Genomic DNA, 115,343 nt, shown 5'->3' with positions numbered 1-115,343 from the left:
CCTGAAAGCGCTTGTTGATCTGGTCGGCGTTGTCGGCCCAGAAGTTCGCGTTGATCTGCACGGCGCGCTTGAAGTTGTTGGGCGCGGTCGGAAGATCGGCGAGGCGCTGCTTGTCGACGAGCGCAATCGCGTCCTTGCGCGGCGGCGCGTAGGCGATGTACTTCGACAGGTCCGCGTACGCCTTCGGCTGCGAAGCGGAGACGATGAATTTCGCGGCCGTGTCGGCGTGCTTCGCACCAGCCGGAATGCCCCACCATTCGAAGTCGTACACCTGTGCGTCCCAGACCGCCTTGAAGGGCTTGTTCTCCTTCTTCGCTGCATCGTCGATGCGGCCGTTGTAGACCTGTGTCATCACGACTGCGCCATCCGCGAGCAGCTGCGGCGCCTGCGCGCCCGACTCCCACCACACGATGTTCTTCTTGATGGAGTCGAGCTTCTTGAACGCGCGATCGACACCGGCCGGCGTGCCGAGCACCTTGTAGACATCCTTCGGATCGACGCCGTCCGCGATCAGCGCCCACTCCATCGATACCTTCGGCGACTTGCGAAGGCCGCGCTTGCCGGGGAATTTGTCCAGATCGAAGAAGTCGTTAACCGTTGTGGGCGGCGTCTTCATCTTGCTTGCGTCGTAGGCATAGACCGTGGACCAGACCATGCTCGCCACCGCACAATCGCTGATCGAACCGGGGATGAAGTCGCTCGTCTTGCCGAGCGACTTCTTGTCGAACTTCTTCAGCAAGCCCTCGTCGCAGGCGGTGATCGCGTCGTTCGTTTCGAGGTCGATCAGATCCCACGTGGTGTTCTTTGCCTGCTCCATCGCGGAGAGCTTGGCGAGGCCGCCGTCATACGATTCGGTCGAGAAGTTCACACCGGTGGCTTGCGTGAACGGCTCGAAGTAGGCTTTCTTTGCCGCTGCTTCATATGCGCCGCCGAAGGTCACGACGGAAAGCGTCTCGGCTGCCTGAACGTGGACGTTGGCGAACGCGAGGACGGCGAGTGCGGCGCATTGAGCTTTGATGATTGTGCGCATGTCAGTTGGCTCCTGCTGTAGCGGGCGTGGTGATGGAAGTTGACGACGGTGTGGCGGAATGCAGCGCTGACGCGCTCATTGCGAGAATCTTGCAGTCGTCGTGGCGCCATGCAACATCGATCGCGCTGCCGGGCGAGGGCAACGCGTGGCGCTGCGTATTGGGCAGCTTGACGACGATGTCGTCGCGCGAGCCGAGCTTCAGATGCACGCGATGATGATCGCCGCAATACACCAGTTCCTCGACCCGGGCGTGGACCACGTTGCTGTGCTCGTCGACGTGCGAGCCCTCCGCGCTCGGGATGTGCGCGCGCTCGGGGCGCAGCGCGAGCATCGCTTCGTCACCTGCCGAGAGGCCGCGTTCGCAACGCCCGCGAATGACGCTGCCGTCGGAGAGCGCAAGCGTCGCCCAGTCCTCGCTCGCATTGACGACCCGCCCGGTCAGCCCGTTGTTTTCCCCGACGAAGTTCGCGACGAACGCGTTCTGCGCGTTTTCATAGAGTTCGCTCGGCGTGGCGGCCTGCTGGATGCGGCCGTCGGAGAAGACGGCGACGCGGTCCGACATCGTCAGCGCTTCGGCCTGATCGTGCGTGACATAGACGATCGTGAGCGACAGTTCGCGATGCAGGCGCATGATCTCGTACTGCATCGTTTCGCGCAGGCGCTTGTCGAGTGCGCCGAGCGGTTCGTCCATCAGCACGACGCTCGGTTCGAACACGAGCGCGCGCGCGAGTGCGACGCGCTGCTGTTGCCCACCGGACAGTTGCGAGGGACGCCGGTTGGCAAGATGCGGAAGCTCGATCATCTCGAGCGCGCGCTTCACGCGCGTCTTCTGTTCGGCGCGGCTCATGTGCCGGACAGAAAGCGGGAACGCAACATTCTCGGCAATCGTCAGATGCGGAAACAGCGCGTAGTTCTGAAACACCATGCCGATATCGCGCTGATGCGGCGGCTTGTCGTCGAGACGCCGGCCGTCGAGGCGAATCTCGCCTTGTGTCGGCGATTCGAATCCGGCGAGCATCATGAGGGTGGTTGTCTTGCCCGAACCCGACGGCCCGAGCAGCGACAGGAACTCTCCCTTGCGCACGTCGAGGTTCAGATCCTCCACGACGTAATGCACGCCGTCATACGATTTGCTCACGCCCGAGAACGATATGAAGGAAAGGTTTGACATCGTGATCGCGTCCTGTCGGTGTGCCGCCGTATTCATTGCTTGCTGAGTTGCTTCGCGAGATAGCGCGCGAAGTCATAGTTGGGGCGTTCGAGATGGCTGAGATGGCCGGGCTTCGCGAGCGGCGCATGCACGCCGCGAAAGACGGACTCCACACCGCGCTTGTCTTCCGCGTTGACTTCGTCGAGCAGCGTCTTCAACGTCGCCATGTGCGCGTTGGCCTCGGGATCGGCGACGAACTCGGGTGCAAGCCCGCCGCCGAATCGGATATGCACGCGCCCGACCCCTTGCGGCTGCAGCACGAGATACCAGAAGTAACCGGGCGTGAGCGTGACGAGATGCGTCGGATAGATTGCGAGCAGCGCCGTGGTCTTGCGCCAGTGTCCCGTGAGACGCGTGTTGTCCGGATGCGCGTTGCCGATGGGCAAGGACGCTTCCTTCGTGATCCAGTGATAGTTGAACGCAGGAAGGCCCGGCGGGCATTCCATTTCCTCCAGCCGCGAGTGCGGTCCTACCGTCGCGCGATGCAGCATCGGCAAGTGGTAGCTTTCCATGAAGTTCTCAGCCAGGATCTTCCAGTTGGTATCCCACACGTGCTCTTCATAGAAGGTCTCGACGTAATCGGACATGCCATACGCGCCGATCAGCTCATTCAGTTCCGCAAGCTGCGCTTGAACGGGCGGAGCGTTCTCGTCGAGCGTCACGTAAATCCATCCTTGCCATTCTTCGCAGCGCACCGCAGGCAATTGATAGCTTTCCTTGCAGAAGCCCTCCTGCCGGTCCATCATCGGCGCCCCTCGTAACGCGCCGTCGAGCGAGTAATTCCATGCGTGGTAAGGGCACACGATCCTGCGCACATTGCCGCGTCCTTCAAGCAGCACCGACATGCGATGCAGGCACACGTTCGACATCGCTTTCAACTGCATCTGCTCGTCGCACAGAACCGCGATCGGTTGCGCGCCGATGCGCGCAGTCAGATAGTCGCCGGGCGCCTTCAACGCGCTCGCTCGCCCGACGCACTGCCACTCATGTTCGAAGATACGGCGCTCTTCCAGCGCCAGGAATTCGGGCGAGGTATAGACGCCGGGTGGCATCGAATGCGCGTCGCCGAACGACCGTTCGCAGCCGGCCTGCAACGCTTCGACCAGTGTTTGCGCCGCGATTGTTCTCGCCGGATTCGCCATGATGCCCTCCTTGATCTATCCCCGTGGGAGCGCGCCAACACTTGGCTTCAAGGCGTCGCGCTCAACATGGTTTGAAATCTATCAAGCCAAATTGCCAGCCAAAATATTGTTTTCGGATACAAAGCAGAGCTTTTCCCTATGCAGCGTCTGTAGCCCGGCGCCTAGTCCGACACCGGTTCATGCGTCGAGATGCAGCCTGCGAATGTAGGTCTCGCAGAACGACGCAAAGCGCTGCACGACTTGCCGCGGCTTCATCGTGCGCGATTGCGCGATGCCAAGCGTCGTTGCGTTGACGCTGTCCTTGAAGCGCTTAATCACGAAATCTTCGCCATCCACCGTGCGGTTCGACTTGAGCGGGAAATTGAGGATGCTGTAGCCGAGACCGTTAGCCACCATGCCACGCACGACTTCCGGTTGCGAGGAGCGAAAGGCCGGCACCGGGCGGTTGCCCACCGCATCGAAGAGCGCGGCGAAATACTCGCGGCTGTGCGGCAGGTCCAGCATCACGTAAGGCTCGGGCAGCAAGTCGGAAAGCGAAACCTTGCGCGCGCGGGCAAGTCGGTGCGTCTTCGGCAGGATCGCATAAGGCGGCAGCGAAAGCAGCGGCGTGAAGGCGATGTCCTCCGTCAGATCGAGGCTATAGGTCAGGGCGATGTCGAGCGAGCCGTCGTGCAGCCCTCGCAAGAGACCGTCCTGATGCGCCTCGACCGTGCGAAACGAAATGCCCGCATGTTCGCCCGTGAACCGGCTGATGAGCCCCGGCATGAGCGGTGGCGCGAGCGAGACGAGACAGCCGAGTGCAATGGAACCTGTCATGCCGCCGTCCATCTCCTTGGCGGCCATCTGCAGTTCCTCGGCGATCTTAAGCAGGTTGCGCGCCTGCCCGAGCAAATCGCGGCCTGCCTGCGTGAGCGACAGGCCGCTCGCGTGATGTCGTATGAAGAGTTGCACGCCGAACGACACCTCGAGGTCCGCGAGCGCCGTCGAAATCGACGGCTGGGAGATGTGCAGACGCCGCGCGGCAGCGGTAAACGACAGGGTTTCCGCAGTGACGACGAAGTAACGCAATTGCCGCAACGAGTAGCGCAGGGGGTGGCTTTCCATTCGGGATGCTCCGCATCGAGACTTGATGGGCCGCATTTTGAAGCGTTCATAAAGCCTTGCATAGCCAAATCCGATGCTTAGCATTTTTTTAATATGTTTTTGGAATTCGAAGGGCGAGCGTAAATTTATTCCAGACGCAGGGCCTGCGGCAGCGCGTTGCCCGCGGGTTCTGCAGAGGCTTCCGCAAACTGCTCGCTCCACCCTGAATTTAACCGCGACGGTCGAGACTTCACTGGCGGCGAAGCCAGCACCGACGCGAATCGAACCGCCTTTCAGAAGGACACAGCCATGACAATGGAAACAACGTCGATCGACACGCTCATCGTCGGCGCCGGCCAGGCCGGCGTCGCCATGAGCGAGCACCTGAGCAAACTCGGTGTGCCGCATCTCGTCCTGGAGCGCCATCGTATCGCCGAGGCCTGGCGCACTGCGCGTTGGGATTCGCTGGTTGCCAATGGCCCTGCATGGCACGATCGTTTCCCCAACCTCGAGTTCGACGACGTCGATCCCGACGGCTTCGCCTCGAAGGAGCAAGTCGCGGACTATTTCGTCGCCTATGCGACAAAGTTCGACGCTCCCATCCGCACCGGCGTGGAAGTGAAGAAGGTCGTGCGCAATGCCGGGCGACAGGGTTTCACCATCGAAACATCCGATGGCGCGATCGAGGCCAACCGCGTGGTGGTCGCAACCGGTCCATTTCAGCGTCCCGTCATTCCGCCGATCGCTCCAGCAGCAGGGAAGCTCACGCAGATTCATTCCGCTGACTATCGCAACCCCGAGCAATTGCCCGCAGGAGCGGTTCTCGTGGTGGGCGCGGGTTCGTCGGGCGTGCAGATCGCGGATGAGCTGCAGCGGGCGGGCAAGCAGGTCTATCTGTCAGTTGGGCCGCATGATCGTCCTCCGCGGGCCTATCGCGGCCGCGACTTCTGCTGGTGGCTCGGCGTTCTCGGCGAATGGGATGCGGAGGTCATGCGGCCCGGCAAGGAACACGTCACCATTGCAGTGAGCGGTGCGCGCGGCGGCCATACCGTCGACTTCCGGCGTCTTGCGCATCAGGGGATATCCCTCGTTGGCCTGACGAAGTCCTTCGACGACGGCGTGGTGACGTTCGAGCAGGACCTCGCGGAAAACATTGCTCGCGGCGACGAGAACTATCTGTCGCTGCTGAACGCAGCCGACGCATACGTCGCCCGCAACGGCCTCGACCTTCCGGAAGAACCGGGGGCCCGCGATATTCCGCCGGACCCGGCTTGCCTGATCGATCCGGTTCTCGACCTCGATCTGGCGAAGGCCGGCGTGACCTCGATCATCTGGGCAACCGGCTACGCGGTCGATTTCAGTTGGCTCGATGTCGACGCCTTCGACGAAAAGGGCAAGCCGAAGCATCAGCGAGGCGTGTCGAAGGAACCCGGCATCTATTTTCTCGGTTTGCCGTGGCTCTCGCGTCGTGGCTCCGCTTTCATCTGGGGCGTCTGGCACGATGCCAGGCATATAGCCGACCATATCGTCACGCAACGCAAATATCTCGCCTACCGAGATCCTTCGCAACGTCATGCAGACGGCCATCGTGAAGAAGTTCCAGGCAGCGCATTCCCCGATTCGCGCGTGCATAAGGTGAGCGAGATGGGCGTGAGCTAACGCCTGCTCTTGTTCAAGCCGCAATCCATTTCTTTCAAGTATCAAGGTGCATTGATGAGCCAACCTACGCATACCCGCATCCGCATGTTCAACACGAAGGATACGTACCCGAACCAGACGCTCGACAACGATCTTTGTCAGGCCGTGCGCGCCGGCAATACCGTCTATGTGCGCGGCCAGGTGGGCACCGACTTCGACGGCAACCTGATCGGACTCGGCGATCCGCGCGCCCAGGCCGAGCAGGCGATGAAGAACATCAAGCAATTGCTCGAAGAGGCCGGCAGCGACATGACTCACATCGTCAAGACCACGACGTATCTGACCGACCCGCGCTATCGCGAGCCGGTTTATCAGGAAGTCGGCAAGTGGCTGAAGGGCGTGTTCCCCATCTCGACCGGCCTGGTGGTCAGCGCGTTAGGGCAGCCGCAGTGGCTGATGGAGATCGATGTGATCGCGGTCATCCCGGATGGCTGGAAGCCGCAAGCGGACTAAGGAGTCGACATGACATTTTCCGTTATCGGACGTTGCCATAAGACCGGTCAGCTCGGGATCGCCATCAGTTCTTCCAGTATCGCGGTGGGCGCGCGATGCCCGTGGGTACGCGCAGGCGTCGGCGCGGTGGCGACGCAGAACGTCACGCTGCCTGCGCTCGGTCCGCAGGTTCTCGACCTCCTCGAAAGCCTGCGAGTCGATCCTCAGGCGGCGCTGGATCGAGTGCTCGGTGCGAACGACTGGAGCGAGTATCGGCAAGTCACGGTGATCGATGCTCAGGGCCGCACGGCGTTCTTCAGCGGCAAGGAAGCGCTTGGCTTGTACAACGCCGTGCCGGGAGAGCAGTGCGTCGCCGCCGGCAACATGCTGGCGGGTGTCGAAGTCATCGAAGCCATGGTGCCGGCGTTCGAGAATACGCGCGGCATGCTCGCCGACCGGCTGCTCGCGGCCATGCATGCCGCGATGGCCGCCGGCGGCGAAGCGGGGCCCGTGCACTCGGCGGCGTTGAAGATCGCGGGTGACCTAAGCTGGCCGATCGTCGATCTGCGCGTCGACTGGGCCGACGAAGACCCGATCGGCAAGCTCGACAGCCTGTGGCAAGCCTATCGGCCGCAGATGCAGGACTACATGACCCGGGCGTTGAATCCGACCGCGGCGCCGAGCTACGGAGTGCCGGGCAATGAATGAAATGACGAGCCGCGAGTTGCTCGAACGGCTGATCGGGTTCGCTACGGTCAGTCGGGATTCCAATCTGGCGCTGATCGATTTCATCCGGCAATACCTTGAGGAACTCGGCGTCCAGAGCGAGCTTTTCTACAACGCGGAGCGCACCAAGGCCAATCTGTTCGCCACCATCGGTCCGGGTGATCGAGGCGGCATCGTGCTGTCGGGCCATACCGATGTGGTTCCGGTCGACGGGCAGGCCTGGACGCTCGACCCATTTCGTCTCACGGAGAAAGAGGGACGGCTTTACGGCCGCGGCACGGCGGACATGAAGGGCTTCATTGCGTCAGTGCTGGCGGCGGTACCGCTGTTTCTCGGGCGAACGCTCAGGTTGCCGGTCCACCTTGCGTTTTCCTACGACGAGGAAGTGGGATGCCTCGGCGTGCGGCCGATGCTGGCCGAACTGGAAAAGCGTCCGCACAAACCGGCCTTGTGTCTGATCGGCGAACCGACCGAACTCAAGCCGGTCCTCGGCCACAAGGGCAAGCTCGCGATGCGTTGCCACGTGAAAGGCGCCGCCTGCCACTCGGCCTACGCGCCTTATGGCGTCAATGCCATCCAGTACGCAGCGCGGCTGATAGGCCGGCTGGACGAGATCGGCGATCAGTTGTCGAATCCCGAGCATCGCGACGAGCGCTTCGATCCGCCGTTCTCGACCGTGCAGACCGGCGTGATCGAAGGCGGACGGGCGCTCAACATCGTGCCCGCAGAATGCCAGTTCGATTTCGAAGTGCGCGCGCTTCCTGGCTTCGATGCCCATCACGTGGCCGATGAACTGCGGACCTATGCCGAGAATGAACTGCTGCCGAAGATGCGCGCTGTGAAGTCCGACACCTACATTCGCTTTCATGAACTGAGCGCATATCCAGGATTGGCCACGCCGCCCGACAGCGAAGCGGCGCGTCTGTTGGAGCTGCTCGCCGGTTCGACGGAGTTCGGTACGGTCGCCTTTGGCACCGAGGGTGGACTCTTCAATCAGGCGGGCATTCCCACGGTGGTGTGCGGACCGGGAAGCATGGATCAAGGGCACAAGCCGGACGAATTCGTCACAGTCGAGCAACTGCGCGATTGCGATGCAATGCTGGCTCGCCTTGCGGACTACCTCTCGCCCGCATCCTGATACACGCGCCAACGCGCGGAAGTACCTGGCGGAAGCCCCCGACAAGTCTGGCCGGCCTGGTCAGTTGGCCGCGTTCTAGCGTCGCCTTTTCTCGCGAAGACACGACGCTCTTTGAAGCATCTCGACCCATATCCCTTGACTGCCAAGCGCGGCGGCTGATTCGGTATTGCCGATCGCGCCGGGAGTCGAAGGATGGATTGCCACCCATATCGAGCGCGCCTGGCCGCGCAAGACAGGAGACGAACTTGAATACTTCCGAACGCAATGCCTCTCCGTTGATCGAGAAACACACTATCGGTTATGTGCCGCCCGAAGACCGTCACGGAAAAGTGCGCGATCTCTTCACGCTGTGGTTCGGCGGAAACATCGCCCCACTGCCTATCGTGACAGGCGCGCTTGGCGTCCAGATCTTCCACCTGAACCTGCTGTGGGGAATTGTCGCGATCATCGTCGGTCAGGCCGTCGGAGGTGTGCTGATGGCCCTGCATTCGGCCCAGGGGCCGCAGATGGGCATCCCGCAGATGATCCAGAGCCGCGCACAATTCGGCTCATGGGGCGCACTGCTCGTCACCGTGATCGCGGGCGTGATGTACGTGGGCTTCTTTGCGTCCAATATCGTGCTCGCCGGAAAATCGCTTCACGGCATTGAAAACTCCGTCCCGGTCCCGGTCGGCATCGTGATCGGGGCAATCGGATCCGGATTGATCGGGATCATCGGCTACCGGTTCATCCATATCCTGAACCGCATTGGAACCTGGGTGCTTGGTATCGGCATCTTTATCGGTTTTGGCTACATCCTCACGCACATTCATACAAGCGACTTCCTTACGCGCGGCGGATTCGATTTTGCTGGCTGGCTTGCGACCGTCTCGCTCTCGGCGTTATGGCAGATTGCTTTCGCCCCGTACGTCTCCGACTATTCGCGCTATCTGCCGGACAACGTGCGCGTTGCATCCACGTTCTGGGCGACCTATCTCGGTTGCACGCTCGGCTCGACGCTCGCGTTCGTCTTCGGTGCAGTCGCAGTGCTGGCGGTGCCGCCCGGCGCAGACGCGATGGACGCCGTCAAGGAGGCCACCGGACCGCTCGGGCTGCCCATGCTCGTGCTCTTCCTGCTGAGCGTGATCAGCCATAACGCATTGAATCTCTACGGTGCGGTGCTCGCGGTCATCACATCGCTGCAAACGTTCGCCTTTCGCTGGATTCCGACTGCAAGGTCGCGAGCCGTGCTTTCGGTCGTCCTGCTCGTTGCTTGCTGCTATGGCGCGATCGGCGCATCGACGAATTTCGTTGCGAATCTGGTCGACCTCGTGCTTGCGCTTCTTGTGGTTCTCGTGCCGTGGACCACGATCAATCTGATCGACTTTTATGTGATCCACAAAGGGAAATACGACATCCAGTCCATTTTCGAAGCGGACGGCGGGATCTATGGCCGCTTCAATCCGCAGGCGCTGATCGCTTACGCGATCGGCATCGTCGTGCAAATTCCGTTCATGAACACGCCCATGTATGCGGGGCCGGTGCCGAAGTATCTCGGGGGCGCGGATCTTTCCTGGGTCATCGGACTGTTGCTGACGTCACCGCTGTATTATTGGCTGGCGTCGAGGGATACCGTCTACCGACGCAGGCAAAAGCGTACCAACATCACGTCGAGTGCGGCGAGATAGACACGATGGCACGGGTGGGCCGCGAAGAGTGCTTCGCGCTCACCGTCACGCGAGCCGCCTGGGCGAATCTGCGAACGCTCCTGGCGCGCGGCTATAATCGCGCTCAAACGTGACCAGGAAAGTTCTACTCGTGAAACGGATCATCGCCTTTGCACTCGTTGCGCTCGTACTCACGGGCTGCTCGTCCCCCGAGAAGCAGGTTCAACAAGCCCAGGAATTCATCCACAGCGAATCGGGCCTTGCCGCTGCCCAGCGCAATGCGGCGGTCGACTGCAACCCGGCGAATTGCGACGCCGCCTGGGCGCTTACGAAGCGCTATATTCAGGAGCATTCCGACACGCCCGTAACACGCGCGGACGCGGTTGCAATCGACACTGAGGTGCCGTCCGGTTCGGGCAAGGCCGCTTTCTCGGCGACCCGTGTTGCAAAGGGTGCCGGCGCGACGCTGACTCTATTTGCGCAGTGTCGCGGCATGTACAAGCCGGACAACGAGAAAGGCTCGGACTATAACGAGTGCGCCGAGAAAATCCTCAAGACGCAAAATGGCTATGTGGCGTTTCTCAACGCTCACGTACCGGGTCAGTAAGCAACGAAGGCGCGATGCCAGGAAGGTGTCGCGCCGTCGAGCGGGCTCAGCGCGCGAAGTATTGCTTCACTGACGCCACGAACGTGTCGATGTCCGCGCGCGTGAGATCCAGGTGCGTGACGAAACGCGACGCGTAGAGCATTTGAGTGAGAATCCCGCGCTCCTTGAGCCACGCTTCGAGCGGTGCACAATGCTCCGCCGGAAATTCGGCGAAGACCATGTTGGTCGCCTGCGAGGTCACCTTGACCTGTTCGATCCGCGCGAGCGCTTCAGCAAGATGAGCCGCGTTCGCGTGATCTTCGGCCAGACGCTCGACATTGTTTTCGAGCGCATACAGGCACGCCGCAGCGAGCACGCCGGACTGCCGCATGCCGCCGCCCAGTACCTTGCGCCAGCGATGCGCGCTGTCAATCAGCGCCTTGCTGCCGACCAGTACCGACCCGACCGGCGCGCCCAGTCCCTTGGAAAAGCAGATCGAGATCGAATCGAACGGCGCGCACAGCGCAGCGATCGATTGCCCCGACGCGACCGCGGCGTTGAATGCGCGAGCGCCGTCGAGGTGAGTCGCAAGGCCGCGGCTTCGCGCAAGCCCGACCGCCTCCGCTACGTATCCTGCTGGAAGAACCTTGCCGCCGATGGTGTTTTCCAGCGCGAGAAGTCGCGTGCGAGCGAAATGATCGTCGATAGGCTTGATCGCCGACTCGATCCTCGCGAGCGGAAGCGAACCGTCGGGGGCATTGTCGATCGGCTGGGGCTGGATGCTGCCGAGCACCGCCGCGCCTCCGCCTTCATACTTGTAGGTGTGCGCTTGCTGGCCGACGATGTATTCATCGCCGCGCCCGCAGTGGGCCATGAGCGCGGCGAGGTTGCTCTGCGTGCCGCTCGGAAAGAAGAGGGCGGCCTCCTTGCCGGTGCGCTCGGCCATCGCGGCTTGCAGGTGTATTACGGTCGGATCGTCGCCCCAGACGTCGTCGCCCGTGGGCGCGGACGTCATCGAGGCGAGCATGGCAGGGGTCGGGCGGGTGACGGTATCGCTGCGTAGATCGATCATGTTCGGATGTTCCTGCGTGTGTTGGCCGGGTGCGAAAAGCAGCAGAGTATAGCCAGCCATATTGACTCTTGCTATTCGAGGCATCACGGCGAACACGTAGCTTGGCTCTCTGTCGGCGACGGGCGAGGCGTGATCGGCCTGCGTGCCGAGATGCGTGCGCTGAATATCGCGGAAAGCGCGCTAAGCCGTCCGCATGGGTCGCAGTTGGAATACGAGGGGAGCGCTTCGGCCGCGCCGTGGGCGCACGCACAGCGTTTATCGGCAAGCGGATACAAATCTGGCTAAACCAGAGCGCTGGGTGTGGACTACTTCCTTTTCAAGCGTACTGATGTGTATATGGTGGGCGTCTGTCAGAAGGCGAGTGGCACGGACTCGACTGGTAAAGCAGCGGTGGCCTCGATCAGTCAGATCACCCCTTCCAGCACGAATCGACAGGCAGCGTTGCGTATCGCCATTCGACACAAGTTCTGAGCGCTCTCGACGGCAGAGGTGGGGTTAGAGCAGTCACAGTCACTCTTTCCTTGTCTTCGGCTGTTCGGGTTGCGGATCGCGTCCGCGTTGTGCCGGTGCCCGCGTGCATGCATCGGGCGGCGCCACATAGTTCACGTCGTTGCAGCAGCACGCATAGACCGGAAACCCATACGCGTTCGTGCCAATGACTTTGGTTGGCCCGTGCAGCGGGCACATCGCGTTCATGTCGTCTCCTTGAGATCGTATCGGACCTCGTAGGCTCGGCTTGTCCGTTCGGAACCGCCTTCCACTCGTCGATCACGCCGGGCGACGCAGGTCTTGCCAGTGGGGCTATAGACACCCCTATTCTACGGCCATCTCAACGTCGCGATGGTCCAGTTGCCAAAGGGCGCAACCGGCATCCGCCCATGCGGACTGCAATGAATCGTGCGCCGGCTCGCTCGAAATGGTCCTCAATGTGCATGCGCTCGGGCTGCGGGCGGACCGCGTTTTCCGCCGGGTCGATTGCGATCGTCCGCGCGTCGTTTGTCTGGCGATTGCGCCATATGCGCTTTGCTAAAAGACGGCTCGCGATCGACACGAAATTGGCGGTCCCGGCCGCGGCGCCGTCTTCCTCAACTACACGAGAAACTCGCCGCCGAGTTCACATCCCCGCCCTTGAAGCGCGCAACCTGCGGATAGGGACACAGCGGCCGCGTACGTCCGGACCCCCAGTCCGCCGGCACTTCGCTGTTCGGAATCGCGTTGCCCGCATCACGCGCAGTGGCGATCACGCTGTCCGGCGCCTTTCCTTGTTCGACCCAGGCGATCATCGGCGTGAGCATGTCAAACTGGTCCGCAGTCGGTCCGCCCGAGCAGTGATTCATGCCCGCTACCGTGTAGAGACGCGCGAAGTTGCTCGCATCGCCGCCGTTCGCCGTCATGAGGCGCTGGTACCAGTCGGTCGTGTCGTTTGACGAAAACACCGGGTCGCTCGTGCCGTGATACACCATCAGCTTCGCACCGCGCGCTTTCAACGCGCTGAGACTCGTCTCGTCAGGTGGTGTCATGAACGACCACGATGCCTCGGCGTATACGCCGCTCGTCGCGAAGATTTTCGGCGCATCGCTGTCCATGCTGAAGTTGAGCGCGTATGACGACAACTGCGAGATCATCGATGCGCTTTGCGGCGGCGTCGTGAACGTGAAGGCTGCGGCTGCGGGATCGAGCGTGATCGAATTGGTCTGCTTCCACAAGGCCCAGTTCGCACCGCTGATGCCGGCGTCGTACGGAAAGCTCGCGTAGAGCGCCATACCCGCACTGTTGCGCGCACCGGAGAACACATTGCCGATCGCGTCCTTTTGCGCATTCGTGAGGCAGGAGCCGTCGCGCACATTCCCCGAGCAGGTCGGCACGTCGTTGACGAGGCTGAAGTTTGCCTGACACGCCTTGATGTCCTGCACCATGCCGTCGGTGGCGCCATCCAGTGCATCGCACTTCGCAATGATTCGCGATGCAACCATTTGCCGTTCCGCCGTGGTGAGGCCGGTCTTGATGTCGGGCAGTCCGCTCGCCGTGTTGGCGGTCGCAACTTTCGCGAACTGCTGCGCACCCCACATCTCGCCGATAGCAGCCTTCGGCAGATGAAAGCCCGGATCACCCGCGATGATGCCGTCATACTCCGCCGACGAGCGCGCCGCCGCCACCATCGCGTGCCGGCCGCCGTTCGAACAGCCGTCGAAATAGCTGCGGTCGGGCGTCTTGCCGTAAGCGGTCTTGATGACCTGCTTCGCCATCGGCGTGAGGGTGGCAACCGCGTTATAGCCGTAGTCGATCCGCGCCTGAGGATCGAGACCGAACAGCGGGTTCTGCGACGACGAATGGCCCGCGTCCGAACTGATGACGGCGAAGCCCATGTTGAGGGCATCGTTGAGTGGGCCGCCGCCGCCGATCTCGCCGGTCGCGGTCAACACGTTCCCGTCGAGTCCTCCGTTCGCCTGATAGAAGAAGCGCCCGTTCCATATGATCGGCAGACGCATCTCGAAGCCGATCGCGTAGGTCTTGCCGTCGACCGTGCTCACCCGCTGATTCATTTTCCCTTCGATCACGCAGTGTTCTGCGATCGATTTGCCCGCGACCTTGAGCGTTCCGGCGGGCACGTCCTGCACCGAGATGAACGTTGTGTTCGCGAAGGAGAGCTTCGCGGCGAGCGCGTCGCAGCTTCCCGGGAGATTCGCGGCCGTCGCCGCGCTGAGTTGCGGAAGCGACGATGAAGTGTTGTCCGAACCGCCGCATGCGGCGAGTGCCGTCGAAGCCAGTATCGCGATTGCAGTCTTGTTCATGTCATGTCTCCTAGAACATGTGCCGTACGCCAACCATCGCACCCGTCTGTCCCACGCCGGCAGCGGGGGTCGTGCCGCCTCCGCCGCCGCTCACCGAATAGCGCGCCTTCGCGCTGTTGGATAGGTAAGAGGCCTGCGCATAGACGGCCGTACGTTTGCTCAAGAGGTAGGTGGTGCGCAGCGTGCCCATCGTGGCGCGTGAGTCGTGATCGCCGTTGACGATCCGGTACACCTCGCCGTCTACGAGAAACGCAGGCGTGACGAAATACGAAGCGCCGACGAAGAACAGGTTCGAGCGCACGTTGGGCACTGCGGGAGATTCGGTGACGACTCGTCGGCCCAGCCAGCCCAGGCCGAGCATTGCGCCTGCGTACTGCGCGTAGGCGCTGACGTGCGTGCGCGCATCCTTGTCGGCTGCGTTGGTGAGCGGCGTGGGTGCGACGCCGTCGAAAAAGTTGGCGGCTGCGGTGGCGCCCCCGCGCTCTTCTTCATACGATGCAGCTAAGCCGAAGTAGGGTGCGTCGTACTTGAGCATCACCGACCAGTCCCGACATTCCGTGGCATGCCCGGGCACCGAGCCTGTACACGTTCCCTGTCCCGGCGAGTTGCCTGTGCCGCCCGCGTCACGGCCGAACGAGTAGCCCGCGCCCAGCGTCACGCCCTTGTAAGCGCCGATATAAGTCACCGAATTGTCGGCGCGTGCGTTCGGCACATATGCGTCGAGCGAGCCCAGGCCATAGATGTCCGGTCCGATGATGTCGGCGCCCATCAGCGCGAGATAGGTCATCGTGTACTGGCGGCCGAACGCGACGGTTCCATACGGGCTCTTTACGCCGACGAACGCCTGTCGCCCGAAGAGACGCCCGCCCTGGCCCAGGGTGCCGTCGCGCACGTTGAAGCCGCTTTCCAGCGTGAAGACGGCACTGTAGCCCCCGCCAAGGTCCTCGACACCGCGCAGGCCCCAGCGCGATGGCAACTCGCCGGTGACAGCCGGCATGCGGAACAGGTGGTCGCCGGCCGCATTAGCATGCGAGACGTACTCGATGCCTGTATCGACGATTCCGTACAGCGTGACGCTCGATTGCGCCGATACCGCCGCGCTCGCAAGACCGAATGCGCCTCCCAGCAGCAGGCGTGTGGATGTTTTCATTGCGGATGTCTCCAGACCGTTGTGTACGTTTATGTTTTTGAAGTGCCTCAGTCCGTTGCGCGCGGACGCCGCATCAGCAGCAAGGCGGCGAGCGCTGCGATCAGCGTGACCGGGATGCTCGCGCCGATCACGACCGACGAGCTGCGACCCATCGCGAGCAACTGGCCCGCAGCGAGCGGCCCCACGACCGACCCGACGCGTCCCACCGCCACCGCGGCGCCGACGCCCGTGCCGCGCATCGCAGTCGGATAGAACGCGGCGGACAGCGCATAGAGCACCGATTGCCCCCCGATCACGAACATGCCCGCAAAGAACGCCGATGCCGCGAGCGCGCCGAAGCCGGGTGCCATCGACAGGGCAGCGAGCGACGCGATGATCCCGATGTACATGCCCGACACCACGACGCCTCCGCGCAGACGGTCCATCAACATCCCGATGCAAAGCGCGCCGAGGCCGCCGCCGATGTTGAAGAAGATCTGCACGTAGCCGACCTCAGGGCGCGATAGTCCACGCGCGGCCATCAGCGAGGGCAGCCAGTTGAGCAGGAAATAGAGGACGATCAGCGTGCAGAAATAGCTGATCCAGATTTGCAGCGTCGACAGTCCACGGCTTGCGCCAAACAGGACCTCGCTGACCGGTGCCGGCTTGACGCTTGCGCCATGCGACGCCTTGCTGAACGCCTTCGACTCCGGCAGGTACGCGAAGAGCAGCGGCACCAGCACCAGCGGTCCGGCACCGCCGACATAGAAGATATGGCGCCAGTCCGTATCGCCCATGCTGACGATGCCGATCATCGAGGCGATCACGCCGCCGAACGGAATGCCGCAATACATCACGCTCACCGCGGTGTTGCGCGCCTTGGAAGAAACCGCTTCCGATGACAGCGCGATGAGGTTGGGCAATGCGCCCCCGAGACCGATGCCGGTCAACACGCGCACCAGCACGAGCATGTTGAAGCTGCTGACGAGCGCGGTCGCGATCGACAGCAGACCGAAGATGCATGCCGAGAGAATCAGCACGCGCTTGCGTCCGATGCGATCGGCGAGACGGCCGCCGAACATCGCGCCGGGCAGAAGTCCGAAGGTACCCGCGCTGAAAGCGAGGCCCATCTGCGCCACCGACAAGCCGAACTCGCGCGCCATGCGCGGCGCGGCGACACCGACCGACTGCAGGTCAAGCCCTTCAAGCAGGGCGATCGCAAAACAAAGACTCAAGGTCACAACGGCGCCCGATCGCGCGATGGGTTGCGTCGTCATGCCGTCTCCTGGCACTGCTGTTCTTGTGGTTTTCATATGAGTCACCTGATTGTTGTGTCGAATGCTGCGGATGCCCTTAAAGTCCAGAAAATATCAGGCAACCTGATATAAAGGTCAAACAAAAGCGCGCTCGCGAGGAACGCGCATGCTGACGGCAACGATGACAACGCCCGGAGGTCCGAACGGTAAAGGCCAAATCCGGTGTGCGCCGGTGCAGGCTATTTAATATCAGGCGACCTGACAATACAAGGCAAACTTCTTGAGTAGATACCCTAGCCGGAATCGTCTCGCGTTCGAGGGTTTTCACTGACGAGGGGCCGCTTGTTTATCAGGCAGCTTGATAATACACTTTGTCTCAGGCTACCTGATATTAACTCTGTGTCAGGTTACTCGAACTCAACGCAGTCGGACGGCATTTCAGTCTATACGAGCGCGAACGCTCAGGAGCAACCAACATGACAAGTTACGAGGGCAAGTGGAAGACGGTCGACGTCAAGGTCGAGGCAGGCATTGCGTGGGTGACGTTCAATCGTCCCGAGAAGCGCAATGCAATGAGCCCGACGCTCAACAGCGAGATGATCCAGGTGCTGGAGACGCTGGAGCTCGACGCCGACGCTCGCGTGCTGGTGCTGACCGGCGCCGGCGACGCGTGGACTGCCGGCATGGACCTGAAGGAATACTTCCGCGAAATCGATGCAGGGCCCGAGATCCTGCAGGAAAAGATTCGTCGCGACGCGTGCCAGTGGCAGTGGAAGCTGCTGCGCATGTATGCCAAGCCGACCATCGCCATGGTCAACGGCTGGTGCTTTGGCGGTGGCTTCTCGCCGCTCGTCGCATGCGACCTCGCGATCGCGGCCGACGAAGCGGTGTTCGGCCTTTCGGAGATCAACTGGGGCATCCCTCCGGGCAACCTGGTCAGCAAGGCGATGGCCGATACTGTCGGACATCGTCAGGCGCTGCACTACATCATGACGGGCGATACCTTCACCGGACCGGAAGCGGCCGCGATGGGTCTCGTGAACAAGAGCGTGCCGCGCGCGCAACTGCGCGAAGAAACCATTGCGCTGGCGGCCAAGCTGCTGGAAAAGAATCCGGTGGTGCTGCGTGCTGCGAAGCATGGCTTCAAGCGTTGCCGCGAACTCACGTGGGAACAGAACGAGGACTACCTGTACGCCAAGCTCGATCAGGCACAGTTGCGCGACCCGGAACATGGCCGCGAGCAGGGGCTCAAGCAGTTCCTCGACGAGAAATCGATCAAGCCCGGTCTGCAGGCATACAAGCGCGCGGATTGAGCTAACGGCAACACGACAATAGACAGCTTTGCATGGGGCCAGAGTACGGCGCCGACGCCACTCTGGTCGAAAAAGGAGACGGTAATCGTGAGCGAAGTAAGCATGTTGATCGGCGGCGCGGATCGTGCTGCATCGAATGGCGCGACGTTCGAGCGCATGAACCCGGTGACTGGCACGGTCGCTTCGCGCGCCCCGGCGGCCACGCTCGCCGACGCCGACGGGGCCGTCGATGCGGCCGCTGCCGCGTTTCCCGCATGGTCGGCGATGAAGCCCACCGAGCGCCGCGCGCGCTTATTGAAGGCGGCCGACATCATGGATGCGCGCACCGCCGAGTTCATCGCGACGGGCGTCCCCGAGACCGGGGCGATGGCGAACTGGTATGGCTTCAACGTGCATCTCGCTGCGAACATGCTGCGCGAGGCGGCCGCGATGACGACGCAGATCGACGGCAGCGTCATCCCCACCGATACTCCCGGCAACATGGCGCTCGCCGTGCGCCAGCCGTGCGGTGTGGTGCTCGGCATCGCGCCTTGGAACGCACCGGTGATTCTCGGCACGCGCGCACTCGCGATGCCGCTCGCGTGCGGCAACACGGTAGTGCTCAAGGCATCGGAGGCGTGTCCGGCGGTGCATCGGCTGATCGGTACCGTGCTGCAGGAAGCGGGTCTCGGCGATGGAGTCGTGAATGTCGTGACCAACGCGCCTGAAGATGCAGCCGCAATCGTCGAGCGGCTGATCGCGCATCCGGCCGTGCGTCGCGTGAACTTCACTGGCTCGACGCACGTCGGCCGGATCATCGCGATGCATGCGGCGAAGCATCTGAAGCCGGTGCTGCTCGAACTGGGCGGGAAGGCGCCGGTGCTGGTGCTCGAAGACGCCGATGTCGACGCCGCCGTCGATGCCATCGCGTTCGGCGCGTTCTTCAACCAGGGGCAGATCTGCATGTCGACGGAACGTGTGATCGCGCATCGCAGTATTGCGGGTCGACTGGTCGAGAAGCTCGCCGCGAAAGCGCGCAAACTGGTCGCGACTTCGCCGACGGACGATGGCGCCGTGCTCGGTGCACTTGTGAACGCGCAGGCGGCGCAGCGCGTCGCGGCGCTCGTCGAGGACGCGCGCCGCCAGGGCGCCACGATACTCGCGGGCGGTGCGGTGAACGGCGCGATCATGCAGCCGACCATCGTCGATGGCGTGCACTCGGGGATGAAGCTGTATGCGGAGGAATCGTTCGCGCCGGTGGTCACGGTGCAGCGCGTCGATACTGACGACGAAGCCGTGCAGGTCGCCAACGACAGCGAGTTCGGATTGTCGGCGGCGGTCTTCAGTCGCGACATCGCGCGGGCATTGAACGTAGCGAAGCGCGTGGAATCGGGCATTTGCCACATCAACGGCCCGACCGTGCACGACGAAGCGCAGATGCCATTCGGAGGCGTGAAGGGCAGCGGATACGGACGCTTCGGCAGCAAGGCGTCGATTGCCGAATTCACCGATCTGCGCTGGATCACGATCCAGACCGGCCCGCGTCACTATCCAGTTTAAGCCCGCGATCTGGAGCGCGCCTCTTGTGGGCGAAAGAAAAGTTAAAGGCATCCATCCAGCACACGGAGGGCTTGCGCTCGCCGTAGCGGCCGCGCGAGCGAGCCATACAGGAGACAAAACAGGTGAATTACGAGCCTACGCAATCCAGTGTCGCCACCTCGGCGCGCGAGACGTCTGTGCCTTACCGGCCCGTCACCATCGGGTCGGCAGAGCCGGTCGTTCGAAAAGAGGGCGATGCCTGGTACATGCGATCGATACAGTCGATCGGCGCGCATCCAAAGCGTCTGACCGACCGGCTCGTCAGCGGTGCCGAAGCGCATCCTGACCGCTGGCTTGTCGCGCGTCGCGGAGACGATGGCGAATGCGTGGGCATCAGCTATGCGCAGATGCTCGCGCGTGCCCGATCCATCGGCCAGGCCCTGCTCGATCGCGGGCTGTCGGCGGAGCGGCCCGTCGTCATCCTGTCGGGCAACGATCTCGAACACATGCAGGTCGCACTTGGCGCGATGTGGGCGGGCATTCCGTATGCGCCCATTTCGCCCGCGTACTCGCTCGTGTCGAGCGACTACGGCAAGCTGCGTCATGCGATCGAACTGCTGAAGCCAGGCCTCGTGTTCGCCACCGATGGCGCGGCATTCGGCGCTGCCATGAATGCGGTCGTGCCGAATGAAGTGGAAGTGGTGACGGCCGACGGTTGCGGCGAGCGTCGCTCCACGGCGCTTTCCGAACTCCTGAACACGATTCCGGCGACCGTAGACGCGGCCCATGCAGCGATCGAACCCGATGCGATCGCCAAGTTTCTCTTCACCTCCGGTTCGACGCGGCTCCCGAAGGCCGTGCCGACGACGCATCGCATGCTCTGCAGCAATCAGCAGATGCTGCTCGAAACGTTTCCCGAGTTTGCCGTCGAACCACCGGTGCTCGTCGACTGGCTGCCATGGAACCACACGTTCGGCGGCAGCCATAACGTGGGCATTGCGCTCTACAACGGCGGCACGCTCTATATCGACGACGGCAAGCCGGTCGGCAAGAAGTTCGACGAAACGCTGCGCAACTTACGCGAGATCGCGCCGACCATCTATTTCAACGTGCCGAAGGGCTGGGAGGAACTGGCGAGCGCGCTCGAAACCGATGCGCAGCTTCGCGAAACGTTCTTCTCGCGCGTGAAGGTCTATTTCTTCGCGGGCGCAGGGCTCTCGCAGGCGGCGTGGGACCGCCTGGAACGTGTCACCGAAAAGTATTGCGGCGAACGCATTCGCATAATGGCCGGACTGGGCATGACCGAAACCTCGCCTTCCTGTCTCTTCACGACCGGCACGATCATGCGCGCCGGTTACGTCGGACTTCCCGCGCCGGGCTGCGAGGTGAAGCTCGTGCCTGTCGCCGGGAAACTGGAGGCGCGCTTTCGCGGCCCGCACGTGATGGCCGGCTACTGGCGCATGAACGACGCTGCCGCGGCCGATTCGTTCGACGAAGAGGGCTACTACTGCAGCGGCGACGCGGTGAGGTTCGTTGACCCGCGCAAGCCCGAACTCGGATTGATGTTCGATGGACGCATCGCCGAGGACTTCAAGCTGAGTTCAGGCACGTTCGTGAGCGTCGGGCCGATGCGCGCTCGCGTGATATCCGAAGGTGCGCCGTATGTGCAGGATGTCGTCGTAACCGGCCTGAACCGGGATGACGTGGGCGCGCTCGTATTTCCGCGGCTCGACGACTGCCGCAGACTCGCGTCGTTGCCGGCCATCGCGAGCGCGCAGGAGATCGTCGAGGCGCCCGCCGTGCGTGCGTTTTTCGCCGATTTGCTGGTTCGGCTCAATCGCGAATCCACCGGCGGCGCGACGACGATCGCCCGCTTGCGCCTGCTCGATGTCGCGCCGTCGCTCGATCTGGGCGAAATCACCGACAAGGGTTCGATCAACCAGCGCGCGGTGCTGACCCATCGGGCGGAACTCGTCGAAGCGATGCACGACGCCCGGCGCAACGATCCGCTGGTGATCTACGCCACGACGCGCGGCAACTGACGTGTCGACGTGCAAGTCGCGCAGGCCGCCGACGAGCCAACCGACGCGGTAACATTGCTCCTTTCACGCGAGCGACAGACCGAGGCGATGACCAGCAAAGCCGCAAAGAAGACGACCGGCGCCACCGCAACCCGTCCCCGGGCGGCATCGACGGGGCGCAAGAGCGCAGCCCGGCCGCGCCTGACTTATCTGATCGGCAGCCTGGACAGGATCCTGCGCCGCAAGATGACCGAGGCGCTCGCGCCACTGGGGCTGACGCTTGCGCAGTTCACCGCGCTGTCCGTACTCGATGCGCGCGGGCAGGCGTCGAACGCGGAGCTTGCCGAACGGTCGTTCATCACTCCCCAGTCCGCCAACGAAGTGATGAGCGTGATGGCCTCCCGAAACTGGATCACGCGCGAGCCCGATCCGAATCACGGCCGCATCGTCGTGCTGAAATTGACAGACGACGGACGCGAAGTGCTGCGGCGATGCATGGAAACCGTACGCGTCATCGAACAGCAGATGCTCACAGGCATCGATCCGGTCAACGCAACGACAGTACAGACGCATCTCGAACTGTTCGTTCGCAACCTGCGCGGATAAACGGCCTCGTCGAAGAATCGTCGAGCAAGCAGTCTGCGTTTCCCTTCTGATATCCGATACCGTCGTCGACAACGCCGCAGAGCGTAGTCGACCACTGACGCGCATGCAACATCGACACAAGCCGGCGACGAAATCGAATTGCAGGCCATCGCGCGCGTCTTGGGCGCGCATGCGACGCAGGGACTTTTCGTTTCAAGGGCCGCAGTAATGGCGAGCGCCTGATCGATGACTCTTGCGGCGGTGCCCGCGTCGAGGGGTGCTACCCTTCGCAGCGTTCTTGCGTTCGCAATGTGGTGAGCAGGTGGTGTAAAACCCGCTCGGCCGGATACGCGTATCCAGGCCGAGCGCCAGGCAAGCGACTTCGGCATCAAACCGGATTCGCGGCGACGAAGCTTTTGAACGCGCTGTAGGCAGGGTTCTTCGTTACGCCATCCCCCTGGATCAGCCCGTAGTTCGGATCGATCAGGCAGTACATCATGATGCACTGGATGTTGTACTTGTCCTTGATGGACTTGTACTGCGTCATGGCCTTCGTCACGTAGGCGGCGGCCGAATCGGGCGTGTCCAGCGAGCCGGACCAGCCGAACTCCGTCAGCCAGATCGGCTTGCCGAACGAGTCCTTCAGCACCTGCGGGATGTCGACTGCCGCCGAGCCGCCCGCATACAGGATGTCGTACGAACTCTTGTACCAGTGATACATAGTGATGTCCCAGCGCACGAGCGCCGCACCGCCGACACCGTTCACCGTGCCGTCCGGCGAGATGCCGTTCCACAGCATCTGCAGCGCGCGATAAGCCATCGGAATGCCGACGTTGACGCCGACCTGGATCGTCGGATCGATCGCCTTTACGCCGTCGATCATGCCGCGGATCACGCCACGGAACGACGGCCAGTAGGCGGGGCTCCAGTCGGCAGTCGAGGCGCCATTGCCGCCGATCTTCAGCGCGACATCGCATTCGTTGCCGCATTCGACGTACTTCACGAGGCCCTTCAACGGCTTCGTGCAGTTGACGCCGAGGTTATAGCCGAGCGTATAGGCCGCGGCTTCGGTGCTGGTGATGTCCCAGCCAGCGGATATCGGGTTGAGGACCGGCAGGATCTGCACGCCGCTGGTCCTGAACGGACCGTTAAGCGCGTCGGCGAGCACTTGAGACATACCGGCGCCTGCGGTGTCGCATCGATAGATGCCGGCGCCGAGATCCTGCAGCAAGGCGAGTTGCGCGGCCGATGTGGTCGTCTTGTAGATGCCGCTGTTGTAGGCCATGTGGCCGTTCATGCCGTAGAAGAACGGAACCGGGTCGGCCTTCGGGCGCGGGTCGTTCGCTCCGAGCGACGTCCATGGGCTGCCGTTCTTGTACCAGGTGCCGTCGGCGTTCTGCGCATAGACGACGCCGCCGTACCAGAGGATCAGCGTCAGCGGCTTGGCCGATCCGGTCGCAACCGACGTGCCGTTTTTCGTCACGCGATTGCTGACGAGCGTCCAGGTATTGCCGGCGCTGTCGACAATGGACGTTGCCGACGGAATCATCGTGCCGTCCGGCGATGCTGTCGTGGCGGCCTTCGAAACGCCCGCGATGTCGACGGCGTCGTCTGCGATTCCACCTCCGCCGCATGCGGCCAAGGCGGATGAACCCGCGCCGGCCATCAGAAAGGAAAGAAATTTCCGACGGGTGAATTGAGCGTCGAAAGAATCGGCCGAAGCAGAAGCGGTATTTATTGCTTCTGTCTTGTTACGTTTGGTATCAGTCATGGGTAGAAAGTACTGGATTGGGATGCGACGCATTATATCCAGCGGAGATCTACCGGCTTTACGGCTTTCGAAAACCTTAAAAAATAGCAAAATTACCATTTATAGCTATTTGTCTTATGAAACTAACTGTTACATTTGTTACCTGTTGAAAGTAAATTGTCCTTCTTTAACGTGATGTCGCGTCAGAATTCGGTATTTGATGCTTGTTGATCGTTTGCTAATTTCGATGTTGCTCAAATTCCGAGGGTTTTGATCTCCGATCGGGCGGCCGGTGATTACTTCGCACCAATTGCCCCCGCTAATGCCTGAGGGTTCTTGCTATTTTTGTTGGGGTTTAGCGAAGCCATTTCGGAGAGTCTGGCGAGCCCGAGTGCGGCGAAATGCCTTCGCATGCACCGGCTGTTAATCGGGCGATTGGAAGAAATAGCCTCGTCACGCATATCGCATCGACGCTGGGCGAGTGCGGTATCCAGGGGCTGTGTTACGGGTGTAAGAGGAATTTCCTGCTTCGGCCTAAAGCGGCGAAGTTGCCAAGGAGATTTACGGCGTTGTCGACATCAAGGAACAAGCTGATGGTGCCGACGGAAGAGAATTGATGTCCGGTTCCTGTATCCGGATTTCAAGCATCCGCTAACAGGTCGGTGTTGGTCGGCCAGAGGTCACGGTCGTCGGGCAGTCCTCGACTGACCGAACCCTGCATCGATAGCGTTTCGACGGCCGCTTGAGGGCGATGACCGCCTTAAGATGCGGGCCCTGTCAACGATGGATGATGACTACGTGCGCTTGGATCTTTCCGTCGACCGGTCCAAATCGCTCTGCGATTGCAGTGGCACACGCCGACGTAGCTTCGTCCATATTTGCGCCAGAACGGGCCGCAATCTCATCCTTTAAGGGCGTTCCCTGGCAATAGGCGAAAGCAGGCACGCGAGCCGACGCCGCGCGACTGCGCGCCGCAACCGTCTCGAAGTGTGGCGCCGCGCTGAAGCCCGCATCTGCCAGGTCCCGTGAAATCAGTTTTAAGTCGAAATAGCCGTGCGGCGTGCGCGTCAGGAAGAGTGGCGGATCTGCGGGGAAGAGACCGGCAAGTGCGGCCGTGACGGTATGGGCGAACTCGTTTTCCTCGATGCGATCCCAGACATTGAACAACAGCACGCCGCCATGTCGAAGTACACGCCGGGCTTCGGAAAATGCTCGTGTCTTGTCCGGAAAGAACATCACCCCGAACTGGCAGACGACGATGTCGAAACTCGCATCGTCGAACGGTAGCCGAGTAGCGTCTGCCTGTTGCCAGTTCACCGGTCTTGGGGTGCCGACTGCCGCGGCACGATCCAACATCGGCTGGTTCAGGTCAGTGGCAATCAGGTCGACGTGTTTGGGTAGTGCATGCGCCATCGCGCGGCTCACTACGCCGGTACCGGCCGCGGTTTCCAGCACGCGCAACGGATGGCGCGCGGATACTCGCTTGGCGAGATCTGCGGCATAGGGTTCGAAGATCAGCGGAACAAGCTGACTGTCATAGACTTCCGCGATCGAGCCGGTGAAGCGAGTGTAGCTATCATTGTTGTCCATGGGCCTCCTTGCTTGTCCAACAATCTTAGGCGCAGCGGGACAGCTTGAACAGTCATGTTGCGAGGAGTTCGCGCTACAGAACGTAAAGCCAGGCGAGCAGCGTGACGACTGAAAAGAGCGTAGTCATCGAGATCACTGCGCCCACTACGGTCTTTTCGACGTCGTATTCAACCGCGAGCACGTACGCGCTCTTGGCGGTGGGCACGGCAGAGCACACGACGGCTGCGACGCTCGCAGTCCGGTCGAGGTCTGCCGCAAGGCAAAGCGCGTAGACAACGAGCGGCATGATGGCCAGCTTGAGCACGGTCAGCATCGCATAGAGACCCAGGCGTTCGCGCAGTTCGGCGATTGTCAGATCAAGTCCAATTGCGAACAGCGCACATGGCGTCAACGCTTCTCCGAGCATCGTGAGAGTCGAAGCGACTGGTCCGGGCAGCCCCGAACCGAGGATCGACCAAAGCAATCCGAAAATCGTGGCGAGGATGACGGGATTGGTGGCGATCTGCCGCATGAGCGCCGCCGTCCGTATGTTGCGCGACGCGTCGTATCGCCCGATCTCGAGCAGCAGAACCAGTATCGGAAACATGATGCCGCCGACGAATACGGTCGCAATCGCCGCCGCGAGCACCCCCGGCTTGCCGAAAAGCGTCTTCAATATGGGGAGCGCAACGAATCCGGTGTTAGTCATCGACACGGCAGCGGCCAGCATTGCGCTCTTTCCGACGCCCTCGCGGCATGCGATTCGCACAAAGATCATTACCGCCGCAAAGCAGATCATGGAACCGCCGCCGAACGCAGCAAGAAAGCGCCAGTCAAGAAGCGCGTGAAGCGACTCGTCGGCGATCGTCAGGAAGACCAGGGCGGGCATCGCCACGTAATAGGCAAAGCGCATCAGTGGCGCGGCCAGCGCGCGCGGTATATAGCCGGAGGCGCCGGCAAGCCATCCCGCTAGGATGATGACAAAGATCGGAAGTATGGTACCGGCGAGATGCATAGTGACTTCCCGTTGCGAGGGGACCCAGGCGCATCAACGCTCCTCCCTGGCTGGGCGTCATTATCGGGCAAAATCTGGCGCGAAGTCGCAGATTGATTTTCCATTGAGACCGGGCGACCAACCCTCGTATTTCTCGCGAAGGAAATGAGTCGAAGTCCGTCAAAGCAACGAACGAAGAAGCCGTCGCTGCCTTGGTCCGGTCTTGCGACTGGTGCGCTCTGCCGCGCGACGAAGACACTGGCGACGCTACTACAATAGCCACCGTGCAAAGAGCCTGACGTTCGATTTGCCTGACCAATCGGCCGGCCTTGAACAGCGTGACAACATCGGTTGCCTGTACCAGGAGAGTCCATGTTCGACAAGATCTTGCGTATCGAAGGTGGACCGGACTGGCGCCACGTCTACGTCTACACGGACAGTTGGCCCGTCGCGATCATTCTGGTGGCCTGCTTGCTGCTGGCGATCATGATGGCGAGTGCGATCTGCTACTACGTGACACGCTCGGTCATGTTGATAATCGTCGGTCGGCTCGCGCGCAAGAAAGGACGCAAGTGGCTCGTGGCCGCCGAGCGCCATCGGGTGTTTCACCGGCTCGCTCCGCTCGTGCCCGCCGGGATCGTCTATGCGTCAGCGCCGCTGCTCTCCAGTCTCACGTTCCCGCTAATCGCCGCGCTCGGACGGCCATTGGCCATCCTCGCGGCCTGTTACATGGTCTATACGCTGCTGCGCGCAGCGCTCGCGTTGCGTGACAGCATCGAGGAGCGCTACAGTCACTTTCCGTCCGCAAGCGAGAGGCCGATCAAGAGCTTCTTGCAGATCGCCACCATCGTGGCTTATCTGATCGCGCTGATCGCGGTCGTCTCGCTGCTGCTGGAGCGTTCTCCCGTCTATCTCCTCACAGGCCTTAGCGCCGTCACGGCGCTTCTCATCATCATCTTTCGTGACTCGCTGCTCGGCTTCGTGGCCAGCATCCAGCTCGCGGCCTACGATATGCTGCGCGTGGGCGACTGGATCGAGGTGCCTGGATTCGTCGCCGACGGCACCGTGATCGACATCGCGCTGAACACGATCAAGGTACGCAACTTCGACAACACAATTGTGATGTTGCCGAGCCAGCTCCTTCTGACCAACAGCGTGAAAAACTGGCGCGGCATGACCGAGTCGGGCGGCCGGCGCCTTCGGCACGCGATTCATTTCGACGCCGACACCGTCCGCTTTCCTGACGAAGCGCTGCTCGCACGACTGCACGACGTTATCCAACGCCCGCTCGCGGCGCCCGAAGGCGAACTCCGCACGAACCTTGGCCTGTATCGGCTCTACCTGAGCGCGTATTTCAGGGATCATCTGGCAGTGCGGCGTGACATGCCGCTCGTGATCCGCCAAGTGCAGTCCAGGGAGCCGGTCGTCGCACTGGAGATCTGCCTCTATGTCGACGAGATACGTTGGGAACCCTACGAGAACCTGCAGTCGGACATGCTCGACCACGCTTATGGAGTCGTACCGCTTTTCGGCCTGCGCTGCTGGCAGCGAGATCGCGCGCCGTTTCCAACGCTGTAACGACGACGCTCAGTGCGTTTGGGAATGCTGTAGCCGTGCCACGGGACGAGCGCACCCGGGAAGCTGAGGCCGACCAGCGCTTGCTGCGTCGCGGCGGGAAAGCAGCTATTGCGACGCGTTGCTCAACGCCTTCCAGACGACCTTCGTCGCCGTACGAAACGCGACAGCGTCGGGCGCGTTGCGCCCCGAACGGCGCAGGAAGACGATCAACCCTTGCCAGTGCGAATAGATGAGCGCGCCACGCAGACGGCACTCGTCGCGCGCGAGCGCCGGATTGATCTCCGCGACGAGCTTGCTGAATACCTCCTGGAAATCGCCGCTGACCTTCACCATCAGGTCCCGCACCGACTCCTGATGCTCGGCAAGGCACCAGACCTCGAGCGCGAACGGGCTGACGACGTTGTCTGGACCTGTCAGGGCGTCGAACGTTTCGTCGAGCAGCGCTTCGAGGCGAGCTTCGGGCGTCCGCTGCACGTCGTCGGCGAGCAGGCGGAACCGTCCGAGATAGCGCTTGCCCATTTCCTCGATCGTCGATTGCAGCAGCGACTCCCGGCTGCCGAAATAGTGCTGCAGCGTGCTGAGACGCACCCCCGCGTCCGCCGCGACGCGACGCTGGGTGAAACCGGCGTTGCCCTCACGCGCAAAGACGCGAATCGCGACCTCGAGAATCTCGGGGACGCGAGTCGTCCGGTTGCCGCGCTGCTTCGACACGACCTTCGCGTCCTTTCCGCTGATTTCCTCGGACGTGATGCTCATGAGTTCCATGTGGCTCTATCCCTTGCGAAAGCGAATGTGTCAGGCGAGCTGCCCGCGTAGAGGCAATTTTCGCTGACATCAAGATCCGAATGTTGGTCACATAACCTAATTATATAGGTCAATTCGGAGCGTGATGCCAGATCCAAACATAAACTGCCCGTGAAAACGCCGGTATAAGCGCGTATACCCTATCTCAGATTAACTTGATAGTTGGTCAAGTGACCACTAATATTTGGTCAACGGACCCAGAAATCAGTTTTGCCTCGAACCTGAGATCCGGCGAGTTATCAGCCGCGGCCAACGCCCGGCAGACAGGGAGTATCGAGATGAACACGCATACAAGCTCATTGCATCGCCTGGTGGATAAATGGCTCGGCCCGACGCAGGCCACACCTGCACGAGTCATCCGCGTGACGCGAAAGGGCGCGCACTCGACTCGCTGTGTCCGCGTCGAAGTGGAACGCCATTCCGGGCTGCTTGCCGTCCTGTTCTTCCGGCACGAGGACGGAACGTGGTGCGTTTTTCCGCCAACCAGTAATCGCCCGTCTATGAACGCGTTCCGCTTCGCGGCGTAAGCATTCCGGGCGGATCTTGTCAGCGCCGCGTTCTGAGGTATCGCTGGAGCACCTCCTCGTCTGCCGCGAACCCTACGCAGTTGCCCAGATGACAGGCCGAGGAAAGATAGACCAGCACGTCGAACACCGGGCGAGCCGCCGATCGGACCGGACGGTACAGCAGCCTGCGCAAGCGCGCGGCAAATGACTGTTCTCGATGGCAAGTGCTCATGTCGTCCCCCGGCTGGCTGGGTAGTAAGGAAGCGTCGTTCGATGAACTTTGCATCGCAGTCGTCGCTCACGCTGCCCCGGATTTACCCGTCCTTGACAGTCGGATTCGAACGTAGCAGTATCGTGTCAAAGGTTCATCCAATGAAATTAACGAGGATCAATTGTTGGTTCATTGGAAAGCCTGGTTCGAACTCGATCAACGGCGACAAAGCGGCACGCAAAAACAGGAGAGGCGACGATGAGCAGCGCACTTGAGGGATTGAAGGTCCTCGACTTTACCCAGATGATGAACGGCCCGTTCGGCACGATGCTGCTTGCCGATTTCGGCGCGGACGTGATCAAGGTGGAACCGCCTGCAGGCGACACAATGCGGCTCACGGGCGAGACCTTCCTCGGCGATGACGCCGTCTATTTCCTCACGCTGAACCGCAACAAACGAAGCGTCGTGCTCGACCTGACGACGCCGGAAGGCCAGCGCACGGCACAGGAAATGGCGAAGCAGGTGGATATCGTCGTGGAGAATTTCCGTCCGGGCGTTGCCGAGAAGCTGGGCATCAGCTACGAGAAGCTGTCTTCGGCAAATCCGCGCCTGATCTATTGCTCGACCTCCGCATTCGGCCGCACGGGCGCCGACAGCATCCGCCCCGGCATGGACCCGGTCGTGCAGGCGATGTCCGGCATCATGCAGCTGACAGGCGACGAGCAGACCGGCCCGCTGAAAACCGGCATGCCGTATGCGGACCTGATCACGCCGCTGCTCTCGACCATCGGCGTGCTCGCAGCCGTCCAGTCGCGCAACACGACCGGACGCGGCCAGCGCGTCGATCTCTCGATGCTCGACGCGACCATCTTCAGCATGATCCCGCGCGACGCATACTACTTTGCGACCGGCGAAACGCCGGGACGCATCGGTAATGCACACTGGCAGATCGTTCCGTACAACACCTACCGCACGTCCGACGATCGCCACGTGATGGTGATCGCGCACACGGACAAGTTCTGGCGGGTCCTTGCGGGGGCCGTGGGTGCGGAAGAGCTGCTCGCCGACGAGCGCCTGAAGTCGAAGGACGGGCGTCTCGCTCATCGCGATATCGTCGATGCGGGCCTCGCCGAAGCATTCGCGAAGCAGCCGCTCGCGCACTGGAACGAGAAGCTGCTCGAAGCGCAGGCTATGTTTTCGCCGGTGCTCAACTTCCAGGAAGTATTCGAAGATCCGCGCGTGCAGAAGGACCTGGTCGAGGAACTCGACCACCCGACGGCTGGCAAGTTCAAGGTCGTCACGAATCCGATCCGCCTGTCGGAAACGCCGACCTCGATTCGCCGTCCGCCGCCGACCATCGGCCAGCACACGGAGGAAGTCCTGCGCGAGTTCGGACTCGTGTCGCGCGACGCGGAGCAAGCCGCCGCCGCGTTCGGAACCGAGTGAGGCCGGCCATGAACCAGCGTCACGACATCGGTTTGCCAGAACTCGCGCGCGACGAGCCGCCGCTCAAGGGCGTGCGCGTCCTCGACCTGTCCCGCGTGCTCGCCGCGCCGTTCTGCGCGATGATGCTCGCCGATCTTGGCGCGGAAGTCACCAAGGTCGAGCATCCGAAGGGCGGCGATCAGACGCGCCACTGGGGCACGGCGATCCAGGGCGGCGAGCGCACTTACTATCTCGCGATCAACCGCACGAAGCAGTCGGTTGCGATCGACTTCTCGAAGCCGGAAGGCGCGGAACTCGTTAAGGCGCTGGCCCGGGAAAGCGACATCCTCGTCGAGAACTACATGCTCGGCACGCTGGAGCGCTACGGCCTCGGCTACGAGGCTTTGCGCAAAGAGAATCCGAAGCTGATTTATTGCTCGGTCAGCGGCTATGGCCGCACGGGACCGAGCGCACAACGCCCCGGTTACGACTCGGTGATCCAGGCGGAAAGCGGCCTGATGTCGATCACCGGCGAGCCGGAAGGCGAGGCGTCGAAGGCAGGTGTGCCGATTTGCGACATCACCGCCGGCATGTACGCGACGCAGGCGATCCTCGCCGCATTCGTGCGCCGGCTGCGCAATGGCCGCGGCGAAGCGATCGATATTGCGCTGTTCGACTGCACGCTCGCCAATCACGTATCCGTGGCGGCCAACGCGCTGTTGCTGAACCGCGCGCCGGGCCGCTACGGCAACAGTCACGCCGACATCATCCCGCAGGGCCTGTATCACGCAGCCGACGGTCCGATCATGTTCCATGTCGGCAGCGACGTGCAGTTCGCGCGCTTCTGCTCGGAAGTGCTCGACATGCCGGGGCTCGCCACTGATCCGCGTTTCGTCGACAACGATGCGCGCCGCGCCAATCGCGACGCGCTCGACGAATTGATGTCGGCCCGCCTCAGGACCCGCTCGCGCCACGAATGGGTGCCGCTCTTCAGGCGCGCGGGCGTGCCGGCGGGCCTGGTGCAGAACGTGCTCGAAGCCCTGAACTCCGATGAATCGAAGGCGCGCGGCATGGTCTGCGAAATCGATCATCCGACCGCCGGCCGCATCAGGCTCGTGAACTCGCCGCTGAAGATGCAGGAAAGCTCGCTGGCGCCGCCTAAAGCGCCGCCGCTCTTCGGCGAGCACACCGACCTCATTCTCGGCGAACGGCTGCATCTGGATGCCGACGCCATCGCCCGCTTGCGGGAACAGAACATCGTACGTTGATACAAGGAGACCTTTGATGGACGACTACAAAGCATCCGCGCCGGACTTCCCGATGCGCCGCTGCCCGTTCGCACCGCCGCCGGAGTACGCGGAGATCCGCAAGAACGAAGGGCTTTCGAAGGTGACCATGCCCGACGGCAGCGAAGCGTGGATCGCCACGCGCTACGACGACGTGCGCGCGATCCTCGGCGACCCGCGTTTCTCGACGGCACCGTCTACGCCGGGCTATCCGTTCATCGCACCGGCGCGCGCGGCGCTGCTGAAGAATGAATTCCCGCCGACGATCATCCGGATGGACGCGCCGCAGCACACCAAGTACCGCCGGATGCTGTCGAAGGAATTCATGGTGCATCACATCGACGCTATGCGCCCTGAATTGCAGAAGACGGTCGACACGCTGCTGGACGAATTCATTGCAAAGGGATCGCCCGCCGATCTCTTCGAGGATTTCGCGCTGACGGTGCCGACCACGGTCATCTCGCGGATGCTGGGCGTGCCCTACGAGGATCGCGATTTCTTCCAGGAGCGCAGCAAGGCGAAGCTAGACCTCACGGCCGACCCCGAGGTGCCAATTCGTGCCGGCGTCGAGATGCGCGAATATCTCGACCGCCTGATCACCGAGAAGATGGCGCATCCGGGCAATCGCAGCGACCTGATCAGCCGGCTCGTGACGAGCCAGGTCGTGCCAGGTCACATGACGCGCGAAGAAGCGCTCGCGACCATCGAGCTGCTGCTGATGGGCGGCCATGAAACGACGGCGAACATGATTGCGCTGGGCACGCTGTCGCTGCTGACGCATCCCGAGCAGAAAGACGCGCTCGTCGCCGATCCTTCGCTCGTGCGCAACACGGTCGAGGAAATGCTGCGCTTCCACACGATCGTGCATTACAACGGGCCGCGCGTTGCAATGGAAGACGTCGAGGTGGCCGGCACGCTCATTCGCAAGGGCGAAGGCGTGCTCGCGCTCATCACGGCCGCCAATCGCGATCCGAAGGCATTCGACCATCCCGACCGGTTCGACATCCATCGCCCCGCGCTGCATCACGTCGCGTTCAGCTATGGCGTGCATCAATGTCTCGGGCAGCCGCTCGCGCGCGCCGAGTTGCAGATCGTCTTCACGACGCTTTTCCAGCGCCTGCCGAAGCTGCGGCTCGCTGTGCCGGTGGAGGACATCAAGTTCCGCTACGACGCGTTCGTGTATGGCGTCGATGCATTGCCGGTCGAGTGGTAAATGAACGCGGCGCACATGCCCGCGCATCCCGCGCGGGTATGAAAAAACTCATCAGGAGACGGACATGCAAATCAAGGTTGACGCGACGAAGTGCATCGGAGCTGGCTTGTGCGTGGTGGCCGCGCCGGAAGTCTTCAGCCAGAACGAGGACGACGGTCTTGTCATCGTGCTGCAGGAAAGCCCGCCGCCGCATCTTCACGAAGCCTGTCGTGAAGCAGCGCGACTGTGTCCCGCGCTCGTGATCACGTTCGACGAATAAGCGCCGACGCGCCGTTCGCCCAGAGCCGCAACACGTTCACAAGGGTCATCACATGAAGGACGCGGGAATCTTGATCATCGGTGCAGGACAGGCCGGCTATCAACTGGCGGTGTCGCTGCGCGATGCGGGCTACGACAAACGCGTGGTGCTGATCGGCGACGAGCCGGATCTTCCGTATCAGCGCCCGCCGCTTTCGAAGGCATTCCAGAGCGGCGACTGCGAAGCGGAGCAGGTGACGTTCCAGAAAGAAGCCTTTTACGAGGGCCGCAACATCGAACTGATGCTCGGCGTGCGCGTGCTGCACATCGATCGCGAGCGCCATCACGTCACGACCGGCGACGGCCGGCGTATCGAATACGAGCACCTCGTGCTCGCGACCGGTGCGCGCAATCGGCTGCTGCCGGGCTGGGACAACGCGACGTCGGGTCTCCTGACGCTGCGCACGCTGCACGACGCGCATGCCCTGCGCGAGGCGCTCAACCGGTCGAAGCGCGCGGTGATCGTCGGCGCGGGTTTTCTGGGGCTCGAATTCGCCGCCGTGGCCGCGAAGCGCGGCGTGTCGGTGAGCGTGATCGAGGCGAGTTCGAACCTGATGAGCCGTGCCGTCAGCGCGCCCGTCGCCGACGCGTTTCGCGAGCACCACGAGTCGCTCGGCGTCCGCTTCAGCTTTGACAGCGGTGTGAAGCGCATCTGCACGGAAGCGGGCCGCGTGATCGGCGCCGAGACCACGGATGGCGTGCTGCACGAAGCTGATCTCGTCGTCGTGAGCATCGGCGTGATTCCGAACGTGGAGCTCGCAAAGGAGGCGGGGCTCGAGATCGCAAATGGCATCGTGGTCGATCTCAATCTCGCGACCAGCGATCCGTCGATCTCCGCGCTCGGCGATTGCGCAGCGTTTCCATCGCGCTTCGCGTTTGGAAACTGCCGGATCGAATCGGTGCAGAACGCGGTGGACCAGGCGCGCTATCTCGCGCAACGGCTCACCGGACACACGCACGACTTCGAAGCGGTCCCGTGGTTCTGGAGCGATCAGGGCGGCGTGAAGCTGCAGATCGCGGGCGTCGCGATGAGCCGAGCCGACGAGATCGTCCTGCGCGGTGACCGTGCGGGCCTGAAGTTCTCGGCCTATGGTTTTTCGAAGGGAAAACTCGTCGCGGTCGAATCGGTCAACCGTCCGGCGGATCATATCGCCGCGCGCCGGCTGCTTGCCGCCGATGCGCCGGTCACGCCCGCGCAGGCTGCCGATCTGCAATTCGATTTGAAGACCGTGCTCCAGCCCGTCACCTAAAACAAGGAGTGTTTGCAGATGTCGACGATTTACGAAAGCCTGGGCGCGCGAAGCGCGAGCTTCATCCGCGGCACGCACCGTCTCCTGATCGGCGGACGTTGGGTCGATGCGCAGTCGGGCAAGACCTTCGACGTCTTCGATCCGGGCACGGGCGAAGTCGTCGCTCGCGTGGCTGAAAGCGACGCCGCCGACATCGATCTCGCCGTGCGCGCCGCGCGCCGGGCGTTCGAGACCGGCGACTGGGCGAAGATGAAACCGGCGGACCGCACGCGCGTGATGTTCCGCCTCGCCGACCTGATTGAGCATCACGGGGACGAACTCGCCGAAATCGAAGCTGTCGACAACGGCAAGCCGCTCGCGGTCGCGAAGCGCGGCATCGCGGGCACGGCGGAAATGCTGCGCTACATGGCGGGCTGGGCGACGAAGCTGAACGGCGAATCGGTGAACGTATCAGTGCCGGGTGAATGGCACGCGTACACGACGCGTGAGCCGGTCGGCGTCGTCGGGCAGATCATTCCGTGGAATTTCCCCCTGTCTATGGCGATCTGGAAGATCGCGCCCGCACTCGCGACCGGGTGCACCGTCGTGCTGAAACCCGCCGAACAGACGCCGCTCAATGCGCTGCGGCTCGGCCAGATCATTCAGGAAGCGGGCATCCCGGACGGCGTGGTGAACGTCGTGACCGGGTTCGGCGCCACAGCGGGCGCCGCGCTCGCCGCGCATCCCGATGTGGACAAGATTGCGTTCACGGGGTCCACGGAAACCGGCAAGCGTATCGTTCAGGCCGCGCTGGGCAATCTGAAGAAGGTGTCCCTGGAGCTCGGCGGCAAGTCGCCTGTGTTCGTCTTTCCCGATGCGGACCTCGACCTCGCGACCACGGGCGCGGCCAATGCCATCTTCTTCAACAGCGGCCAGGTTTGCTCGGCGGGCTCGCGCCTCTTCGTGCACCGGAAAGTGTTCGACCGCGTGATCGAAGGCGTCATCGAGCATGGCGACAAGCTGAAGGTTGGTCACGGTCTCGCACCGGACAGCCAGATCGGGCCGCTGATTTCGAGCCAGCAGATGCAGCGCGTCAGCGCCTATATTCGCCAGGGCGAAGAAGAGGGCGCGCGGCGCATGAACCTCAAGAGCGCGCCGGACAACGGCGGCTATTTCGTCCGGCCGACGGTCTTCATCGATACGTCGACGAGCATGTCGATCTATCGCGAGGAGATCTTCGGGCCGGTGGTGTGCGCGATGCCGTTCGACGACGAAGATCTCGAAGCCATCGCGGCCGAGGCGAACAACAGCGAGTTCGGTCTCTTCGCCGGGATCTGGACGCAGAACCTGAGCGTCGCGCACAAGCTCGCGCGGCGCATCAAGGCGGGCTCGGTGTCGGTGAACGCGCATATGGTCAACGAGCCCGCTTTGCCGTTCGGCGGATACAAGCAATCGGGCTGGGGACGCGAGCGCGGACGCGAAGTGCTGGACCTGTACACGTCCGTGAAGAGTATCGCGATCAATCTCGATTGACGGACCCGCGAACGCGCACCCGAACACCTACAAGATCAACACGATGACATCCTTCGACTACATCATCGTCGGCGGCGGTTCGGCCGGTTCGGTGCTTGCCAACCGCCTGTCGGCGAATCCATCCACGAGCGTGCTGCTGTGCGAAGCGGGCGCGGACTTGCCGAACGACAACCTGCCCGAAGCGATTCTCGACAGCTACCCCGGCACTGCCTATCTGAACCCGAACTATCTGTGGCCCGGCCTTCAGGTGACGACCGTCGCGCCCCGGGACGGCGCGCAGCAACGCAAGCTGCGCAAGTACGAACAGGCGCGCATTCTGGGCGGCGGCTCGTCGATCAACGGGCAGTTCTTCAACCGCGGCGCGCCGAGCGATTACGATGATTGGGCCGCGCGCGGCGTCGAAGGATGGGACTGGGAAAGCGTTCTGCCGTACTTCAAGAAGATCGAACGCGACATCGATTTCGACGGTCCGCTGCACGGTCAGTCCGGCCCAATTCCGGTGCGCCGCATTTTTCCTGATGCGTGGCCGAAGCACGCCACGGCAGTGGCCGCCGCGCTCAAGCAATCGGGTTACGACTATCTGCCCGACCAGAACGGAGAGTTCCGCGATGGCTATTTCCCGATCGCCATTTCCAATCTGGACGAACGGCGCGTGTCGGCGTCGATGGGCTATCTCGACGCCGACACCCGCAAGCGGCCGAACCTCACGATCTGGACCGACACGGAAGTCGCCGGCCTGCTGTTCGAAGGGACGAAGTGTTGCGGTATCCGGCTCGAAGCACCGGGACGTCCAGCGGAAGTACGCGCAAGGGAAGTGATCCTCTCGGCGGGTGCGCTGCAGTCGCCTGCGATCCTGCTGCGCGCGGGCATCGGACCGGCTGCGCATCTGCGAGAGCATGGCATCGCGATGGTCGCGGAGTCGAACGGCGTGGGGCAGCATCTGATGGAGCATCCGTCGGTCGCGCTGGCGTCGTTCCTTCGCAAGCCCGCTCGCGTGAACGACGCCACCCGCCGGCACATCCTGCTCGGCTGGCGCTATTCGTCGGGCATCGGCGGTGCGCCGGCGGGCGACATGTTCGTATCGGTCGTCACGAAGACTTCTTGGCATGCGGTCGGAGAGCGCATCGGCACGATGCTGATGTACGTGAACAAGCCGTTCTCGAATTCCGGAGAAGTGAAGCTCGCGTCGCGAGACTGGCGCGCGCCGCCGTCGGTCGATTTCAACTTCCTCTCCGACGAGCGCGATCTCGACCGTCTCGCCGACGGCTTTCGCCGCATGGCGGCGGTGCAGGCGCTCGCCGCCGTCGAGGCCGTCACCGCCGACCCGTTTCCGGCGAGCTACAGCGAAAAGGTGCGGCAAGTCGCGCTTCTGAGCCGTCGCAACAAGGTGATCACGGACGTGCTCGCCACCTTGCTCGACGGTCCCGCGCCGCTGCGGCGCCTCTTGATGACGCGCGTGATCGCAGGCGGCGCGACCCTCGCCGATCTCCTCGCCGACGATGCCGCGTTGCGCGACTTCGTGCGCGGCGCGTGCGTGGGCGTGTGGCATCCGTCGTGCACGTGCCGCATGGGTCCCGACGGCGATCCGCTCGCGGTGACCGACCATCAGGCGCGCGTGCGCGGCGTGCAGGGATTGCGCGTGGTCGATGCATCGATCTTCCCGCACATCCCGAGCGGCAACCTCAACTTTCCGACGATGATGGCCGCCGAAAAAGTGGCCGACATGATGGTCGGCCAGGCCGTCGCCGCCGCTGTCCAGACGGCTTAGCGTGCACTCGGATTCGGGGCGTCGCCGGGGATCAGTACCGCGCGGCCGCGGATCGTGCCGGCTTCGAGGGCATCGAACGCGCGCATCGCATCGTCGAGCGGGAAGCGCGTAACGAGCGGCGCGATGTCGCCGCGCCGCGCGAGTGCGATCACCGCCGCGAGGTCGCCGTAGGTCCCGCCATACGGGCACATGACCGAGACCCCTCGCGGCAGCGGATTGCCCGCCGAGCGCGCGACGAACGGGTACGTGCCGCCCGACAGACCGACCACGCGAATCGCGCCCGAGCGTCCAATGATCGCCGCCGCGAGGCGCAGCGTCGCATCGTTGCCGACGAAATCCAGCACGACGTCAGCGCCGAATCCGTCCGTCATCGCGACGATCGTATCGGCGAGCGCCGGATCGTCGGAGCGTAATGTGACGTCCGCCCACGGGCGCGCGGCATCGATCGCTTCATCGGAGATATCGGTCGCGATGATGCGCGTGGCGGTCGTCGCGCGCAGGATCTGCGCCGCGAGATTGCCGAGTCCGCCGAGTCCGATGATCACCGCGGTCGAACCGGGATGGAGGAGTTCGCTGCAGGTGCGGATCGTGTGATAGGGCGTGAGCGCGGCGTCGGTGAGCGTAGCGGCGATGGCCGGATCGAGATCGCCGATTGCAACGAGCGCGCTCGCGGGCGCGCTCACGTATTCGGCCATGCCGCCGTTTTTCGTCACGCCCGGCGTGGGCGGCGGATTGAGCCGTCCGCCGGTGCGCCGGCATGCGTTCTGCCGCCCCGCGAGACATGCACTGCATGCGCCGCACGACCAGCACGGATGAACCACGACCCGATCGCCCGGACGCCATTGCGTCACCCCAGCACCCGTTTCCTCCACGACGCCCGCGATTTCATGGCCGAGCGTCGTGCCGTCGGGCGTGCGCGAATCCGCCGCGCTGCGGATATGCAGGTCGGTCTGACAGAGCCCCGCCGCGAGCACGCGCAGCACGACTTCGCCGGCGCCGGCGGACGGACGGGGCAGCGTCGCGAGCGCGACGTCGCCGGGTGCGCGCAACTGCACGCCATGCATGTGACCACAAATATGCGCTTGCACATTCTCTCCTTATGAACAGGCCGACTTTATCGATGAACCCGCTGCCCCGGCACCGAGGTTAAACCCCGAGCCGAGGTTTCTTGACAGCCGAATTCGCACGCCTCTATGATAAAGCCAAAGGTTCATCCAATGACAAAGCCTTTAGATCAGGCGATTGCCTGAGCCAATATCCGGAGGAGACACACATGAACACGCCACAACCCGCGAGCCGTTCGAACCCGAAGTCTGGCTGGACGAAGCTCGCGAGACTAGGGATCGCGGCCACCCTCGCCGCGGTCTTCTCCCTGACGGCGCGCGCGGCCGAACCGATCCTGATCTGCTCGATCGACGACCGCAGCGGCGCTGCCGCCGACACCGGAACGCAGGGCTATCAGGGCGTGCAGCTCGCGATAGACGAAGCGAACGCGGCGGGCGGCATTGCCGGCCACAAGCTGAAACTGATCGCCTACGACGGCAAGACCGACCCGCAGCTCACGGCGACCTTCGCATCGCGCTGCGCCGAGGACGACAAGGGGCTCGTGATCATCGGCGGCAATCCTTCGGCGCCGGCAGCGGCGATGATCCCCATCGCAACGGAAAACAAGATTCCGTACTACATGCTCTCGGCCGGCACCGACACGCTGACCGACCCGCCCGCGCCATATCACTTTCGCTTCGGTCCTGCGAATCGCCAGGACGCGGCGGCGATTGCCGATCTTCTCGCGCAGCAGGGCTTCAAGCGTCCGGCGATCATCAATAACTCGCTGCCGTTCGGGACCGATGGCGCGCGCGCGACGACTGCGGCGCTCAAGAAGAAGAACATCACCGTGGTGGCGCAGCAGACCTACGACATCAATGCGACGGACCTGTCACCGCAGCTCACGAACCTGCGCGACGCCAAGCCCGACGTGCTGCTCGTTTTCCCGTATCCCGCCGATGGCGCCCGCGTGTTGCGCACCGCGCGCCAGCTCAACGTCACGGCGCCGATCATCGTATCGCGCAGCGCGTTGCTCGATACGCTGCGCAAGCTCGCGGGCGCCGCGAGCGACGGCGTGCTGATTCCGAATACCGTCGATCCGTCGCGCGCCGATGTGCAGAAGTTCTTCACGGCCTTCAACGCACGCTTCGGCCCGCATCAGCCGACGCTCTATCCCGTGATCGGCTATGACGCGGCGAAAGCGGCGCTACAGGTGATCGCAACGCCCGCCGTGCTGAAGGCGATCGATGCGGGCAACATCGAGGAAGCGCGCAAGGCTTTCCGCGACGGCACCGACAAGCTCACGCAATTCAAGGGATTGCAGGGCGAGCAGAACGCGAGCTATCACTTCGGACCGCAGCAGCACCACGGCTCGCCTGATGCGAACTGGTACGTCTTCATTCTCGTCTCGGACAGCGGCGCACGCCTCGTCAAGCCCGACCTGAGCAAGTTCAAGCCGCTTTGAACGTCCGCGCGGCGGTGGCCCGGGCCGCCGCCGCATTCGGCCTCGTCCTCCAAACTGGCACACGCACATGGATAAAATCAGTGTCTTACTGCTCGCCGGCCTGACCAACGGCAGTGTCTACGGGCTCATCGGCCTGTCGCTGTCGCTGATCTACGGCACGAACCGGGTCATCAATTTCGCGCAAGGCGACTTTGTGATGATCGGCGCGATGTCCGCGATCCTCTTCATGGTCACTTACGCCTTGCCGGCGCCCGTCGCAATTCTCGCCGTGCTGGCCGTGGTGCTGCTCTGTTCGCTCGCGCTGGAGTTCGCCGTGTATCGGCCGCTCGTCAGGCGCGGTGCGCCGCCGCTCACGATCATGATCGGCACGCTCGCTGCGGCGATCATCGCGAGCGGCATTGCGTTGCTCATCTGGGGCGCCAACCAGCTCTACGTGCCGAACATCCTGTCGCTCGATCCGATCACCATCGGGCCGCTCACGACCAATCTCCAGCAGATCGCGATCGTGGTTGCATTCGTGGTGTTCCTGCTCGTCACCTGGTTCCTGTTGTATCGAACGAGCTTCGGGCTGTGCATCCGGGCGACGGGTGCGCAGCCGCGCGTGGCACAACTGATGGGTATCCGTTCGTCGCGCATCGTGCGCTTCGGCTTCATGTTCAGCGCGCTCGTGAGCGGTATCTCGGGCGTGCTGATCGGGCCACTGCTCGGCGGACAGGTGTCGATGGGCGTCGCGCTGACCGTCAAGGGCTTCATGGCTGCGATCCTCGGTGGCCTCGGTAGTCCGTTCGCGGCGGCGGCGGGCGGTCTCGTGATCGGCGTGCTGGAAACGTTCGTCGCGGGATATGGCAGCAGCCTCTACGCCGAGCCGATCATCTTTCTACTAATCCTTCTCGTCCTGCTGATCCGTCCGTTCGGGCTGCTGGGCGACTTCGAGGCAGTCCGGCGATGAGACAAGCATCCACTCAATCCTCTGCATGGCACGTGCGGGCGCCGTTCGTGCTGTTCCTGGCTGTCGCAGTCGCCGCGCCGCTGTTCCTCACCACCGGCTTCCAGTTGCGGCTGCTCTCGCTGATCTGCATCTACGCGATCCTCAGCATGGGCTTCAACCTGCTCTACGGCTACGCAGGGCAAATCGCGATGGGTCATCAGGGCTTCTTCGCCATTGCGGCCTACGCGTACGCGTTGCTGCAACTGAAGGCGGGCTTGTCGCCGCTCGCTGCGCTGCCGGCGAGCCTCGTGATCTGCGCGATTGTGGCGCTCGTGATCGGCGTGCCGCTGCTCAGGCTGCGCACGCATTACCTCGCGATGGCGACGCTGTGCTTCGGCCTCGTGATCTCGGGGGTGGCGAATCGCTGGATCGACGTGACGGGTGGCACCGGCGGCCTGCTGATCCCGTCGATCACGATCGGCGAGAAGACGATGGATCGCATGACCCTCTACTACGTGATCGTCGCCGCGACGGCGCTCGTGCTCGCGTTGCAGAACTTCATCGTGTCGAGCCATCTGGGACGCTCGCTGCAGGCGATCCGCGACGACGACAAGGCTGCGGCCGCGCTCGGCGTCAACGTCGCCGCGCAGAAGCTGCGCGTGTTCGTGCTGAGTGCGGTCCTTGCCGGCGTGGCGGGCGTCGGCTTCGCAGTGGTCAGCCGGCAGGTCAGCCCGAGCATGGGCGAATTCCCGATCCTCGTGTCGATGCTGACGATCGCCGTGGTCGGCGGCCTCGCCACGCGATATGGGCCGATCCTCGGTTCGATCGTGGTCGTCCTGGCGCCGCAGTTCCTCACGCGCTTCGGCGAGCTGGAAACGCTCGTCTACGGGCTGTGCCTGCTGCTCTTCCTGATTTTCATGCCGCATGGCTTGTCGGGAATGTTCAGCTCGTTGGTGTCGAAGCAGTCGGTCAGGTTTGTCCGGCGTTCGCCGCCGCGTTTGCCCCCGCGACACGCCGTCAAGAAAGGAGTCGGACGATGAGAACGCAAGCCACACCGCGTACGCCAATCGAAGCGCCGCAACTGATGTCGATTCAGGCGGGCGTGAAACGCTTCGGCGGCCTTGTCGCCGTCGACAACGTCAGCTTCGAAGTCCGGCAGGGCGAAGCGGTCGGACTGATCGGGCCGAACGGCGCGGGCAAGTCGACGACGTTCAATCTGATCACGGGCGTCGATGGACTTTCCGCCGGCGAAATTTTCTTCAGGCAGGAAAACATCACGCATGTTCCGCTGCATCGGCGCAGTGCGATGGGCATGGCGCGCACGTTTCAGATCGTGCGGCTCTTCAGCGGACTGACCGTGCTCGAAAACGTGATGCTCGGCTTTCATCCGCAACTCGTCGACGGCTTCATTCCTTCGCTGCTGCGCTTTCGCAAGGTGGCCGCAGACGAGCGCCGCTGTGCCGAGCGCGCGATGGAACTCCTGCAGTTCGTCGGCCTCGCGCAACGCGCGGACGATCTGATCTCGCATCTGCCGCACGGGCAGCAGCGCCTCGTCGAGATCGCGCGGGCACTGGCGAACGATTCCGGCATCCTGTTGCTCGATGAGCCGGCCGCGGGCCTCAATGACGAAGAGACGGCGGGACTCGGCCGGATGCTGCGCCAGCTCAACGACGACGGCCTCACGATCCTGATCGTCGAACACGATGTCGGCTTCATCATGGGCCTGTGCCATCGCATCGTCGTCCTCGATCACGGCGCGAAGATCGCCGAAGGGGACGCGGCCTCTGTACAGAGCAATCAGAAGGTCATCGAAGCCTATTTGGGGACGGGAGGCGCACATGCTCAAAATTGAGGGGTTGCGAGCCGGGTACAAAGGCACCGAAGCGTTGCACGGCATTTCGCTGGAGATACGCGAAGGCACGATCGTCTCGGCGGTCGGCGCGAACGGCGCGGGCAAGTCGACGCTCATCAACGCCATCTCCCGACTCGTGGATATCAACGCGGGTTCGATCACGTTCAACGGGCGGAACATCGTCAAGCTGTCGGCGCCCGAGGTGGTCGAGCTGGGCATTGTGCAGGTGCCGGAAGGGCGGCAGGTCTTTGCCGCGCTGACCGTGACAGAGAATCTGCGCCTCGGCTTTCATCGCTTGCGGCAACGCGGCGACAAGGCGCTCTTTCGCGATCGCCTCGACTACGTGTACGAACTCTTTCCGAAGTTGAAGGAACGCGCGGACCAGCGGGCCATCACGCTGAGCGGCGGCGAACAGTCGATGGTGGCGCTTGGCCGCGCGCTCATGGCGGATCCGAAACTGCTGTTGCTGGACGAACCATCCCTTGGGCTCGCACCGCTCGTGGTCGAGCGCATGTTCGAAGTGCTGCAGGTGTTGCGCCGGTCCGGGCTGACCATTCTCCTCGTCGAGCAGCATGCGGACGAAGCGCTGGCTCTTTCCGACTACGGGTACGTGCTCTCGGTGGGCAATATCGCGGCCGAGGGAACGGGAGAGTCGCTCAGGGATCACGAAGCGATCCAGCAGGCTTATCTGGGTTAGATCGACTTGGAGATTGCGTATGTCGTGTGTGGATCTGGCGATTGTGGGAGGAGGCCTTGCGGGGCTCGTCGCCGCTAACCGTGCGGCGGAACTCGGCTGTTCGGTGGTGCTGCTCGAAGCGGGCAGCGAAGAAAGATACGCCGCCAATTCGCGCTACGCAGGCGGCGTGTTTCATCTGGCGTTTCGGGCCATCGGGACGGAGCCGGAAGTCCTCGAGCAGGCGATCGTCGAAGCATGCGCGGGCCTGCGCGACCCGGCACTGGCGAGGGCGCTTGCTACCGATGGCGCGCGCGTCGTCGAATGGCTCGCGCAGCATGGGGCAGAGTTCGGCCGCGGCGGCGAGCTTCCGTTCATGGGCAACATGCTCGCGCCGTTCAGCTTGCGGGAGACGGGATTTCGCAATCACTGGCGCGGCAAGGGCGGCGATTTGCTTCTGCAACGGCTCGAAGCATCGCTCGTCGCGGCGGGCGGACGCTTCATCCGGAGCGCCCGGGCGCGAGCGCTTCGCATGATCGACGGACAATGTCAGGGCGTGATCGCATGTCTCGCAGACGGCACGGAACGCGTGTTCGAAGCGCGCACGGTGTTGCTAGCCGATGGCGGATTCCAGGGCAACGCCGGGATGGTCCGCGAGTTCATCTCGCCGCGTCCGGAGCATCTGTGCAAGCGCGGCGCGGGCACCGGCATGGGCGATGGCATCCGCATGGCACGTTCGGCCGGCGCGGCCCTTGCGGGCATGGACAAGTTCTACGGCCACGTGCAATGTGCAGGCGCACTGGACGACGAATCGCTCTGGCCGTATCCGGTGCTGGATATCGTGGCGTCGGCGGCGATCGTCGTGGATGGCACGGGGCGACGGTTCACCGACGAAGGCCTCGGCGGCGTGGCGGTCGCGAACGCGATCGCGGCGCTCGATGAACCGTTGTCGTCGTTCGTGATTCTGGATGAAGCCATCTGGGCCGGACCGGGCGGTGCATTCCTTCTGCCGCCCAATCCTGCGCTGGAGCGCCTCGGAGCGACGATCCACCGGGCTGACGAGATCGGCGCCCTTGCAGCGAAACTCGGCTTGCCGGCACGCACGCTGGAGCAAACGCTGCGGGAATACAACGACGCGTTATCGGACGGTCATCCCGAACGGCTTTCACCACCACGCACCGTCAGGCCCGCGACGCTCTCGACTGCACCATCGCCAATCCACGGTCCGGGCTTTCTCGCGATCCCGCTCTGCGCAGGTATCACCTACACGATGGGCGGGATCGTCATCGACACAGATGGACGCGCGCTCGACGAACGGCATCGCCCGATTCCCGGCCTCTATGCCGCGGGCGCGACGACGGGGGGAATCGAGGGTGGTGCTAACGCGGGGTATGTGGGCGGCCTTGCCAAGGCGGCGGTGTTCGGCTTGCGGTGCGCAGAGGCCGTGGCGCACGAGCTTCGGATAAGCGCGTAAGTCTGATGAGCGGCGGGGCCGACCCGCCGCCGACGCGTTCAGCCCGGGCGCTTCGTCTCGGCCTGCTGCACGAGATAGTGCCGCTGCAGGGCTTTCAGATGCGTCTCCATCTCCGCCGCTGCTTTCTCTTCGTCGCGCGCCGCGAGGTACTTCAATAGACGCCGGCGCGACGGCATGACAGCGCTGTCGGGCAGCGGCGAGACCACCTGCAGCAATTGCTCGTGAATCTCGACGAGCGCATCGGTCAGGATGACCAGCACCGGGTTACGCGCAGTGCGTGCGAGCAGCCGATGGAAATCGAGGTTGATCCGCACGCGTTCCTGAACATCGCCTTTTGCTACCGCCAGCTCGCTTAGCCGGAAATTCTCCCGCAGCGTTTCGAAGTCTTCCTCGGTGCCGCGCTGACAGGCGAGGCGCGTGGCCGCGACGCTCACGATCAGCCGCGCTTCTGTCAGGTCCGCCGGCCGGATCGCGCCGAGCCGGAAGAGATCCGAGAACCCGGCGATCACCGCATCGCCCTGTCCTTCGCGCACAAAAGCGCCGCCCGTCGCGCCCTTGCGGAACTCGAGCACGCCAGCCATCTCCAGCGAACGCAGCGCCTCTCGCACCGTGTTGCGGCTCAGGCTGAACTGCTCGGCAAGCTCTCGTTCAGGCGGCAGGCGGTCGCCCGGTTGCAGCGCGCCGCTCGCCAGTTGGCCGCGGATCTGGTCGGCGACGGCCTCGAACGCGCGGCGCGTCTGCACGGGGGCGTAGGCCGGTGCCGGACGCGCGCGCAAGGCCCCCGCGTCTTCGGTGGAAGCTTCAATCGGGCGCTTCGCTGCGCGACTGCTGGTATTTGCGGTTTTCAATGGCTAATCCATTCATGTTGTCCCGCTGATCCTAACCCTCGGCGCCCGATTCATCAAGTCAGCAATGGTTCAGCCCACAAACAGACTTCGATCCTAGGCGGTTTTGCTACTTGACACGCTTCACGAGTTTCGAGGAATATAACTCAAAGGTTCATCCAATGAACCTAAGGAACGGCAAGCGGAACGAACGCGAATGGAAGCACCAAGGCGCCCGCGCATCGAGACAGCGCGGGCTGAACAACCTTCAAAGGACGAGCGATGAGTGAAGATCTGAGAGACCTGGTGAAGTACGAGGCGCGGGACGGCCGGGCCTACATCACGTTTTGCCGCGACGAGAAGCGCAATGCACTGACCTACGAGATGTTCGATCGGCTGATGGAACACCTCGAATGTGCTGAACGCGATGACGACGTGCGCGTCGTCATCTTCCGCGGCGAAGGGCGCGACTTCTCGACGGGGCACGACCTCGGCCAGGTCGGCGGCGCGGAGTATGGATTCTCGAAGGAGCCGGGCGCGCGCCGGCCAAGTCAGCGTATTCGTCTGAGCTTCGATAAACACCATGTCGAGCAGTTTCGCCAGATCCTGTATTGCACCAAGCCCACGCTGTCGCTGGTGCAGGGTTATTGCGTAGGCGCGGGACTCTATATCGTCGAGGCGAGCGATCTGGCCATCGCAGCCGAGGACGCGAAGATCGGCCACCCTGAGCAGAAAATGGGACTCGCGGGCGCCTCGTACATGACGAGCATCAACATCCTCGCGATGGGCCCGAAGAAGGCGCGCGAAGTGCTGCTGCTCGGCGAAACGATGAGCGGGATCGAAGCGGCACGCATCGGGCTCGTCAACAAGGCGGTGCCCGCAAACGAGCTGGAAGCCGCCGGTGAAGACTGGGCGGAGCGCATCGTGCGGCTCCCGCGCGACGCGATCGCGATTGGTAAAGCCGCGACGCATCTCGCGCTCGATTCACTCGGCATGACGTCGCAGTTCGTCCATGGTTACGTGATGCATGCGCTCGGCACGAACATCCGCTACGAACCGGACGAAAGCAACTTCATGAAAGAGCGCCGCAGCAAGGGCGTGACTGGCGCCGCGCACTCGCGCGAGAACCGCTACGACGCCGAGGCGAAGGACATCAAGTGAGCGCGGCTCTCTCCAACGACGCCAATTCACATCACGAGAACAGGGGACAACATGCTTACTGAACTTACCGGCTCTTCGGCGGTGGTGCTCGGCGGCACGAAAGGCATCGGCCGGGCTGCCGTTAAAAAGCTCGCGCAAAGCGGCGCCAGCGTCGTCATACAGGGTCGCGACGAAGAGGCGGCTTACTCGCTGATCGACGAATGCAGCGCCTTTCCCGGCAAGCGCGTGTTCGTGAACAGCGACCTGCTGACTTATGAAGGCATCGAACGCGCGGTCGAGCAGGCGGTCGTGCAGTTCGGCAAGGTGGATATCGTGGTCGCGAGCGGCGGCCCGCGCGATCCGAAGCCAAAGCTCTTCGTCGACATGGCGCCGGATGAGGGCATCGCGTGCCTGACGAGCCGTCTGATGCCGCGTCTGAATGCCGTGCATGCAGCGACCAAGTTCATGCGCGACCAGAAGTACGGAAAGATCGTCCTCGTCACCACTGACGCCGCGCGCATTCCGACGCCGAGCGAATCGATGATCGGCGCGGCCGGCGCTTCGATCATGTTTCTCACGCGCGCGCTCGGTGCGGAACTGGCGCATCTCGGCATCCGCATTAACTCCGTGGCGACCACGCTCACCACCGGCACGCCCGCGCACGACCGCTTTCTCGCGGCGAAGGATGCGGGCTCGCAGGAAGTGATCGTCAAGGCGTTCACCAAAGCCGAGCAGCGCGTGAAGTTCAAGCTCAACACCGCCGAGGACCTCGCGGAATACATCCTCTATCTGTCGAGCAGGGAGTCGGACCAGGTGTCGGGATCGACCCTGAGCATCAACGGCGGTCTTTCCTTCCCGAGCTACTGAGCCGCGGGCACACAGCACCGAATGACGGAGTGATTATGCGACTGAATGAAGAGCTCGTTTCCATCCAGGACTCGGTTCGCCGGATGGTCCAGAAGGACGTCGTGCCACTCGTGGCTGGCATGGAAGCGAACGATCGCTTTCCGTCCGAACTGGTGCCGATCTTCGGCGACATGGGTCTGCTGCAACTGTGGCTCCCGGAAGAATACGGCGGCCCGGGCGGCAACCTTAAGACGGTGTGCATCGTGAAGGAGGAAATCGCCAAGGTCTCGCTCGCCGCAGCCACGCTGTGCGGCAACAATTCCATCTCGTTCATCCTGCCGATCCTGAACTTCGGCACCGAGGAACAAAAGCAGCGCTGGCTGCCGCTAGCGGCTGAAGGACGGCTCGTGACGGCGATCGCGGTAACCGAGCCGCAAGCTGGCTCCGATGTCTCGTCGATCCGAACGCGCGCGGTGAAGGACGGCAATTCGTATGTGATCAACGGCCAGAAGAACTGGATCACATGGGGCGGTTACGCACAGTACATTCTGCTCTTCGCGCGCACTTCGGATGCGAGCGGGTCGGATGGCATCAGCGCGTTTCTCGTCGATACGAAGACGCCTGGCTTTCGCCTGGGACGACAGGAACACAAGATGGGCCGCCACGGTGCGCCGAATCACGAACTCTTCTTTGACAACATGCGCGTCGACGCCGACTGCATGCTCGGCGAGGAAGGGCAGGGGTTCAAGGCCTGCATGAAAGTGCTCGATCTGAACCGGCCCACCATCGCGGCCACGTCGCTCGGGCTCGCGCAAGGTGCGCTCGATGTTTCCGTCGCCTATGCGAAGGAGCGCAAGCAGTTCGGCCGCGCGATCGCGGAATTCCAGGGCATGCAATTCAAGCTCGCCGACATGGCGATCAAGATCGAGGCCGCGCGTAGCCTGCTCTACAACTGCGCTGACGAAATCGATTCGGGCGATCACTCGCGCCTGAACATGCTCTCGTCGATCACCAAGTGCTTCGTCACCGATATCGCGATGGAAGTCACGACCGAAGCAGTCCAGGTGCTCGGCAGCTACGGTTACTCGAAGGAGTTTCCGGTCGAGCGGATGATGCGCGACGCGAAGCTGAACCAGATCATCGAAGGGACCAACGAGATTCATCGGCTGATCGTCGCGCGCAGGTTGCTCGCGAACTGACCAAACGAACGAACTGGAGAAGACACGATGAAGGTGATGGTCGCCGTTAAACGCGTGCTCGACTACAACGTCAAGCCGCGCGTCAAAAGCGACGGCAGCGGTCTCGATCTCGCGAACGCGAAGATGTCGATGAATCCCTTCGACGAGATAGCCATGGAAGAAGCCGTGCGGCTGAAAGAGTCGGGCGTGGCAAGCGAGGTGATCGCGGTGTCGTGCGGCACAGCGCAATCGCAGGAAACATTGCGGACCGCGCTCGCTATCGGTGCGGACCGCGCGATTCTCGTCGAGACGAACGCGGAATTGCAGCCGTTGACGGTCGCGAAGCTGCTGCGAGCCCTTGTCGAAAAGGAGTTGCCGGGCCTGATCCTGCTCGGCAAGCAAGCCATCGACGATGACGCGAACCAGACTGGCCAGATGCTCGCCGCGCTCGCTGGATTGCCGCAGGCGACGTTCGCATCGAAGCTATCCGCAGAAGGCGAACGACTGATCGTGGAGCGAGAAGTGGACGGTGGCGCGGAGACGCTTTCGTTGCCGATGCCAGCGGTCGTCACGAGCGATCTGCGCCTGAACGAGCCGCGCTATGTGACGTTGCCCAACATCATGAAGGCCAAGAAGAAGCCGCTGGAAACCGTGAGCGCCGAGACGCTCGGCGTCGATGTCACGCCGCGTTTGCAGACCGTGCGTGTCGAGGAACCAGCGGCTCGGAAGGCGGGTATCAACGTGCCGGATGTGAGAGCGCTGTTGAATGCGCTTCGCGACGAAGCAAAAGTGTTGTGAGGAGAATAGCGTGACCATTCTTGTTATCGCAGAGCACGACAATCATGGCTTGTCCGCCGTGACGCGGAACGTCGTAGCGGCGGCACGGCAGATAGGCGTGGACGGAATCGACGTGCTCGTCGCTGGCAGCGGCGCGCGTGCAGTTGCCGAAGACGCATCGAAACTTGCAGGCGTGGACCGCGTGTTGCTCGCAGACGCGCCTCACCTCGAAGCACAACTCGCTGAGGATGTCGAGGCAACAGTGCTTGGCATCGCGCGAGAGTATTCGCATGTATTGGTCGCAGCGAGCAGCCAGGGCAAGAACCTCGCGCCGCGCATCGCGGCGAGTCTCGACGTCGCACAGATCAGCGACATCATCGCCATCGTGGATGCCGATACGTTCAAGCGTCCGATCTACGCGGGCAACGCAATCGCGACGGTGAAGTCCATCGACCCCATCAAAGTTGTCACCGTGCGAACCACCGCGTTCGATGCGGTCGAGGCGCAAGGGTCGACCGCCGCGCTTGAAACAGTCTCGGCGGAAAAAGGCAGAGACAACAGCCCCAAACTGGTCGAGCGAACGCTCGTCAAGCCTGATCGTCCGGACCTCGGACAGGCCTCGACCGTGGTATCCGGCGGACGCGGACTCGGTAGCGGAGAAAACTACCACACCGTGCTCGTGCCGCTCGCGGACAAGCTGAATGCGGCGCTCGGCGCGTCGCGCGCAGCGGTCGACGCGGGCTTTGCCCCGAACGATGCGCAAGTCGGGCAGACCGGCAAGATCGTCGCGCCGCAACTCTACGTGGCTGTCGGCATCTCGGGCGCGATCCAGCACCTCGCGGGCATGAAGGATTCAAAGGTGATCGTCGCGATCAACAAGGACAGCGAGGCGCCGATATTCTCCGTCGCCGATTACGGGCTCGTCGGCGATCTGTTCCAGATCGTGCCTGACATGGTGGAGGGCCTGTAAATGCATTCGAACCTAACCAACCTCGACGGGAGCGACCATGAGTGAAGCCGTGATGTCCGACACCGTGCAACGCCAGGCGCTGGCCGAAGAACTCGACAGCTTCAACTGCCGCGTCGCACAACCGACCGACGGACCGCTCTTCACGCGCACGCCGCAATCCGCGATGAAAGCGGCGCACTGGAAAGCCAGCGATCTCGAACGGCTGCTCGAAAAGATCGGCGCGAAGCTCAAGCTGGAAGCGGGCGGCCAGCGCAGAACGCTACGTCTCGCGAATCGCGGACTGCCGTTCGGCACGACGCCGACCATCTGGGCATCGATCCAGTACATCCTTCCCGGTGAGATTGCGACTGCACACCGGCATACGGCGAGTGCGCTGCGCTTCATCATGAAGGGGCATGGGGCCGATACGATCGTCGATGGCGAGCGCTACGAGATGAACGAAGGCGATCTCGTGCTGACGCCGGCGTGGACATGGCACGACCACGAGCACAAGGGCGACGAACCGATGATCTGGCTCGATGTGCTCGACATATCGCTCGTGCGCTCGATGCACGCGACTTTTTTCGAAGGCTCGGAAAAGCCACGGCAAGCCGTATCGGAGATACCGGATCGCTCATACCGGCGCTACGGCAGCGGCCTCATGCGACCGCTTAACGACGCGAGCACGCCGGCGCTCAATCCGCTGCTCGTCTATAGCGCGGAACGGTCGCAGGAAGCGCTGCGTCTCGCCGCCGAATTGCCCCCCGATCCGTTCGACGACACCGCGCTCGAATACCTCAACCCGCTGACGGGCGACTCGGCGCTGCCCACGATCGGCACCGTGCTTCAGTCGTTGCGTCCGGGCATGCATACGAAGGCGCATCGTCATACGGGCAGTGTCGTCTACTACGTGATGCGCGGGAAGGGTGCGACGATCGTGGATGGAACGACCTTCGAGTGGGGCCCGGGCGATTTCATGGCGATTCCGCCGTGGGCTCTGCACGAGCACATCAACCGCTCGGACGACACGCCCGCGATGCTATTCCAGGTCAACGACTTTCCGGCCCTGAAGAAGCTCGGACTGTATCGCGAAGAGGCGGTGTAGCCGGAGCTTCCAGGCAACGCCGCGCAGCACGAACTCAAACTCTTGGAGACTCCAGATGCAAACACCCGTATTGATCGTAGGCGCGGGCCCGATCGGACTGGCACTCGCCGGTGACCTGGGCTTTCGCGGCGTGTCATGCATGCTCATCGAACGAAGCGATGGGCAGGTGATTCAGCCGAAGATGGACATGGTCGGCGTGCGGACCATGGAATATTGCCGCCGCTGGGGCATTGTGCCGTGGGTTCACGACGCCGGCTACAACCGCGACTATCCGCAGGATTGTGCATGGGTCACGGGCCTGAACGGCTACGAGTTCGGACGTGAAGTCTTTCCGAGCCCGAAGGACGAAAAGTGCCCGCCGCAAAGTCCGCAGAAGCGCGAGCGGTGTCCGCAGAATTTCTTCGATCCGGTGTTGCGCCGCTTTGCTCAACAGACGCCCAACGTAACGATCAGCTACAACACTGAACTCGTCGAGTTCAGTGAGACGCCGGACGGTGTCATCGCGAAAGTGCGCGACACGCTGAGCGGCGAGGAGAAGGTCATAGAGGCGGGTTATCTCGTCGGATCGGACGGCGGTGCGAGTGTCGTTCGCCAGGGGCTCGGCATCGGCATGACCGGTGAGCCGACCCTCACTTATACGACCAACGTCGTGTTCCGATGCAAGGACCTCGAAGCCCTGCACGACAAGAAACGCGCCTATCGTTACATCTTTATCGGGCCGGAAGGCACCTGGGCTACCCTCGTTGCAATCAATGGAAGCGACCAGTGGCGCTTCTCGCTCGTCGGCGACAACAGCCGCCAGACGCACAGCGAGGAAACGATGCGTGAAGCGATCGTGCGCGCGGTCGGCCGCGAGTTCGACTTCGAGATTCTTTCGATGCTGCCGTGGGTCCGGCGTCAGCTCGTCGCCGATAGCTATGGCACGAAACGCGTGTTCGTCGCGGGAGACGCCGCGCATCTCACGTCGCCGACGGGCGGTTTCGGCATGAACACGGGCATTCAGGACGCGGTGAATCTTTCGTGGAAGCTCGCGGCGAGCTTGCAAGGCTGGGGCGGCGCGCATTTGCTGGAGACGTACGAAACGGAGATGCGGCCTGTGGCGATCCGCAACGTGTCGGAGGCGACCGGCAATCTGAAGCGCATGCTGTCGCCGCGCGTGCTATCGCCGTCGAAGGAGATTTTCGAGGACGGCCCGGGCTCCGAAGCGGCGCGCATTGAATTCGGCAACCAGTACACCGAGTTGATGAAGCGCGAGTGGTTTTCGATCGGCATTCACCTCGGCTACATGTACGAAGGCTCGCCGATCATCGTGCCCGATGGCACGCCGCAACCGCCCGATGAAGTGTCGAGCTACGTGCAGACCGCGCGGCCCGGTTCGCGCGCGCCGCACGTGTGGCTGGCTGAGGGGCAGTCGACGCTCGACTTGTTCGGCAAGGAATTCGTGCTGATGTGCTTCGACAATGACGCGTCCGGCGCGAACGCGCTGGAAGAAGCAGCAGCGGCGCGCAAAGTGCCGTTCAAATCGGTGGTGATCGACAACGACGACGCTCGTCAGTTGTATGAGCGCCGTTTTGTACTCGTGCGTCCCGACGGGCAGGTGGCGTGGCGCGGCGATGCGTTGCCGGACGATCCGCTCGTGCTCATCGATACGGTTCGGGGCGCGCAATGCAGCCGCCTGGAGACGAAATCGGTGGAGCAGAGCGAGGCTTGAGTCGAAAAGTGGGGGCGCGGTGCAGATGCCGCGCCCTCTTTGTTCCGGAGGAGCCCGAGATGAACGCGATTGCGAAGGACTGTTGGGTGCACATCGTCTGCGCGATGATGCTATGCGCACTGGCTTACGCGGGTAGTGTTCCTGCGATGATCGATGATCGACGGTAAGGCTCGCGCCTGCCTCATGGGCTTATGCGCGGCAGCGGTGCATGGCGCTCGATGAACGGCATGATCGCGCCATTGAAGGCTTCATTGCGATCTCCCGCGATCATGTGGCCGGCGCCCGGCACCGTACCGACTTCGAGTTGAGGCAGACGCGCGCGCAGCTCGTCGATCCCCTTCGTTGTCACGACGTCGCTCTGAGCGCCACGCACGAGCAAAGCCGGTATCGTGATGTTGCTGCACATGTCGAGCAGACTCTGCGCGTGCTTTTCACGCCTTTCATCGCTGCGCTCACGAAAGAAGCTCGGGTCCCAGTGCCAGTGCAGCCGGCCGTCGTCACGAAGGCGGAGGTTCTTCATCAGGCCGCGCGGATCGCGCGGCCGCGGACGATGCGGGTTGTACGCGGCCACTGCATCGGCGGCTTCCTCGATGTTCGCGAAGCCGTCGCGGTAACCATTCAGGAAGTCGCTCACACGCTTGAGGCCTTCTGGATCGATGCGCGGCGCTATGTCCACGAGGACCATCGCACGCGCGAACGAGGCTTGATTGCGGCCGACCGCGTGAAACGCCGTCATGCCGCCCATCGACGCGCCGATGACAAGCGGGCTCGGCGCCATGGTAGACGCGACGGTTAGAAGGTCGTCAGCGAGGCGGTCGTACGAATAGTCGGACCTTGCTGACCAGTCGCTGTCGCCGTGGCCGCGGGCATCGAACGCGAGCGCATGATAGCCGAGAGCGCCCAGGGTGCGAACGGTGCCGCGCCACGAATGTCGCGTCTGGCCGCCACCGTGCAGCAGGATCACGGCAGGTCGCCCGTGTTCTCCGCTGACGGTGGCGGCCAGCGTCAGGCCGTCGCCGGTGGCGATGCGTTCAGTATGCAAGCCATTCGGGTGACCGGACTCAATGCGCACTTTCGACCTCCGTCAGTTGAGCGGCTTGTCCCAGACGGGATGACCGCCGCCTTCGCTTTGCACGACATCGATCGACATCGAACCGACCTTTGCGATCTCGATCACGACCTTGTCGCCGCCATTGATCGGACCGACGCCCGCAGGCGTACCCGTCGCGATGATATCGCCGGGATAGAGCGTCATGACCGCGGACGCCATCCGGATCATCTCGGGAATATCGACTATGAGATCGCGCGTGCTCGCGTGCTGACGCACTTCGCCGTTGACCGAGAGCTTCAGGTCAATGGCGTCGTAATCGGGCACTTCGTCGGCGGTGACGATGTACGGGCCTACCGGGCAGAACGTGTCGTAGGACTTGCGCATCACGCGCTCTTCCTTGCCGCGCACCACGACGTCGATCAGGCACGCGTAGCCGAACACATGCGTGAGCGCGTCGTCGCGACTGATCTCGCGGCCGCCCTTGCCGATGATGATGGCAAGCTCGCACTCGTGATGGATCTGGCGATTCGGAATCTGCGGCAACACGATCGGATCGGCCGGGCCGCTCAGGCTCGAATTCGCCTTCAGGAAGAAGCCCTGGCCGTCGGCCTTGAACGGCGAGATCAGACCTGTGCCACGCTTCATTTCCTCGACGTGTGCGTGATAGTTGGCCGGGAAGGCGATCACCTTGTTAGGCCATGCGACCGGCGTTTCCAGTCTGACGTCCGCCAGTCTGATGCGCGGCGCGGTCTGAGCGAAATCGTCGAGTTTGCCGCGCAGCGATGCGAATCGATCGATCACATGCAACATGCCGACCGGCGGCCACGTGCCGGGCGTCACGTTCACGAGTTCCGATACGTCGACGATGTCGTCCTCGATGACGACCCCGATCCGCCCTCCATTGAAGCTTGCGAGTTTCATGCTGTTTTCCTGGGTTGAGTGTCTGAATGGCCGCCGATTTCGTCGTCGTGCTCGCCTATCGCGGGCGGACCGGAACGCGCGGTGAACCTGCGGTCGTCGAAGGTCGCTGGATAGCGCGCGGTACGAATCGGCCCGACCGGGGAGTCGACGAAATCGAACACGCGGTTGTTGGCGACCTGCGCGTCATTGAGGAATTCATCGAGCGAGAAGACCGGCGCAGCGGGCACGTCGAGTTCGGCGAAGCGTGCAAGCCAGTACTCGGTTTCCTTTTCCTTGACCACGGCGCCCACGCGCCGGAAGAACTCATCGGCCATCGCGACCGGATCGCGCATCTGCTTGAACTCTTCCTTCCACTCCGGGCGATCGATCGCGTTGAGCGTCTTCGACATCTGCGCGCCGTTGGCCGGCGAGATGACAACGAAGCCGTCTGACGTCTCCAGCACTTGCGACGCGGGCGGCTTCCACGCGGACGTGTCGCCGTCGAAGGTGCGGTGCTGAAACATATCGGGGAAGTTGAAATAGCCCATGACGTCGAGCATCGGCAGCTTGATGTGGCTCGCCTTGCCGGTCTTCTCACGTTCGTAGAGAGCGGCGAGGATCGCCTGAGTACCGAATGCGCCCGTCACCTTGTCGACCATGTTGAACGGCGTCACCGCCGGCTTGCCGTTGCGCCCTTCGGACGCGACGATGCCCGTGCGGCCCTGAATCAGCGAATCGAACGCGGGTGCGTTGGCGAGCGCGCCGGTGTCGCCAAAGCCGTTGATCGACAGGCGGATCAGCCGCGGATACAGCGCCTGCAGCACGTCATGGCCGAGACCTAGCGACGCAGCTACGCGCGGCCGCCAGTTCTCGACGAGGATGTCGGCGCTCGCAAGCAGGTTCTTCAGGCGCTGCGTGCCTTCCTCCGTTTTCAGGTCAATCACGACGCTGCGTTTGCCGCGGTTCGCGTTCGTCCACGAAGCGCCGAAGCCGTCGCGGTTGTGGCCGAACTTGCGAAAGCCATCGCCGCCAGGCGGCTCGACCTTGATCACGTCGGCACCGAGATCGGCGAGCATCATCGCCGTGAATGGACCAGTGAGAAAACTCGACGTCTCCACGACGACGATGCCATCGAGCGGGCGCTTGTGCGCCGCGTCGGAAATGTGCTGCCGCTCGGGCGGCAGGCCGGTTTGAACGTCGGACATCTCAAGCGTCTCCTGAATGTGGTGCGATAAATTCAATGGATCAACCTATGAACGATAATGAGCCGGCGTTTTGCCGGTGTCAAGACGGTGCGCGGGGATTTCATGGGGTCGCGTCGTGCTGATGGTCGTGCTGCTTTCAAATGAAAACGGGCAGGAAAGCCGTAGCCTGCCTGCCCGTCAGACATCGTCGATGCCGGTCAGAACTTGTGGCGGATAGCGACGCGCGCGACAACCTGATTGGACGTGTTCGCCGGCGTCAACGTTACGATGTACGGAACGGCGGCCTGCTTGGTCGAATCGACGCCTGAGGCCTTCATATACGCGGCGGCGAGATAGACATCGGTACGTTTCGACAGGAAATAGTCGATGACGGCGTTGAACGTCTGATACGCGGCGCTGTCTTTGCCGTTGATCGCGCCGCCCCTCAGGTAGTTGTACGACCCGCCGACTTGCAGCGCCGGCGTGATGTAGTAGCCGGCGTACACGTTGTAATTGTTGAAGGCCGCATTGCCCGTGTATCCGAACGGATTGGTGAGGGCCAGCGTGCCCGAGGCGGGGTCGTTCAGCTCCTGGAAACGGATGTTGGAGTAGGCGACACCCGCCGTGAGAAAGCCGACTGTGTATTGCGCGACGCCGGAGTAGATCTGCATGCGGTGCGCCGATGCGAATCCGCCGTAGATCGGGTTCACCTGTACGCCGGTAACCGCTCCAAGGTTGTTGGCAGTGGGCGAACCGACCGCATTGTTCCCGTAGAACGACTGATTCGGGTTGTTGATGTGCATGTAGCCGCCGGCGAGCGCGAACGGTCCCGCGGCATATCGTGCCCCGACGGACCAGATGCTGTTCTTCCCGAACGAGCCGGGTACGCCGCCGAAGCCGTACAGGCCCGTGAGCGTCAACCCGGCGTATGTCGGACTCGTGTACTTGATCGAGTTGTTGATGCGCTGGGTGTCGGCGACGTTGTCGATATCGCCCGGGTGATCGGCGAAAGCGCCGCCAGCGAAACTGCCCGCCTGCATGGCGCCAATGGAATCGACGATTGAATCGTATTGCCGGCCCGCCGTGACGCTGCCCCAGGGGCTCGTCACACCTACATACGACTGGCGGCCAAAGAACGTACCGCCTTGCTGAAACCGCCCGGTGCCCACGTCGAAGCCGCTTTCGATCACGAAAATGGCCTTGTAGCCGCCACCAAGGTCTTCGGTGCCGCGCAGTCCCCAGCGTGAGGCCTGCATGACGCCGCTCGTCATCGAGATCTGGCTCGCGCCGGTCCGGCCGTTCGGTGCTCCCGCCTGCGCCGTCTGCACGTTGTTGACGTAGTTGATGCCTTCGTCGAGCAATCCGTACAGCGTCACGCTGCTCTGCGCGAAGACTGGCCCTCCTGCGGCAAGTGTCAGCGCTCCAACCAAGGTGTTCCGAAGCTTCACGGCTGTCTCCTGTTATCGCGCCCCGCAGGGAACGATGAAAGCGTTCTTATGTGTGTCGGATCCTGGCTCGTTTCATTGGATGAACCATTGAGTGAAGCATAAAGAACTGGTGCCGGGTGTCAAACAGAGCAAACCCTAATTCGCGGTCAGACGGCTACGCGACAGGCTCCTGGTTTGCTCGGACATGTGCGCGCGGCGCGGCCTTGAACGCAAATCCGGCGATGGCGCTCGATACGAGCAATGCGCCGATCATCGAGGCGGTCGGATCGCTGGAGGACAGGCCCACGGCAGCCGTGCAAAGGGCACCGTAGCCCATCTGCAGACAGCCATAAAGCCCCGCCGCCGCGCCGACAACAGACTGGTCCACATCGAGCGCGCTGCTGATCGCGAATGGGCTCGACAGTCCGGTCGCGAAGAACATCACGATCATCGGCGCCACTACCGATGTCACCGAGAGCGAATCGCACCAATACGAAACCAGCAAGCTGATCGAAGCCGCGCCCATGATCAGGCTCGCGACGATGAGGGCGCTGCGTGCGGACACCCGGCCGGCGAGTCGCTTTGCCGTCGACTGGCCGCTCGCGAGTCCGACTACCAGCGAGAAGTAGGCAAAGCCGAACGCGCGCGTGGACAAGCCGAGTCGCGATTCGAGGATGAACGGCGAGGCCGAAAGGAACGCATAGATGCCGGTGGTCGCGCTTGCTCCGCCAAGACTGTGCGTGACGAAAGCGGGCGATCGAAGCAGCGCGAGGTAGCTTTTCAGATAGCGGCTCATCCTGAAGTCGCGAGAGGCCGAGTGCGTTTCCGGAACCACGAGCCATACGGCGAAAAGCACCAGCACATTGACGACACTCAGTGCGGAGAAGATCGACCGCCACCCCAGATGCTCGACGATCTGCGCGCCGATGATCGGCGCCACGGCGGTCGCCACCGCCATCGCGATACTGAGCGTCGCGAGGCGGCGGATCAGCGTGGTCGATCCCGAACTGTCGCGGGCGATCGCGCGTCCGAGCACGAGCCCCGAGCAGCCGCCGAGCGCCTGCGCTAGCCGCGCGCATTCGAGCCCCGCAAGCGACGGCGCGAAGGCCGCCGCTACGCTCGCAACCGCAAACAGCGACAGTCCGGCCAGAAGCACCGGCCGCCGCCCGTAACGATCCGACAACGGTCCGTAGACGAGCTGTCCGACCGATAGCCCGACGACATAGAGCGTGATTGTCAGCCCGATGCCTGCGGTGGATGCATGCAGGTCGCTGGCCGCGGAGGGCAGCGCGGGCACGAATACGTGCAGCGGAAAGGTCCCTGAGAGCGTGATGCAGACGAGGATGAACAGCGATGGTGACTGGACGATGCTTCGAAATGGAGCGGCGGGTTCGCTCATGGCGGCATGGCTCGCATGGAGAGGAAACGCAGTCGTTTTACTGACCGTGATCCAATGGATGAACCAATAATTTAGACAGGACGACGGCTGCTGTCAATGCCAAACGGCCGCGTCCCGGGCGCCAAGGTATACGCTAATTGCGTGCTACATCCAATGGATGAACCATTATTGGATGTGTGCAACAACAATGGGAGACGCGGTCGAATGAAATCCAACGATCAACTCGCAGCGACCGGGCACCTGCTGTCGGCAACGACTCCGGATGCAGCGAACAGCGGCTTTCGCTGGGTCATTCTGCTGGTGGTCTGGGCGGCGTTCACGGTGAGCTGCGTCGATCGCTTCGCGTGGGCGAGTATTGCGGCGCCGGCCGGACGCGCGCTGGGCTTCGATCTGGCATTGCTCGGCGCGCTGACCACCGCCTTCTATGTCGGCTATACGGTGTCGTGCCCGATCGGCGGGATCCTGGCGGACAAGCTGGGCAGCCGCGCGACGCTGGCGATTTCGATGTTCCCGCTCGCGGCGCTCACGTTCTGCTTCAGCTTCGTCCACACCTTCTGGGCAGGCATCGCGCTGCACTTGCTGATGGGCTTCGCGGCCGGCGCGGAATATGGGGCGACCATCAAGATACTGACGGTCTGGTTTGGCAAGGACAAGGGCAGGGCCTTCGGAATCTGGGCGACCGGGACATCGGTATCGGTCGTATTGGCGAACGCCATCGTGCCGCGGTTCGCTCTCGCGTACGGATGGCAGTCCGCGTATCAGATCCTTGGCATCGCAACGCTCGTCTTCACGACAATCTGTGTGCTCGTCGTGCGGGATGCGCCGGCGGGACTCTCCGTGCCGCGTATCAGCGGCGCGCGGGTTGCCGCGCTGCTGAGAAACCGCAACATTGTCTTCGTCGCGCTCGGCGGTGCGGGGGCGCTTTATGGCACGCTCGGTTTCGTCGCGTGGGCGAGCGCGCTGCTGACGGTTGCGCACGGCCTGTCGCCGGTGGTCGCGGGTTCGGTGCTGATGTGGTTCGGCGTCGGCGCGTTCCTGTCGAAGCCGCTCTTCGGCTGGCTCTACGACGTCCTGCATCGCTATGCGAGGCTCGTAGCGGTCGTGGACCTCGCGCTATTCATCGTGCTGCTCGTGGCGTTCGGCAAGTGCTCGTCGACGTCCGGATATTTTTTCATCGCGCCGTTCCTCGGCGCTGCTGCATACGGGTACACGCCGCTGCTGATCGGACTCTACACGCAGGCTTCGGGACCGCGGCTGGCCGGTGCCGCCGCGGGCTTCGTCAACACGATATGGTCGGTGGGAAGCTTCATTTCGCCGATCCTCGCCGGCTATGTGTTCGCGCATGGACGATCGCTCGATATGACGCTCGGCGTGATTGCCGCCGGCCCGCTTGCGGGCGCCATATTCCTGTGTTGCGTCCGGTCGTCGCCGGACGTGCGGGTGTCCTAGCGCGCCGCTTCGCCCATCGATCGGGCAAGCGCCGCAAGGCTACCGGCGAGGTGCTCGACCGGACTGGCATCGAGCGTCATGACGGCGTCGATCACTTGCGTCGCAGCGCGCTGCAACGCCACGCTGCCCAGGCCGTTCGCATCGAGCCCGACCATCACGTTGAACTTGGCGATTAGCTGCGCATCGGAGAAGTGCGTTGATGGGGTCCACGGATCGCCAAGGGAATGATCGGCAGTCGCGCTGAAAACCTGTCCGCGCGCATGAACGTCGACGCCGCCCGGCACGCCGCGCCATTGCCCGCCCGTCATCCACTCCGCGATGTTCGACGACGTCGGCTCCGCGACGACGGTGACGCGTTCACGGAACGCCGCAATGTGCGGGTCGTTCATCGTCTTCGGTTCGTACCAGAGCGGACCTGCGGGCACGTCGTGCGCAACGGCCGCGAGCGCATGGGCGTGGCTGAATTCCGCGTTCAGCGCGTCGTGCGGTTGCTGCTCGCGAAAGATCGGTGTCAGCGCGAACGGATTTGCACGCACGACGACACGCTCGATCTCGGACGCCTCCAGCTCGTGCCGCTCTCGCAGACGCGTGAAGGCCGTCAGCGGATGATGGATCCAGCGGCAGCACGGCCAGGGCTTGTACGTCGTGTTGAGGATCTGCCAGTCGGCGCCGAGACCGGCCATCAGCGCGTCGTCGTCGTGGCCGGGCGAGCCGTAGAACTTCCAGAACGCATTCGGACCGTCCAGTATGTCGCGGAAGCCCGTGCTGCCCAGCTTTGCCAGCAGCGCCGACGAGACGCCGATCTCCGCGCACCAGCCGGCATCGGCGTATTTGTACATCGGCTGCTCGACGGACTCCGCCCATTTGCGCAAGGTCGGCTGCGGAGAGTTGCTGCCGCCGATGCCAAACGCATGGTTGGCCTGCCGCGCGTCGAGCTTCGCGATGTTTACCGAGGCGCCGATCGCCGCCCACGTGATCGTCGCGGCCGGTCCGCCCAGTTCGTTCCAGCCGATCACGCGACCGTTCTCGACCTGCATCGGCGCGCCCATCCAGCTTCCGACCCGCGCGCCGACATCGAAGCCCGCCGCGATCGCCGTCAGCAGGTCGCGGCCGCTGCTGCCGTAAAGCTCGGCGAGCGAGAGCGCGGAGAACACGGTTGCGTTGCCGAAGTGCGTCGAGGTGGGAAACGTGTCGTCCGCATCGAGCACGTTCGCGAGGCGCGCGTTCGCGTACGCGGCTGCGGTCACCGAACTGCGCTGCGTCGTGCCGATGACGGTCGCGTCAGGCTTGCCGCCAAGCACGCCGACGTAGCCTAGCGCGATTCGCCCGCTCTCGGTGCCGACCGCGCCGAGCGCGCAGCCGATCGTGTCGAGCAGGAGCCGCTTGCATTCGGCCACCACGGGCGGCGGGAGGTCTTCGAAGCGCGTGCTCGTTGCGAAATCGGCGAGTCTTTGGGTGAGCGTGGTCATGCGTTCCTCATGGATGGGTGAGGCGGGGTTCGGAAATGGCGAGCGTCTCTGCATCGACGAACTGGGAATTGACCTCTTCCAGTTCGGCAAGGGCCGTCGCCTCGCCCTTCAGCAGCGACCGGCTTGCCGCGAGCAGAAAGAAGACCGAGATGGGGAGCACGCCGAGCGCGCAAAGAATCGCCATGCGAAGGTCGCCGGTCGCATCGCTGATCAGCCCGACGCAGTAGGGTCCGAGACCCAGGCCGAAGATGTTCGGTCCGAGCGAGAACGCCGCGAACGCCGTGCCGCGCAGACGCGGAATGACTAGATCCTGCGTGGTCGCCTGCAGCGGACCGAACCACATCGGCACGAAGAAGGTGGCGACCGCATAGGCACCGTAGAAAACCGCGACGCTATGCGTCAGATACTGGACCACGCTCGCGGCGGTGAAGATCGTCGCCGTGCAGCAGACGAAATAGAGGCGGCCGAGCGGATGCCTGCGTTTCGCGTAGTCGCAAAGATAGCCGCTTATGGTGATGCCAAGGCCTCCGGCAACGATTGCGATGATGCCGAGACGCAAGCCGGCCTCAGCGGTCAGGCCAAGGCTGCGGCTCGCGTAGACGAACACGAAACCGTTCACCGCATTCATCGCGAAGGCCAGGAAGGCGCCCGCGATGGTGACCGCTGCGAAGCTCCTCGAACCGGTGATGAGGCGGTGCGCCGACGGATCGCCCAGACGCGTGGCCTGGAACCAGTTCGAGCAGACATAGACGGCGATCGCGATGGCGAGCCACTGAACCAGGTTGCTGGTGATCGACATGCCGAAGATCGATCCGATTTCGGCCTTGTGCTTCGCCGACAACACGTGGTTCGTGCCCCAGGTCGCGAACACGACAAGCGCGATCGCGAACAACAGGTATCCAACGTTCTTCAGGTACTCGCGACGCGGCGCACCGGCCGCCCGCAGGTGCATCCAGCTCCACGGCGGCACCATCGCGCCGAGATCGCGCATCGCATGGGCGAACGGATGCGGGTCTTTCCTGGGCGCTACCGCATCGAGGCGGCCACGTACCGGTTCCTTGATGGTGAAGAGCACCACGAGCGCGAAGACAAGCCCGGGCACGCCGACGCCGATGAACGACGCCTGCCAGCCCGTCAGGCCGAATGGCGCGGGAGCGTTTCTATAAGCATGCTCCCATGCCGACACGATCGAGCCGCCGACCGCGAGCGACGCCCCCGCCCCGACATAGACGCCGACCGAATAGAGCGCGAGCACCGTGCCGCGGCGGGCGCGTTCGAAGTAGTCGCCGAGCAGCGACACGGCAGCCGGTGTCGCGCTCGCTTCACCGACTCCTACCCCTATCCGCGCGACGCCCAATTGGGCGAAGTTGCGCGACAAGCCCGAGAGCGCGGTCATCAGCGACCAGAACGAGAGGCCGAGCGCGAGCGTGCGCACGCGGCTCCAGCCATCCGCGAGGCGCGCGAGCGGAATGCCGAAGACACAGTAGAAGAGCGCGAACGAGGTGCCGTACAGCAGGCCCAGTTGCGCGTCGGAGATGCCCATGTCCTTCTTCAGATACGGCGCGAGGATAGTGACGATCTGGCGATCGACGTAACTGAATGCGTAGATCAGCGTCAGGATGAACAGCACGTACCAACGATACCAGGGGCGTTCGGGGGTCATCTTGATGGTCCTGTGGTCAGAGTGGACGAGGCTTGGGTGTAGGAACCGCGCACGCGGCCGCGTTCACTCGCGCAGGACGCACGAGCGGGAATGGATTCGCATCGGGTTGTCTCCAGTCAGCTTGTAGTTTCTGCGCCGGCCTTCGCCGTGCCGACGACTTTACTCAGGATATCCGCCGCGCTGCTGTGCGGACCAATACGTTTTTTCGATGCAGTCAGACGAAGATCATTGGGAGCGCCTCCAGAGGAATATCCTTTGAAAACCTCCGCAAACAGTATTGGTCCTGTCGGCGGGTTGCTCGGTAGAGTGGCTCCAGATCGCGTCGGACGACGCGTAATGGAACGGCGCTGATCGCAATGGCGCATACCGATCAAAAGGACACAGACATGACCACGAGCTTGCATCCCGCACTGGGTGAAGCATCGCGAAACTTTCTTCAGCGAGAACATGGGCTTCTGATCGACGGCTGCATGGTCGAGGCCGATTCGGGTCGTCGCACCGACATCCTCGATCCGGCCACGGGCGAAGTCATCGCGACGGCGGCCGAAGCGTCCGCAACCGATGTCGACCGTGCCGTCGATGCGGCCCGCCGGGCGTTCGAAGGCCCGTGGCGCAAGACGACGCCGGCGGAACGCACGCGGCTCATGTTGCGCTTCGCCGAACTGATCGAAGCGCATGCCGAGGAACTCGCCGATCTCGAGTGCATCAACAGCGGCAAGCCGCGCGTGTTCTGCCGCAATGGCGACGTCGTGGGCATCGCCGAAATGCTGCGCTACATGGCGGGGTGGACGACCAAGATGGGCGGTCAGACGCCAAACGTTTCGCTGCCGGGCGAATGGCACGCGTACACGTTGCGCGAACCGGTGGGCGTCGTCGGTCAGATCATCCCGTGGAATTTCCCGTTGAATATGGCGATGTGGAAGATCGCGCCCGCGCTCGCGACCGGCTGCACCATCGTGCTCAAGCCGTCCGAGCAGACACCGCTCACCGCGCTGCGGCTCGGCGAACTCGCGCTTGAAGCGGGCATTCCGCCGGGCGTCCTCAATGTCGTTACGGGCTTCGGCAATCCGGCCGGCGCCGCGATCGCCGCGCACCCCGGGGTCGACAAGGTCGCGTTCACTGGCTCTGGCGAAACCGGTCGACGCATCCTGCAGGGGGCGAGCGGCAACCTCAAGCGAGTGTCGCTCGAACTCGGCGGGAAGTCTCCCGTCATCGTTTTCCCCGATGCGAACCTCGAAGCGGCCGCAGCGGGCGTGTGCTCGTCGATCTTCTTTCACGCCGGCCAGATTTGCGCGGCGGGTTCACGGCTTTACGTGCATGAACGTGCCTACGATCAGGTGCTCGACGCCGTCGCCCGTCGGGCGAACAGCATCAGGCTGGGCCACGGTCTCGACGTCGGTACGGAGATGGGCCCCGTGATCTCGCGACGCCAGCTCGACCGCGTGATGGGTTACATCCACAGCGGACAGGAGCAGGGCGCAACGCTTCTGGCCGGCGGCGGCACGACGGGCGAGCGCGGCTTCTTCGTGCAGCCGACCGTGCTGACCGGCGTGAAGCCCGGTATGGCCGTGCACGATGAAGAGATCTTCGGGCCGGTGCTGTGCGCGATGTCCTTCGACGATGACGACCTAGACCGCATAAGCGCCACGGCCAACGCGACGACCTACGGCCTCGCCGCCAGCATCTGGACGAGCGATCTCGGCACGGCGCACAAGATGGCGCGTCGGATGCAGGCGGGCATCGTCAACGTCAATGCGCTCTCGTCTCCGGATTCAGCGCTGCCGTACGGCGGCTACAAGCAGTCGGGCTGGGGACGCGAGCGCGGCTACGACGCGATCGAGATGTACACCGAGGTGAAGGCAGTGGCCATCAACCTGAACGTCTGAACATTTCCCCACTGCATTTCACTCATCGAAAAGGCGCTCGCACGGGCGCGAAAGGAGACGCAGCATGACAGGCAGCATCGATTACCTCGCGAAAGACGGCCGCGCATACATCACCATCAATCGTCCCGAGAAGAAAAACGCGATGACCAACGCGATGCTCGAACAGTTAATGGACGGCTACGATCGCGCCGAGGACGACGACGACGTGCGCGTGATCGTGCTGCAAGGCGCGGGCGACGATTTCACGACCGGGCACGACCTTGCCGAAGTCGGCACCGAATACGGCGAGACCACGTTCGACGACAAGGGCCGTCCGCGCAAGCCGAGCCAGCGCGCGCGCCTCTTGCACGACAAGGATTACCTCGCACGCTTCGAGCGCGTGTTCAAGTGCCTCAAGCCGACGCTGTCGCTCGTCAAGGGCTACTGCCTGGGCGGCGGGCTGTATCTGGCGGAAGCATCGGATCTCGTGATCGCGGCCGATACCGCGAAGATGGGGCACCCGGAGCAGAAGCTGGGACTCTCCGGCGCCGCATATTTTGCCGCGTGGGAAATGATGGCGATGGGTCCGCGCAAGGCGCGCGAACTGCTGCTGATGGCCGACGTGTGGGACGCGCAAACGTGCCTTGCGAATGGTCTGCTCAACCGGGTGGTGCCGCTCGCTTCGCTAGCAGACGCAGGCGAGGAGTGGGCCGAACGCATCGTTCGCCTGCCGCGCGACGGCATCGTCATGGGCAAGGCCGCCACCAATCTTGCGATGGAATCGCTCGGCATATCGAGTCAGTTTTCCTATGGCCACATCCTGCACACGCTCGCGACCAACGTCCGCTACGAGGGCGACGAATACAACTTCATGAAGCAGCGCCGGGACAAGGGCGTGCGCGCGTCGAATCATGATCGCGAGGCGTTCTACGTCAAGAAGGACGAAGCATGAACGCGGCGCTTGCGGGACTGAAGATCCTCGACTTCACGCAGATGATGACCGGGCCGTTCGCCACGATGATGCTCGGTGATTCGGGCGCCGACGTGATCAAGGTCGAGCAGCCGGAAGGCGATCCGTTTCGCCGCTCCGGAGAAACGACGCTGGGCGGGGACGGCGCGTTCTTCCTCGGCGTGAACCGGAACAAGCGCGGCATCGTGCTCGATCTCAAAAGCGAAGAGGGCCGCGCCGCCGCTCTCGCCCTCGCTGCCGAAGCCGACGTGCTGGTCGAAAACTTCCGGCCGGGCCTGACCGAGCGCGCGGGCCTCGGTTACGAGGACCTGCGCAAGATCAATCCGCGTCTTGTCTACTGCTCGATTTCAGGGTTCGGGCGCACCGGGCCTGACAGGAACCGCCCGGCGCTCGACATGGTGATCCAGGCCGTCTCGGGCGTGATGCAGGTGACGGGCACCGAGGAATCAGGACCGCTCAAGACCGGGTTTCCGTTCTCGGACCTCGTGACCGCGCTCATTGCGACGATCGGCATCCTCACCGCGTTGCAGGCGCGCGAACGGACGGGCGAGGGGCAGCGCGTGGACCTCTCGATGCTCGACGCGAGCATCTTCAGCCAGGTCCCGCGCGATGTGTACTTCGACCTCACCGGCAAGACGCCAGTACGCATGGGCAACCAGCATTGGGACATCGTGCCCAACAACACCTACGCGAGCGCCGATGGCCGGGACATCATGATCATCACGATCAACGACAAGTTCTGGCAGATCCTTTGCGACGCACTCGGTGCGAGCGAGCTGAAGACCGATCCGCGGTTCGCGACAAAGGATGCGCGCCTCGCGAACCGCGAGGCGGTCGATGCGCGGCTCGCGGAGATCTTTGCTGCGCGCGATCTGGCTCACTGGGAAACGGTGCTGTCGTCGGCGGGCGCCATCTACGGCGCGATCAGGACCTGGCCGGAAGTGTTCAGCGACCCGCACGTCGCCGAGACATTGCTCAGGACCCTGCATCACCCGAAGGGCGGGGAGTTCAGGGTCATCAACAACCCGCTCCAGTTCTCGGGAACGCCGACGCACATCACGCGTTCTCCGCCGATGCTCGGCGAGCACAACGCGGAAGTGCTGACGTCAAGCGGGGCGGCGTGGCCTTCGATGCCGACGCGCTCGCGCTAGTTCATCAACATCACATGACGAAGAGGTGAGGCATGAGCAGGAAAATCGCAGTCGTGACGGGGTCCAACGGACTGACCGGGCAAGCCATTTGCAAGAACCTGAGTGAGCGCGGCTATACGGTGGTCGGCATGGATGTCGCTGATACCGGCAAGGGCGAGTTCGCGTATCGCAAGTGCGACGTGACCGACTACGAACAGATCAGGGCGTCAATCGAATTCATCGACGCGGAATACGGCACGATCCGCGTGCTCGTCAACAACGCCGGCGTGTGGCACGGCAAGTCGTTCTTCGACATCTCACCGTCCGACTATGACTTCACTTACGGCGTGAACACGCGAGCGCCGTTCTTCCTGAGCCAGGAGGTCGCGAGGCGTCTGGTCGCGGCGGGCGGCGGCGGTGTGATTGTCAATCTCGCGTCGATCGTCGCGACGCTCGGCAGCGGCGTCACCGATTACGGCGGCTCGAAAGCGGCCATCGTCAACCTGACCAAGAGTCTCGCGAAGCCGCTCGGGCCGCATGGGATCCGCGTCGCTGCGGTGTCGCCGGGCACGATCAACACGGCGATGGGCGAAAAAGTGCCCAAAGAAATCCGCGACAAGCTGATCGCCGGCTCGGGCCTGCAACGCGCGGCCGAGCCGGAGGAGATCGCGTCGGTCATCGGCTTTCTTGTCAGCGACGACGCACGCTACATCACCGGCGCGACGGTCGACGTCAACGGCGGTCTCTGAAAACCTGTTCCGGGCGTCGCCCGCGAGCCTAGACGATGAAGGGAGAAGCAATGTCCGGATGTCCTTACAGCGCGCCGTCGTTTCCGATGCCGAGGCAATGCCCGTTTGTTCCGCCACAGGAATACAAGGCGTTCCAGCAGCAACCCGGTCCGGTCCAGATTCGCATGTGGGACGGCACGAACGCCTGGCTCTTTACGCGCTATGACGACGTTCGCGCCGTGCTCGGCGACAACCGCTTCAGCGGCAATCCGGGCGTGCCGGGCTTTCCGAGTCTTTCGGCGGCGCGCAACGCGGTCCTCGACCTGGAACCTGCGTTCATTCGCATGGACCCGCCCGAGCACGGACACTTTCGCCGCATGCTGACGAAGGAGTTCATGATCAAGCGCGTCGAAGCGATGCGTCCGCGCATCGAGGGCATCTTCGGTCGGCTGCTCGATGAACTGCTGAGCAAGGGGCCGCCTGCGAACCTCGTCGAAGACCTGTTCCTGCCGTTCACCTCGGAGGTGATCGCCGGCATACTCGATGTCCCGCGCGAGGATCACGGCTTCTTTCAGGAGCAAAGCCGGCTGAAAGTGCTGCTCGATGTCGATCCTGAGATTCCCAGAGGCGCGTCCGAGCGCATGCTGAGCTATCTCGACACGCTCATCACCGCGCGCGAGAAGGACGCTGAAAACAGGGAGGATCTTCTGAGCCGGCTGATCGTCGAGCAGGTGCGCCCGGGGAATCTGTCGCATCGGGAACTGGTCATCATGGCGGAACTGCTGCTCATGGCCGGTCACGAAACGACTGCGAACCAGATGGCGCTCGGCGTGTACAGCTTCCTCACCAATCCGGACCAGCTTGTACTGCTGCGCGCCGATCCTTCGCTGTTGCGCGGTGCGGTCGAGGAAATGCTGCGCTTTCATACGATCGTGCACTACAACGCGTTTCGCGTCGCGCTGGAGGATGTCGAGATCGCCGGTCACACGATCCGCAAGGGAGAGGGCGTCGTCGCGCTGATTTCCGGTGCGAATCACGACGAGGTCGCGTTCGAGAATCCGGAGAAGTTCGATATCACGCGCAAGGCCGGGCATCACGTTGCGTTCAGCTACGGTAATCACCAGTGCCTCGGGCAGCCGCTCGCGCGGCTCGAATTGCAGACCGTCTTCGGCTCGTTATTCGAGCGGATTCCCACACTGAAATTCGCGGTCCCACAAGAAGAGATCAAGGGCAAGGGCGATCACTTTGTGCAGGGCTTGCAGACGCTGCCCGTTACGTGGTGACGGGGGTGTCGACGGCGGCGGGAGGCTCGGCGGCTGGTTGCCGGGCATTGTGCAGGAACAGTTCCGGATGCTGCGCGATCAACGTCGCGGCATTCGCACGGGCCGCCTCGCGCCAGACTCCGAGAAGCGGCGGTACCCGGTCCTTGTGCCAGGCGAGAGACAGCGATACGCCCGGCGCGTCTGCATCGAGCGGCCTGTAGCTGATTCCGAGCGGCTTCATCAACTGCATGATCGCCGGCACCACCGCGACGCCCATCCCCGCCGCCACGAGACACGCCGACGTGTGCATGTCGTACGCCTCTCGCGCGATGGTGGGCTTGCGGCTTTCGTCCTCGAAGATGTCGAGGACCCGGTCGCCATAGCCGCGTTCTGTCGCGGTGCCGCGCGCGACCGCGATCAGCGGCCATGTCGCGAGCTCGCCGAGACCGACCGGGCCGGGCACGTCGTATTCGCTGCCTGCGGGCACCGCGACCACGAGCAGCTCGCGATAGAGCAACTCGGTGACGATGTTGTGATCGTAGATGTGTCCGCGCACGAGCCCGACTTCGATCGCGCCTTCCTTCAGGCCGGCGATCTGCTGTGCGATGGTCATCTCCTGGAGGCTCACATCGGAATTGGGCGCGAGCGCCTTGAACACGCGCAAGGTGTTGGGCAGGAAGCAATAGATCGCGGTGTAGATCGCGCCGACCACCAATTGCGCCCGCGCGCCGCGACCCGATGCACGGACCGCCGCTATCGCCGCCGATGCCGTGTTCAGCACGCGCTGCGCATGCTCCACGAGAATCTCACCGGCAGGCGTGAGCAGGACTTTGCGCTTCTCGCGGGTAAACAGCGGCGTGCCGAGTTCCTCTTCGAGCGAGATGATCTGCGCGCTCAGGGCGGGCTGCGCGATGTTCACGCGTTCGGATGCGCGCGTGAAGTTCAGTTCGGCAGCCACCGCAAGGAAGTACTGAAGCTGGCGGATGTTCATGTCCACGCTCCATCTTCGGATTCGCGCGGCTCGCGTTCAGGCATTGGCGCAGCGCCATTTGAATATTCGGCGACCAGCAGGGCTTCGGCCGCGCCGTGCACGGGATCGACCATATAAAGCGCGAGGCCGACGTAGCGCGCGATACGCGCCAACTGCACCACGACGGCCGAACGCGCGGCGTCCGGGTCGAGGCGGCCCGAGTAGATGCTGTTTTTCATCGTGTCTCCTCTTGCCGGTGAGCATGAGTGCCTGTCACAGCGCGACCATCGGCGCGGTGCCAATGGTTCAGTGGGCGCCGCGCCAGGCGAGCGTGCCGGCATCGATGCCGAAGATGCTGCCGGTCGAGAACGAAGCCTCATCGGATGCGAGAAAGCACACGAGCCGCGCGACTTCCTCCGGGAGCCCCAGCCGCCTGATGAGATGCGTGCCCCACAGCCGCTTTCGCGCGTGCTCGACATCGGCCGCGTGCTGCACGCTCCTGCTCAGCATCGGTGTATCGATGGCGCCGGGCGCGTACGCGTTGCAGCGGATTCCCGCATCGGCGAGATCGACGGCGGTCGCCTTCGTCAGCATCACGACGCCGCCCTTGCTCGTCGCATAGGACGGCAGCCCGGGATACGCGACGCTGCTCGCGACCGACGCGCCGTTGACGATCGCAGGGCTGCGCTTCGACTGCCGGAGGTAAGGTGCGGCGAATTTGGTGGCGAGCCACATCGCCTTGAGGTTGATGTTCATCACCTTGTCCCAGACTTCCTCGGGAAGGTCTTCGACCGTCGGGGCGCGGCCGGTCAGGCCGTCGTCGGTGATGCCGGCGTTGTTCACCAGCACGTCGATGCCCCCGGCGCGGCGCGCGGTCTCTTCGATCATGTGACGAATCGAGTCGGTGACCGAGAGGTCGGTCCGGATGAAAAGGGCTTTGGCGCCGGCTGCTTCGACTTCCGCCGCGGCGGCGCGGCCCTCGTCGTCCTGGATGTCTGCGAGCGTCACCCAGGCCGCGCCCTGTCGTGCGGCCTCGACGGCGATCGCACGGCCCATGCCCTGGGCAGCTCCTGTCACGATGACGAGCCTGTCTTTTAGTTTGCTCACGTCTGTCTCCACCATGCTTCATGGGCCTCTGCCGGGCCATACGCGGTGTCGGGCCCGGGTCGTTCGCGCAGACTGAATCGATGGGTTGCGCGAAAAACGGGCCGTTAATGAGAGACGTTATAGAAATGCAGAAAGATGATCCATAATCGAGTATCTCTAAAAGATTACGGATCGTCTCAATTGGATGTTCTGAACGATATCGTCAGACTGATGAGGCCGCAGGCGGTCCTCTGGAAGACCGTCGACGCACAGGGGCGATGGGGCATGACCGTGCCGCATCGCGACGCGCCGCGCTTCTGCCTCGTCGTCGCCGGACACTGCTGGTTCCTTCCGGAAGCCGGTCCCGCGCTCCTCATGCAGCAAGGCGACTATCTCCTGCTGGCCGCGAAGCCGCGCTACTGCCTCGCGAGCGATCCCGAGGTCAGCCCGCAGCTCGCCGCGCTCGCAGACAAGTCGCGCGAAGGCGATTACGTTCGCTGGAACGATGGCAGCAGGGGAGAGCCGACCCGGCTCGTCGGCGGCTACTTTCAGGTCGAAGCGGAGCATGCGGCACTGCTTTCCGGCTTGTTGCCCGAACTGATCTTCATCCGCTCCTCTGACGAAGAAGCGGGCCGCCTGACTCGCGTGCTCGAACTCATCGGCGAAGAAGCGCTGGGCGAGCGGCCCGGCCGCGATCTCGTGATGAGCCGGCTCGTGGAAGTGATGCTCGTCGAAGTGCTGCGCCGCCCGATGCAGCACATGCAGGGGCAACGCGCGGGATGGCTGAGCGGCATGGCCGATCCGCCCATCGCGACGGCGCTGCAAAAAATGCACGCGGACGTCGCGCGGCACTGGACCGTCGCTTCGCTGGCAAAGCAGGTCGGTATGTCGCGTGCCGTGTTCGCGCGAAGGTTCGCCGAACGCGTGGGCGTGGCACCCGCAACATATCTTTCGAACTGGCGGATCGCGCTTGCCAAGGATGCACTGCTCAACAGCGAGCAGTCGATCAGCGATATTGCGCTGTCGATCGGTTATCTCTCCGACAGCGCGTTCAGCACCGCATTCAGCAGGATCGTAGGGCGCGCGCCTGCGTCGTACCGGCGAGCGGGCCGCAAGGGCAGCGACGCCGCCACAATCTGAAGGACGCCCGAAGCAGCCATAAGCGGATCCGCTCGACCCATCGTTTTTTAGTATTTTCCCTTCCTGCCCGCACGCCTTATCGTCTGCCCATCAACACGACGTCCTGCGTCGAGCTTCGAAACGCGCAGGACCTTCATTGACGGTCAGCGGAAAAACGCACGATGCTCAAGGTATGCATTTTCGGCGGCGGCGCAATTGGCGGATACATCGCGGGTCATCTCGCGCGCTCGGGACTGTGCGAAGTCAGCGTGGTGGCGCGAGGCGCGACGCTCGATGCGATCCGCTCGAACGGCATCCGGGTCGTCACGCCAGCCGAGGATTTCACGGTCCGCGTCAATGCGCGGTCCGATTCGCGCGAACTGGGCGTGCAGGACTACGTGTTCATCACGCTCAAGGCGCATCAGGTCGGCGGGGCGCTCGATCAGATCGGACATCTGATGGACCGTAACACCGTCGTGTTGCCGCCGACGACGGGCATTCCGTATTACTTCTTTCACGCAGCACGGGGCGCGCTGAAGGATCGGCAGATGCAGCGTATTGATCCTGCGGGTCGTCAGTGGCTTGCGCTTCCGCCGCAACAGGTGCTGGGCTGCGTGTATTGGATCGGCGCGCATCCGGTCGAGCCGGGCGTGATCGCGCAAGACGGCGCGAAGGCGGGTTGTCCGATCGGCGAACTCGACGGAAGCCGGTCAGCGCGCGTGGATCGCCTGAGCGAACTGCTGAGCGCAAGCGGCATCGCATCGAAGGTCAACGACGACATCCGCTCGGCGATCTGGATCAAGTTCGTCAACAGCCTGTGCTGGAATCCGGTCGCCGTGCTGACGCAGGCGACCCTCGGCGAGATGCGCGACGCAGGCGATATCGTTGCAATCGTCAAGGCGATGATGCTCGAAGCGGATGCACTCGCACAGCGTCTGGATATCGCCATTGGTCCCGATCCCGACAAGCGCATCGCGATGACTCTGAGCGCCACACATCACAAGATGTCCATGTTGCAGGATCTCGAAGCTGGGCGTGCCCTCGAACTAGACGCGCTCACCGAATCGCTGTACGCCGTGCGCGAGCTTGCCGAGATGCGCACGCCGGTACTCGATTCCATTCTCGCGATGGCGCGGCTTCGCGCACAAACGGCGGGGCGTAACGGAGCTGCCACTCACGCCTGAAACGCATAGCGGTGTCTCTAGGCGCATCACATCCAACCGATCGAAGGAGCAGTATCGATGACAACCCGTTCGTCCGAATCTTTCCGGCGTCCGCTTGAAGGCTACAAAGTCGTGGAAGCCTGCAGCTATATTTCAGGGCCGTTCTGCGCGCAGATGCTCTCGGATCTGGGCGCGGACGTGATCAAGGTCGAGCCGCCATCGGGCGATCCTTATCGCAACTTCGGGCATGGCTGGGAAGGGGTCGGCACCGTATGGACCAATTCGAACCGCGGTAAGCGAAGCGTCGTGCTGGATCTCAAGTCACCGGAGGATTTGGCGCGGTTCAAGGCGCTTCTGAGCGACGCCGATATCTACATCGAGAACTGGCGACCACACGTCTCGGCTTCGCTCGGCCTGAGTTTCGAGCAGCTGAGCGAGTTGAATCCTCGCATCGTGCAGCTTTCGATCACCGGCTACGGGCCGGACGGCGATCTTGCCACGGAGCCGGCATTCGATGCGCTGATCCAGGGCCGCACCGGCTTGCTGAGCTACGAGGCTGCAGGCGGCACGCCGCGCGCGACGAACACCTTTCTCGCCGACAAAGTTGCGGCGGTCTTTGCAGCACAGATGGCGCTGTCCGGCGTCATCGCCCGCGACAAGTCGCAGAAGGCGATTCATCTCGAGACATCGATGCTCGACATCATGTCCTACTACAACTTCCCGGACATGTTCCATAACCGGACCTTTGTCGATGACGATGCTGCGGTGACGCTCGCTCCGCAGCCGGTGCTCGCGACAAAGGACGGCTATCTGGTGCTCTCTCCCGTGACGGGCAAGCAGCTTAGCAGGACGCTGGATGCGATCGGCCATCCCGAGTGGAAGGACGAGATCAAGCGAATTGCGAATCGCAAGGAGATGACGCATGCGTTCTTCGAGCGAGTCGCCGGACCGCTCAAGGAGCGGACCACCGTCGAATGGCTCGCACGCTTTCGCGAGCTGGACGTTCCGGCTGGCCCGGTGAACGAACCAAGCGCGCATCTTGACGACCCGCAAGTGGTCCACAACGAGCTCTATTCGCAGTTGCAGACGCCCGCTGGAACGGTTCGGGCGATCCGCTATCCGGCCCGGTTCAACGGCCACTTGCTGAAGCCGCGTCAGCCGGCGCCGACGCTCGGTGCGAGCAACGGCGAGCTGTTCGAAGACTGAAGGTATGCGCTGCTGGCTCAGGCGATGAACGAAGGGAGAAGTCGACGTGCCGATCATGCTGAGAGGTATCGAGGGAATCCAGGCTTACGCGGGCTTCGAACTGGGCAGGAGCACCTGGGTGGAGGTCAGTCCGGAGATGATCCACGCCTTCGCGTCCGTGACCGATGACCGGGATCGCATCTTCGCCGACGACGAACGGAACAGACACGGCGCGTGCGCGGGAAGCGTCGCGAACGGCTACCTTCTCATCGGGCTGATGAACTCGATGCTTCGCGACATCTATCTGCTGGAAGCTACCGAGCCGGCGCGGGTCTGCGGCATTAACCGGCTTCGCTTCCTGGCTCCGGTGCCGGCGAGTTCCAGCATTCGGCTGGACGCCAGGCTGATATCGTTCGACGCGACCGAGGAGGGCGGCCGCCTGACGCTGCAATGCACGATGGAATGCGATGCCTCGAAGGGGCTGGTTCTCGAGGCTGAAGTCGTGTATCGGTTCATGTGGTCCTCGCGTGCCCTGGAGCCGTTTGCGGCTAGAAGTGCATGACGGGGTCGCGGTGCCGACGGACCTGGAGAGAGAATACGGTCGGGGAGAGCCGGAGGCGCACGCGGGTACTTGACACCTGCAGCTCGCCCAGGCGGATCTCGTGCGTCAGCATCGACAGCGCGACGTATTCCGCAATCGGGATCTCATGTTCGAACGCATTGCACACGACCGTTCCAGCGCGCAGTGCGTCGAAGGCGAGGCGATCCAGCCCGGCGCCCGGCACGTGCAGCAGGTCCCGATCGCGCGGGGGGGCGCGCCAAGGGAACGGCGTCGTGATCGAGAAGCTGCGTTGGAGCATAGCGGACTGCGAACCGGCGTCGGCTGCGGTCAGGAGCACATCGCGACGCGAAAAAAATCGCAAAGCGCGCGCAGTAAAAATGAGCGAAACCCGCTAAGGCTTCGCTCTCAAGCTAACGTGCTAAAGCGTTTTCAGGTCATCAACCGCAAGCCGGCGCTGCCTTCTTGCAGGCATCCGCCAGTTGAGGCGGCGGATCCTTCTTGAATACCGTCTTGTACGATTCGAGCACGTTGGACTGCACCACGGGCAGCGATTGCACCCCGATCCACGCCGGCGGCGTCTGGCCGATCAGCGCCTTCATCATCGCCATCGCCTCAGCCACACCCTGATCGTACGGACGCTGCGAACCTGTTGCCTTGAGCGGCCCGCCCTTCGCAATTTCGATTGCCGATTCGAGCCCAAGATCGACCGTTGTCATGGGCGTGTTGACGCCTTGCGCGCGCATCGACGTCAGCGTGTCGAGCGCAGGCTGGTCCCACACGGCAAACACGCCCTTGACGTCCGGATTGGCGGTGAGGAAGTCACCCGCGATCTGGCCGACCTTCGACGGGTCCGTGAAGGCGACCTGCTTGATCTTGATGTCGGGGCGATTTTTCTTCATCCAGTCGTTGACGGCCTTCGTGCGCTCCGTCGTGCTGAAATAATCGACGCCGAAGTTCACGAGACCGACCGTGCCGCCCTTCGGCACACACGAGGCAAGCACCTTCGCCGCGATCTGGCCATTGCCCTCGCTGTCCGCGGAGACCATCGCCGAATACTGGTCCGGGTGCTTCAGGCCCGTCGGCACGTTGTCCATGAACACGAGCTTGATACCAGCCTGCGAGACTTTCTTGTAGGTCGCAGCCGTTGCCGTGCCGTCGACGGGAATCGAGATGATGCCGTTCGGATGACGCTGGATTGTGTTTTCGATGTCGGCAATCTGCTTGTCGACCTGATACTCGGCCGACGCCGTGCCGATCACTTCCACGTCGTATTTCTTCAGCGTGTCGGTGATGCCCTGCACCTGCAGTTGCGACCAGTCGAGGTTCATCGTCTGCATCGAAATGCCGACCTTGAACTTGCCAGCCTTGACCTTCGCGGCCTCGGCATCCGTCAGCTTGACGGCATCGACGGACGCTGCCTTCTCGCCATTCGGTCCCTGTCCGACGATGCCCGTCGGTCCAATCGACGTCACCGGCAGCTTCTCGCATGCCTGCGCAAACGCCTGCGAACAGCATAGGGCCATGGCCGTCGCCGTCGCGACACCCGCCAGTCTCACTCCTGATCCACGACGATAGTTCATGATTTTCCTCCGTTGGTCGTGATGTACTGCGTCTCCTGCCGTTTTTTGAATTGCCCTTCATGGCCTGCCGCGCAACGTCGCATGCGCGAGAGACCCATTTACTCTGACCGCCAACTGCTTACTTGCGGGTGAACGCGACTGCCGCGACGATGATGACGCCCTTGATGACGAGTTGCAGCGAGGAACTCACACCGAGCAGCACGAGGCCGTTGTTCAGCGTGCCGATGATGAGACTGCCGAGCAGCGTGCCAAGAATGAAGCCGCGTCCCCCGAACAGACTGCAGCCGCCAAGCGTGACGGACGCGATCACGTCGAGTTCCATGCCCTGGACGACGTCCGGGCGCGCCGCATGCGAACGCGCGGACAGCACTAGCGCGGCGATACCGGCAAGCACGCCCGTCAGCACGAAAGCGAGCGTCGTCACGCGGCGAATGTTGATGCCCGAATAAAGCGCGGCCGTCGGGTTGCCGCCCGCCGCATAGATCTGCCGTCCGAACACGCTATAGTGCAAGAGCAGAATACCGCCGATCACGGCGAGCAGCGTCCACAGGATCGGCACCGGCACGCCCGCGATATTGCCTTCCCCGAAAATCGCAATGAGCCTGTCGTTAGTGATGATCTCGGGGCGCGTCGTCGTGACCATCAGCGCGAGACCGCGCGCCGCGCTCAGACTTCCGAGCGTGACGAGAAACGACGGAATGTTTAGGCGCGTCGTGACGAAGCCGTTGATCGCGCCAACGATCGCACCCGTTCCGATGCCCGCAATCGCGCCGACGATCCAGCTATCGTTGATGTGCGACATCGCGAGCGCCGCCGACATGCCCGACAGCGCCAGCGTCGATCCCACGGAAAGGTCGATCTGCCGCGCAATGATCACGAAGGTCATGCCGGTCGCGATGATCGACACAAGCGCCGTTTGCCGCCCGATATTGAGGAAGTTGTCGATCGACAGGAACCACGGCGACGCAAAGCTGAACACCACCAGCAGAATCGCAAACGCGATATACAGCATGTAGGGGCGATCGCCCTGCAGCAGAAGCTGCGCAATGCGCCGCATGCGTCCGTGACGCTGGGCGGTCTGTTGCTCGACGGGCAATGGCGAAACAGACTCGTTCATGTTGCAGACTCTTCGATAGGCCGGGGTAGTTGAATGAGATGGTGCAGTTCTTCCGCGTGGCGAAGCTGCGCGCGCTCGACGGTTCGTTCGATCGAGCCGGTCACCACGATGGAAATGCGATCGCATAGCCGCAACAGTTCGTCCAGATCCGACGACACCACAACGACGCCCGTGCCCGCGCGCGCTGCGTCGTGCACCACGCCGTAGATTTCTTCTCGCGCGCCGACATCGACGCCGACCGTCGGCTCATCGAGCAGCAACACCTTCGGCCGCGGATAATTCCATTTGGCGAACACGACTTTCTGCTGGTTGCCGCCGGAGAGAAACTTCACATGCGTCGACGCATCGGGTGCCTTGACGGAAAGCTGCTTCATCGCGATGCGTGCCTGCTGTGCGGCGGCTTGCGCACGCAGCCAGCCTCCGCGCGAAAACTGCGGCAGGCGCGGCAAGGTCAGATTGCGTTCGATCGAATGATCGAGCACCAGCCCTTGCAGATGCCGGTCTTCCGGCACGAGCGCAACGCCGCGCTGGATCGCGTCTGCGGGACGGCGCGCGGCGAGCGGCTGGCCCTCGAGATCGATCGTGCCTTCGTGAATCGGCAGCAGGCCGAAGATGGTCAGCAGGATTTCCGTGCGGCCGCTCCCGATCAGGCCTGCGAGGCCGTGCACTTCGCCGTGGCGCAGTGAGAAACTCACGCCGGAGAGACGTGCGTTACTCACGTTCGATAGCTTCAGCACAGGCGCGTTGTGTGCAACAGGCGCGCCCGTTTTTTCGTCTGCGCTTAGCGCAGTTTGTGCTGCGGTGCCGGTCGCCGTTTCCTGTCTGGCCTGCATCGCCGCATGACGCGGGCCGACGATCGCCGCGACGAGCTGCTTCATGTCGGTCTCGGCTGTGGCGAAATGGCCGGCGTTCGCCCCGTCGCGAAACACGGTCACGCGCTGCGAAATGCGAAACACCTCGTTCAGGCGGTGCGTCACGTAGATCACACCGACGCCGCGCGCCGTCACTGTGCGAATCGCGTCGAAGAGAATCTGTTCTTCGCCGCCCGTTAGCGCGGAAGTAGGTTCGTCGAGGATCAGCACGCGTACGTCGCCCATCAACGCCTTGCAGATCTCCGTCATCTGCCGGTACGCAAACGGCAGCGAATCGACGGGCACGCGCGGATCGAGCGGAATATTATGTTCGCGCAGAAAGGCGCTGACCTGCGCCATCAGTTCGCGCTGTCTGACGAAGCCAAGCCGCGTGCGCGGCTCGCGCCCGAGCATCAGATTGGCGCCGACCGACAGCGATTCGACGAGACTCAGGTCCTGATAGACGACAGCGACGCCCGCCTCGCGCGACTTCGCCGGCGATTCGAACGCGACCTTCTGGCCGGCGATTTCGATCGAGCCTTCGTCATACGCGTGGACGCCGCTCAGTATCTTGATAAGGGTGGATTTGCCCGCGCCGTTTTCGCCGAGCAGTGCATGCACTTCGCCCGGCAGAACTTCCAGATTCACGCCTCGCAGCGCCTGTACGCCACCGAACTTCTTGGTGACGCCAGTAACGCGGATCAATGGCACTCGGGGCGATGAAGAGGCCGCAACCGCAACCGGCTCACTCATCCTGATGTCTCCTTCGTCGACGTGACGAATTCTTATGCTTCGCGATCGGGTCGCGCGCTGTTTTGTGATCTTCGCATCAGGCAAATGATGCGTCAATAACATTTACCCCTATTCTGCCTGCGATTGACGGGAGAATTGCGACAATCGCAGCGCTATTTGTGATGATCCTATCGTTTCTGCTTATTCGTATTGTGATGAAAGGAGTGGTTCCGTCCGCCGGCCCCGGTGCCCTGGCCGACGTCCGGAATCGCTTCGGACTATCCCGATGTGTATATCGGACCATTGGCATTTTTCCACCGGATTTGTTTGCCTAGACTCTGTCCAGATGCAGCGCTGGCCCGTCAAAACGGACGACGCTTGCAGTAGAGAAGCGGGCGCACTGTGCGCCGCGCATATTTGAATCAGCAACAGGACTAAAGGCAATCATGTCTGAAAACAGCTACGAAACCGGCCGGCTCAATTTGCCGTTTGTTGGAATCTGCACCTTCGCGAAGTCTCCGCTGTGTCTTGACTGGGACAAGATCGACGCGGACGTCGCGGTAATGGGCGCCCCTTTCGACTGCGGTACGCAGTGGCGAGCGGGCGCACGGTTTGGTCCGCGTTCGATTCGGGATGCGTCGACGCTGTTCTCCTTCGGACACGGTGGTGCATACGATTTCGAAGACGACGTCGTTTATCTTCCCAGCGACGAAGTGCGCATGGTCGATATCGGCGATGCGGACATGGTGCATACCAACACGGAGAAGAGTCACGCCAATATCGAGTACGGCGTGCGCAAGATCCTGGCGGCGGGCGCGTTGCCGGTGGTGATGGGAGGCGACCACTCGATCAACATCCCGTGCATCAATGCGTTCGAAGGTCAGGAGCCGTTTCATATCGTCCATATCGACGCCCACCTTGATTTCGTCGACGAGCGCCATGGCGTGCGTCATGGCCACGGCAATCCGCTGCGGCGCGCAGCGGAAAAAAGCGTGGTATCGGGCATGACGCAAATCGGTATCCGCAACGTGTCGTCTACCGCACGCGAAGGCTATGCACAGGCACGCGAGATGGGCTCGGACATTATCTCGGTGCGCGACCTTCGGCGCCTCGGCATCCAGGGCGTGCTGGACCGTATTCCGAAGGGTGTGCGCTATTACCTGACCATCGATATCGATGGCTTTGATCCGTCGATTGCGCCCGGCACCGGCACGCCAAGCCACGGCGGCCTGCTGTATTACGAAGGACTCGAACTGTTCGCTGGCCTTGCGGAACAGGGTGACGTGATCGGCATCGACCTCGTGGAAGTCGCGCCCGACTACGACCATTCGGGTTCAACTTCGATCCTGGCGGCGCAATTGCTGCTGAACACGATTGGCCGCGTGATGCATCAACGTAAGGTCAAACGACATCTCTCTCGTTAGTTATCTGGCGCTTCGCGCAGCGCGACTGGCTTCCTTTGACGCCAGTCGCAACTGGTGGCAAAAGGCCTGCACGACCCCCGTCGATCAGGCGCCTCTGCGCGCAATGATCTGCCTTACTCCGCGTGTGCTGTCTTCTGGACCAGACGGTAGCTTTCCATCAAGTCCATCATGAATACCTGCAGGATGGTAGGGGGCACAGCGGCGCGCCTCGTGACTGCGCAAAATGGCGACTGGGAGCCGAACTCAGCGGGGCATATCTGATGCATCTCGCCGCGCGCGACCCATCGGGCAGCATAGTGAATCGGCAGAAACCCGATGTACGCGCCCGACAGAATGAGAATGGCCTGCGCTTCGATGTTGTCCACGGTCGCTGCGGCCTTACTGACTCTGAGCATTCGCAGGTCGTGCTGCTGCAGATAGCCGCGCGCGACGACCCGGCTCGAGGCAATGGCCTGTTCGAGCGCCGGCTCGTCAGGCGACATGCCTGCGAGCGCATGACTGCTCCCGCAGTACAGACCATCCGGTTCGCGATAGAGGTCGGTGTAGGTGAGCCCTGGTACATGCAGCGGAAAATGTCCGACTGCGATGTGCAGACGGCCATCGAGCACACGTTCTTCCAGCTCGGCAGGCGTGCCGACGTAGACATCCAGATGCACGTCATGCCCCCTCGACACGAAAGCTCGCAGTGCCTGCGGCAGGGGAGAAGCCGAGTCGGTCACCGTGTTGTCGATGATGCCGAGGTACAGCCTCCCTGAGATGTACTTCTTGAGCGCATCCGTATCCACACAGAAGTTCTCTACCGCCAGTTGCAACCGCTGCGCCGCTTCGTAAGTCGCAACGCCGTGCTCTGTGAGACGGAAGCCGCTGCGCCCCCGCTCGCAAAGCTTGAGCCCCAGGCGCGTTTCGAGCGTCGTCATTTGCTCGCTGATGGTCGACTGACTGACGTTCAGGGTCGCCTGGGCGGCGGAAAAACCGCCGCACCGCACCACCGTCATGAAAACCCTTAGTAGCTTGAGGTCCACGTCCTGCAACTGAATCACCGTCGTCCCTCCCTTTGCGCCATTTGCTTCGATATTTCCGATATGAACATCTGATCCACGTGATTTTTACGCGCGGCCGTGTCGTCCATAGTCTCTCAAAAGGCTGCACCGACACAAGGCGCCTTTATATCGGTGGCGCCCGATGGTTTGTGAGCTACCGGACTTCCGCCGATTCAAACTGGCTCACCAGAGGCCATGTAGCAGTTAATCCGTAACACAGGAGACAATGATGGATAAGGTCGTACAGAACTACCTGGAGAAATTCGGTGTCCGGGAAGAGACGCAACGTTTTCTCACCAGGCCGCAGAGGATGTTTATTGGCGGTGCCTGGGTTGCACAAGGAGACCGGGAGTCCTGCGCGGTGCTCGAACCGTCCACCGCGGGCGTAATCACACACATTCCTCTCGGCACCACCGCCGATCTGGATCGCGCGGTCGAAGCGGCCCGCAAACAGTTCGATGGGGGACCGTGGCGCAAACTCAAGCCCCTTGAGCGCGAACGGCTGCTCCATCGTCTGGCTGACCTGCTCGAAGCGAACGCAGCGGAATTGGCCGAGATCGAATCGATCGATGTAGGCAAGTCTGTCGTCAATGCGCGTGACGTCGACATTCAAGGCACGATCGACACGTTCCGTTATTTTGCCGGATGGGCGTCCAAGCTTCACGGCCGTACGGTAGAACCCTCGCTGCCTGGCGATTATGTTGCCTATACGCGCAAGGAACCGATCGGTGTCGTCGGCGTCATCGTTCCCTGGAACTTCCCGCTGCAAACGATGGCGTGGAAGGTAGCGGCCGCGCTCGCCGCGGGTTGCACTACCGTCATCAAGCCGGCCGAGCTGACGTCGCTGTCCACGCTTCGCTTCGCGGAGCTGGTGCAAGAGGCGGGGATCCCGGACGGCGTCGTCAACGTCATCACGGGGCGAGGGCGCGACATTGGCGCGGCAATGGCCGCCCATCCAGGTATCGACAAGATCACGTTCACCGGTTCCACCGAAGTGGGCCGCACGGTCGGGCACGCGGCCGTGGGCGGCATCAAACGCCTCACGCTCGAACTGGGCGGAAAATCGCCGGTGCTGGTGCTGGAGGACGCCGACATCGAGGCGGCTGCCCAGGCCGTAGCAAACGGCATCTTCTTCAATTCCGGCCAGGTGTGCGATGCAGGCGCTCGCGTCTATATCCAGCGTGGCATACACGACAAGTTTATCGGCGCGTTGATCGAACACACGCGCACGATGAAGATCGCGCCCGGCCTCGACCGGGATTGTTTCATCAGCCCGCTTGTTTCCGCGCTACAGAAGGATCGTGTCGAATCCTATATTGAAGCTGGGCGGCGCGAAGGCGCAGAAGTTGTGCATGGTGGTCATGTACTGGACCGGCTGGGCTACTTCGTGGAGCCGACCATCTTTGCGCATTGCCGCAGCGAAATGAAGATCGTCCGCGAAGAGATCTTCGGTCCGGTACTGGTGACTGCGCCGTTTGACGATATAAATGATGCGCTTTCGCTGGCGAATGATTCGCCATACGGACTTGCGGCCGCGGTTTACTCCAACGACCTGAACCGCGTGCACAGGCTGATTCCAGCATTGCGCGCCGGCACGGTCTACGTCAATGCGCACAGCACGATCGACCCGTCGATGCCATTCGGTGGATTCAAGGAATCCGGCTTCGGTAAAGACCTGGGTCCCGAACAGCTCGATCATCTGATGGAAAGCAAGGCGGTCTGGATCACGCTGCACTGAGGCAGCCAATCCGGTGACGGCGTCCGAATCGAACGTGAGCCTGGTGCTGCGTAGCGAGCGGGCGACGCAGCTGGCATGCGTGATCGGTCTATCCTCATTCCGTCAACCTCTCATTCGAGTCAGGGGTACATGATGCAAGCAGCAGACGAAACAGTGAAGGGCACCGTAGCCGGGGTTGAGCACGGCGCCATCGAAGGACATTCAATAGACTTTATTCCGGATAACGAGCGAACAGACAGATTGTCGAGGCAAGGGCCGTTCTGGTTTTTGGGGAACTTCACGTTCTTTACCATGACCATTGGCTTTGTCGGTCCCAGCATTGGACTGAGCGCGCTGTGGACCACTGTAGCGGGCACGCTGGGCATCATGTTCGGCACCTTGTTCATGGCCTTTCACGGATCGCAAGGACCGCACCTTGGCTTGCCGCAGATGATTCAGTCGAGAGCGCAGTTCGGTTATCGCGGGGTCATCATCGTCCTGTTGGCGACATTATTCGTGTTTGCCGGATTCAACATCGTCAACCTCGTGCTCATGATGCAGGGCCTCAAAGCACTGTTCAACTGGGATCCCTTCAAGGTGGCGCTGGCTGTGACCTTGCCGGCTTCGATTCTGGCGATTCTCGGGCACGACTGGATGCACCGCAGCTTCAAATGGGCGTTGTATCTCTCGCTGCCCCTTTATGGAATCGTCACGCTGGCCGTACTGATGCATTGGGTGCATGATGTGCCGCTCGCCGCTGTCTCGCCCGGGGCCGCGCCGACGCCACCGCTGGGCTTCGGCTGGATCGCTTTCATTGCGCAGTTCGCCGCAGCCGCCAGCTACAACATCGCCTACGCACCCTATGTATCCGACTATTCGCGCTACCTGCCGAAAAACACGCCGAGCGGCAAACTGATTGCGGCCGTGTTCCTCGGTGCATCGCTGTCGGGGGCATGGATGATCGCGATTGGTGGCTGGCTGGCGGACCATCTTCATGCGACCGATGTGCTGGTCGCATTGAATCAGGTGGGTAGCGATCTCGCACCCGGGATGGGTAGCGTTGTGGTTGGCGTCACGATTCTGGCGTTTCTACCGGTCATCGCGATGAACATCTATAGCGCAAAGCTGACGACCATCACGGCGGTTGACTCATTCCGGAAGGTACGACCGACTCCCAGGACTCGCATTCTGGCGATTGTTTTTGTGGTGATCCTTCAGCTCGGCGTGGCCCTCAGCATCTATAGCTCGGGTAAAGGTCTCTCCGTTCTGAACATTTACCTGGTCGTCATGCTGTATTTCCTGGTGCCGTGGACCGCCGTCAATCTGACGGACTACTTTTTCGTTCGCAAGGGTCGCTATGCCATTCCGCACTTCTTCCTGCCTGACAACAACCTGTACGGAAAGTGGGGCGCGCGCGGCCTAATTGCGTACGTGATCGGTTTCGTCTCGATGATTCCGTTCTTCTGCGTGCTCGACGGCACTAACGAGGTGTATGTCGGGCCGCTTTCCCGTGCGATGGGCAGCGTTGATCTGGCGTGGCTGGTCGGTTTGTTCGTCTCGGGCCTGGCTTACTACGCATTGTCGCGTTCGCTCGATCTGAAGTACGAAGAGTCTGTCATCACCGCTATCGAAAAGACATCACCGCAATACACCACCGGCGACAAAGGTCGCTACTGATCCACAGACGACCCAGTCAAGGTCTACCATGCAGGAAAATATCATGGCTACCGAGCAATTCGATTACATCATAGTGGGCGCTGGATCGGCCGGGTGTGTATTGGCTAACCGGCTTACCGAGGACCCGGCGGTCCGCGTTCTGGTGCTGGAATACGGCGGAAGCGATCGCAGCGTCATCATTCAGATGCCGAGCGCGTTTTCGATGCCGATGAATACGTCCAAGTACAACTGGCGCTATAAGACCGCCCCCGAGGCGCATCTGAATGGCCGCCAGTTGCACTGCCCGCGCGGCAAGGTGCTGGGCGGGTCGTCGTCGATCAATGGCCTGGTTTATATTCGCGGCCACGCTTGCGATTTCGACGAATGGGAGGAATTGGGTGCGCGAGGCTGGGGCTATCGCAACTGTCTGCCGTATTTCCGACGCGCGGAGACCTACAAGTTCGGAGGCGACGAGTACCGGGGCGCGGCCGGCCCGCTGTGCACAAACAACGGCAACAACATGGCGAATCCGCTGTACGGCGCGTGGGTCGAGGCAGGTGCAGAGGCCGGATACATCAAGACGGAAGACTGCAACGGTCATATGCAGGAAGGTTTTGGCGCCATGCATATGACCGTCAAGGATGGTGTGCGCTGGTCTACCGCTAATGCCTACCTGCGCCCCGCGATGAAACGGCCCAATCTGACCGTGGTAACGAATGCAATGACACGCCGCGTGCTTATCGAGGGCAAGCGCGCGGTTGGGGTCGAGTACGATCAGGGCGGAAAAACGCACGTCGTGCGATGCCGTGCCGAAGTATTGATCGCCTCCGGCCCTATCGGTTCGCCTCATCTGTTGCAACGCTCCGGGATCGGCCCCGCAGAAGTGCTGCGCAAAGCGGGGATCGAGGTCAGGCATGATTTGCCCGGCGTGGGCGAGAACCTACAGGATCATGCGGAGATCTATATTCAGTATGCCTGCAAGGAGCCCGTTACACTCAACGCGAAAATGGACCCGTTCAGCAAGTTCATGATCGGGCTGCGATGGCTCTTGTTCAAGGATGGTCTGGGCGCGAGCAACCATTTTGAGGCCGGTGGATTCATCCGGTCCGAAGCGGGTCTGCGCTGGCCTGACATTCAATTCCATTTCTTGCCCGCCGCCATGCGCTACGACGGCGACAAGCCGTTCAAGGGACACGGGTTCATGGTATTGACCGGACCGAACAAGCCAAAGAGCCGGGGCTACGTCAGGGCGACGTCGGCTGATCCCTATATGCACCCGGAACTCCGCTTCAACTATCTGGACCGGGAAGAGGACCGCGAGGGCTTTCGACGCTGCGTCCGGTTGACGAGAGAAATCATCGGTCAGCCTGCAATGGACCGCTTTCGCGGTGCCGAACTCGCTCCTGGGCCGCACGTGCAGACGGACGAGCAAATCGACGCCTTTGTCAGGGCGAACCTGGAAAGCACGATGCATCCGTGTGGTTCGTGCCGCATGGGGGAAGATGACATGGCCGTCGTCGATTCCGAGTTGCGGGTTCGTGGCATGGAAGGCTTGCGAGTCATCGACTCATCCGTATTCCCGACCGAACCCAATGGCAATCTGAACGCGCCCACGATCATGCTCGCAGAACGTGCGTCCGACCTGCTCCGCGCGGTCCCCATGTTGCCAGCGTCAGAAGCGGATGTGGGCCTGGCCGAGGGTTGGGAGACGCGGCAACGTACGCATACGCCGACGCGAAAGGTGTTTGCCGAGTAGATTGGTTGCCGGCGCTGAGAGAGGAGGGCGCTTTCTCAGCGTCGAGTAGAGTTGATGCAACCCAGCTGTGACCGAAGAGCATTCGCACACCTCGCGTCAGCATGCCGCACGTCCGCGATCGGATAAAGATCAGCCGCGAACAAGGCGGCGAACCGACGTGGCGTTGTGCGCCTCAACCGGTCGTGCCTAGTGGCAATCCACCTGATACCAACTATCGACCTGACGCTGCGCCGCATGCAGATCATCCGGATAGTGCGGATTGTCGAACCGTGACGGGTCATACCCCGCCATTTTCAGCGCTGCCAGTTCACTCCGGTTGCGCTCGGGGGTGCTGGGAGCGTTGTTCTTGAGAGCGGTGAGATCGCGGCATTGCGTTGCGCTCAGATGCGCCGTGCCTTCCGGCGCGCCGCCTGCGGCACAACCTGCGAGCGAGAACGTCAATGCGGAGACCATCGACCAGATCTTCGGCGAGTTCTTCATGCCACGCCTCCCTTTAGTGAAGCAACGCAGTATGCCCAACGAAACCAGCGCCGGAATAGCGGCTCGTGCGGAAGCCATTTGTGCGGCTTCGGCCGCAACGCAACATTCGTGGTTGCGTGCCGTTAAACGGTACATCAAGATCGACCACACCACAAACCAGTGCGGCGAGCTTTCGGACGGTTGAGGCTATCTTCCGTTGAGTGGATGCCCGAGAGTATGCGCGGGTCACGCGAACATAACGCTCAGTCGGGGATCGGCCTGCTGCGAAGAGCTTCGCGAGCCGCTTCACTGGAAAGCAACCCGCGATCCTTGCGGTTTGCGGCGCTCGCCGCGTAGACGTCCTTTCGTGCATGCGTTATGCCCAGCGGACGAAAGCCGTTGGCCGGATTGAAGGCTAACTGATTGATGATCGTCTCGTCGGCGTTCGACGGCGGCGACGGTATTTCGAGCACGCCAACCTGAACGAGCGGCGCTTGCCAGGCTACCGAAGCATCGTTCACCGGAGTCCGCTCTTCGTCGATGAAGAGCTGCACGCCGAGTTGCCACCTGACCGGGCCGCGCTCAAGCCGGGCGATGACGTCCTCGCGAAGATAGTCGTCCTCGTGTCTGTTCCCCACTGTCCCTGCCACGCTCGAGTCGTGCGGAGTAAGCACGTACTTGATGGCCGCATCGCCCAGTTGCACGACCGAGCCCCAGTAATGCTCGGTTGCGAGGCTCGCCGCCTTGTGAAGCGTTGTTTCTTTGACTAGGATCGCGAGCGCGCGCGCCGCGTCGCCTGCTCCGAGTTCGCCTGATGATAATTCGTGCAACGTCTTGCCGGACGCATCGGCCAGGCCGTGGGCGAGCTTCGCCACAAGGATGTCGGCGACTGCCATGAACTGTGTTGCGTTGCGCGCATGCGAGCGGCCGCCCTCGTTCGTCATGAGCAGATCCGTTTCGATGCCATCGGCGGTGAAGAACTTCAGGGCGACGCCGCGCACGTCCGGGGCGGTGTCGGCGAAGGGGCACGGCTGCCCGTTCGAGAAGCGGCACGCCACGCGATACGCCACCGGGTGCCCGGTCGCATCGCGCTCCATGAACGGACCAGCTCTAACGGCGGTAGGGATCGTCTCGGCGAGGCGAAGTATGCCGAATGCGCCGAGCAGTTGCTTCTGATGTTGCGCCCGGTCGATCCGGCCACCAAGGTTCGTAAGAGCACTCGAAGCGATCGCTTGTTGCTGGGTGAGAACTCGCTCGACGAGCATGTCGATCGTGTTTGTATCGTCGGCCCGGTCGGTCCAGCCAGTGCCGTCGTCGGCATGTGGGGTGTTCATGTTGTCGCTCCTTCGCGGCTGTTGCTCGCGATAAAAAACGATGGTTGAAGTGTAGTCAAGTTGAGGCGCTCTTTTAAGAGGCTAGTTGCAAGGCCCGTCGAGCGCTTGAATGTCATCGGCTTTGCGGTGGCGGGCCTGAGGGAATGGTGCCCTCGGCGCGCCCGATGAAGTATCGGTAGACGTCGTCGATGTGATCGGCGATGCGCGGATTGTCGCGATAGGCGGGCATGCCACGGGACGGATTACCGTCGAGGATCGCGGCGACGAACCTGTCGCGGCTGACCTGGCGAGCATAGTCGACGATGGACGGCGCCGCCAGGCCGTCATAGTCCTTGCCGTGACAGCGGGCGCAATCGACGGCGCGCAACGTGCGCCATGTTTCAGCGAGCGCTTCATCGTCTTGCGCAGCGTGCGCCGCAGTGGCGAGCGCAAGGCTGACCACTGCGGCCAGCATCGCGCAGGACACGCGCGACAGCCAATTACGGCTGCGTCGCGTGGTGAACGGCCGCGGCAAATGCTGCACCATGATCGACGATACTCGCGGTAACCGGCGCGTGCCGCAGAATCATCGGCTGCGCTCGCCGACGCGGCCGACGAACTTCCAGCCTTCGTCGCGCACCCAGATGTAGGTGAAGCCGGTCGGACCGTCGATGAACACCGTCATGGGCTGTTTCGCGCTCGGGTCTTCCGATTGTGCCACGACGGGCGTCAAGCGTACTTCGCCGGGCTTGCGGGTGGCTTCAGGGGCGTCAAGTCGCCAGCCGTCGTTCTCGACATAGGTGAGACGGGATGTACCGCCCGAGGCGTTCTGAACGACCAGTGTCAACGGCGAAGCGGCCGCAACGGATGGCGGTTCGCGTCGCATGGCCGCGTTGGGAGCGGTGGCGCCTGCCGTTTGGATACTCTGCGCGCAATCGAAGCTGTCAGCCGCCACGCCAGTTTGCGTGAAAAAGGCGAGCGTCAGCGCGGCCGTCGCCATCATGAAAAAACGCTCGAATCGGGTCGAGTATTTCATTTCAGTTCCCTCCTGTTGTTGTCAGGTGAGTGCGCCCCGCATCTTGTGGCGGCGCGCGTGTCCGTACAGCAAGTTTCGTTGGTTGCATCATTAAGAACGGGTCATGTACGCCTCCGACACAGTTCAATGGTCCATCCGGTCGCGTGTATTTCCGCGACCGCACAAAGCGCTCGGAATGGTCGAATTAGTTCTTGAGCGCTGCCTCAAAGTGGTGAGGAGAAGCCGTCTACCGTCTGGCGTGGCCGAACCGTGACGAAGGCCGAAGAAAGGGAGCGGGAGACGAAAGCGCGCGAGCTGTAGCCAGCCGTGGCCAAAGAATGTTGGTAGTGGAATTTGAGGCGTGTCGCTATGTCGACACTATCGACTAAACGGCTCGCGCTCGAAGCCCCGATTTGGAAGGGATCACGTCCCCACGCACGCAGACTGCGGGTCTGACGTGCGCTGCTGGTGGGAGTCAGGCGACGCTCGTGCTCTTGCCTGCCGTTTAATGTCGGGAAGGATGTCGAAACGCAGTTGTGAAGGCCGGTTCCGGATACATTGACAGAAACGAATCAATACGCTGCGCCAGTTCCGGAACCGGCAGCCACGGGTAAGTCAGCAACTCCTGCAATGTCTGAAGCATTACGGCGCCCGGGTCATCGATCACGTCCATGCGCTCGATGGCGATGTGCAAGCCGACGATTCTGTCGGGCCCATCGGGCATCCGCGCGATACGCCACCGATAGGTGCCTTTCCCGAGCCGCAGCGCCTCGTTGTCCTTCTGTCGCATCGCGACGAGCCACGGCATCGTGCAGACGCCAGCCGCGTGCATTTCCGGCCCGGTGCACACGTAATAGGTGCGGCAACGATCGAACCGCTCGCCGAAGTCCGTGACCAGCGTTTTGGCGATCGCCGGCGCGCCAGTCACGCTGCGGGGAAAGTCGATTGCGTCGGTCGCGATTTCAAAAGTCAGTTCGGCAGCGGCGGCGAAGCAATCGAAGATCAGTTCGGGCTGGTTCTGGTCCTTTGCGCGGATGTAACATTCGAGAAGCGAACGGACGGAAGAGGTCGAGGTTACAGGGTTCATGACTGGAATCTTGTTGTGTCAAGCTTTGCCGTATAATTACCTTTAAAAGGTAACTAAACAAGCAACCGGGAGTTTGAGTGTCATGCCGAAGCAGATCGACGAATCCGCTCTGACGATTACCAATCCAGCGTGCCTCGTCGACGGGACGGACACGGAATTCCGCCATCTCATCAACGGTCTTCTGCCCTTCGCGGCGCGGCTCCTGTCTGTGCGCGACGGCTTCGGGACGCTCATCGGCCTGACGGGCATCCAGTATTCGCTGCTCGTTTCCGTCGCGCATCTTTCGCACGGCGAGGCGGTGACCGTGAACCGGCTCGCAGACCATCTGCATCTGAGCGGCGCGTTCGTCACCATCGAAACCGGCAAGCTCAAGAAGCTCGGCGTCATCGACAAACGCTCGGACCCCGACGACAAGCGCAAGATGCGCCTTACCGTGACGTCGAACGGGGTGAAGCTGCTTCGCGAACTGGCCGCGACGCAGCAGCGCATCAACAACGTGTTGTTCGAAGGCGTAACGAAGACCGAGTTCAAAGCGCTGTGCTCGGTCGTCGACAGGCTTGTCGCCAACGGCGATCACGCGACGCTCGATCTCTCGCATCTCATCGCACGTCAGGAAAAGTCGTGAGCGCGCTGCGACCTGCATGATCAGTGCGCGGCCCACTGGATCGTGTTCAGATCGATACCTTCCAGATGCATGTCCCATAGCGGGCTCAGCGCGCGCAATTTGATCACGGTCTCCTGAACCTGCCGGATCACTTCGTCGACTTCCGCCTCGGTGGTGAAGCGGCCGAGCGTGAAGCGGATCGAACTGTGCGCCAGTTCGTCGCTACGGCCAAGCGCGCGCAACACGTATGACGGTTCCAACGACGCCGACGTGCATGCCGACCCCGACGACACCGCCACACCCTTGATGCCCATGATGAGCGATTCGCCTTCGACGAAGTTGAAGCTGACGTTCAGGTTGTGCGGGATGCGCTGTGTCAGGTGGCCGTTGACATAGACCTCGTCCAGTTCGAGAAGGCCCGCGAGCAACCGGTCGCGCAACGCACCGACTCGCCGGCTTTCCACTTCCATCTCTTCCTTCGCGAGCCGAAACGCTTCGCCCATGCCGACGATCTGATGCGTCGCCAGCGTGCCCGAGCGCATGCCGCGTTCGTGTCCGCCGCCGTGCATCTGCGCTTCGATACGCACGCGCGGCTTGCGCCGCACGTACAGCGCGCCGATGCCTTTCGGGCCATAGACCTTGTGCGCGGTGACTGTCAGCAGATCGACGTTGAGCGCACCGACATCGATGGCGATCTTGCCCGCCGCCTGCACCGCATCGCAATGACACGATGCCTTTCTCCCGGCACATCGCGCCGATTTCAGCGACCGGCTGAATCACGCCTGTCTCGTTGTTGACCATCATGACCGGCACGAGAACCGTATCGGCGCGTAGTGCCGCACATACCGCGGCGACGTCGAGCAACCCGTCTTTCCCGACGTCCAGATATGAGACGTTGAACCCTTGCCGCTCCAACTCGCGGCACGTATCCAGCACCGCTTTGTGCTCGGTTTTCACCGTCACAATGTGACGGCCCCGTCCCTTGTAGAGGTTGGCCGCGCCCTTGATCGCGAGATTGTTGCCTTCGGTCGCGCCCGAAGTCCAGATGATTTCGCACGGATCCGCATGCAGCAGATCGGCGACATGGCGGCGCGCTGTCTCCACCGCTTCCTCCGCTTCCCAGCCGTAACTGTGGCTGCGCGATGCGGGATTGCCGAACCGCTCGTAAAGATACGGAACCATTTTTTCGACCGCGCGCGGATCGACGGGCGTCGTCGCGCTGTAGTCCATGTAGATGGGGCGTGAGGTCATTGAACGTGCTCCAGTGCAGTGGCTTCTCCAATGCGAGAAGCCGAATAACGGAAGTTGGCCGCAGTGTAGCCCGAGCACTTGCCTCTTCTTGCCAACACCCATTCGTCGAGTATGGTTGTCTTTAATCCAAAGCTTTTTAACGATGGTAAACGATAGCTCGAATGACACGATCCGTTGTCACGTAATAACAGCTATTCAACAAAGCTAAAGAACAAGGCTTTGTATGTTCTATTGAAGGCGTCGCTGGTAGTGCGGCGTGAAGGAGAGCGAGATGAAAGACAGCATCGTACGGCAGAGCGGTGATCCGGAAGTGCAACGTCAGTTCCGGTCCGCGTTGTCCATGTTTGCGACGGGTGTCGCGGTCATCACGGCGCCGAGGCGCGAAGGGACGCCGATCGGCATGACGGTCGCGTCGTTCAATTCGGTGTCGCTCGATCCGCCGCTGATTTTGTTCTCGGTGGACCGGCGCAGTCTGAGCCTCGCTGATCTGTGCGTGGCCGGCGCCTACGCGGTCAACGTGCTGGAAGAGTCTCAGAAGGACATGTCGAACCGCTTCGCAAGGGCCAACGGCGACAAGTGGGGCTGGCGCGACGCCGCGACGGACCCGTGCGACGAACCGGTCCTGCTCCCCGACGCGCTCGCGACCTTCGTATGCGAGCCCTATGCGCAATACGACGGCGGCGATCACGTGATCTTCGTCGGCCGTGTGACTTGTTATCGAACGCGCTCGCAAGGACGTCCGCTCATTTTTTTTGGCGGCGGTTATCACACGCTCAACGGCGTTCACGCAGCGTCGGCCTGAAACGGCGGACGAACTCATTCCTGGAGAACATCATGATCAAGAACGGTACTCAACACATTGCGTCATTGCGCGACGGACGTCAGGTCTATCTCGACGGAAAGGCGGTCGGCGACGTCACTGCGCATCCCGCGTTCCGCAACTCGATTCGCAGCTACGCGAGTCTCTACGACTACCAGGCACATCCGGAAAATGTCGAGAAGATGACCTTCGTTTCGCCCGATCGGGCAATCGCGTGAGCCGCATCTGGGAACTGCCGACGTCCTATGAGCAACTCGTCGAGCGGCGCTCCGCACTCGAAGCGTGGACAGAGTTGCACTTCGGCTTCATGGGCCGCTCGCCGGATCACGTCGCGTCGTGCATCTCGGGGATGGTCATGGGCATCGATCTGTTCGAGCAGTACGATCCGGCCCGCGCCGGCGCGCTGCGCGACTACTACAAGTACGCCCGCGACAACGATCTCTTCCTGACCTACGTGATCGTCAATCCGCAGGCGAATCAGTCGAAGTCGGCGCACGAGCAGGAGGACAAGTATCTGGCGGTCGGCATCGTCGATCAGGATGCGGAAGGCATCACGGTGCGCGGCGCGAAGATGCTTGCGACGAGCGGCATCATGGCGAACGAAGTCTTCTGCAGTTGCATTCAGCCGCTGCGTGAAGGCGACGAGATGTACGCGCTGTCGTTCGCAATTCCGATGAACGCGAAGGGCATGAAGGTGATGTCGCGCAAATCGTACGAGGAGCATGCGCAATCGGTGTTCGACAACCCGCTGTCGAGCCGCTACGACGAGAACGACGCAGTGTTGTACTTCGACGACGTCAAGGTGCCGTGGGAACGGATCTTCGTCGCCGGCGATGTCTCGATGTGCGCGAAGCAGTTTCATGCGACACCGGCGCACGTCTACCAGAACTATCAGTGTCAGGTGCGGCTGATGACGAAGCTACGCTTCCTCGTCGGCCTCGGGCTCAGGATTTCGGAAGTCAACGGCACCAACGCGTTCCCGCAGGTGCGCGAGACGCTGGGCCAGCTCGCATCGGAAGCATCGATGGTCGAAGCCTATGTATACGGCATGGAAGCCAAGGGCAGCGTTGTCAACGGTTACTACGTGCCCGACCGCAACATGCTCTACAGCTCGCAGGTGCTCACGCAGCAGCTCTATTCGAAGATCCTCACGACGCTGCGCGAACTCGCGGGCGGCGGAATGATCATGCTGCCGTCAAGCGTGCACGACTTCGAGAACCCTGATCTCGCTCGCATCATCGAGAAGACGCAGAGGTCGCCCGTCTGCAGCGCCGAGGAACGCGTGAAGTTCTTCAAGCTCGCGTGGGACGCGGTCGGCTCGGAGTTTGCATCGCGTCACAACCAATACGAGTTGTTCTATGCGGGTGCGTCATTCGTGACCAAGGGTCACGCGTATCGCAGCTATGACTGGCGCCGCGCCACGGGCCTCGTCGACAACATGCTGTCCAGCCATTCGCTCGATGCCGAGCCGGCGAAGACGCGGCAGGCCGCCTGAGATCGATTCAACGCAATCCACGATTCCACACAGGAGAAACACATGGCTATCAACAAACTTCACGACGAGTTTCATGGACTCGACATGGCCGACGGCTGGCAATTGCCAGAAGGTTACGCGCCCGGTTCCGGCGCACAGGAGCTGATTCTGTCTGGCGCGCTCGATACCGATAACAAGCGCGGCAGCCGCACGCGATTGTTGCGCCTTCCGCAGGCATGCACACGACGAAGCCGTTCGTCCACGACTACTGGGAAGAAGTGTTTCTTGTCGAGGGCGATCTGACGGTCGGCAATGACGAGCAAGGCGAGGGCGGCAAGCCTTTCGAAGGCTACACCTATGCGGTGCGTCCGCCAGGCGCGTGGCATGGTCCCTTCAAGTCGAACGGCGGCTGCGTGCTTCTCGAAGTGCATTACTACGATCCGGCCTGATCATGCTGCCCGCTCTCAATACATTGCGTGCCCAACTCGCCGATGGCCGCCTCGATGCCGCGTCGCTTCTGGCGTCGTGCGTCGAACGAATCGGTGATGACTCGGGCGAAGGTCAGCGCGTCTTTCCGCACGGCGTGAGTGCTGCAGCAAGAGCGCAGGCAGCGGCGAACGATGCGCTGCGTCTTCATGGTGTTGCCGGTCCGCTCTCGGGCATTCCGATCTCTGTGAAGGATCTCTTCGACGTGCAGGGTGAAATCACGCGCGCCGGCAGCCGGATTCTTCCGGAACAGGTTGCCACGCGCGACGCCCTCGCGATTGGCAGATTGCGTGCGGCGGGCGCGGTGTTCGTCGGCCGCACCAACATGACGGAGTTCGCTTACTCGGGCCTCGGCATCAATCCGCATTACGGCACGCCCGCGAATCCGTTCGACAGAAGCGCGGCGCGCATTCCGGGCGGCTCGTCGTCGGGTGCGGCCGTGTCGGTGACGGATGGCATGGCCGCTGCGGCTATCGGATCGGATACCGGCGGCTCGTGCCGCATTCCCGCCGCGTTGTGCGGACTCGTGGGTTTCAAGCCGACATCCGCGCGCATCCCGCTGGAAGGCGCGGTGCCGTTGTCGTCGAGTTATGACTCGATCGGTTGTATCGCGCCGAGCGTCGCGTGCTGTGCAGCGCTCGATTCGATCATGGCGGGTGACACGGAACCGACGGCTATCGTGCCGCTGTCGTTGAGCGGACTGCGGCTTGCCATACCGAAGAGCATCGTGCTCGACGACATGGATGCTCACGTGGCCGCGGCGTTCGAGCGTGCAATCGCACGATTGACTGCGGCAGGCACCATCGTGCGTGAAGTCTCGTTCGACAGTTGGCAGCACCTTGCCACGCTCGGCCAGCATGGTGGCCTCGTCGCGGCGGAAGCGTGGGCGTGGCACGTCGGACTGATCAAGCGTCATGCCGATGATTACGACCCGCGCGTGATTTCTCGCATCCGGCTCGGCAGCGAGCACAGCACCGCAGAGTATCTGCGCAATCGCGCGCTGCGTGCGCAGTTGTGCCGACAAGCCGACGACGAGTTGAGATCCTTCGACGCCATCGTCTGCCCGACGGTGCCGATCGTCGCGCCGCGCATCGCCGATCTCGAAGAAGAGCCTGCGTACACGTCGACGAATCGCTTGCTGCTGCGCAATCCGTCGATCGCCAACATGCTCGATCTGTGCTCGGTATCGATCCCGTGTCACGCGAACGGCAGCGCACCCGTGGGACTGATGTTGATGGGCCGGCACATGAGCGACCGTCAGTTGCTCGCGGCGGGCGTCGGTGTCGAAGCAGTCGTGCGTCCGCATTGATTCGGCGCGCTTCCAAATACATATCAAGGAGACTTCCATGTTCAGGCAACTCGCGTGCACTGCGGCGTCCGCCGCCCTCGCGATGACGGCCAGCGCGGCCGAGATCAGCGACGGCGTGGTGAAGATCGGCGTGCTCACCGACATGTCATCTATCTTTTCCGATATCGGAGGGAAAGGCTCGCTCGTCGCGGCGCAGATGGCCGTCGACGATTTCGGCGGCAAGGTGCTCGGCGCGCCCATCAAGGTGATGAGCGCGGACCATCAGAACAAGACCGATGTCGCCGCGACAGTCGCGCGCGAATGGTTCGACAACCAGCAGGTCGACATGGTGCAGGACATGCTGCCGTCATCGGTTGCGCTCGCAGTGTCGAACGTGGCGAAGGAGAAACATCGCATCGCGATCGCGAGCGGCGCGGGCACGACCAAGCTCAGCAACGAGGCATGCTCGCCGTACACGATCCAGTACTCGTACGACACCTATGCGCTGACGACGAGCCTCGTCAAGGCGATGGCACGAGCCGGCGACAACTCGTGGTACTTCTTGACCGTCGACTATGCGCTGGGTGCGTCGCTGAAGAACGATTCGGCGGCGGCACTGAACGCGGCAGGCGGCGAGGTGCTCGGCGAATTGAAGCATCCGATGCATGCCGCAGACCTGTCCTCGAATCTGCTGCAGGCGCAGGCGTCGCACGCGAAGGTGATCGGTCTGGCCAACGCGGGCGCGGGTACCGTCAACGCGATCAAGACGGCGCGCGAGTTCGGCATCAACGCACCGGGCAAGCAGAAGATAGCCGGGCTGCAGATGTTCATCAGCGATGTCCATAGTCTCGGCCTCAAGTCCGCGCAGGGAATGATGCTGACGACGCCGTTCTACTGGGACCGCGACGACGCGAGCCGCGCGTGGTCGCAGCGCTTTTACGCGAAGACCGGCCGCATGCCGACGTTCATTCAGGCGGGCGTGCATTCATCGACGCTGCATTACCTGAACGCCGTGCAGGCGAGCGGAACCGATTCGTCCGACGCGGTGCTCGCGCAAATGCGCAAGACGCCCGTCAACGATTTCTTCGCGACCAATGGCGTGATTCGAGCCGATGGACTGATGGTGCACGACATGTACATCGCCGAGGTCAAGAGCCCGGAGCAATCGAAGAAGCCCTGGGATTACTACACGATCAAGCAGACGATTTCCGCGCAAGATGCCTATGCGCCGCTCAGCGCGAGACATTGCCCGCTCGTCGCGGGGAAAGTCGTCGCCGGGAAATAAAGGAGCCAATCATGAAAGCCATCACATTCAACATCGAAGAAAGCGACGGAAGTATCGAGCGCGTTATTTCAATCGACACGCTCGTCATCGCGGGCTGGACCGGACGCGACACCGAAGCGATGGAGAAGCACATCCGCGAGCTCGAAGAACTGGGCATCAAACGGCCTGCTTATACACCGGTCTTTTACCGTGTCGCGGCGGATCGCCTCGGTCCCGCGCCGATGATGCAGGTCACGGGCGAGGAGAGCAGCGGCGAAGCGGAATTCGTGCTGGTGAAAGACGGCGGCGAAGTGTATGTAGGCGTTGCATCGGATCACACGGATCGGCAGGTCGAGGCCTACGGCATCACCGTGTCGAAGCAGATGTGCGACAAGCCTTGCTCGAACACGCTATGGCGCTTGAGCGACGTAGCAGGTCACTGGGACCAGTTGCTGTTGCGTTCATACGCGACGATCGACGGCGAGCGCGTGCTCTATCAGGAAGGCAAGGTGACCGCGGTGCGCTCGCCGCGGGACTTGCTCGACCAGTTCGCGCAACGCGGCGGCGAGTTCGTCGACGGAACCGCGATGCTTTGCGGGACGCTTGCGGCCATCGGCGGGATTCGTCCGGCCCAGCGCTTCGAGACGGTGCTCGAAGACCCGGTGCTCGGGCGTGCGCTGCGGCATGCGTATGAGATCGAGACGCTGCCGGTGGTCGGCTGATGCAGTCAAGTCGCCATTCGAACAAGGAAGCGCAGGGCGATGCCATAGGGCGGGCGCGGTCATCATCGGACGGACGAATACCGCGTCGTTCGTGTTCCGCCGGCCTAACCATCACATCCTCAATGCAAATAGAAATGCTAGTCGTATAGCCGTATCACGCATCGAATCTGGCAAGGAGAGCCGCGATGACGCATGCAGACATGATTCTGGAGTCAAAGGGTTTAACCAGGCAGTTCAACGGCTTCACGGCCGTCAATGGCATCGATTTGCGCGTGCGGCGAGGCACGATCCACGCGTTGATCGGGCCGAACGGTGCCGGCAAGACCACCTGCTTCAACCTGTTGACGAAGTTCCTCACGCCGACTTCGGGACACATCTTCTTCGACGGCCGTGAGATCACCCGTGCGGAGCCCGCTGCGATCGCACGAAGAGGCGTGATCCGGTCGTTCCAGATCTCGGCGGTATTTCCGCATCTGACGCCCGTCGAGAACGTGGCCATCGCTTTGCAACGGCCGCTCGGCGTGTCGTTCAGCTTCTGGAAGAGCGACGCGGTGCTCGAGCGTTTGCGCGAACGAGCGCTCGAATTGCTCGACGAGGTCGGACTCGGCGCGTACGCCGATGTGAAGACGGTCGAGTTGTCATACGGTCACAAGCGCGCGCTCGAAATCGCGACGACGCTCGCGATGGATCCCGTGCTGATGCTGCTCGACGAACCGACGCAGGGCATGGGACACGAGGACGTCGATCGCGTGACGGCGCTCATCAGGAAGGTATCGGACGGAAGAACGATCCTGATGGTCGAACACAACATGAAGATGGTGTCGAGCATCGCGGACACGATCACCGTGCTTCAGCGCGGCGAGATTCTTGCGGAAGGAGATTACGCGTCCGTCTCCGCGAACCCGCTTGTGAAGGAAGCGTACATGGGGACCGAGGATGAATCGCTTGCACATTGAAGCGCCATATGAGACCGGCAACGACGCCGTGGCATGCGAAGACGCACTTCACGTCACGGGCCTCGAAGCGTGGTACGGCGAATCGCACATCCTGCACGGCGTGGACTTGCGAGCGGCGCGCGGCGAAGTGGTCACGCTGCTCGGGCGCAATGGCTCGGGCCGCAGCACGACGCTGAAGGCGATCATGGGACTCACCGATACGCGTCGCGGCTCGATCCGAATCGATGGCCGAGAGACGATTGGCATGGAACCGCAGGGCGTGGCTCGCCTCGGCGTCGGCTATTGCCCGGAGGAACGCGGTATCTTCGCGGGGCTGTCGTGCGAGGAGAACCTGATGCTGCCACCGCGTCTGCCGGATGCGAGGGGTTCGCCCATGTCGCTCGAAGAAATCTACGCGATGTTCCCGAATCTGGCCGAGCGTCGCGCGAGTCAGGGTACGCGCCTGTCGGGCGGTGAGCAGCAGATGCTGGCGATCGCGCGCATTCTTCGCACCGGCGCAAACATGCTTCTGCTCGATGAAATCTCCGAGGGGCTCGCGCCCGTGATCGTGCAGACGCTCGCGCGTGTCATCAGGCTGCTCAAAGCGCGCGCTTTCACGATTCTGCTCGTCGAGCAGAACTTCCGCTTCGCCGCGCCGCTCGCCGACCGCTTCTACGTGATGGAGCACGGACGTATCGTCGATGCCTTCGAGTCGGCCCGTCTCGCGGAAAAGAAGGCGACGCTGCAAGCGCTGCTCAACATCTGACTGGAGCCAACGTCATGGAAATCTTCGGTATGCCGCTGCAGGCGGTATCGGGCCAGCTTGTCCTCGGGCTGATGAACGGTTGCTTCTATGCCGTGCTGAGTCTGGGCCTGTCGCTCATCTTCGGCCTGTTGAACGTGATCAATTTCACGCACGGCGCATTCTTCATGCTTGGCGCGCTGTTCGCGTGGATGGGCACGAATTATTTCGGCCTGGACTACTGGCTGATGCTGGTCATCGCGCCGCTTGCCGTGGGGGCGGTGGGTGTGCTGGTCGAGCGTTCAATGCTGCGTCGGCTCTACAAGCTCGATCATCTATATGGACTGTTGCTCACCCTCGGCGTCACGCTGATCCTCGAGGGGTTGTCGCGGTCCGTCTATGGTGTCTCGGGCCTGTCGTACGCGGCGCCCGACAGCCTGACGGGCGTTCTCGATCTTGGCTTCATGATGCTGCCCGCGTATCGCGCATGGGTCGTCGTCGGATCGCTTGCGGTTTGCGGCGCGGCGTGGTGGGCGATCGAGCGTACGCAACTCGGCGCGTTGCTGCGCGCGGCGACCGAGAATCCACGCCTCGTCGCGGCGTTCGGCGTCGATGTGCCACGCATGGTTTCGCTGAATTACGGCTTCGGCGTCGCGATCGCAGCGTTCGCGGGCGTGCTCGCAGCACCGGTCATGCAGGTGTCACCGCTGATGGGGCAGAGCCTGATCATCACCGTGTTCGCAATCGTCGTGATCGGCGGGATGGGTTCGATCGCCGGATCGGTGTTGACGAGCCTCGCGCTCGGCGTGCTCGAAAGCCTGACAAAGCTGTTCTATCCGGAAGCATCCGCGACGGTCGTGTTCGCCGTCATGGCGCTGGTTCTGCTCGTGCGTCCCGCCGGGCTTTTCGGTCAATCGAAGTGAGGTGTCTCATGCATAACCGCTTTGCGCTCTTGGTCGCATTTGCCGTGCTCGCCGCCGCGCCGTGGCTCGGCGCGTATCCGGTCTTCCTGATGAAGCTGATGTGCTTCGCGCTCTTCGCCACATCGCTCAACCTGCTGCTAGGCTATGTCGGCCTGCTGTCGTTCGGGCATGCGGCGTTCTTCGGGGTGGCTGCCTACGTCGCGGGCAGCGCGTTGCGCGATCGTGGCTTGCCGCCTGAAGTCGCGTTGCTGGTCGGCGCGGGCGTCGGCGCCGCCCTAGGCTTCGTGATGGGATTGCTCGCGATCCGCCGCAAAGGCATCTACTTCGCGATGGTCACGCTCGCGCTTGCACAGATGATCTACTTCTTCTGCGTGCAGGTGCCGTTCACGGGTGGCGAGGATGGCATGCAGGGCGTGCCGCGCGGGCGGCTGTTCGGCGCACTTTCACTCGACGACGACCTCACGCTCTATTACGTCGTACTGGCCGTGAGCGCAGTTGCATTTGCGTTCATTGGCCGCGTAATCGATTCGCCGTTCGGCCGGATCCTCGGCGCATTGAAGGAGAATGAGGCGCGCACGGTTTCGCTAGGCTACGACGTCGATCGCCTCAAGCTGCTGGCGTTCGTCATATCGGCTGCGTGCGCGGGTCTCGCGGGCGCCATGAAGACGCTCGTGCTCGGCTTCGCCACCCTATCCGACGTGCACTGGACGATGTCGGGCACCGTCATCCTCATGACCTTGCTGGGCGGACTCGGCACGCGGTACGGGCCGGCGGTCGGCGCAGTGATCGTCGTCGGGCTCGAAACGAAGCTCGCCTCGTTCGGGACGTGGCTCGGGGAGGTCACGCATATCGCGTGGTTTCAGGGGCTGGGCGAATCGGTCAGCATCGTGACCGGGGTGATGTTTGTCGCTTGCGTGCTGCTGTTCAGGCGCGGCATCGTCGGGGAAATCGCGCGGTTGCGGGAGCGTCGGGTGCAAACGCCGGAGCACCTGACCGGGCGCATGATGCAGAACGACGCCGCCTGAGCGGTTGGAGCGCGCCGTGCGGGCAGGGCAATGCGACGACTACGCCTTGGCACGCTTTCGAGCTGTGCGTGTAACCACTGGCTTTTGAAGCAGCGCGCATTGCTGCATCACGCTTTGCAGATGATCCGGACCCGCCGTGATGGCGCTAAGCAACGTCATCACGACGAAATCGATCAACTTTGGTATCGCCACCTTGGTGTCTGCGCGCGGCGCGCGGTTCGACAGGATCAGCGTGGCAAGACCATGCTCCATACTCCATGCGGCATGGGTCACGAGCTTGAGATCGGATTGTGCCCAGCCACTCTCGATAGCCAGCGCCTCGATCGTCTCGGAAAACAACCCAAAGGACCGGTTACTTTCTTCGGCGAGTTCCGGATACGCTTGATGCGCCACGATGCGAGGCCCGATCATCAGACCGAACAGCCCACCGTGGCGCTGCGCGAACTCAATATAAACCCGCATCATCCTGTACGCTTTGGCGAGCGCTGTATCTTCGCTGTCACGGATCGCGACGCGCAGCGCGGCGAGGTCACGATACCCGCTCGCCGCGATCGTGGCCAGCAGTTCGTCGATGCCCGCAAAATGCCGCGAGGGCGCGGCCTCGGATACGCCCACCATGCGCGCGAGGGAGCGCAGGCTCAAGTCCTGCGCCGATATCTCCATGAGCGCGCTGCGCCCCGCTTCAACGAGTGCAATGCGCAGATTGCCGTGATGATAGTCGGCGCTTTTGACGGTGGATGACTTAGGCATGGCTATCGGAAGCGCTGCCGCCGGACTATTCGCGGACAAGTTCGGTCGCCGGATGGCGTTGATAGCTTCTGTGCTCCTCTTCGGCGCTGCGACATGCACAATCGGCTTTGCTACAAACCTTTCGGGTATCGCAGCGCTTCGTTTCATCGCCGGACTAGGAATCGGCGGAGCGATGCCGATAGCGACCACGATAACCTCCGAGTTCACGCCGGCGCGAAGTCGGACGATTGCAATCACAGCTACTTGCATATGCGTGCCACTGGGCGGAATGTTAGCGGGCGTATTCGCCAGTATCGTCCTGCCGCTTTACGGATGGCGAAGCCTGTTCTTCATCGGTGGCACGCTCCCTCTAGGGTGCGGTCTGTTACTGCTAAGGGTGTTGCCGGAAACTCCGCGCTTTCTTGCACGAAAGATTCATCGGTGGCCCGAGTTGAGAAAATTGCTGTCACGCATGGATACACCGACCGAAGAGAGCACAATCTTCTCGGACAGCCGGGAACAGATTGCGGAGAAGCGAGCGGGCTACGGCGCGTTGTTCGAGGTAACACTGATCCGGGACACACTCGCGATCTGGACTGCATTCTTCATGTGCCTCCTCGCGGTTTATAGCGCATTCAGTTGGCTACCGACCATGCTGGCGGCGGAAGGACTACCAAGCGGTGTTGGTGGGGCGGGGCTAACTGCATACAATTTTGGTGCGGCGATCGGGGGACTTTGCTGCGCCATCGCAATCGCTCGCTTCGGATCGCGCTGGCCCATGGCCATCGCGGCGGGAGGCGCGGCTGCAAGCGCCTTCTTGCTTCATGGCGTCAATGTCGGGAAGTACACTGGCCTGTTTATCTTCGGACTGGGTGTTCATGGCATGTTGGTCAGCGCCATACAGTGCACCCTCTATGCGGTTTGCGCTCACGTGTATACGACGAGCGTTCGTGCTACAGGCACCGCGTCAGCTTTGGCGTTTGGCCGGATCGGTTCAATTCTGAGTGCGTTCCTCGGCGCGATGGTGATTACCGCAGGAGGTGCTTCAGCCTTCCTTAGCCTATTGGGATCGGCCATGCTATGCGTAACAGTAGCGCTGCTCGTCATTAAGCGACATATTCCATCGCTAAAAGACAAGCGCCTCTTGAACTCCCAGTGGGTGGTTTCGCGGGTCAACGACGGGCGTGATCCTGGCGAAGCGCACCCTTGAAGCGCCTTGAATCGACAAGCTGGGGCATGGTTGGGTTACGGCAGAACGGTGCAATCAGCCATGCAAGACAAAGCGAACAATGACGAATCAATTCTTTGAAGCTGCCTTGGGAATCAAGGCACCGTGGTACGGGCAGCCCACGATTGCTACGTGTGAGCCCGCAGCCTTGGCAAGGTAGCCAGGCACTGAGCAGTCTGCTCGATCGATGGCCGCGAGCAGCACCGGCAGCGTGCCGCTACCTTGTCGATCGAGCACCCGAAGCGTTCACGGCCGCGGAGCGCACCGCACACGACGCCAAACCGCTGCTGGCGTTCACGGAGGGGTCTACGGGCAGACGGGCATTCTGTCGATGAAGGCGGTCCCGATCATTGACCACGGTTCACGCGGATAGCCAGGACGCAGCGATCGCCACGTGACCGTGTACCAGCGCGTCACGCGACGACGCAATGCAAGTCCCAGGTCAATTGTGGATGTCAAAACCGCGTCGTCACTTTCCTCATGTGCGCAGCGGACGCAGACCCGCGCGAACCTCTTCGGCAAATAGCTGCGGCTCCTCCCACGCCGCGAAGTGACCGCCTTTATCGAGCCTGTTGTAGTAGATGAGGTTGTGATACGCACGTTCGGTCCAGCTTCGCGGCGCCTGATAGTTCTCGCGCGGAAACACGCTCACGGCAGCCGGGACCGATACATCGGCGGCCGCGAGGAAGTTGAAATGCGACTCCCAATAGAAGCGCGATGCCGAAACGCCCGTGTTCGTGAACCAGTAGAGCGTGATGTCGTCGAGCACGTCGTCGCGTGTCATCGCGCCCGAAGATTCTCCGTTGACCGTGCGTCCATATGCGGCCGAGGTCAGTGCTGCAGCAGGCTGCGTATAGCCGTCGCCGTGATCAAGAAGCCAGCCTGCCAGGCCAATTGGCGAGTCCGCCAGCCCGTAGAGCGTTTGGGGACGCGTGCCCATTTCCAGCGCGTAAGCGCGTCGCTTTTTAGCCGCGCTGCTGAGCTGGTCGTAGGCGTGCTTTTCATCGTCGGACAGTCCTGCGGGTGGCATATCGCCGGCCTGGAGCGCCTTGGCGATATCCGCAGGAACGGTAGCCGGAAAGTTGACGTGAATGCCGAGCAGCTCGGGTGGCGCCTGTTTGCCCATCACGTTGCAGACCACACCACCCAGATCGCCGCCTTGCGCCGAAAACTTCTCGTATCCAAGCCGCTTCATGAGTGTGACCCACGCGCGCGCGGTGCGCTCTGGACCCCAACCGGTCCCGGTCGGTTTGCCTGAAAATCCATAGCCCGGCAATGACGGAATCACCAAATGAAAAGCGTCCGATGCACTTGCGCCGTGCGCGGTGGGATTGGTTAGCGGATCGATGATCTTGAACTGCTCGATGACCGATCCGGGCCATCCATGCGTGACGATGAGCGGCATTGCACTTTCGTGCTTTGATCGAACGTGAATGAAGTGGATATCCAGCCCGTCGATCTCGGTCACGAAATTTGGCAGCGCGTTGAGTTTCGCCTCGACCTTGCGCCAGTCGTAATCGGTCGACCAGTGACTCGCTAGCTCTTGCATCATCGCGAGCGGGACGCCTTGCGAATCATCGCTGACGGTCTCGCGCTCAGGCCACCGGGTCGCCTTGATGCGTCGCCGCAAGTCGATAAGCTTCGCTTCAGGCACATGCACGCGAAGCGGACGAATCGCGGTCTTGTCGCCGCCCGTCGGCGTGGCGACTTCAGTAATCGCTTGCTTCGTATCTGCAAAAGCGAGCTGGCTCAATGAGCCTGCAGCAACGGTCGCGGCCGCCACGCCAACGAAGCGACGGCGAGACGGGGAATGGCGGGAATCGTTATCTGGCATAGCGTTATCCAATCGGCAATAGAGCAGCATTTCCAATTAGTGGGAACGTGATCTCACGAGCCAACAAGGCATCCGACACAGCGTGCACTCATTGGGGCATATTGAAGCGCGTACATGTATCGCTTGCTTCAGGGAACGGCGGTTTTGAATGCGCTCGTATGGACGCACCGGTAGATACCGTTCTATACAAAGAGGTACGGTGTCCGCAAGCAAGTGCTTCGCTATCTCAAGACGTGGCACCATTACCGGTGAATTCGGAAGCATGAAGCTTCACGAAGTCGCGCACGCCTGTCGGCGTCGTGCCCGTGAGTTTGAACAGGTCGTCGGTCATGCGGTCATATCTTCCCTGCGCATGAAGTTCGGCCATCACTGCGAGATGGCTGACAAGATGCGCCGGAAGTCCTGCCGCCCGGAGCTTGTCCGTCCATGCCGAGACGGGCACGTCACGGTAACGGATCGTGCGACCGAGCGCTTCCGAAAAAAGCCGCGCATAGTGTTCTAGATCGGCCGACTCGAAACCCGTCAGGTTGTAGATCTTGCCGATGTGCGGCGCCGGATCATCGAGTATCACGGATACGGCGCGCGCCACATCGACAGCGGAAATCGGCGAGGTTCGGCCAGTGCCGAGTGGCAGGACCAGCTCGTCTTGTCGACGCACGCCAGCCGAGGCGAGGAGCAGAAAGAAGCCTTCGAGGAAAACGGTGGGCCGCATCGTGACGACGGGTAGTCCCGACCACTCCAATGCCTGCTCCGCAAGCCAGTGCTGCTTGTGCTGCGGGCTGCCGGTGGTCTCGGTGATGCTCATCTGCGTGACTGTCATCTGCGACATGTTCACAATGGCTTCGACGCCATGATGGCGCGCGACCGCCGCGACGTTGACCGTGGCCTCCAGATAAGACGCCGACACGGACATGCCAAAGTAAATGCGCGAGCAGCCTTCGATTGCGTGATGCATCGATGCGAGGTCCGTCAGGTCACCCTGCACAACCTCGGCCCCGAGCCGACGCAGATCGTCGGCGCGCGCATCCTGCGTGCGAACCAGCGCCCGTACGTTATGCCCTTTCTCTAAGAGCATCGCCGTCAGCGTACGGCCGATGCCACCGATCGCGCCTGCCGCTCCTGTGACGAGGATAGGCCGGGCGTGTCCAGAGTTGATGTTCATGTCAATCATCCATCAGGAGTCTAAATGTGTATATGCGCGCAAATACATGCGCGATGTCTGCGGGAAATGCCCGATGAAATGAATCAGCCAATGGAAGCCAACTCGCCCACGATAGGCTTGAGCATCGTGATATTTGAGCGCACGGACGTATCCCGCCCATGTCGAAAACGATGGTTTTTGTAAGCGCGCGTATCCATGCGCGCAGCAGATACGTTGGGATACGAGGTGGAATGCGTCGATGCCGACAGAGACACCGAGCCAAGCATCAATCAAGTGTCATATGTTCAAGCAGACACGGCTCGTCGTAGAGCAGGGCGCGATGGTCGCTGCGCTCATTCTGTCGCTGGCGGTCGCTGCCGCCGATCCCGAAGCCGTCAGAGGCTTCTCAGGAACATTGCGCTCGTCGCGATCACGCCAAGCGAGCGACGTCGATGACCGCATCAGCGAACGCTTTCGGCGCTTCCTGCGACAGGTTGTGTCCGATACCGCCGCCAATGTCCCGGTGTGCATAAAGGGTTGCCGCGATGCGGCGTCGCAGATCGGCGAGCATTTCGTCCGGAACATGGATGTGGAAGGGACGAACTGATTCATCCTCGGCCGCTGCGCGCGCCGTCGCCGATGGCTGGGCTTCCACCGTGCGCGCAAAGGCAGGACTGAAGTCGGCGGCCATCGCAAGGCCGAGTGCCGCCGTAGCTGATTTGACTAACAAGCTGTGCCGGGTTTGCGGTGTCGAAACTGTTGACATGCTGGTATTCCTTGAAGAATCAATTCAGCGATGCACTGCGCACACCCTTGCGTGGATCGCTTCCGCTTTCGTATCCGGCGCGCCGGCTGCTATGCGTCCCCGCCGGCCTGTACGTTGTTGGCGACGTAGCGTGCCGCGGGCGTGCTGGCCGACAATTCCGGTGACATCGCCTGACGCGCGGCCTCGAACGCGTCCCACTTCGCGCCGTCGTGCAGCGATGGAATCGTGACCAGTTCGCCTCGATCGAAGCCGCTCAACGCCGCGTCGACCATGTCGCCAGCGGTCATGACGATGGCCGGATCCAGGTTCTTCAGGGGCAAGCCGCCGGTCTCCCAGAAATCGGTGGCCGTGGCGCCCGGCAGTACCGCCTGCACCTTCACGCCCTTGCTTGCGAGTTCGTGTTGTAGCGACTGGCTGAATGCCAGCACGAAAGCCTTGGTGCCCCCGTAGACGCCGTTCAGGATCTCCGGCGCAATGCTGACGATCGACGAGATGTTGACGATAGCGCCCCTGCCGCGCGAGACGAAGCCCGGAACAGCGGCGTAGGTGAGACGGGTGAGTGCAGTGACGTTCAGATCGATCATCCGCGACATGGCGTCGACGTCGCTGTCGACGAGCGGAGTGTGCGTGCCGACCCCCGCGTTGTTGACGAGCAACGCGATGCTGGCGTCTTCGCGCAACGTCGCTTCGACCTTGGCGAGGGAAGCGGGATCAGTGAGATCGGCGTCGATGATCTCGACGCTACGACGCGTTTCGTTTGTGATGCGTTCGGCGAGATTCGCGAGCCGGTCGTGGCTGCGGGCAACTAAAATCAGATCGTAACCGCGTCGGGCGAGCCGCTCGGCGTAGACCGCGCCAATGCCTGACGATGCACCCGTAATGAGCGCCGTACCTTGATGATGTCGATTCATGAAGTGCTCCAGTTGAAGTTCTTCGGTAATTGCGTGAGGCAAGTGTGGTCTACATTGACGACGGCGCAAATGACGAATATGGTTGTGATTCAGGACATAGCATCGTAACCAGATGAACAGGGGGCCGACATGCACCGGGTCGGATATTTGTTGAGCGATGGCTTCCAGGTGATGGCACTCGCGTCACAGGCCGTTTTCGAATACGCGAACCTCGTATTGCAGGAGTCGTTCTACCGGGTCGAGAGCTACTCGGTGGCGGGCGGCGAAGTGTGTTCCTCGCTTGGCATGTCCGTGAGCACGCGGCCGCTCAGCGCGCGCGCATCAATCGACACTTGGATCGCAGTGGGCGTCAATACGCCGTTCACCTCGCCGACGCCCGCCGAAGTGCTCGTATTCCTGCGCAAGGCGGCGATGCGCGCGCGACGGATTGCCGGCATCTGCACGGGCGGCTTCGTGCTAGCTGAAGCGGGGCTGCTCGCGAATCGTCGCGCGACGACGCATTGGGCCTACGCGCGCGAAATGACGAGCCGGTATCCGGACATCCGCGTGGAGGAAGACCGGATCTACATTGTCGATGGACCCATCTGGACCTCGGCGGGCATGACCGCCGGGCTCGACCTCGCGCTCGGGATGGTCGAGAAGGATCACGGCGAGGAAGTCGCGCGCTCGGTTGCGCACAAGCTCGTGATGCACCAGCGGCGCTCTGGCGGTCAGTCGCAGCATTCTGAAATGCTCGATCTCGCGCCGAAATCCGACCGCATCCAGGACGCGCTCATTTACGCGCGCAAGAACCTGAGCCGACCGCTCCCCGTGGAGGAACTCGCGAGTGCGGCGCATCTGAGCCCACGGCAGTTCAGCCGGGTCTTCGCGGTGGAGACGGGGCAGTCGCCAGCGAAGGCGATTGAAGGACTGCGGCTTGAGGCCGCGCGGCTGATGATCGAAAAGAGTCGGCATTCTCTCGAAGTGATCGCGAAGGAGACGGGTTTTCGCGATCGCCGGCATATGCGCGAAGCGTTCATGCGCGGGTTTGGACTTCCGCCGCAGGAGGTGCGGCGCGAGGCGCGCGCCGGGGACGAAGTCGGGGCCTAGGCGGGTGCGGAGAATCTTCGACAGGCCGGTTTCCCCGCCACATCGAGACTGTGCCCGAAAATTGAGCCGCCCTGCATAACGAAGACCGGTCAATATCCTGTTACATAGCTTTCGTAGTCTCTCTCACCTATCAGAACGTGAGTCGTGCTGTCCCATCCGCGGTGCGCGCGAACAATTGTCTATACGGACGGCCTCAGGGAGAGCGCCGAGAAATACGTCCCGCAGATGCGTGCGGAAGGCGCTCAGATCGTGGTTGCGCTGTCGCACGGCGGGCTCGATGCATCGCCGTATGCGCCTTCGATGGAAAACGGCAGTTATTACCTGTCGACCGTGCCCGGCATCGAAGGTGTCGGGATCCGATCTGATGGCATGGCTCGAAACAGCGGCGCAGCGCTTCAATCGAATCGATCCCTCACTGACATCGGCTCAGGCGCTGGTCAGCAGCTACCCCGCTACAACTTCGACATGATCACGTCGCCGGATTTCAGTTACGAGATCGATGTCACGCAGCCGGTCGGCAATCGCATTCGGAACCTGTCGTACAAGGGGGCGCCGGCGGCGGGTCAGCCGTTCATCGTCGCGACCAACAACTACCGCGCGAGCGGCGGTGGCAACTTTCCCGGACTCGACGGCAGCAAGACAATCTACGCATCGCCGGACGCGAACCGCGACGTGTTGATCTCATACATCAAGCGCGTGAAGGCGATTTCTTCGACGGTCAACGGCGGCGATCGAAGCTGGCGCTTTACGAAGGTCGCAAAACAAGGTCCCGTTACCTTCAAGTCGGCGCCGAACCTCGTCGCGCTCGCGCAGTCGCGTTGCATCGGCAGCGTCGCGCAGCTTCAGACCGACGACGGATCGGGCGAAAATCTCGCCGAATATTCCGTCGATCTCTCGCAATGATGACTCGCCTAAACGGATGGCTCGCGTGCGCCTTGGTGGCGGGCGCGGTCAACGTCACCGTGGTCTTCGCGCTCTAAATCGACGATATTGCAAACCGGTGGTCTTTTAGCAACGCCGGTCTGCGACGGAGATTGACCGCGAAAATTTAGGCAAGTAATTTGTGATATCCAGGTGTCAGAGCGAAAAAATGTCCGCTGATTACGAGGCAGTCACAGATGTCGAGATTTTTTGCGATGGCGAACAGGTTCGAGGCCGGTATCGCGTAATGAATGGCTCTGTCATTGTCTACTATAAAGACGGTCTGAAATTCGCGGACCACGGCATGACACCCGCCGCATTGGTGGCGCAATGGCTATTGAAAGCGCTTGCGCGACGAGATTCGAAGCAGCGACGGAAAGCGGGATTTCCGCAAACAGCTTAGGCAGGGCGCAGATGTGCTTGCTCAAGGAAGGCAGCAAAGGTGCGTTCTAACACATCGCGTCTTTCCGGCAATCTGCATCTTCGCGATTTTTGATTTCTTGCCGGATGTCTTCGCGCTCTTGGAGGCTGATTTCGCAGGGTCAGCGGTCGCGGACTTCGCCGCTCGCTTTGTCGTCGGTTGCACCGCGTCTATTGATGCCTCACGACTCCTGGCTGCAAGCGTTCGTTTGCCTGTGGTTTTGCCCTATCGACTCAAGCTCAGGTTCGGCCTTCGTCTTCGCAGGCTTCGATACCTTCTTGCTCTTTTTGTCCGCAGTCGATTCCTTCGATTTCGACTTGGCGCCATATCGAGGCGGTATTAGATACTTCGCTCGATTGCGAAATTGCGTCGCCGTCACCTACAGAGCGCACGTCTTCCCCTGCGTAGGCACCTGTCGTGCCCGATCACCCTCTACTTGAATCGCGTCAAGCCCGGTCTTTCAGGATTTGGCCGGTCTGCCCGTTTTCCCGGATTCCATGCCCCCAATCGTGTCAACCAGTTTCTTGATGGTTGCGCAATCGAGCTTCCGCAGGCCAGCGCGCAGCAGTTCGCTCTTCTTTACGTGTAGCCCGTTTGCCAAGCACTTCTGCTTGAGCAACGCGATCCTTGCGTGGTCCGACTTAAGCCATGGCGAAGCTTTCGCGGACCAATTTATCCTTCTTGGGCCGTTTCGCTTTCGCTTCAGACGATGATTTTGCCGGGAGACCTCTTGCCTCCGCAGTTTGCTCCAAGACGGTCACGTCTGTCGGCTCGTCGCTACGAGTGTTCGACTTCGACGGCTGCGTAGGCTTCTTGCTTTTTTCCTTGGCCGAGCGCGGCGTTTTGGGAAAGTGAAAGGCTTTTTTTGTGGGGGCTTTGGTTTGAGGCGTCGACATGCAAATTTCCGCCTAAACAGAAAAACCGCATATACCGTTTCGACGGAGTGACAGAGAGAAATCATCGACGGATTGCAACTTTAAAGTATGCAGGTATTGATAAGCGCAATTCCTGACGAAATACGGTCTTGATCTCGATAGATGATTTCAATTGGAACCAGAACGGTTGTGCATGTTTAATCGCTTTTCTCGGACGTCGTCCACTCTCAAGAAGGGGTATTCGAATGGCTCACCCGAACATCGAGGAAGTCGTACGAGCTATAGCAGAGGACACGCAGGCGTCGCTCGAGACCGTGTCAAAGTTATATTCAGACGTATTGGCGCAGTTTGAAGAAGACGCGCGGATTCACGACTTCATTCCGTTGTTCGTCGCGAAGCGGGTTCGCGAGCAACTAAAAGGCGATTTTGCATAGGCGGTCGGCGATGGTGAATATTGTCGGGTGACCAGAACCGCACGTGTGGACGGGAACTCGTGCAGAAAACAACTGATTGAGCGGCCCGAAGTTTGACTTGTGGCTTCGGGTAACGGCCACGCCCCTTATCTGAAACGCGAATACGATTGAAACAAGCTGCGAAGACCTGACCGCGTCGAGATTGAACTCGATGGAGTCTGGGTGAGAGGAAGCTACCGCGTCATGGGTAAAACGGTCGTCGTCTATTTCGACGGCAGAATCAAGTTCGTCGACTATGGGATGGACAGACCCGAAACCGTCGCCAAATGGCTCATCTCTGACTTGTCCCGAGCGAAGCCCCGGAAGCAGAGGACCTGGTAAGAGTACCTATAGGCGCCGGCATGGAGTTGTGGCACTGGCGGCGACACCATTAACGCACACCGTTGAAAAAGTAAAGTTCGCGTGAAAGAGGGTGGCCGAAGCGGAGGCTCAACTGAGGCGGCGTATGAAGCGCGCTTCGCGAGCCAGGCGCACGGACTACGCGTCGTTTCACGAGGTGCGTAAGGCTGGGCGCTATCAAAAGCGAAGTGCAACACCTATGTCGTATAAGGTGTCGCAATGCCCGACAAAACTTCGTATCAGCAAC

At 62.3% G+C, this 115,343-nt stretch carries 100 protein-coding genes and 6 pseudogenes (1 of these 106 running past the window's edge); 64 read left to right on the top strand and 42 right to left on the bottom strand.

The genetic code is table 11. The features are described from left to right. From AWB81_RS13115 to AWB81_RS13100, 4 genes are all read right to left on the bottom strand, one after another. Positions 1 to 1,030: the 5' portion of an ABC transporter substrate-binding protein gene (locus tag AWB81_RS13115; RefSeq protein WP_062635898.1), read on the bottom strand. Its footprint begins 17 nt before the window's first position; the window shows 1,030 of its 1,047 coding nt (coding positions 1-1,030); it begins with the start codon at positions 1,028 to 1,030; its stop codon lies off the left edge, out of view. Position 1,031: 1 nt separating this feature from the next. Then, entirely contained in the window at positions 1,032 to 2,201 is a 1,170-nt protein-coding gene (locus tag AWB81_RS13110; RefSeq protein WP_062635959.1) for an ABC transporter ATP-binding protein, read from the bottom strand. A gap of 32 nt (positions 2,202 to 2,233) precedes the next feature. Then, on the bottom strand, positions 2,234 to 3,382 hold the full coding sequence (locus AWB81_RS13105; RefSeq protein ID WP_062635895.1) for an SRPBCC family protein: 1,149 nt from the start codon (positions 3,380 to 3,382) through the stop codon (positions 2,234 to 2,236). A gap of 177 nt (positions 3,383 to 3,559) precedes the next feature. Then, complete coding sequence (locus AWB81_RS13100; protein WP_062635893.1) at positions 3,560 to 4,486, bottom strand: LysR family transcriptional regulator; 927 nt, start codon at positions 4,484 to 4,486, stop codon at positions 3,560 to 3,562. A 288-nt stretch (positions 4,487 to 4,774) separates the two neighbouring features. Here AWB81_RS13100 and AWB81_RS13095 point away from each other — a divergent pair, with 288 nt between their 5' ends. The 6 genes from AWB81_RS13095 (at position 4,775) to AWB81_RS13070 (ending at position 10,712) form a co-directional block, all read left to right on the top strand. Beyond that, positions 4,775 to 6,124, top strand: a complete 1,350-nt coding sequence (locus AWB81_RS13095; protein ID WP_062635891.1) for a flavin-containing monooxygenase — start codon at positions 4,775 to 4,777, stop codon at positions 6,122 to 6,124. Positions 6,125 to 6,178: 54 nt separating this feature from the next. After that, positions 6,179 to 6,616 (top strand): RidA family protein, encoded by a 438-nt coding sequence (locus AWB81_RS13090; RefSeq protein WP_062635957.1) that lies wholly within the window; start codon positions 6,179 to 6,181, stop codon positions 6,614 to 6,616. A gap of 9 nt (positions 6,617 to 6,625) precedes the next feature. Further along, a complete protein-coding gene (locus AWB81_RS13085) occupies positions 6,626 to 7,303 on the top strand; it encodes a DUF1028 domain-containing protein (RefSeq protein ID WP_062635889.1) in 678 nt (225 codons plus the stop codon). After that, positions 7,296 to 8,459, top strand: coding sequence for an acetylornithine deacetylase (gene argE / locus AWB81_RS13080; RefSeq protein WP_062635887.1), 1,164 nt, complete (start codon positions 7,296 to 7,298; stop codon positions 8,457 to 8,459). Before AWB81_RS13085 ends, argE begins: the two co-directional genes overlap by 8 nt. A gap of 245 nt (positions 8,460 to 8,704) precedes the next feature. Next, positions 8,705 to 10,126, top strand: coding sequence for a purine-cytosine permease family protein (locus AWB81_RS13075; RefSeq protein ID WP_200822496.1), 1,422 nt, complete (start codon positions 8,705 to 8,707; stop codon positions 10,124 to 10,126). 130 nt (positions 10,127 to 10,256) lie between these two features. Then, a complete protein-coding gene (locus tag AWB81_RS13070) occupies positions 10,257 to 10,712 on the top strand; it encodes a lipoprotein (protein WP_062635883.1) in 456 nt (151 codons plus the stop codon). Between the two features lie 46 nt (positions 10,713 to 10,758). On the opposite strand, the gene ltaE is transcribed toward AWB81_RS13070, so the two are convergent. Then, a complete protein-coding gene (gene ltaE / locus AWB81_RS13065) occupies positions 10,759 to 11,763 on the bottom strand; it encodes a low-specificity L-threonine aldolase (RefSeq protein ID WP_062635955.1) in 1,005 nt (334 codons plus the stop codon). 291 nt (positions 11,764 to 12,054) lie between these two features. Between ltaE and AWB81_RS49140 the strand changes: the two are divergent. Next, positions 12,055 to 12,234, top strand: a pseudogene (locus AWB81_RS49140) (porin); the annotation flags it as partial. Between the two features lie 39 nt (positions 12,235 to 12,273). Here AWB81_RS49140 and AWB81_RS13055 read toward each other — a convergent pair. From AWB81_RS13055 to mhpT, 4 genes are all read right to left on the bottom strand, one after another. After that, positions 12,274 to 12,459 carry a hypothetical protein gene (locus AWB81_RS13055; RefSeq protein ID WP_062635881.1) on the bottom strand — a complete coding sequence of 62 codons (186 nt, stop codon included), beginning with the start codon at positions 12,457 to 12,459 and terminating at the stop codon, positions 12,274 to 12,276. Between the two features lie 389 nt (positions 12,460 to 12,848). Then, complete coding sequence (locus AWB81_RS13050) at positions 12,849 to 14,555, bottom strand: tannase/feruloyl esterase family alpha/beta hydrolase (RefSeq protein WP_062635879.1); 1,707 nt, start codon at positions 14,553 to 14,555, stop codon at positions 12,849 to 12,851. 10 nt (positions 14,556 to 14,565) lie between these two features. Continuing rightward, complete coding sequence (locus AWB81_RS13045; RefSeq protein ID WP_062635877.1) at positions 14,566 to 15,705, bottom strand: porin; 1,140 nt, start codon at positions 15,703 to 15,705, stop codon at positions 14,566 to 14,568. Positions 15,706 to 15,752: 47 nt separating this feature from the next. Next, on the bottom strand, positions 15,753 to 16,961 hold the full coding sequence (gene mhpT, locus AWB81_RS13040; RefSeq protein WP_062635875.1) for a 3-(3-hydroxy-phenyl)propionate transporter MhpT: 1,209 nt from the start codon (positions 16,959 to 16,961) through the stop codon (positions 15,753 to 15,755). 455 nt (positions 16,962 to 17,416) lie between these two features. Between mhpT and AWB81_RS13035 the strand changes: the two genes are divergently transcribed. The 5 genes and pseudogenes from AWB81_RS13035 to AWB81_RS48745 all read left to right on the top strand — a co-directional run. After that, on the top strand, positions 17,417 to 18,253 hold the full coding sequence (locus AWB81_RS13035) for a p-hydroxycinnamoyl CoA hydratase/lyase (RefSeq protein WP_062635872.1): 837 nt from the start codon (positions 17,417 to 17,419) through the stop codon (positions 18,251 to 18,253). Positions 18,254 to 18,355: 102 nt separating this feature from the next. Beyond that, the gene (locus AWB81_RS13030; protein WP_374730486.1) at positions 18,356 to 19,792 is read left to right on the top strand and encodes an aldehyde dehydrogenase; all 1,437 of its coding nucleotides are present in this window, start codon (positions 18,356 to 18,358) and stop codon (positions 19,790 to 19,792) included. A gap of 122 nt (positions 19,793 to 19,914) precedes the next feature. Continuing rightward, entirely contained in the window at positions 19,915 to 21,813 is a 1,899-nt protein-coding gene (locus AWB81_RS13025) for a feruloyl-CoA synthase (protein WP_062635868.1), read from the top strand. An 87-nt stretch (positions 21,814 to 21,900) separates the two neighbouring features. Further along, entirely contained in the window at positions 21,901 to 22,398 is a 498-nt protein-coding gene (locus AWB81_RS13020) for a MarR family winged helix-turn-helix transcriptional regulator (RefSeq protein WP_062635953.1), read from the top strand. Positions 22,399 to 22,506: 108 nt separating this feature from the next. After that, positions 22,507 to 22,620: pseudogene (locus tag AWB81_RS48745) on the top strand (hypothetical protein); the annotation flags it as partial. 145 nt (positions 22,621 to 22,765) lie between these two features. Here the strand turns inward: AWB81_RS48745 and AWB81_RS13010 are convergent. The 3 genes from AWB81_RS13010 to AWB81_RS13000 all read right to left on the bottom strand — a co-directional run bounded on the left by AWB81_RS13010 (position 22,766) and on the right by AWB81_RS13000 (position 26,711). Continuing rightward, complete coding sequence (locus AWB81_RS13010) at positions 22,766 to 23,926, bottom strand: hypothetical protein (protein ID WP_101635783.1); 1,161 nt, start codon at positions 23,924 to 23,926, stop codon at positions 22,766 to 22,768. Between the two features lie 978 nt (positions 23,927 to 24,904). Beyond that, positions 24,905 to 25,717, bottom strand: coding sequence for a class I SAM-dependent methyltransferase (locus tag AWB81_RS13005; protein ID WP_062635864.1), 813 nt, complete (start codon positions 25,715 to 25,717; stop codon positions 24,905 to 24,907). Between the two features lie 73 nt (positions 25,718 to 25,790). Beyond that, positions 25,791 to 26,711 carry an AEC family transporter gene (locus AWB81_RS13000; protein WP_062635862.1) on the bottom strand — a complete coding sequence of 307 codons (921 nt, stop codon included), beginning with the start codon at positions 26,709 to 26,711 and terminating at the stop codon, positions 25,791 to 25,793. A gap of 351 nt (positions 26,712 to 27,062) precedes the next feature. On the opposite strand from AWB81_RS13000, the gene AWB81_RS12995 reads away from it, so the two are divergent. Further along, positions 27,063 to 28,268 (top strand): mechanosensitive ion channel family protein, encoded by a 1,206-nt coding sequence (locus AWB81_RS12995; protein WP_062635860.1) that lies wholly within the window; start codon positions 27,063 to 27,065, stop codon positions 28,266 to 28,268. Between the two features lie 105 nt (positions 28,269 to 28,373). On the opposite strand, the gene AWB81_RS12990 is transcribed toward AWB81_RS12995, so the two are convergent. Continuing rightward, on the bottom strand, positions 28,374 to 29,033 hold the full coding sequence (locus AWB81_RS12990) for a TetR/AcrR family transcriptional regulator (RefSeq protein WP_062635858.1): 660 nt from the start codon (positions 29,031 to 29,033) through the stop codon (positions 28,374 to 28,376). 1,014 nt (positions 29,034 to 30,047) lie between these two features. Between AWB81_RS12990 and AWB81_RS12980 the strand changes: the two genes are divergently transcribed. From AWB81_RS12980 to AWB81_RS12950, 7 genes are all read left to right on the top strand, one after another. Next, complete coding sequence (locus AWB81_RS12980) at positions 30,048 to 31,235, top strand: CaiB/BaiF CoA transferase family protein (protein WP_062635856.1); 1,188 nt, start codon at positions 30,048 to 30,050, stop codon at positions 31,233 to 31,235. Positions 31,236 to 31,243: 8 nt separating this feature from the next. Continuing rightward, positions 31,244 to 32,482 (top strand): CaiB/BaiF CoA transferase family protein, encoded by a 1,239-nt coding sequence (locus tag AWB81_RS12975; protein ID WP_062635854.1) that lies wholly within the window; start codon positions 31,244 to 31,246, stop codon positions 32,480 to 32,482. A 16-nt stretch (positions 32,483 to 32,498) separates the two neighbouring features. Then, positions 32,499 to 33,713, top strand: a complete 1,215-nt coding sequence (locus tag AWB81_RS12970) for a cytochrome P450 (RefSeq protein WP_062635847.1) — start codon at positions 32,499 to 32,501, stop codon at positions 33,711 to 33,713. 64 nt (positions 33,714 to 33,777) lie between these two features. Then, on the top strand, positions 33,778 to 33,972 hold the full coding sequence (locus AWB81_RS12965; RefSeq protein ID WP_062635845.1) for a ferredoxin: 195 nt from the start codon (positions 33,778 to 33,780) through the stop codon (positions 33,970 to 33,972). Positions 33,973 to 34,024: 52 nt separating this feature from the next. Further along, positions 34,025 to 35,260: an NAD(P)/FAD-dependent oxidoreductase gene (locus AWB81_RS12960; RefSeq protein WP_062635843.1), complete on the top strand. Its 1,236-nt coding sequence runs from the start codon at positions 34,025 to 34,027 to the stop codon at positions 35,258 to 35,260. Positions 35,261 to 35,278: 18 nt separating this feature from the next. After that, the gene (locus AWB81_RS12955; protein ID WP_062635841.1) at positions 35,279 to 36,772 is read left to right on the top strand and encodes an aldehyde dehydrogenase family protein; all 1,494 of its coding nucleotides are present in this window, start codon (positions 35,279 to 35,281) and stop codon (positions 36,770 to 36,772) included. A gap of 43 nt (positions 36,773 to 36,815) precedes the next feature. Next, positions 36,816 to 38,540 carry a GMC family oxidoreductase gene (locus AWB81_RS12950; RefSeq protein ID WP_062635839.1) on the top strand — a complete coding sequence of 575 codons (1,725 nt, stop codon included), beginning with the start codon at positions 36,816 to 36,818 and terminating at the stop codon, positions 38,538 to 38,540. On the opposite strand, the gene AWB81_RS12945 is transcribed toward AWB81_RS12950, so the two are convergent. Beyond that, a complete protein-coding gene (locus AWB81_RS12945; protein ID WP_200822495.1) occupies positions 38,537 to 39,628 on the bottom strand; it encodes an alcohol dehydrogenase catalytic domain-containing protein in 1,092 nt (363 codons plus the stop codon). The genes AWB81_RS12950 and AWB81_RS12945 overlap by 4 nt on opposite strands. 185 nt (positions 39,629 to 39,813) lie before the next feature. On the opposite strand from AWB81_RS12945, the gene AWB81_RS12940 reads away from it, so the two are divergent. The 6 genes from AWB81_RS12940 to AWB81_RS12915 all read left to right on the top strand — a co-directional run bounded on the left by AWB81_RS12940 (position 39,814) and on the right by AWB81_RS12915 (position 45,976). After that, positions 39,814 to 41,049 (top strand): ABC transporter substrate-binding protein, encoded by a 1,236-nt coding sequence (locus tag AWB81_RS12940; RefSeq protein ID WP_062635835.1) that lies wholly within the window; start codon positions 39,814 to 39,816, stop codon positions 41,047 to 41,049. A gap of 67 nt (positions 41,050 to 41,116) precedes the next feature. Continuing rightward, on the top strand, positions 41,117 to 41,998 hold the full coding sequence (locus tag AWB81_RS12935; protein ID WP_062635833.1) for a branched-chain amino acid ABC transporter permease: 882 nt from the start codon (positions 41,117 to 41,119) through the stop codon (positions 41,996 to 41,998). Further along, positions 41,995 to 43,017 (top strand): branched-chain amino acid ABC transporter permease, encoded by a 1,023-nt coding sequence (locus AWB81_RS12930; RefSeq protein WP_087134940.1) that lies wholly within the window; start codon positions 41,995 to 41,997, stop codon positions 43,015 to 43,017. Before AWB81_RS12935 ends, AWB81_RS12930 begins: the two co-directional genes overlap by 4 nt. After that, on the top strand, positions 43,014 to 43,829 hold the full coding sequence (locus AWB81_RS12925) for an ABC transporter ATP-binding protein (RefSeq protein WP_062635828.1): 816 nt from the start codon (positions 43,014 to 43,016) through the stop codon (positions 43,827 to 43,829). Before AWB81_RS12930 ends, AWB81_RS12925 begins: the two co-directional genes overlap by 4 nt. Next, positions 43,816 to 44,526 carry an ABC transporter ATP-binding protein gene (locus tag AWB81_RS12920; RefSeq protein ID WP_062635826.1) on the top strand — a complete coding sequence of 237 codons (711 nt, stop codon included), beginning with the start codon at positions 43,816 to 43,818 and terminating at the stop codon, positions 44,524 to 44,526. The genes AWB81_RS12925 and AWB81_RS12920 overlap by 14 nt, the downstream gene beginning before the upstream one ends. Before the next feature lie 19 nt (positions 44,527 to 44,545). Beyond that, the gene (locus AWB81_RS12915; protein ID WP_062635825.1) at positions 44,546 to 45,976 is read left to right on the top strand and encodes an FAD-dependent oxidoreductase; all 1,431 of its coding nucleotides are present in this window, start codon (positions 44,546 to 44,548) and stop codon (positions 45,974 to 45,976) included. Positions 45,977 to 46,014: 38 nt separating this feature from the next. Here AWB81_RS12915 and AWB81_RS12910 read toward each other — a convergent pair whose 3' ends face one another. Beyond that, positions 46,015 to 46,824, bottom strand: coding sequence for a FadR/GntR family transcriptional regulator (locus AWB81_RS12910; protein WP_087134939.1), 810 nt, complete (start codon positions 46,822 to 46,824; stop codon positions 46,015 to 46,017). Positions 46,825 to 47,082: 258 nt separating this feature from the next. Here AWB81_RS12910 and AWB81_RS12905 point away from each other — a divergent pair, with 258 nt between their 5' ends. From AWB81_RS12905 to AWB81_RS12875, 7 genes are read left to right on the top strand one after another with little or no spacing between them, the layout of a single operon-like run. Continuing rightward, a complete protein-coding gene (locus AWB81_RS12905; RefSeq protein WP_062635823.1) occupies positions 47,083 to 47,961 on the top strand; it encodes an enoyl-CoA hydratase/isomerase family protein in 879 nt (292 codons plus the stop codon). 51 nt (positions 47,962 to 48,012) lie between these two features. Continuing rightward, positions 48,013 to 48,807, top strand: coding sequence for an SDR family NAD(P)-dependent oxidoreductase (locus tag AWB81_RS12900; RefSeq protein WP_062635822.1), 795 nt, complete (start codon positions 48,013 to 48,015; stop codon positions 48,805 to 48,807). Between the two features lie 35 nt (positions 48,808 to 48,842). Beyond that, on the top strand, positions 48,843 to 49,985 hold the full coding sequence (locus AWB81_RS12895; RefSeq protein ID WP_062635820.1) for an acyl-CoA dehydrogenase family protein: 1,143 nt from the start codon (positions 48,843 to 48,845) through the stop codon (positions 49,983 to 49,985). Positions 49,986 to 50,012: 27 nt separating this feature from the next. Next, complete coding sequence (locus AWB81_RS12890; RefSeq protein WP_062635818.1) at positions 50,013 to 50,762, top strand: electron transfer flavoprotein subunit beta/FixA family protein; 750 nt, start codon at positions 50,013 to 50,015, stop codon at positions 50,760 to 50,762. A gap of 10 nt (positions 50,763 to 50,772) precedes the next feature. Further along, positions 50,773 to 51,711 carry an electron transfer flavoprotein subunit alpha/FixB family protein gene (locus AWB81_RS12885; protein ID WP_062635816.1) on the top strand — a complete coding sequence of 313 codons (939 nt, stop codon included), beginning with the start codon at positions 50,773 to 50,775 and terminating at the stop codon, positions 51,709 to 51,711. Positions 51,712 to 51,748: 37 nt separating this feature from the next. Then, on the top strand, positions 51,749 to 52,795 hold the full coding sequence (locus AWB81_RS12880) for a cupin domain-containing protein (RefSeq protein ID WP_062635814.1): 1,047 nt from the start codon (positions 51,749 to 51,751) through the stop codon (positions 52,793 to 52,795). A 55-nt stretch (positions 52,796 to 52,850) separates the two neighbouring features. After that, positions 52,851 to 54,506 (top strand): FAD-dependent oxidoreductase, encoded by a 1,656-nt coding sequence (locus AWB81_RS12875; RefSeq protein WP_062635813.1) that lies wholly within the window; start codon positions 52,851 to 52,853, stop codon positions 54,504 to 54,506. Positions 54,507 to 54,687: 181 nt separating this feature from the next. On the opposite strand, the gene AWB81_RS12870 is transcribed toward AWB81_RS12875, so the two are convergent. The 5 genes from AWB81_RS12870 to AWB81_RS12850 all read right to left on the bottom strand — a co-directional run bounded on the left by AWB81_RS12870 (position 54,688) and on the right by AWB81_RS12850 (position 60,467). Next, positions 54,688 to 55,578, bottom strand: coding sequence for an alpha/beta fold hydrolase (locus AWB81_RS12870; RefSeq protein WP_200822494.1), 891 nt, complete (start codon positions 55,576 to 55,578; stop codon positions 54,688 to 54,690). A gap of 12 nt (positions 55,579 to 55,590) precedes the next feature. Further along, positions 55,591 to 56,478 (bottom strand): fumarylacetoacetate hydrolase family protein, encoded by an 888-nt coding sequence (locus tag AWB81_RS12865; RefSeq protein ID WP_062635809.1) that lies wholly within the window; start codon positions 56,476 to 56,478, stop codon positions 55,591 to 55,593. Then, positions 56,475 to 57,662 (bottom strand): CaiB/BaiF CoA transferase family protein, encoded by a 1,188-nt coding sequence (locus AWB81_RS12860; protein WP_062635807.1) that lies wholly within the window; start codon positions 57,660 to 57,662, stop codon positions 56,475 to 56,477. The genes AWB81_RS12865 and AWB81_RS12860 overlap by 4 nt, the downstream gene beginning before the upstream one ends. A gap of 197 nt (positions 57,663 to 57,859) precedes the next feature. Beyond that, the gene (locus AWB81_RS12855) at positions 57,860 to 59,089 is read right to left on the bottom strand and encodes a porin (RefSeq protein ID WP_062635805.1); all 1,230 of its coding nucleotides are present in this window, start codon (positions 59,087 to 59,089) and stop codon (positions 57,860 to 57,862) included. A gap of 154 nt (positions 59,090 to 59,243) precedes the next feature. Beyond that, positions 59,244 to 60,467, bottom strand: coding sequence for a multidrug effflux MFS transporter (locus tag AWB81_RS12850; protein ID WP_062635803.1), 1,224 nt, complete (start codon positions 60,465 to 60,467; stop codon positions 59,244 to 59,246). A gap of 204 nt (positions 60,468 to 60,671) precedes the next feature. On the opposite strand from AWB81_RS12850, the gene AWB81_RS12845 reads away from it, so the two are divergent. Then, the gene (locus AWB81_RS12845) at positions 60,672 to 61,916 is read left to right on the top strand and encodes an MFS transporter (protein WP_062635801.1); all 1,245 of its coding nucleotides are present in this window, start codon (positions 60,672 to 60,674) and stop codon (positions 61,914 to 61,916) included. Here AWB81_RS12845 and AWB81_RS12840 read toward each other — a convergent pair. Continuing rightward, the gene (locus AWB81_RS12840) at positions 61,913 to 63,385 is read right to left on the bottom strand and encodes an MmgE/PrpD family protein (protein ID WP_062635799.1); all 1,473 of its coding nucleotides are present in this window, start codon (positions 63,383 to 63,385) and stop codon (positions 61,913 to 61,915) included. The genes AWB81_RS12845 and AWB81_RS12840 overlap by 4 nt on opposite strands. 7 nt (positions 63,386 to 63,392) lie before the next feature. Further along, positions 63,393 to 65,048, bottom strand: a complete 1,656-nt coding sequence (locus AWB81_RS12835) for a spinster family MFS transporter (RefSeq protein ID WP_062635797.1) — start codon at positions 65,046 to 65,048, stop codon at positions 63,393 to 63,395. A 386-nt stretch (positions 65,049 to 65,434) separates the two neighbouring features. On the opposite strand from AWB81_RS12835, the gene AWB81_RS12830 reads away from it, so the two are divergent. The 5 genes from AWB81_RS12830 (at position 65,435) to AWB81_RS12810 (ending at position 71,024) form a co-directional block, all read left to right on the top strand. Next, positions 65,435 to 66,934 (top strand): aldehyde dehydrogenase family protein, encoded by a 1,500-nt coding sequence (locus tag AWB81_RS12830; protein ID WP_062635950.1) that lies wholly within the window; start codon positions 65,435 to 65,437, stop codon positions 66,932 to 66,934. Between the two features lie 64 nt (positions 66,935 to 66,998). Further along, positions 66,999 to 67,865, top strand: a complete 867-nt coding sequence (locus tag AWB81_RS12825; protein ID WP_062635795.1) for an enoyl-CoA hydratase/isomerase family protein — start codon at positions 66,999 to 67,001, stop codon at positions 67,863 to 67,865. Continuing rightward, complete coding sequence (locus tag AWB81_RS12820) at positions 67,862 to 69,034, top strand: CaiB/BaiF CoA transferase family protein (protein WP_062635793.1); 1,173 nt, start codon at positions 67,862 to 67,864, stop codon at positions 69,032 to 69,034. Before AWB81_RS12825 ends, AWB81_RS12820 begins: the two co-directional genes overlap by 4 nt. A gap of 32 nt (positions 69,035 to 69,066) precedes the next feature. After that, positions 69,067 to 69,762, top strand: coding sequence for an SDR family NAD(P)-dependent oxidoreductase (locus tag AWB81_RS12815; protein WP_062635791.1), 696 nt, complete (start codon positions 69,067 to 69,069; stop codon positions 69,760 to 69,762). Between the two features lie 50 nt (positions 69,763 to 69,812). After that, on the top strand, positions 69,813 to 71,024 hold the full coding sequence (locus AWB81_RS12810) for a cytochrome P450 (RefSeq protein WP_062635789.1): 1,212 nt from the start codon (positions 69,813 to 69,815) through the stop codon (positions 71,022 to 71,024). Here AWB81_RS12810 and AWB81_RS12805 read toward each other — a convergent pair. The 3 genes from AWB81_RS12805 to AWB81_RS12795 form a co-directional block, all read right to left on the bottom strand. Next, positions 71,014 to 71,994 (bottom strand): LysR substrate-binding domain-containing protein, encoded by a 981-nt coding sequence (locus tag AWB81_RS12805; protein WP_062635787.1) that lies wholly within the window; start codon positions 71,992 to 71,994, stop codon positions 71,014 to 71,016. The two genes, AWB81_RS12810 and AWB81_RS12805, sit on opposite strands and share 11 nt — an antisense overlap. Further along, positions 71,991 to 72,212 carry a hypothetical protein gene (locus AWB81_RS12800; RefSeq protein WP_062635785.1) on the bottom strand — a complete coding sequence of 74 codons (222 nt, stop codon included), beginning with the start codon at positions 72,210 to 72,212 and terminating at the stop codon, positions 71,991 to 71,993. The genes AWB81_RS12805 and AWB81_RS12800 overlap by 4 nt, the downstream gene beginning before the upstream one ends. 67 nt (positions 72,213 to 72,279) lie before the next feature. Continuing rightward, positions 72,280 to 73,080 (bottom strand): SDR family NAD(P)-dependent oxidoreductase, encoded by an 801-nt coding sequence (locus tag AWB81_RS12795; RefSeq protein ID WP_235025788.1) that lies wholly within the window; start codon positions 73,078 to 73,080, stop codon positions 72,280 to 72,282. A 180-nt stretch (positions 73,081 to 73,260) separates the two neighbouring features. Here AWB81_RS12795 and AWB81_RS12790 point away from each other — a divergent pair, with 180 nt between their 5' ends. The 4 genes from AWB81_RS12790 to AWB81_RS12775 all read left to right on the top strand — a co-directional run bounded on the left by AWB81_RS12790 (position 73,261) and on the right by AWB81_RS12775 (position 77,088). Continuing rightward, positions 73,261 to 74,199, top strand: coding sequence for an AraC family transcriptional regulator (locus AWB81_RS12790; protein WP_235025787.1), 939 nt, complete (start codon positions 73,261 to 73,263; stop codon positions 74,197 to 74,199). Positions 74,200 to 74,360: 161 nt separating this feature from the next. Then, positions 74,361 to 75,362 (top strand): ketopantoate reductase family protein, encoded by a 1,002-nt coding sequence (locus AWB81_RS12785; protein WP_062635781.1) that lies wholly within the window; start codon positions 74,361 to 74,363, stop codon positions 75,360 to 75,362. 57 nt (positions 75,363 to 75,419) lie between these two features. Next, positions 75,420 to 76,547 (top strand): CaiB/BaiF CoA transferase family protein, encoded by a 1,128-nt coding sequence (locus AWB81_RS12780; RefSeq protein ID WP_062635779.1) that lies wholly within the window; start codon positions 75,420 to 75,422, stop codon positions 76,545 to 76,547. A 55-nt stretch (positions 76,548 to 76,602) separates the two neighbouring features. Further along, positions 76,603 to 77,088, top strand: a complete 486-nt coding sequence (locus tag AWB81_RS12775) for a MaoC/PaaZ C-terminal domain-containing protein (protein ID WP_062635777.1) — start codon at positions 76,603 to 76,605, stop codon at positions 77,086 to 77,088. Here the strand turns inward: AWB81_RS12775 and AWB81_RS12770 are convergent. The 4 genes from AWB81_RS12770 to AWB81_RS12755 form a co-directional block, all read right to left on the bottom strand. Beyond that, on the bottom strand, positions 77,075 to 77,386 hold the full coding sequence (locus tag AWB81_RS12770) for a Rossmann-fold NAD(P)-binding domain-containing protein (RefSeq protein ID WP_143753743.1): 312 nt from the start codon (positions 77,384 to 77,386) through the stop codon (positions 77,075 to 77,077). The genes AWB81_RS12775 and AWB81_RS12770 overlap by 14 nt on opposite strands. Before the next feature lie 139 nt (positions 77,387 to 77,525). After that, positions 77,526 to 78,668 (bottom strand): substrate-binding domain-containing protein, encoded by a 1,143-nt coding sequence (locus tag AWB81_RS12765; protein WP_062635774.1) that lies wholly within the window; start codon positions 78,666 to 78,668, stop codon positions 77,526 to 77,528. 118 nt (positions 78,669 to 78,786) lie between these two features. After that, a complete protein-coding gene (locus AWB81_RS12760) occupies positions 78,787 to 79,785 on the bottom strand; it encodes an ABC transporter permease (RefSeq protein ID WP_062635772.1) in 999 nt (332 codons plus the stop codon). Further along, positions 79,782 to 81,389, bottom strand: coding sequence for a sugar ABC transporter ATP-binding protein (locus AWB81_RS12755; protein WP_062635770.1), 1,608 nt, complete (start codon positions 81,387 to 81,389; stop codon positions 79,782 to 79,784). Before AWB81_RS12755 ends, AWB81_RS12760 begins: the two co-directional genes overlap by 4 nt. Positions 81,390 to 81,814: 425 nt before the next feature. On the opposite strand from AWB81_RS12755, the gene speB reads away from it, so the two are divergent. Beyond that, positions 81,815 to 82,792, top strand: coding sequence for an agmatinase (gene speB, locus AWB81_RS12750; RefSeq protein ID WP_062635768.1), 978 nt, complete (start codon positions 81,815 to 81,817; stop codon positions 82,790 to 82,792). A gap of 113 nt (positions 82,793 to 82,905) precedes the next feature. Here speB and AWB81_RS12745 read toward each other — a convergent pair whose 3' ends face one another. Continuing rightward, on the bottom strand, positions 82,906 to 83,832 hold the full coding sequence (locus AWB81_RS12745) for a LysR family transcriptional regulator (RefSeq protein WP_062635766.1): 927 nt from the start codon (positions 83,830 to 83,832) through the stop codon (positions 82,906 to 82,908). Between the two features lie 229 nt (positions 83,833 to 84,061). Between AWB81_RS12745 and AWB81_RS12740 the strand changes: the two genes are divergently transcribed. From AWB81_RS12740 to betA, 3 genes are all read left to right on the top strand, one after another. Beyond that, positions 84,062 to 85,570, top strand: a complete 1,509-nt coding sequence (locus AWB81_RS12740) for an aldehyde dehydrogenase family protein (protein ID WP_062635765.1) — start codon at positions 84,062 to 84,064, stop codon at positions 85,568 to 85,570. A 129-nt stretch (positions 85,571 to 85,699) separates the two neighbouring features. Beyond that, positions 85,700 to 87,226, top strand: coding sequence for a purine-cytosine permease family protein (locus AWB81_RS12735; protein WP_087134934.1), 1,527 nt, complete (start codon positions 85,700 to 85,702; stop codon positions 87,224 to 87,226). A gap of 43 nt (positions 87,227 to 87,269) precedes the next feature. Further along, entirely contained in the window at positions 87,270 to 88,961 is a 1,692-nt protein-coding gene (betA, locus tag AWB81_RS12730) for a choline dehydrogenase (protein WP_062635763.1), read from the top strand. A gap of 186 nt (positions 88,962 to 89,147) precedes the next feature. Here the strand turns inward: betA and AWB81_RS12725 are convergent, their stop codons facing one another. The 5 genes from AWB81_RS12725 to AWB81_RS12705 all read right to left on the bottom strand — a co-directional run bounded on the left by AWB81_RS12725 (position 89,148) and on the right by AWB81_RS12705 (position 92,835). After that, positions 89,148 to 89,441, bottom strand: coding sequence for a DUF4148 domain-containing protein (locus tag AWB81_RS12725; RefSeq protein ID WP_062635761.1), 294 nt, complete (start codon positions 89,439 to 89,441; stop codon positions 89,148 to 89,150). A gap of 242 nt (positions 89,442 to 89,683) precedes the next feature. Beyond that, the gene (locus tag AWB81_RS12720) at positions 89,684 to 90,754 is read right to left on the bottom strand and encodes a catalase family protein (RefSeq protein WP_062635758.1); all 1,071 of its coding nucleotides are present in this window, start codon (positions 90,752 to 90,754) and stop codon (positions 89,684 to 89,686) included. A 112-nt stretch (positions 90,755 to 90,866) separates the two neighbouring features. Further along, positions 90,867 to 91,280 carry a c-type cytochrome gene (locus AWB81_RS12715; RefSeq protein ID WP_062635756.1) on the bottom strand — a complete coding sequence of 138 codons (414 nt, stop codon included), beginning with the start codon at positions 91,278 to 91,280 and terminating at the stop codon, positions 90,867 to 90,869. Positions 91,281 to 91,319: 39 nt separating this feature from the next. Next, entirely contained in the window at positions 91,320 to 91,736 is a 417-nt protein-coding gene (locus tag AWB81_RS12710) for a hypothetical protein (RefSeq protein WP_087134949.1), read from the bottom strand. A 517-nt stretch (positions 91,737 to 92,253) separates the two neighbouring features. Then, positions 92,254 to 92,835 carry a nuclear transport factor 2 family protein gene (locus AWB81_RS12705; RefSeq protein WP_087134933.1) on the bottom strand — a complete coding sequence of 194 codons (582 nt, stop codon included), beginning with the start codon at positions 92,833 to 92,835 and terminating at the stop codon, positions 92,254 to 92,256. Positions 92,836 to 92,917: 82 nt separating this feature from the next. On the opposite strand from AWB81_RS12705, the gene AWB81_RS12700 reads away from it, so the two are divergent. Beyond that, a complete protein-coding gene (locus AWB81_RS12700; protein WP_062635750.1) occupies positions 92,918 to 93,460 on the top strand; it encodes a MarR family winged helix-turn-helix transcriptional regulator in 543 nt (180 codons plus the stop codon). A 20-nt stretch (positions 93,461 to 93,480) separates the two neighbouring features. Here AWB81_RS12700 and AWB81_RS12695 read toward each other — a convergent pair. Continuing rightward, positions 93,481 to 94,690, bottom strand: a pseudogene (locus AWB81_RS12695) (IscS subfamily cysteine desulfurase). Between the two features lie 271 nt (positions 94,691 to 94,961). On the opposite strand from AWB81_RS12695, the gene AWB81_RS12690 reads away from it, so the two are divergent. From AWB81_RS12690 to AWB81_RS12645, 11 genes and pseudogenes are all read left to right on the top strand, one after another. Beyond that, positions 94,962 to 95,492, top strand: coding sequence for a flavin reductase family protein (locus AWB81_RS12690; RefSeq protein WP_062635748.1), 531 nt, complete (start codon positions 94,962 to 94,964; stop codon positions 95,490 to 95,492). A gap of 32 nt (positions 95,493 to 95,524) precedes the next feature. Then, a pseudogene (locus tag AWB81_RS48740) lies at positions 95,525 to 96,276 on the top strand (4-hydroxyphenylacetate 3-hydroxylase N-terminal domain-containing protein); the annotation flags it as partial. Positions 96,277 to 96,351: 75 nt separating this feature from the next. Continuing rightward, positions 96,352 to 97,005, top strand: a complete 654-nt coding sequence (locus AWB81_RS48735; protein ID WP_244195562.1) for a 4-hydroxyphenylacetate 3-hydroxylase C-terminal domain-containing protein — start codon at positions 96,352 to 96,354, stop codon at positions 97,003 to 97,005. A gap of 42 nt (positions 97,006 to 97,047) precedes the next feature. Beyond that, positions 97,048 to 97,433, top strand: a pseudogene (locus AWB81_RS12680) (cupin domain-containing protein). Positions 97,434 to 97,435: 2 nt separating this feature from the next. Continuing rightward, positions 97,436 to 98,779, top strand: coding sequence for an amidase (locus tag AWB81_RS12675; RefSeq protein WP_062635746.1), 1,344 nt, complete (start codon positions 97,436 to 97,438; stop codon positions 98,777 to 98,779). A gap of 37 nt (positions 98,780 to 98,816) precedes the next feature. After that, positions 98,817 to 100,043 (top strand): ABC transporter substrate-binding protein, encoded by a 1,227-nt coding sequence (locus tag AWB81_RS12670; protein ID WP_087134932.1) that lies wholly within the window; start codon positions 98,817 to 98,819, stop codon positions 100,041 to 100,043. An 11-nt stretch (positions 100,044 to 100,054) separates the two neighbouring features. Further along, positions 100,055 to 100,744, top strand: a complete 690-nt coding sequence (locus tag AWB81_RS12665; RefSeq protein WP_062635744.1) for a DUF2848 domain-containing protein — start codon at positions 100,055 to 100,057, stop codon at positions 100,742 to 100,744. Positions 100,745 to 100,929: 185 nt separating this feature from the next. Beyond that, positions 100,930 to 101,700 (top strand): ABC transporter ATP-binding protein, encoded by a 771-nt coding sequence (locus AWB81_RS12660; RefSeq protein ID WP_062635742.1) that lies wholly within the window; start codon positions 100,930 to 100,932, stop codon positions 101,698 to 101,700. Further along, positions 101,681 to 102,445 (top strand): ABC transporter ATP-binding protein, encoded by a 765-nt coding sequence (locus AWB81_RS12655; protein ID WP_235025784.1) that lies wholly within the window; start codon positions 101,681 to 101,683, stop codon positions 102,443 to 102,445. The genes AWB81_RS12660 and AWB81_RS12655 overlap by 20 nt, the downstream gene beginning before the upstream one ends. Before the next feature lie 14 nt (positions 102,446 to 102,459). Beyond that, the gene (locus AWB81_RS12650) at positions 102,460 to 103,344 is read left to right on the top strand and encodes a branched-chain amino acid ABC transporter permease (RefSeq protein ID WP_062635740.1); all 885 of its coding nucleotides are present in this window, start codon (positions 102,460 to 102,462) and stop codon (positions 103,342 to 103,344) included. An 8-nt stretch (positions 103,345 to 103,352) separates the two neighbouring features. Beyond that, a complete protein-coding gene (locus AWB81_RS12645) occupies positions 103,353 to 104,369 on the top strand; it encodes a branched-chain amino acid ABC transporter permease (RefSeq protein WP_062635738.1) in 1,017 nt (338 codons plus the stop codon). Positions 104,370 to 104,408: 39 nt separating this feature from the next. On the opposite strand, the gene AWB81_RS12640 is transcribed toward AWB81_RS12645, so the two are convergent. After that, complete coding sequence (locus AWB81_RS12640) at positions 104,409 to 105,266, bottom strand: TetR/AcrR family transcriptional regulator (RefSeq protein ID WP_327372069.1); 858 nt, start codon at positions 105,264 to 105,266, stop codon at positions 104,409 to 104,411. Here AWB81_RS12640 and AWB81_RS12635 point away from each other — a divergent pair. Then, on the top strand, positions 105,172 to 106,308 hold the full coding sequence (locus AWB81_RS12635) for an MFS transporter (protein ID WP_327372067.1): 1,137 nt from the start codon (positions 105,172 to 105,174) through the stop codon (positions 106,306 to 106,308). The genes AWB81_RS12640 and AWB81_RS12635 overlap by 95 nt on opposite strands. Positions 106,309 to 106,804: 496 nt before the next feature. Here AWB81_RS12635 and AWB81_RS12630 read toward each other — a convergent pair whose 3' ends face one another. From AWB81_RS12630 to AWB81_RS12615, 4 genes are all read right to left on the bottom strand, one after another. Next, a complete protein-coding gene (locus AWB81_RS12630) occupies positions 106,805 to 108,160 on the bottom strand; it encodes an epoxide hydrolase family protein (protein WP_062635734.1) in 1,356 nt (451 codons plus the stop codon). A 226-nt stretch (positions 108,161 to 108,386) separates the two neighbouring features. Then, positions 108,387 to 109,322 carry an NmrA family NAD(P)-binding protein gene (locus AWB81_RS12625; RefSeq protein WP_062635732.1) on the bottom strand — a complete coding sequence of 312 codons (936 nt, stop codon included), beginning with the start codon at positions 109,320 to 109,322 and terminating at the stop codon, positions 108,387 to 108,389. A gap of 409 nt (positions 109,323 to 109,731) precedes the next feature. Next, positions 109,732 to 110,067: a hypothetical protein gene (locus tag AWB81_RS12620; RefSeq protein ID WP_143753745.1), complete on the bottom strand. Its 336-nt coding sequence runs from the start codon at positions 110,065 to 110,067 to the stop codon at positions 109,732 to 109,734. An 89-nt stretch (positions 110,068 to 110,156) separates the two neighbouring features. Next, a complete protein-coding gene (locus AWB81_RS12615; RefSeq protein WP_062635728.1) occupies positions 110,157 to 110,978 on the bottom strand; it encodes an SDR family NAD(P)-dependent oxidoreductase in 822 nt (273 codons plus the stop codon). A gap of 129 nt (positions 110,979 to 111,107) precedes the next feature. Here AWB81_RS12615 and AWB81_RS12610 point away from each other — a divergent pair, with 129 nt between their 5' ends. The 3 genes and pseudogenes from AWB81_RS12610 (at position 111,108) to AWB81_RS44675 (ending at position 113,391) form a co-directional block, all read left to right on the top strand. Then, complete coding sequence (locus AWB81_RS12610; RefSeq protein ID WP_062635726.1) at positions 111,108 to 112,067, top strand: GlxA family transcriptional regulator; 960 nt, start codon at positions 111,108 to 111,110, stop codon at positions 112,065 to 112,067. Positions 112,068 to 112,404: 337 nt separating this feature from the next. Beyond that, positions 112,405 to 112,970, top strand: a pseudogene (locus tag AWB81_RS12605) (5'-nucleotidase C-terminal domain-containing protein); the annotation flags it as partial. Positions 112,971 to 113,157: 187 nt separating this feature from the next. After that, positions 113,158 to 113,391 (top strand): hypothetical protein, encoded by a 234-nt coding sequence (locus AWB81_RS44675; RefSeq protein ID WP_143753747.1) that lies wholly within the window; start codon positions 113,158 to 113,160, stop codon positions 113,389 to 113,391. 659 nt (positions 113,392 to 114,050) lie between these two features. Here AWB81_RS44675 and AWB81_RS46835 read toward each other — a convergent pair. Beyond that, positions 114,051 to 114,305 carry a hypothetical protein gene (locus AWB81_RS46835; RefSeq protein ID WP_235025782.1) on the bottom strand — a complete coding sequence of 85 codons (255 nt, stop codon included), beginning with the start codon at positions 114,303 to 114,305 and terminating at the stop codon, positions 114,051 to 114,053. A 224-nt stretch (positions 114,306 to 114,529) separates the two neighbouring features. On the opposite strand from AWB81_RS46835, the gene AWB81_RS12595 reads away from it, so the two are divergent. Further along, complete coding sequence (locus tag AWB81_RS12595; RefSeq protein ID WP_062635722.1) at positions 114,530 to 114,718, top strand: DUF3562 domain-containing protein; 189 nt, start codon at positions 114,530 to 114,532, stop codon at positions 114,716 to 114,718. Positions 114,719 to 115,343: the final 625 nt, after the last annotated feature.

It is taken from the genome of Caballeronia arationis (assembly GCF_001544975.2).
GTDB classification, from domain to species: Bacteria; Pseudomonadota; Gammaproteobacteria; order Burkholderiales; family Burkholderiaceae; genus Caballeronia; species Caballeronia arationis.
The sequence above is the reverse complement of the archived record's forward strand: the minus strand, read 5'-3'. Positions and strand labels throughout refer to the sequence as shown.

Coding starts and splice junctions, on each gene's coding strand:
- AWB81_RS13110 (WP_062635959.1), bottom strand. CDS start 2,201: ATGTCAAACCTTTCCTTCATATCGTTCTCGGGCGTGAGCAAATCGTAT.
- AWB81_RS13105 (WP_062635895.1), bottom strand. CDS start 3,382: ATGGCGAATCCGGCGAGAACAATCGCGGCGCAAACACTGGTCGAAGCG.
- AWB81_RS13100 (WP_062635893.1), bottom strand. CDS start 4,486: ATGGAAAGCCACCCCCTGCGCTACTCGTTGCGGCAATTGCGTTACTTC.
- AWB81_RS13095 (WP_062635891.1), top strand. CDS start 4,775: ATGACAATGGAAACAACGTCGATCGACACGCTCATCGTCGGCGCCGGC.
- AWB81_RS13090 (WP_062635957.1), top strand. CDS start 6,179: ATGAGCCAACCTACGCATACCCGCATCCGCATGTTCAACACGAAGGAT.
- AWB81_RS13085 (WP_062635889.1), top strand. CDS start 6,626: ATGACATTTTCCGTTATCGGACGTTGCCATAAGACCGGTCAGCTCGGG.
- argE (WP_062635887.1), top strand. CDS start 7,296: ATGAATGAAATGACGAGCCGCGAGTTGCTCGAACGGCTGATCGGGTTC.
- ltaE (WP_062635955.1), bottom strand. CDS start 11,763: ATGATCGATCTACGCAGCGATACCGTCACCCGCCCGACCCCTGCCATG.
- AWB81_RS13055 (WP_062635881.1), bottom strand. CDS start 12,459: ATGAACGCGATGTGCCCGCTGCACGGGCCAACCAAAGTCATTGGCACG.
- AWB81_RS13050 (WP_062635879.1), bottom strand. CDS start 14,555: ATGAACAAGACTGCAATCGCGATACTGGCTTCGACGGCACTCGCCGCA.
- AWB81_RS13045 (WP_062635877.1), bottom strand. CDS start 15,705: ATGAAAACATCCACACGCCTGCTGCTGGGAGGCGCATTCGGTCTTGCG.
- mhpT (WP_062635875.1), bottom strand. CDS start 16,961: ATGACGACGCAACCCATCGCGCGATCGGGCGCCGTTGTGACCTTGAGT.
- AWB81_RS13035 (WP_062635872.1), top strand. CDS start 17,417: ATGACAAGTTACGAGGGCAAGTGGAAGACGGTCGACGTCAAGGTCGAG.
- AWB81_RS13030 (WP_374730486.1), top strand. CDS start 18,356: ATGTTGATCGGCGGCGCGGATCGTGCTGCATCGAATGGCGCGACGTTC.
- AWB81_RS13020 (WP_062635953.1), top strand. CDS start 21,901: ATGACCAGCAAAGCCGCAAAGAAGACGACCGGCGCCACCGCAACCCGT.
- AWB81_RS13010 (WP_101635783.1), bottom strand. CDS start 23,926: ATGATTCCGTCGGCAACGTCCATTGTCGACAGCGCCGGCAATACCTGG.
- AWB81_RS13005 (WP_062635864.1), bottom strand. CDS start 25,717: ATGGACAACAATGATAGCTACACTCGCTTCACCGGCTCGATCGCGGAA.
- AWB81_RS13000 (WP_062635862.1), bottom strand. CDS start 26,711: ATGCATCTCGCCGGTACCATACTTCCGATCTTTGTCATCATCCTAGCG.
- AWB81_RS12995 (WP_062635860.1), top strand. CDS start 27,063: ATGTTCGACAAGATCTTGCGTATCGAAGGTGGACCGGACTGGCGCCAC.
- AWB81_RS12990 (WP_062635858.1), bottom strand. CDS start 29,033: ATGGAACTCATGAGCATCACGTCCGAGGAAATCAGCGGAAAGGACGCG.
- AWB81_RS12980 (WP_062635856.1), top strand. CDS start 30,048: ATGAGCAGCGCACTTGAGGGATTGAAGGTCCTCGACTTTACCCAGATG.
- AWB81_RS12975 (WP_062635854.1), top strand. CDS start 31,244: ATGAACCAGCGTCACGACATCGGTTTGCCAGAACTCGCGCGCGACGAG.
- AWB81_RS12970 (WP_062635847.1), top strand. CDS start 32,499: ATGGACGACTACAAAGCATCCGCGCCGGACTTCCCGATGCGCCGCTGC.
- AWB81_RS12965 (WP_062635845.1), top strand. CDS start 33,778: ATGCAAATCAAGGTTGACGCGACGAAGTGCATCGGAGCTGGCTTGTGC.
- AWB81_RS12960 (WP_062635843.1), top strand. CDS start 34,025: ATGAAGGACGCGGGAATCTTGATCATCGGTGCAGGACAGGCCGGCTAT.
- AWB81_RS12955 (WP_062635841.1), top strand. CDS start 35,279: ATGTCGACGATTTACGAAAGCCTGGGCGCGCGAAGCGCGAGCTTCATC.
- AWB81_RS12950 (WP_062635839.1), top strand. CDS start 36,816: ATGACATCCTTCGACTACATCATCGTCGGCGGCGGTTCGGCCGGTTCG.
- AWB81_RS12940 (WP_062635835.1), top strand. CDS start 39,814: ATGAACACGCCACAACCCGCGAGCCGTTCGAACCCGAAGTCTGGCTGG.
- AWB81_RS12935 (WP_062635833.1), top strand. CDS start 41,117: ATGGATAAAATCAGTGTCTTACTGCTCGCCGGCCTGACCAACGGCAGT.
- AWB81_RS12930 (WP_087134940.1), top strand. CDS start 41,995: ATGAGACAAGCATCCACTCAATCCTCTGCATGGCACGTGCGGGCGCCG.
- AWB81_RS12925 (WP_062635828.1), top strand. CDS start 43,014: ATGAGAACGCAAGCCACACCGCGTACGCCAATCGAAGCGCCGCAACTG.
- AWB81_RS12920 (WP_062635826.1), top strand. CDS start 43,816: ATGCTCAAAATTGAGGGGTTGCGAGCCGGGTACAAAGGCACCGAAGCG.
- AWB81_RS12915 (WP_062635825.1), top strand. CDS start 44,546: ATGTCGTGTGTGGATCTGGCGATTGTGGGAGGAGGCCTTGCGGGGCTC.
- AWB81_RS12905 (WP_062635823.1), top strand. CDS start 47,083: ATGAGTGAAGATCTGAGAGACCTGGTGAAGTACGAGGCGCGGGACGGC.
- AWB81_RS12900 (WP_062635822.1), top strand. CDS start 48,013: ATGCTTACTGAACTTACCGGCTCTTCGGCGGTGGTGCTCGGCGGCACG.
- AWB81_RS12895 (WP_062635820.1), top strand. CDS start 48,843: ATGCGACTGAATGAAGAGCTCGTTTCCATCCAGGACTCGGTTCGCCGG.
- AWB81_RS12890 (WP_062635818.1), top strand. CDS start 50,013: ATGAAGGTGATGGTCGCCGTTAAACGCGTGCTCGACTACAACGTCAAG.
- AWB81_RS12880 (WP_062635814.1), top strand. CDS start 51,749: ATGAGTGAAGCCGTGATGTCCGACACCGTGCAACGCCAGGCGCTGGCC.
- AWB81_RS12875 (WP_062635813.1), top strand. CDS start 52,851: ATGCAAACACCCGTATTGATCGTAGGCGCGGGCCCGATCGGACTGGCA.
- AWB81_RS12865 (WP_062635809.1), bottom strand. CDS start 56,478: ATGAAACTCGCAAGCTTCAATGGAGGGCGGATCGGGGTCGTCATCGAG.
- AWB81_RS12860 (WP_062635807.1), bottom strand. CDS start 57,662: ATGTCCGACGTTCAAACCGGCCTGCCGCCCGAGCGGCAGCACATTTCC.
- AWB81_RS12850 (WP_062635803.1), bottom strand. CDS start 60,467: ATGAGCGAACCCGCCGCTCCATTTCGAAGCATCGTCCAGTCACCATCG.
- AWB81_RS12845 (WP_062635801.1), top strand. CDS start 60,672: ATGAAATCCAACGATCAACTCGCAGCGACCGGGCACCTGCTGTCGGCA.
- AWB81_RS12840 (WP_062635799.1), bottom strand. CDS start 63,385: ATGACCACGCTCACCCAAAGACTCGCCGATTTCGCAACGAGCACGCGC.
- AWB81_RS12835 (WP_062635797.1), bottom strand. CDS start 65,048: ATGACCCCCGAACGCCCCTGGTATCGTTGGTACGTGCTGTTCATCCTG.
- AWB81_RS12830 (WP_062635950.1), top strand. CDS start 65,435: ATGACCACGAGCTTGCATCCCGCACTGGGTGAAGCATCGCGAAACTTT.
- AWB81_RS12825 (WP_062635795.1), top strand. CDS start 66,999: ATGACAGGCAGCATCGATTACCTCGCGAAAGACGGCCGCGCATACATC.
- AWB81_RS12820 (WP_062635793.1), top strand. CDS start 67,862: ATGAACGCGGCGCTTGCGGGACTGAAGATCCTCGACTTCACGCAGATG.
- AWB81_RS12815 (WP_062635791.1), top strand. CDS start 69,067: ATGAGCAGGAAAATCGCAGTCGTGACGGGGTCCAACGGACTGACCGGG.
- AWB81_RS12810 (WP_062635789.1), top strand. CDS start 69,813: ATGTCCGGATGTCCTTACAGCGCGCCGTCGTTTCCGATGCCGAGGCAA.
- AWB81_RS12805 (WP_062635787.1), bottom strand. CDS start 71,994: ATGAACATCCGCCAGCTTCAGTACTTCCTTGCGGTGGCTGCCGAACTG.
- AWB81_RS12800 (WP_062635785.1), bottom strand. CDS start 72,212: ATGAAAAACAGCATCTACTCGGGCCGCCTCGACCCGGACGCCGCGCGT.
- AWB81_RS12785 (WP_062635781.1), top strand. CDS start 74,361: ATGCTCAAGGTATGCATTTTCGGCGGCGGCGCAATTGGCGGATACATC.
- AWB81_RS12780 (WP_062635779.1), top strand. CDS start 75,420: ATGACAACCCGTTCGTCCGAATCTTTCCGGCGTCCGCTTGAAGGCTAC.
- AWB81_RS12775 (WP_062635777.1), top strand. CDS start 76,603: ATGCTGAGAGGTATCGAGGGAATCCAGGCTTACGCGGGCTTCGAACTG.
- AWB81_RS12770 (WP_143753743.1), bottom strand. CDS start 77,386: ATGCTCCAACGCAGCTTCTCGATCACGACGCCGTTCCCTTGGCGCGCC.
- AWB81_RS12765 (WP_062635774.1), bottom strand. CDS start 78,668: ATGAACTATCGTCGTGGATCAGGAGTGAGACTGGCGGGTGTCGCGACG.
- AWB81_RS12760 (WP_062635772.1), bottom strand. CDS start 79,785: ATGAACGAGTCTGTTTCGCCATTGCCCGTCGAGCAACAGACCGCCCAG.
- AWB81_RS12755 (WP_062635770.1), bottom strand. CDS start 81,389: ATGAGTGAGCCGGTTGCGGTTGCGGCCTCTTCATCGCCCCGAGTGCCA.
- speB (WP_062635768.1), top strand. CDS start 81,815: ATGTCTGAAAACAGCTACGAAACCGGCCGGCTCAATTTGCCGTTTGTT.
- AWB81_RS12740 (WP_062635765.1), top strand. CDS start 84,062: ATGGATAAGGTCGTACAGAACTACCTGGAGAAATTCGGTGTCCGGGAA.
- AWB81_RS12735 (WP_087134934.1), top strand. CDS start 85,700: ATGATGCAAGCAGCAGACGAAACAGTGAAGGGCACCGTAGCCGGGGTT.
- betA (WP_062635763.1), top strand. CDS start 87,270: ATGGCTACCGAGCAATTCGATTACATCATAGTGGGCGCTGGATCGGCC.
- AWB81_RS12725 (WP_062635761.1), bottom strand. CDS start 89,441: ATGAAGAACTCGCCGAAGATCTGGTCGATGGTCTCCGCATTGACGTTC.
- AWB81_RS12720 (WP_062635758.1), bottom strand. CDS start 90,754: ATGAACACCCCACATGCCGACGACGGCACTGGCTGGACCGACCGGGCC.
- AWB81_RS12715 (WP_062635756.1), bottom strand. CDS start 91,280: ATGGTGCAGCATTTGCCGCGGCCGTTCACCACGCGACGCAGCCGTAAT.
- AWB81_RS12710 (WP_087134949.1), bottom strand. CDS start 91,736: ATGATGGCGACGGCCGCGCTGACGCTCGCCTTTTTCACGCAAACTGGC.
- AWB81_RS12705 (WP_087134933.1), bottom strand. CDS start 92,835: ATGAACCCTGTAACCTCGACCTCTTCCGTCCGTTCGCTTCTCGAATGT.
- AWB81_RS12700 (WP_062635750.1), top strand. CDS start 92,918: ATGCCGAAGCAGATCGACGAATCCGCTCTGACGATTACCAATCCAGCG.
- AWB81_RS12690 (WP_062635748.1), top strand. CDS start 94,962: ATGAAAGACAGCATCGTACGGCAGAGCGGTGATCCGGAAGTGCAACGT.
- AWB81_RS48735 (WP_244195562.1), top strand. CDS start 96,352: ATGTGCGCGAAGCAGTTTCATGCGACACCGGCGCACGTCTACCAGAAC.
- AWB81_RS12675 (WP_062635746.1), top strand. CDS start 97,436: ATGCTGCCCGCTCTCAATACATTGCGTGCCCAACTCGCCGATGGCCGC.
- AWB81_RS12670 (WP_087134932.1), top strand. CDS start 98,817: ATGTTCAGGCAACTCGCGTGCACTGCGGCGTCCGCCGCCCTCGCGATG.
- AWB81_RS12665 (WP_062635744.1), top strand. CDS start 100,055: ATGAAAGCCATCACATTCAACATCGAAGAAAGCGACGGAAGTATCGAG.
- AWB81_RS12660 (WP_062635742.1), top strand. CDS start 100,930: ATGACGCATGCAGACATGATTCTGGAGTCAAAGGGTTTAACCAGGCAG.
- AWB81_RS12655 (WP_235025784.1), top strand. CDS start 101,681: ATGAATCGCTTGCACATTGAAGCGCCATATGAGACCGGCAACGACGCC.
- AWB81_RS12650 (WP_062635740.1), top strand. CDS start 102,460: ATGGAAATCTTCGGTATGCCGCTGCAGGCGGTATCGGGCCAGCTTGTC.
- AWB81_RS12645 (WP_062635738.1), top strand. CDS start 103,353: ATGCATAACCGCTTTGCGCTCTTGGTCGCATTTGCCGTGCTCGCCGCC.
- AWB81_RS12635 (WP_327372067.1), top strand. CDS start 105,172: ATGGCGTTGATAGCTTCTGTGCTCCTCTTCGGCGCTGCGACATGCACA.
- AWB81_RS12640 (WP_327372069.1), bottom strand. CDS start 105,266: ATGAAACGAAGCGCTGCGATACCCGAAAGGTTTGTAGCAAAGCCGATT.
- AWB81_RS12630 (WP_062635734.1), bottom strand. CDS start 108,160: ATGCCAGATAACGATTCCCGCCATTCCCCGTCTCGCCGTCGCTTCGTT.
- AWB81_RS12625 (WP_062635732.1), bottom strand. CDS start 109,322: ATGAACATCAACTCTGGACACGCCCGGCCTATCCTCGTCACAGGAGCG.
- AWB81_RS12620 (WP_143753745.1), bottom strand. CDS start 110,067: ATGTCAACAGTTTCGACACCGCAAACCCGGCACAGCTTGTTAGTCAAA.
- AWB81_RS12615 (WP_062635728.1), bottom strand. CDS start 110,978: ATGAATCGACATCATCAAGGTACGGCGCTCATTACGGGTGCATCGTCA.
- AWB81_RS12610 (WP_062635726.1), top strand. CDS start 111,108: ATGCACCGGGTCGGATATTTGTTGAGCGATGGCTTCCAGGTGATGGCA.
- AWB81_RS44675 (WP_143753747.1), top strand. CDS start 113,158: ATGTCCGCTGATTACGAGGCAGTCACAGATGTCGAGATTTTTTGCGAT.
- AWB81_RS46835 (WP_235025782.1), bottom strand. CDS start 114,305: ATGTCGACGCCTCAAACCAAAGCCCCCACAAAAAAAGCCTTTCACTTT.
- AWB81_RS12595 (WP_062635722.1), top strand. CDS start 114,530: ATGGCTCACCCGAACATCGAGGAAGTCGTACGAGCTATAGCAGAGGAC.